We start from the raw sequence: 115,343 nt of genomic DNA on the forward strand, positions 1-115,343 counted from the left end.
ATTGGATGCCTCTCCAAGGCTTATCTTTTCGTAAATAGGTTCCTGTACTTGAACATCTTTATCGATATCTTTAAGTCCTGTTTCAAGTACCTTTGTACTATCTTTTACACTGTTTATCTGCATAGACACCTCGTCATAATGTTAGCCTATATTAACCGCAACACCTGTGATATGCCACTTTGACGGCAGCTCCCGCCACTGCATATCTTAGTTGTTCCACAATACTTATAACATTTATGTCGGCAAATCTATGTATTTTATTAAGCCTGATAATAAAGGTGAATATAAAATTACCTCCTAAAAAGAAAAAAGATAGCAACACAAGGCATCTACATACGTAAAATGCGTGTATCGTTATCTTTTTTCTATCGAGTACCCCAGAATGACATCCCCAAATGTCCAATTCTATTCCGCCACGAAGCCCGTTCGTCTTCCTACTCTCTCCTGTCGACAGTATTATTCTAGCACCATTTGTGCATAATGTCAATAAAATATATTTAATTGAAATAATAAATTTATATTTTGCACAATTGTTATTTGGATGAATATTACTCGGCGTATATTAGCACAAGTTTCTTTAATAGTTCCACTATCTTAAACATAGCATCAACAGAAACATACTCATACTTGCCATGGTAGTTCATACCACCTGTACAGATATTTGGACAAGGAAGTCCCATGTATGAAAGCAAGGCTCCGTCAGTACCACCTCTGATTGGCTCTACTCTAGGCTCGATTCCAAGCTCTATCATAGCCTTCTTAGCATTTTCTACAAGATGCATATTAGGCTCGACCATTTCTTTCATGTTGTGGTAAGAATCTGTGATTGTAACATCTGCTGTGCTCTCACCGTATTTTGCATTGATGAATTCTCCCACCTTTGCAAATAACACTTTTTTAGCCTCAAACTTATCTGCATCATGGTCACGGATAATATAATTTAACTTAGTTTTCTCAGTATTTCCTTCAATTTCAGTAATATGGAAAAATCCCTCATAGCCCTCTGTGCAGTAAGGATCTTCATATATAGGAAGCATAGCCTGAAATTCCATTGCTATTCTGATGGCATCCTTCATCTTCCACTTAGCAGAACCCGGATGTATGGATACTCCGTTTATAACCACCCTTCCGCTTGCTGCGTTGAAGTTCTCGTATTCAAGTTCTCCAAGCCTTCCGCCGTCTACCGTATAGGCATAGTCAGCTCCGAATTTATCTACATCAAAGTACTTGGTTCCATTTCCTACCTCTTCATCAGGGGTGAAGCCTATTCTGATTTTTCCATGCTCTATTTCAGGATGCTCCTTAAAATAAGCCACCATACTGATAATCTCAGCTATTCCCGCCTTGTCATCTGCGCCAAGGAGTGTGGTTCCGTCTGTAACTATAAGTGTCTCACCCTTGAATTCAGGAAGAGCAGGAAAGTCGCTTACCTTCATAACCACACCAAGAGCCTCATTAAGCACTATATCCCCACCGTCATAGTTCTCTATTTCACGTGGTCTTACATTGGCACCTGAAATGGCATCAGAGGTATCCATATGCGCAATAAAGCCAAGCACAGGCAGATCTCTATCTGTAGTAGCCGGGAGAGTCGCAAATACATAGCCATGGTCTAGAAGCTCTACCTCGCTAAGTCCAAGCTCATTAAGCTCCTCCACCAAAAATTTTGCAAGTTCAAGCTGCTTGGCTGTACTTGGTACTTCCTCAACTCCATCCTGTGACTGTGTATCAAATGATACATACTTTAAGAATCTCTCTTTAACAGATTTCATGGCATTCTCCTTTGGTATATTTTAATATTTCTACACTAGTGACGCTCAGAACTATAAATGTCCAGACTCGCTCCGGCATCCGCTTCGCTCCGCCTAACGCGCTCGCTTAGGCATTTATAATTCTAAGCTGTATACTTTAGTATATAGCCGGCTACCTAATTTTATCTCCCTTAGCAGCCCTCTTCTTTAGCTTAAATTTAGCTGTCTTAATCAGGTCTCCATCAAATTCTACTTCTGTAGTCGCACTTACCTCCACAGCCACAGCTCTTACCTCATCATCAGCCGCAAGGCTTATACCCTTCACTCCCCTGCCGCTCTTCTTCATTTCAACTACTTCATCAAGAAGATAGGATAGGCCTATTTTCTTCTTTGTAAGCATGTAAACTCTCAGGTCATGAGAAAGTATCTCTGAAGCGCTAAGCACCCTTACACTAAGGAGCTCATCATCCTCTTCTAGCTTGGTAGCAAGCATTACAGTGCGGTTGGTATCAAATTCCACACCTGAAACCAGCTTTACAAATCCCTTCTTAGTAGCAAAGAAAACCATTGATTCATAAAGCACTGCAAATGAGGTGTAGAGAATAATCTCTTCCTTACCCACCTTCGAGATATTGTGTACCAGTGTTCCCTTATCCCTAAGCCTTACCTTTGGTATATCCTTTACTTTCACCTGATGCATATTGCCACTTGCAGTAAATATGCAGAGCCTGTCTGTATTTCTCATAAGTATCTTGGTCGGATACTCATTTAGAGCCTCTTCATTAGCCTTTGAAATGCCTGACACATCCACGCTCTTAGCATATCCGAAGCGGTCTATAAGCACATATACATCTTCTTCTTTTACTTCTTCAACATAGACCTGCTTTTCTTCATTCAAAAGCTCCGTCCTTCTAGGTCTGTCAAAGTTCTTAACATTTGCCTTCAAATCGGTCTTTATTACCTTATGAAGTTCGCTTTTATCTGATAATATCTTGTTATACTCATCTATATTGTTCTTCAGGTTTTCAGCCTCAGAAGTAAGCTTCAAGACCTCAAGCCCAATGAGCCTGCTAAGAGGCATAGCAAGGATGGCATCAGCCTGTGCCTCAGTAAAGTCAAAGCTCTTTGCCTCCCTCTTAGATGCCTCGGACTTAAATTTAATCTCAGCTATATTGCCGTTTACAAGGCAGTCCTTTGCCTGCTTTATAGACTCAGACCCCCTTAACACCTCTATAATAAGGTCGATTACATCTACCGCCTTGATGAGGCCGTCTACGACCTCGGCTCTAGCCCTTGCCTTTTCCAGTAAATGAGTATATTCCTTGGTATACAGCTCCTCTTCAAAGCTAAGGAACTCCTCTAATATCCCCTTAAGAGAGAATATCTTAGGCTGCTTATCCCTTACTGCAAGCATATTTACGGAATATGTATCTTCCAAAGGAGTCTTCTTGAAAATGCCGTTTAAGAGGTTTTCTACATTTCTTCCCTTCTTTACCTCAACTACTATACGGACATCTGATGAGGACTCATCCCTCACATCTGCAATTTCATCAAAGACCTTATCCTTCATAAGATTTACAAGGCTTTCCACAAGCCTTGACTTATTGCCTGTTGAGGTAAATGGAATCTCTGTGAATACTATATTTTTCTTGCCATTTTCTCCGTCTTCAATTACATACTTTCCTCTTACACGGAGTCTGCCCTCACCGTTTTCATATATTCCTGCTATTTCATCTGCATTTGAAATTATTCCTCCGGTTGGAAAGTCAGGTCCCGGTATGTACTTCATTAACTTTTCAGTACTAAGCTCCGGATTGTCAAGAAGGGCTATAGCTCCCTTTATTATCTCTCCCGGATTGTGAGGAGGTATATTGGTAGCCATACCTACAGCTATACCCGTAGTTCCATTGATTAGAAGAAACGGGAGCTTCGCAGGAAGGATAACAGGCTCTTTTTCTCTCTCGTCAAAGTTTGGTACAAAGTCAACAAGGTTTCTGTCAAGTCCTGTAAGCAGGTTCATAGCACCTTTTGAGAGCCTTGCCTCGGTATAACGCATAGCAGCCGCAGAGTCTCCGTCTATGGAGCCAAAGTTTCCATGTCCGTCCACCAAAGGCACTGACATAGACCATTCTTCAGCCATATGCACTAGGGCATCATAGATAGAAGAATCACCATGTGGGTGGTATTTACCCATGGTATCTCCGACTATACGGGCAGACTTTCTATGCTGCTTGTCAGGAGCAAGCCCAAGTTCATTCATAGCATAGAGAATTCTACGCTGAACAGGCTTAAGTCCGTCTCTTACATCAGGCAGAGCTCTTGATATAATTACACTTACAGAATAATCTCTGTAGGAATTCTTCATTTCCTCAGAAAAGTCCTGAATAATAATGTTTTCTTCTGTTACCATACTTTCCACTTCCTATAAATCAATATTACACATCCACCTTCGCATACCTGGCTTCATTCATTATGAACTCACGCCTTGGCGGTACCACACTGCTCATGAGCAGGCTTGTAACCTCGTCAGCCTCAACAGTATCACTTATATCTATTCTTGCAAGCGACCTGGTCTTTGGATTAAGGGTTGTCTCCCAGAGCTGACTCGCATCCATCTCACCAAGTCCTTTGTAACGCTGTATCTCAAGAATTTTGCGGTTTTTATTCTTCCTGAATTTCTCAAGTTCATAGTCATTGAATATATACTCTGACTTCTTCCTCTTCTTTCCTGACTTAGACCTCCCCTGCTTTTCCTCAGGCTTTTCTCCGACTCCAAGCTGGAAGATATCAAGCTGCCCTTCCTCAAACTTCTTCTCAGGCACACTGGTAACCTCAGCACCGCTCTCCTCATAGTCAACCTTGTATAGAGGTGGAAGTCCTCTGTATATCTTGCCTTCTTTTATAAGATCAGGCATAAATCTATAGAAAAATGTAAGCAGGAGGGTACTTATATGAGCTCCGTCCACATCCGCATCAGTTAGTATTATAATCTTGTCATAACGAAGCTTTGATATGTCAAAATCATCTCCGATGCCACAGCCAAATGTGGCTATCATTGACTTTATCTCGTTATTTACAAGTATTTTCTCAAGTGCCGCCTTCTCTACATTTAATATCTTGCCTCGAAGCGGAAGCACCGCCTGAGTTTTACGGTTTCTTGCAGTCTTTACCGTACCTCCTGCAGAGTCTCCCTCCACGAGATAAATCTCACATTCAGCCGCATTCTTTGATGAACAGGAAGCAAGCTTGCTCTTTACATCAAAGTCATTAAGGCTCTTAAGCACTGCATTTCTCGCCTTGTCACTTGCTGTTCTTGCACTGTAGGACTTCTGTGCAAGGTCAAGAATAGACTTAAGCACCTCTATGTTTTTATCAAAATATCTGACTATTTCCCTTGAAACTACCTCTTCAACTGCAGTCTTAGCATCAGTATTGCCAAGCTTGGTCTTGGTCTGTCCTTCAAACTGAGGGTCCGGATGCTTAATGGAAATAATTGCAACTATGCCGTTACGGATATCTTTTCCGTCAAAGTTATCATCCTTTCCCTTGAGGTAGCCAAGTTCCCTTGCATATTGATTCATAACTCTTGTAAGTGCAGTCTTAAAGCCAGTTACAAGAGTTCCACCATCTATTACATTGATACGGTTACAGTAGGCATTTATCTGCTCCGAAAAACCGTTAGTATATTGAAATGCCACTTCAACCTCTATGTCACCTGACTCACCCTCTACATATATAACCTCGTCATTTATAACTTCTGCCTCACGGTTGATGTATTTTACATAGCTTTTGATACCGTCTTTTTCCTCGTATGACTTCTCCTCACCTGTATTTTCGTCAACAAAGTTGATTTTGAGTCTCCTATTTAAAAAAGCTGTTTCTTTTAGCTTTTTCTTGATGATATCAGCCTTAAATTCAACAGTTTCAAATATAGAATCATCCGGATAAAAGGTTACACTGGTACCTGTGTCTGACTTCCTGCAGGTAGCTACAGGCATAAGCTCGCCCTTAACCAACTTTGTTACAGGATGTCCTCCATTTTCATACTCATCTATATAGACATTGCCATCTCTTCTGATTTCAACTACCATCTTGGTTGAAAGAGCATTCACAACAGAAGCACCTACTCCGTGAAGACCTCCCGATACCTTGTACGCTCCTCCCGAGAACTTGCCGCCTGCGTGAAGAATGGTATATACTACACGCTCAGTCGGTATTTTCTTGGTTGGGTGAATGTCTACAGGCACACCTCTTCCATAGTCCCTTATGGTTATGCCCCCGTCATTTCTAAGTGTAACATCAATCTGTGAGCAAAATCCCGCAAGATGCTCATCTATACCATTGTCAAGGATTTCCCATATAAGGTGGTGAAGGCCTCTTGACCCTGTACTTCCTATGTACATACCCGGGCGTTTCCTAACAGCCTCAAGCCCTTCCAGTACTACTATCTGACTTCCATCATAATTTCCATTCATAACTCTCATCCTATCTTAAGTCCAATATATACTCCCACAATACTGCAGGTTACAGACAATATTACATAACTTCCGGCAAGAAGCAGGTTTCCCTTTTCTATTAACCTAAATGTTTCGTGCGAAAATGTTGAAAATGTAGTGAGCCCTCCGCAAAATCCGGTCTTTAACAGCAGTAATTTCTCAGGCGGCATCCCTGTCCTGTCTGCATAAGATACAACTGCTCCTATAATGACTGCTCCGATGATATTGGTAAAAAGTGTATTTATCGGATAATTTATTTGCTTAACGGGAATTTCAGACAGCAGATATCTGAGCACTGAGCCAATAAAACCACCGATACCTACTGACAGGCATTTAATAAGCATTCTTCAGTCCTCCCTTGCTAAAGCACGACGTCGGTTGGAAGTCTAGTATAGCAGATTATAAGCCTATTTGCAAGAAGTTTCGAACATGAGTTCTTGCGTTGTGGGTAAAAATATTGTTTTGTGGTTTTTCAAATTAAATGCAACATGGTGTTGCACCTACTTTGACAGGTCCCCATATTGCATTTAACCTGAAAGATACGCTTTCAGGTTTGTTTGCTATCCCTTTTTTATTTCTACCTGTATTCTATCATATTTTTTATATTTGGTGTATATTACATACATTTATTTATCCTTATAAATACCTATCACTTCTCAACTCCTACCCAGCCCCTTCTCCAACTCTTCCTCATAAGCTCCAGCCTTCCTATTTATATATTTAGTCCTAAACTTAGAATAAATGATATTCTGCTCTGAGTATAGTCCAAAATATCCTGACATTATGTAGCTGATAGCTATGGCAAGCAGGAAGTAGATATTGCCTTCCTTAAAGCCGAAAAGTTCAGAAATGATGAGAAGTGAGGCTATAGGGCAGTTGGTTACTCCTACAAAGAGAGCCGCCATACCACAGGCTACAGAAAGAGAAATCGGAAGCCCCAAAACCCCTGCAAATACATTGCCGAAGGTAGCTCCTATATAAAGTGATGGCACTATCTCACCTCCCTTGTAGCCTGAGCCTATACAAAGCGCCGTTAGAAACATCTTCATCAAGAATGCATACCATAGCACCTCTCCCTCCACAGCTCTTTCTATGACAGGCATACCTGCGCCAAGGAAATCCCCTGTTCCAAGCAGTAGATTGATAATTACAAAAAGTGTGCCGCCCACAAACACCTGTACATAGCGGCTTTTGTGAAGCTTTGAAAATCCATTGCCAAAGCCTTTTAGCATAAGACAAAAAGCTATACTTAAAAGTCCGCAAAATATAGCTAAAATTGCTACCTTCCAGGTAATCTCCATATCAAGCCCCACATCGGCTACTCTTACAAGTTCTTCCTTGCCAAGCCCATATAAATGAGCCAGCCACCTTGCAGTCACCGAAGACACAAAGCAGGGAAACATAGCAGAATACTGGATGATACCTATACTCGCCACCTCCATTGGAAAAAATACAGCAGCTATAGGTGTACCAAATATAGCAGAAAAAGCCGCACTCATGCCACACATGATAATCATGCGTTTTTCCTCTTCACTTAATTTTAGCCATTTAATCTTGTTAAGCCCTGCTGCAGCAGCACTTCCAAGCTGTAAGGCAGCACCTTCCCTGCCCACTGAGCCACCAAAGGCATGTGTAATTAGTGTTGAGACAAAGATGAGTGGAGCCATAATTACGGGAAGCTCCGTCTTTGCCTGAATAGTACTGATAACAAGATTGGTTCCCTGAGACTTATATACCCCTGCAAAACGATATAAAAATACTATAATAAGGCCTGCAAATGGCAGCCCGTAGAGCATTTCAGGATGAGTCTTTAACAAATTGTTTGCCCTGATGTCAAGCGCTGAAAATGCCACACTGATGCCTCCTACAAAGAGGCCTACCAATGTGGCAAATATGCACCAACGAAGCAGATTAAAGATGTTCACCCTAATTTCTGTTACTATCTTCTTAAACTCCGTTATAAAATTCTTCATGAAAACTCCGGTACCTTATATTTTTATGCGGGTGTGGGTTGTATCATCATATATTACTGTGCCTTAACTACAAGAGCCCAGGTTTTTGAAGCAGGCGTCCCCTTAAGTACGGTAATTGTTTCAGCACTTACAGACGCTCCCTTAAGAGCTGTGGCAAATGGCATATAGTAAAGCTCTGCCATTCCTGTCTGCGCATTTTTACTGAAATAGAAGTATGAGCCGTTGTCTGAACTAAGGATGTTTGAACCAGGCATGATATATACCTTTCCTGCTCCGTTGTCGTTAAGCCCTAGAGTTGAAAGCACTTCCTCATATCTGGTTACTACTGTATTTGAAGCATTTTTAAGGGTGAAGTTAATGCGGTTTTCCTTGCCTGCAACTCCTTCTCCGCTTACCTCTAATGAGCCTACGCTCGCACCCTCACTAACCTTAGAATCCATAGCATTGTTAGCCATACCTCCTACGGCTACAGCTCTTATATTCACTGTACCTGTAGTAAGGACTGCTGCCTTAAGAGGATAGGTAAGAAAGGTCTCCCCGTCTACGGTTACAGGAGAAATGGTCTGAAGCTTTCCATCCGCTGTATCAAGCATAAGCCCTGTGTTGCCTGTGATAACAAGGGATATCTTGCTCTGTGGAATGCCTGCATTGTAAATGCTGTTACCCGCACTGTCCCTTGCCCTTACAAGCACAAAGTATGACTCAGGAATGGTATTGAGTGAACTTGTGCCTCCAAAGGAATTAATCACAGTTCCGGTTGGTAAAAATGTATTGTTGTCCATTACCTTCACATAACCCGTGAGTGTACGCTTGTATATACCCATAATCTGAAGGTCTTTAATATAGCTTGGGTTGCCGATTTTAATCTGAACTTCCTTGGTTATAGGAGTCACACCTCCATAGGTTATGTTCAGTCTTCCTACATAGCCAACTGTCTGGTTAGGTTCCAAGTCTATAAGGAATTTACCGTCTGCCACAAGGTTTACAGGCTTGTTGCCCTCCCATATAGCACTGGTTTTACCTGCAAATCTAACGTCTCTTGTAACATCGTTGCCATACTGGTCAAGAAGCTTATATCTCACCTCAGCCTTCATACCGCTGTCACTAAGGGTAGCAAGAGGTGCCTCCATATTTTCAACAACAATTTCCTTAACTGCCGCCTGAGTAGCGACAGGTGTCCTATCCTTTATGTCAACCCCTATTACATTACTCTTTACGCTTGGAGCCGCTCCTCTGCTGCTCTTTACAGCTGCCCTCACATATACCTTGGTAGCTGTATGACCTGCAACTAAAAAGCCTGATGAAGTTATAGTAGCAATGTCTGAAGATGCAGGTATGGTGCAGGCTTCATCTGCAAATAAGTCATAGAAAATGCCATAGGTCTGCTTTCTACCGGGACTGAGCTTTAACTCGTTACTACCTGCCTTTGCAACTGACTTAAACTGGATGATAGAGTCTGTAAGCATGGTGCCGTCAAACCTGCCTGTGCCTGCTATAGAAAGGCTGTCAACACCACTATTTACATTCACCTTACATTTAATTGTAATCTGCTTCTTATTCACTGTGTAGGTAAAGCTGATAACCGTAAGTCCGGGCTTCTTCGCAGTCACCACACCGTCTTTTGATACAGTTGCTGCATTTTTATTAGAAGACTTCCAGCTTCCTTTAACTCCTGAGGTTCTTCCTCCTATGCTGTAGTCAATATCAAGCTTTTTCTGCCCTATATAAACTTCCTTTGCCTTCTTAAGAGTCAGCATGGAATTCGGACTACTCTTGTCGTATAAAAATGCAATTGCTGCCTTTGCCTCTTCTCTCGGTGATAGCACTGAGAAGCTGCCAAAAGCCACTGTTCCTGCAAGAAACATAGCTAAAAATTTATTTTTCATGTAATTCTCCCTTCGCAAAACTTTTAACTTACCCCGGTTAGGGTTTTATCACTTTAACATCAATATATGTCTGAACTGTGTTAGATTTATTACCTATTTTCCACACTTTAATAAATTTCCTATTTCTTCAGTGGAAAACTCGTATTTTTTGCCACAGAACTCACAACATACCTCCACCGGCTTATCCTCTTCATAAAGCGAGGTCAATTCTTTCTCCCCAATGCTTATAAGCACCTGTTCCACTCTTTCCTTGTTGCAGTCGCAGTAAAATGAGGTCTCTGTCTTGTCTGTGATTTCAACATTTAAATCCTGAAGTATGAAAGTCAGAATCTCCTCAGGAGTCATATCCTCATCAAGCATACCTGTAACTGAAGTTACCATAGGTATCCTCTTTTCAATGGCATCTATGGTCTCATTGCTTGCCCCCGGCATTAGCTGAATAATGAAGCCTCCTGCTCTCTTTACGCTGTAATCTCTATCTACAAGGACTCCGAGAGCCACCACGCTTGGCACCTGTTCACTGGATGCAAAGTAATAGGTCAAATCCTCTGCTATCTCACCTGTGATGAGGTTGGTTCTTCCCACATAAGGCTCCCTAAGTCCCATATCTCTGATGACAGTCAGCTCTCCACTACCAACTGCAGCCCCTACATCAAGCTTTCCTTCCGACTTAAGAGGAAGCTCTACGTCAGGGTTATAGACATAGCCCTTCACCCTTGCCTTAGAATCTGCTGTAACTACAAGACCTCCTATAGGTCCGTCTCCCTTAATCTGAAGAGTAAGCCTGTCATTTTCTCCCTTCATCATAAGCCCCATCATAGAACCTGCCGAAAGAAGCCTTCCAAGTGCTGCTGTTGCCACAGGCATACTGTCGTGGTGCAGCCTTGCTTCTTCTACGAGATTTTTGGTTGTGCAGGCAAAGGCTCTTACCTCTCCTCCTGCCGCAACTGCTCTTACTACATAATCTTTCATATATTTACCTGTATGTTTTTCCTTTCTGATATTTTTCCTTAGCTATAAAGTAAAGACGCTCGCTCTCCTCCTTAGGTGCTTCCCTTGTAAATGCGTCATAGACAGCCACAAACTGAAGCCCTCCCTCAGTAAGAGCCTCCTTTATCTCCTCTATAGTATAACCCTTTTGGTAGTGAATTTCATCAAATCTTAAAAATCTTCCCTTTTCGTCCTCGCTATCTTCCAGATAAATGGTGAGGTCGTACTCATTTATCCTTTCCTCACTATCATAATAATTATCCCAGATAAAGCTCATATTTTCCCTGTTTTCAGCTATTACATTATCTCCTAGGAGGGTTTCGTATTTATATATGGTATTTAAGTCAAATATAAATACTCCGTCCTTATCAAGATAAGTATTAACCAGCTTAAATACCTTCACAAGGTCTGACTTTTCTAAGATATAATTAAGCCCGTCACAGATACAGACCACTGCACCCACCGTACCGTAAAGTTCAAATTCTCTCATATCCTGACAGAGATAGAGGATATCTCCCTCCCCTTTAGTCTCCTTCTCTGCAGCTACCTGCAACATACCCACGGAATTGTCTATACCTATCATATCATATCCTGCTGCCTTTAGTCTAGCTGTGACATTGCCGGTGCCACAGCCAAGTTCAGCCACCAGACCTCCCTTAACACCGTTTTCTTTAAGCAGGCCTATGAGATACTCAGCCCATTCATCATAGGGTACATTGTCCATAAATTTATCATATACTTCTGCAAATCCCAAATAAGCCTCCACAATTTCTCCTTCCTGCATCTAACTTAAGATACCTTAAAACAGGCTGATTAAGCCTCTAAGTTTATTTCTTTTCCAAGTGAAAATGAATAGATAATCCTCTCCTTAGGCTCTTTTCCCGTGATTCTCTTTAAGGCAAGGGCATAGTTATCAAGCTGAACCTTATATCTCTTTATAAGCTCATCAGGACCTTTATCTCCATATACCCTGTCAGTCTTGTAGTCCATTAAGATTACATCATCGCCCTCCATAAACCAGGCATCTATAATACCCTGTACAAGAACCATTTCCTTTACTTCGCCGTTACCTGCATCCATCCCCATAACAAAAGGGGACTCCCTGTATAGCTTATCTTTAAGAAATGCCTTACTCATCCTCTCATACAGCCTGCTCTTAAAGAAATTCATAAAGTGTTTTATGACAATGCTTTTCATTTCCTCTTTTGTTATTTTTTTGTCAATGACAAGACTCTCCAGATAATCCTTAAACGAAGCCTCATCATAAGACCTTCCAAAGTCAAGCCTGCTAAAGATGCTGTGGTAGAGAGTTCCCCTTGCGGCTCCTTCCACCTTCTCAGCCTCTCCCCTCATAAATTCAGGTATGTAAGCCTCAAAATCAGTCTTTATCTCACCCTCAAAAGGAGTTTCTCCTCCTTCTTCCTCTTCTAAATGCAGTCTTTTAAGCTCAGATACCGTCATCTTACTCTTTAGCACCACAGCCTCATTATAAGGATAGATATATTCCCTTTCCCTGGTAATTAACCTGCTTAATTCCTCATAGTTCTCAGTCTCAGGGAGGTTTTCGATGAGATTTGAAATGTCATTTTTAACCACTTCTTTTTCTGCCATTTCATCAAGGCTTTTATCCACAAGCTCTCCCGCACCCTTAATGGTTAGCTTAAGCCTGCCCTTTTCTTTCTCCTTTATGAGTGCAGGCATGGCAAAGTCTAGGAGTGAATTGGTTTTTGACAACGAGAGATAATTTTGCTCATCATTTTCCCAGATTCCAAGCCTCTCCTCCACCTTGTCACAACCTGCAGTAAGTATCAGCTTATCCTCTGCCCTAGTCATAGCTACATAGAGAAGCCTTATCTCTTCTGCAACATTTTCAAGCCTGAGCTTTCTGGCCACCATCTTCTTTATTATAGTGGACTTCTTCTCCCTTGTCTCTATATTAAAATCATCTATACCTATTCCAAGCTCCGGGTGGATAACCATAGCCGCCCTTGAATCCTGATTGTTCATGCTCTTTGACATACCACTTACAAAGACAACGGGATATTGAAGCCCCTTACTCTTGTGAATGGAGAGTATCCTCACTGCATCCATTCCTCCCACCCCCGCTTCACCAAAGTCTACCTCGTATTTTCTAAGCCTGTCTATATATCTTACAAAATGCCCGGTTCCGTGTAAAGAGGTAGCTTCAAATGCCTTAGCCTTGGATACAAGCATATCAAGGTTTGCCGCCCTTGTTTCGCCCGATGGCATGGCACTTACATAGCTGTAGAAATTGCTTTCTGTGAATAGTTCCTTTATTAACTCATGAACAGGGGTGAACACCAGTTTAGACCTTTTTTCATTCAGCCAGTCTATGAACTTCTTGCACTTATCATCTTCCGAAAGATTAATCACCTCCCAGAGGTCAGCCTTCTCTTTTTCGAGTTCATTGGCATTTATACGGAGTTTTGCAAGTTCTTCTTCGCTAAAGCCACCTATAGGAGAGAGAAGAACCGTTCCAAGCGGGATGTCCTGATGCGGATTGTCAAGAATCTTAAGAAGGGATAGCATCACCCGTACCTCCCAAGCCGAGAAGTAGCCTGTACTTGACTCACATACGGCAGGAACACCCTCTGAGATAAGCACCCTTCTAAAGCTCTCAGCCCACTCCACATTGGTTCTAAGAAGTATGGCTATATCGCTGAATTTAAGAGGCTTGCCCTCATCCTTTTTCTCAGTAATAAGAGCCTTTATCCGCCTCGCTACAAGATGAGCCTCAAGCTCTATGTCACTTAGCTTTAAGAGTTCTTTTGGGATTTCACTGTCCTTATCGTAAAGCAGGACTTCTGTGATGTTTAGAGCATCCTCCTCCTTATCCACTCTTCCCTTAACAAGCCTTGCAGCCTCATCATAGACTATGCCTCCAAGCTCCTCTATCATCGTCTTTTCAAATACAGCATTTACAGAGCCTATGACTTCGCCACCACTTCTAAAGTTGTTGTGAAGGTCTATTCTTCTTTCATTTCCACTCTCGGAATATCTGTTATATTTCTCTATAAAGAGCTCTGGTTTAGCCTGCCGGAATTTATATATGCTCTGCTTCACATCCCCAACCATGAAAATATTTGACTTTTCGCCATCTTCCCTTGCTATGGAGGTTAAGATGCTTTCCTGAAGGAGGTTGGAATCCTGGTATTCATCTATCATTATCTCTGCAAACTGCTCACTATATACCTTTGCAGCCTCCGTAGGCTTACCTTCACAATCAGTAAGTACCTTGAGGGCAAAATGAGCCCAGTCGGAGATATCCACCACATTTCTTTTTTTCTTTTCAGCAGCATAAGCCGCATCAAAAGCCCTTGTGAGCCTGATAAGTTCTCTTATAACCCTTGCTGTAACAATCCTTGATTTTTCTATGTCTTCCACACTCTCAGAAAGGAAGTCCTCTCTTAGCTTGTTGAAGCTTTCTTTGTAAGCATCTCTGATGTTCTTTGCCATCTCCTTCTTGCCCTCATCCACATCAGTGGCCTTTTTTGAAGAAAGCCTTCCAAAGCCTGTCTCTCCCGCAAGCTGTATGAGCTTACTAAAGCTATCAGCCTGTAAGAGAGAGCTAAACAGGGCAACATCAGCACTTCCTGCCTCCTCGTACTGAGACGGTCCGTATGGAGAGAGTGAAAGGCTTACAAATGTCTCCGCCTCTCTTCTTAGCTCTATAAGCATTTCCATACAGAATTCAATCAAAATACTCTCAAACTCAGAACCTGTAAAGTCCCCTGCTTTGTTTGTTAATTCTTTATCAAACCAGCTATCCTTGTCTGGCAGACTTTCTGAGAATCTATACAACTGAAGAATCAGCTCTTCAATCACCTTATCAGACTTGCCTCTGGCAAAGTATTCCACAAAGTTGATGAAGTCATCGTCCTTTCTCTCATACTCATCTTCAAGCAGGTCTTCAATCACCTTTTTTCTGATAATCACACCCTCAGTATCATCCATTGTTCTAACTGCGGGGTCTATCTCAGCCTCCTTAAAATTCTCCATAACAACCTTCTTACAAAAGCTGTCAATAGTGCTCATATTAGCCTCAGAAAGCAGAGCTGACTGCTTCATAAGCCTTCTTGCAAGTTGTGAGTCCGGATTGTTATTTACCTCTGCTTCAAGTTTCTCTGCTATAGCAGAGCCTATCCTCTCCTTCATTTCCCTTGCGGCATCCCTTGTAAATGTAACAACCAAAAGCTCGTCTATATTGATAGGAGAGGTCTCATCGAGGATTCTTCCCATTATTCTCTCTATGAGTACTGCAGTCTTGCCTGAGCCTGCTGCCGCGGAAACCAAAAGATTCCCTCCTCTATGCCCTATGACTGCGAGCTGTTCATCAGTCCATTTTCTTTCCATTCTCACCCTCCAGCTTAGCCCTAAGCTCATCAAAAAAGCACTTCTTATCTATCTTTTTCAGTCTGTTATAGTTATATCCCGGCATTTTTAAGTCAAAACCACAGAGCCCTCTATATTCACAATAGTCACAGCCTTTTTCACTTCCCAGACTATAAGGCTTTGGATATATTTCACCCCTTAGTATCCTCTTCTTTGACTTTTCTATCTCAAGCTCTGAGTTGTCTATGAGTTCATTCATTTCACCACTTACATAGAGTCTCGTAGTGCTGCTTGGCTCTCCGTCTTTTTTAGTCTTTAGCTTAATTACATCCGAGTCGGTCTGTGGGATTAGCCCCTTGCCATCTGCCATAGCCTCATCTATCAGCCTTATGTTGTGACTTCCTGAGAGGGTGATGCCATCAAATCTAAGTTCTTTTAGAATGGCTTCTTCTCCTCCTCCAAAGTCAACAACAGGATCATCTATATGAAAATAATATGCTCCCGATGGAATGATGAGATTGTCTTTTCTTTTCTTTCCGAACTCTTTTCTTATGTAGTTAAGGTAGGTAAACAACTGCAAATCAAGCCCATAATAGGCTCTATCAAGGTCAAGGCTTTTACTGCCTGACTTATAATCAATTACCCTTACATACTCACATTTCTTAAATCCTTTAATTTCCTTACTATCCGCAAGCAGGCTGCCGTCAGGAAGGTAGTCTGAAAGTACGGTATCTATCCTGTCTATCCTGCCCTTAAAGCCTCCTGTCACAAACTCCTCCTCAAAGGCCACAGGAGTAAATGAGCCTTTTTTAATCTGGGTAAGCACAGTTTTTACGGCTCTGTCAGCTATTCTTCTTAGCCTTTCAAGCTGGTAGCTGTTTCGGGAGGAAGACTTAAAGATATCATCTCCATAGTCAAAGGTCTCAGCAAGGCTTTCTGCCTGAATAGCTGTCCTTTTCTCCTCTGAGAGAAGTGCAAAGCTCTCTCCGCTTTCAACCACCTTCTTTGCAAATCTTTCCAGTACCTCGTGGAGAATATTTCCTATATCCATAGGCTGGATTTCATATTCAGCTCTCTCCCTAAGCTTTAGGCCATGCTTTATAAAATGAGCATAGGCACAGGAAGAAAAGAGCTCAAGCCTTGTAACGCTGCCCTTTAGCTTCCCATAAAGATTCGCTGCAATATACTCCTCAAGGCTGTTTCCATGTGCCTTTGAAGCTGTTCCGCTTATTATTTTGCTGTATCTGTCATCATAATGAGTCTGATAATATTTTATCAGATTTATAATGGTTTCATCATTTAAGTCCCTCTTTTTAACAGCCGAAAGTATAAGTCCCAGTCCACCATCTTTCCTGATTTCATCAAGTAAAGATGAAGCTTTAGGCTCTTCCTTAAGGCTCTCCCTACTAAAGACTGCCTTAAGCCTCGTTACAAAGACTGATGGCTTAAGGGGCTTTCCCTCCATGTCCGAAACACTGTAGGATACATAGAGTCTCTCTGTCGGTTTGGAAAAGAGCATATAGATGTAAAACTGCTCCCTAAAGGCTCTTTCTTTTGCCGTAGGAGCAAGCTCAATATCCAGGCTACTAAGTTTCTCCTTTTCAGCATCTGTTATTATTCCCCTGGTACTTCCTGACTTTGGAACCTTTCCCTCATTAAAGCCAAGGCAGAAAAGCACCTTGATGTCCTTAAGTCTGGTACGCTCCACGTCTCCAATTACTATCTGGTCAAGCCCAGGCGGGATAAAGCCTGCTTTTCCCTCTGCAAATCCTGATTCAAGTATTGACCTAAACTCTTCTATGCTAAGTTTTTCATCTCCGAGAAGTTCATAGAGCTTATCAAAGACAGACATTACTATCTTGTAGCAGGCCGCATATTCTTTAGCCGCTATCATCCTTCCTTCACTTTCAAAGCCCGCACTTAGCTTCATAAGCCTTTCTTCACAGCCGGCCTCCACCACAAAGTTATAAAGCGCTGTGATATAGTCTGCCGCTAAAGATGTCTTAGCTTTTAAAACCTCATATAAAGGGGTAAACTTCTTTACAAGATTATCCCTTATACTCTCAGCACTATTTTCTTCATCCGTAGGCTCTACACTTAAAAAGCTTTTCTGATACCTCTTAAGCCCCTTTATTCCCCTTCTTAGTATATAGTTTTCAAATATGTCTACATCCTTAATATCCACATCTGCAAATCCGCTTCTAAGATATCTCATAACTGCATCGTAAGTGAAGTTTTCCTCTATAACCAAAATCGATGCCTTTATATATTCCACAAAAGGATTGTCTGATATAGTTTTCTTGCTATCGAGGAAGTATGGAATACCCTTAGCAGAAAGTGTGTCTGCAACCACTTCCCCGTATTCTTCCATATCTCCAGTGGCTATGGCTATCTCCCTGTAGCGAAGCCCCTCATCCCTTACAAGAGATAAAATAAGCGGTATGAGGCTCTCTGCCTCTTCCTTTGGATTCTTATAGACAGATACAGATACCGCCCCTTTTTCCTGTTTAATCTCCTTTATAGGATATCTAAATATCTGTTTTTCAAGGAGGCTTAGCACCACTGTCTTACCTTCATAATCAGCAATTATAGGCTTAGCTATATTTACTTTTCTGTCTTTTGCAAGCTTATTTACCCTATTTATGGTATCCTTACTTAGGTGAAATAGACTGAATTTCTCATCGTTTTCACTGTAGTATTCTTTCTCTGAAATAGTAAGTGTAATGAGTATATGCTCTGCCTTTAAGAGGAGCAAATCCATGACTTTAAGCTGTACAGGGGTAAATCCCGTAAACCCATCAAAGCAGATAACCGCACCATCAAGGAGCTTTGACTTTCCTACCTCCCCGGCAAGCACATCTAGAATCTGCTCAGCTGATATATATTTTTCTTTTTTATAGTTATTAAATGCACTGTAGATTAGCCCCATGTCGTGAAGCTTGGCGGCAAGCACAGGGGAGGTGGTTTTCTCTTCAATCTCTGCGAGGCTTTGGGGCGTGATCCCATACTGCATAAGCTCACTGATAAGGGATTTGATATCTTCGGTAAATCCCTGTCTGCCCACCATATTTTTGTAGAACTTAAGCTCCTTCTTTAGCCCGCCAAGCAGCTTTCTGATTATCATATTTTTGCCGGTGTCTTCAAGTACAAGCCTTTCCCTTATACTAAGTTCCTCGAATACTCTGTAGGCAAGGCGCATAAAGGAAAGTACGTCTATGTTCATAATAGCACCATTGCTGCTTAGACGCACCAAATCCCTCTGTGTCTGCAAAGTAAACTGCTCAGGCACTATTACAAAGTAATTCTTATCCGGATTTTTTTCTGCCTCTATAACTATCTTCTTAAAGCAAAGTTCAGACTTCCCACAGCCGGTTCCTCCAATGACATATTGAACTGCCATACACCCTCCACCTTAGTTAAAAAAATGCCTGCTATAAGCAGGCATAATTTTCCTATATTTGCAAAAATTTCAATTAGATATTGATTAGCTCCAAAAGCCAGCGAGACAAGTGATGGCATCATCCTCATCCTCACCGTCAATCTCAATGACTAGCTCTTTACTCTTAATAGCTACTAGAGACATAACACCCATTATGCTCTTAAGATTGATTCTCTTTTCATCTGCAATAGCATAGCTACTGCTTTCAAACTTACAGGCTGTCTGAACGAGCTCTGCAACTGCATCAGGCAACATAGAAAAATCATTTGAAATAGTTAGTTCTTTTGTACGCATTTTACTCTCCTCACAAATCCTTATACACTATACCACTAAATCCAAAAATCATTTAATTAAAAACAATTTTTGTTAATTTGATTTTAACATAAATTATCTGAAATTACAAACAAAAATATATTAAAGTTACAGTAATGCCTAAACAAAATCCTACAAGCATCTGAATATGTGTATGTCCTACGAAATCTTTCAGTTTTTCCTCAGGATTTATGTTGTTTTCACCTAAATCTTTATATATTTTAATCAATTCATTTATTACTTTTGTCTGCTCGTCTGTTTCAAGCGTTAGCCTGCTCGCATCAAGCATTACCCTGTCAACCTGTCAGTATTTTTCTCTTTCAATGTTAACAAATTTCGTAAGCTCGCTCTTCCAGCCAAGCTTAACAGTTCCTATAGGACCATTTCTCTGCTTACCGATGATAATCTCGGTTACTCCCGGAGTCTCTGTATCTTTGTTGTAGTATTCATCTCTGTATATGAACATAACTACGTCAGCATCCTGCTCTATGGCTCCGGATTCACGAAGGTCAGAAAGCATAGGCCTCTTGTCGTCTCTGCTCTCAACCTTTCTTGAAAGCTGGGAAAGTGCTATAATCGGAGCATTTATCTCCCTTGCAAGAGCCTTTAAGGAACGGGATATCTCGGATATCTCCTGCTGCCTTGACTCAGAATGCTTACTACCTGCCGTCATAAGCTGAATATAGTCAATCATTACAAGACCGAGGTTCTTCTCAAGCTTTAGCTTTCTGCATTTACTTCTAAGCTCAGTTACTGATATACCCGGAGTATCGTCAATAACGAGATTTGTCCCTCCTATTATTCTTGCACTGTCTACAATGTCTCCCCACTCCTGGTCGGAAAGGTCACCGGTTCTTAGCTTTTGGGAATCCACCCTTGAATTCATAGCAAGAATACGCTTGGCAAGCTGCTCCTTTGACATTTCGAGAGAAAATATGGCTGTAGTCACATTTTTCTTAACAGTCACATATTCAGCTATATTGAGGGCAAAAGCCGTCTTACCCATAGACGGTCTTGCCGCTATCAGAATCAGGTCTGAGTTCTGAAGTCCCGCCATCTTGTAATCCAGGTCGTGGAAGCCTGTAGGTATACCTGTAACTGTGCCTCCACTTTTTGAGGCAGCGGCTATGCTCTCAACAACCGAGATAATAACCTGCTTAATATCAGTAGAATCAGATACATGGCGCTTTTGAAGTAAATCAAACACCTTCTTCTCTGTAAGCTGTAAAACATCCTCCAAGGTAGACTCTCCTGCATAACAGTTAAGAGAAATCTCCTCAGTCACCTTGATAAGCTTTCTAAGCAAAGAATTCTTATATACTATTTCTGCATAATGAGCCACATTTACAGAGGTAGGAACAGCCAGCAAAAGCTCTCTTAATACATCTATCTCTATGGCTCCTAGCGGATGTTCCATTTCCCTTATTTTATTCTCTATGGTGACTATATCTATAGGCTTTCCTTCTTTTTCAAGGGCGGTGATTGCAGAAAATATAAGACCATATCTTTTATCAAAAAAATCATCCGCTTCAAGCATTTCAGAAACGGTAATCACAGTCTCCGGGTCCAAAAGCATGGAACCTATTACCGACTGCTCTGCTGATTTGCTATGAGGCGGGGTTTTCTTAATCAGCTCCTCTTCTGCCATCTTATACCTCTTCTTTTACCTCTACTGTAAGCTCTCCAACTACCTTAGGGTGGAGTTTTACCTGTATTTTGTAATTTCCCGCCGCCTTTATAGCATCGCTTATTATCTTCTTCTTGTCTATCTCAATACCAAGCTGCTTCTTGGTCTCATCCGCAATTTCCTTGGTAGATATCTGTCCAAACACCTTGCCTTCCTTACCTACTCTAATAGAGAGGTTAACCACCTTTCCCTTAAGCGCAGCTGCTACGCTTTCAGCCTCAGCAAGGATTTCGGCCTGTTTCTTCTCCTCATTTAACTTCTGCTGTCTGAGGTCATTTAAGTTCTTGGGACTTGCCTCTACGCCTAGCTTCTTAGGTATGATAAAGTTTCTTGCATAGCCGTCATTTGCCTCTACAAGGTCTCCCTTCTTACCGAGGTTTTTCACATCCTGTAACAAAATAATCTTCATGACATCCTCCTTTTATCTAAACCGAAATTTCTCCTGATTCTATGCAGCTATCAAGTAGTTCTTTGACCATAGTTTCTGCCTCTTCTATGGTTACTCCCTTAGGCTGAGCCCCTGCTACAGATAAATGTCCTCCTCCACCAATCTTTTCCATCAATGCCTGTACATTTACCTCATCGATTGAGCGGGCAGAGATATATACCTCATTTTCATAAGAAGTAAATACGAAGGAAGCCTTTACATTGGATATATTCATAAGTTCATTGGCCACCTTAGCACCGAGAACTACCCTATTTTTATCCTTGCTGTCACCTTCTGTATATCTTGCAAATGCAAAAGCACCGCGGTATATCTCAGCCATACTGGCTATCTTTGCCTTTAATTTGAATTCATCCATCTCTGTTCTGAATTCTTTTCTTATCCTCGTGACCTCAGCCCCATTTCTCCTAAGGAAGGCCGCGGCTTCAAAGGTTCTTGCACCTGTCTTTACGAGGAAGTTATTAGTATCAATCATAATTCCCGAATACATCGCAGCCGCTTCTGTAGAAGTCATCTTCACATCAAGGTCTATGTACTGAAGTATCTCTGCAACCAATTCACAGGAAGAGGATGCATATTCCTCTATATAAGAAAGCACTGTATTATTTATGGTATTAGGTCCCTGCCTGTGGTGGTCAAGGAGAACTATGGTGCTGACCTTATTGAGCAGCTCTTCACATTCCACAAACTCACTATTATTTACATCAACCACAACGAGCATGGTATCCTTATCTACCATAGTAAGAGCCTTCTCACCTGTCACAAAAAGCTCTGATCCGTTTTCAGAGGTAGCCTTCATCCTCTCTATTGTAGGGGCAATGGAAGAAGAAATATCATTTATAACGATATGCGCTGTCTTATTAAATGTCCTACATATACGGTAAACTCCGATTGCAGCTCCAATAGCGTCAGTATCGCTGTTCTTATGTCCCATAATGAGCACATTATCCTTGGCCTCTATTAGCTCACTAAGAGCATGTGCCTTAACACGAGCCTTTACTCTGGTATTGGTTCCTGTACGCTGGCTTTTGCCTCCAAAGTAGCTGATATTGTTCTTTTCCTTAAGTACTACCTGATCGCCTCCTCGCCCAAGCGCCATATCTATGGCCGCCCTTGCAAAGTCATAGGACTGAGTATAGGACTCCATAGATATACCTATACCAAAGGAGATAGTTACAGCCATGTCATTTCCTATATTTACTCCTTTTACCTCATCTAAAATCGAAAATCTATCCTGTTTTAGCTGATCCAGATATTTATTCTTAAATATAACAATGTACTTATCCTTTTCTAGCTTTCTTGTAACCGCATCTATGCTCTGCATAAACTTGGTTATCTTTCTTTCTACAAGGGCAGAGAGGAGGGAACGCTTAACCTCATCAATGCTCTCAAGTGCTTCTTCATAATTGTCTATGTAGAGAAGCCCCATTATCATCTTGTTGTCATAGTTTTCCCTTAAGAGAGTATTTATCTCTGTGATATCATAGAAGAAGGCTGATATGCTCCCATCCTGAAAGCTTCCTTGCTTTGCCTTGATAGCCTCGTCTGCACACCTTCTAAATACTACCCTATACTCCTTTTCATCCTTCTTTACTACTTCTTCTACATCCTCGTCTTCCATAGAGCTTAGCGTGTTCTCAAGTTCCGGGAAGATAGCAAGGAGCGACTTCTTATCCACATTTTCAGAGTTTGAAATGTCATAAAAGGCATCATTGAACCAATAAATATTCCCCTTTTCATCCACAATTGCATAAGGCACCTCAAGTTCATTAAGCATAGCCGCCTCTGTATCGGCTACTGCTAAGGCATAGCGGGTAAGCTCCGCCTTAAAGCCAACCTTGCCAAATATGTATATGGCTATAGCTAACAGTGCATATACGAAGATAAAAAGGGTTACAAGTATTGCCACATCTGAATCTATGATGTATATTGCTGCATTCATCGCTATGAGAATAGTACTTAGCACTAAAGGCCAGGCAAAGTAAAGCTTTAATCTTCCTGAAACGCCTGTTTTTCCTTGTTTATCATTTTTCACAACATTATCCTTTCTAATGGCAAAAGCCCTAAAGGCCACGGACTTAACCTATCAACTATACCTTGAATATCTTTCTTATCAAAGCATAAAACCTCTCAATCATTCCTAGCTGTAACCACGACACTAGGTACTTAGTTTAACACAAAATCTAAGATTTTTCTACTGCCTAGCCAAACCTTTTACATATTGCTTTACTCTGTAAAGAGAGGGAACCCCCTCCCATAGGGAGGGGGCTGAATGCATTGCTGCTATTCATTTGTGTTATTGGCTATCTTCTTCTCCTTATAACAAGGCCGAGTCCGATAAGTCCCAAACCGATAATTGGAAGGAAGTTTCCTGTCTCGCCACCTGTCTTAGGAAGCTTAGGTGTTCCCTTTGGAGCCTTATTATCAGCAATGTCAACTGTGTCTTTGTTAGCTTTATTATCTTTCTTTACTTCCTTGCCGTCACCCTGTGGTACATCATCTTCATCGATTTCTGTCACCCCATTGTCTTCATCACCATCATTAACCGGTGTAGCAGGTCCCTGTGGTGAAGGAACATTAGGGATGTCTACTACAGGCGAATCAGGATTTGGCGCAGGTGTTGGTGTAGGCGTTGGTATTGGTGTAACTACGGGTACTAACGGTATATTCCCACCAGGTATTACAGGTGTTGCTGTAAATGAGTTACTTATTATAACTACTTTGTCGCCAACTGTACCGTTATCACTAACTGTTACCGCATATACTCCACCATTTACACCTACAGAATAGTTCATGTTTTCTACTGCTGTAGGATTGAATGTAATAGGGGTTGTACCAATCTTTGTTTCATAAACGTAGTATACAACCGGCTTACCTTCATTATCAAGCCTTGGAAGTTCAGTAAATGTTGCAACTGTGTTTTCATCCGTCCCATTTAATGTAACAGTTTTGCCTGTTGGTACAAGGTTTTCACCCTGTTTGGTATATAATGTAAACTCAACAGCCTGTCTAGGTGTAGCTCCAATCCAGTTCTTAACTGCAGTTACATCAATCAGGGCAACATCATTTGTAATTACAACATTATCAGTTCCATTTCCATCTATGGAAACATTGTATCTTCCAATTGAGTAACCAAACAAATCAGCAAAATTGACTATTTCCTTTGTCTGATCACCGATGCCTACTTCAGCTACGTAGTACTCGATTTCTTCATTGTCATCATTATACTTGTCCAGGTCAGTAAATTTACCTACCCAATTGTTGTTAGCATCTAAGGTTAAATCTTTAACATCACTTACAGGAATGAGATAATCACCTTTCTTTGTAAAAAGTCTTACATTGACAGGTTGTACATATTCTGAGTCTGTAGTGACAAGCCATTTCTTTGTAACATTAACAGTTACTTTTTCTTCAGGCTTAACCTCTTTATTGTGTGCTGTATTAAGGATGTAGAAACCGTAGTTGCCTATTTCTGCACCTTCTTCATCACTTGTAAGCTCAGCTATACTAACCTCATATTCACCTATCTGGTAGCCCTCGTTATACATGTTAGGGCTTAACTTGCTTTCATCAACTTTTACATCACCAACTGCTGTTTCGAAAGCGTAGTAGAGAATTTCATTTCCACCTTTATCCTTCTTTGGAACTTCAAATTCTGCCTGCCAGTAAGTATCTTCTCTAAGTTCAACCTCTCTACCTTCTACAGGAACAATTTCACCCTCAGCAGCATCAAGTTTATAAAGTTTTACTGTTACAGGCTTTCTTTCAGCACCTGCGCTCCAGCCTTTTACAACGTTGATTGTGCGATTATCAGGATCATCATTGCTTGCATCTGCCACATTGTTTTTGATGGTAATGATCTGAGACTTAGTTATATTTTCGGCATCTTCCGCAGTAATCTCAAATGCAGAATGATAATACTTCTTGGCACTTGGACCAAGCTCAACCTCGTCACCATTTATCTCAGTCTCTACTACAGTATAGTTAATTTTCTCACCCTTAGCATTGTAAAGAGGCAGGTTTTCAAAGCTCTTTGTCCAGCCTTTAGCTTCGTTTAGCAAAAAGCTCTTACCATTCATATCAGAACGGGAATCCTCTGTTATTCTGAATTTCACTGACTGCTTTGCAATATCAGGAACGTTCTTTCCCCATTCCTTCTTTACAGTTAAGTCAATAAGTTCTGTGTTGATAATATTGTCGTTTTCATCATAGGACACTTTGTAATTGGTATCACCTAATTTCACATTGGTGCCACCCTTAAGAGCATTTGCTTCTCCGTCAACTTCCTTGATCACATAATTTATTTTGTTTCCATTTTCATCAACAGAAGCAACATTTTTAAAGCTTACCTTCCACTTTGAACTATTACTATCCTCAACCTCATAATTTTTTTTGTCGACCTGTACGAGTCCCTCTGCGGTTACCTTAAAAAGTCCGAAGTGTACAAGTTCACTCTCAGGAACTTTTCCAAACCAAGTCTTGGTTACTGAAATATCAGTCTTGGTTATGTCTGTATTAGTGAAGTTGTAAGTATTAGGAGTATCCTGAGCAGGAGTACCTGCTACCTTAAAAGTGCGATCTCCTAATTTAACTTCGTCATCTACAGGCTTTCCTGCTTCGTCAAGTTCTTTTACTACGTATTTGATTTCTACAAGCTTATCACCATCAAGTTTGTATTTAGGCTGTACTTTTTCAAATTTTCCTTCCCATACAGCCTGAGCCGTGGCCTTACCTTCTTTAGCTGTTAACTTCAGTGTATCAACCTTATTGTCTGTACCTTCTTCGAACAAACCAAAGCTAATACTTTCTGTAGGCTCACCAACCCATGTCTTGTGAACTGTGAACTGATTTTCAAGCATTTGAGTGTTGGTGAAGATAATACTCTTTTCAACAACCTTGTTTGCAGAATCAACGAAACTAAAGAATTTACTTGTTTCATCAGCCTTATATCCATCAATTTTCTTCTCAGTTATAGTGTACTGAATAGGATTGCCTTCTAAATCGTAGGCGAAAAGATAGACTGACTTTTCCCAGTTATTATCTGCTGCTAATCTGATTTCAGGTACTTCATTACCTTCAATTACAAAATAAGCTTCAGAGGTTTCTTTAGCTATCCAGTTTTTCTTAAGAGTAAGCTTTCCTTTTACCCTAAAATTAGTAAAAATAACTGTGCCTCCATCTGCAACTTCCTTGGTATTCTCACCTTCTAACTTGAATGCAGGATTGCTAACATCTTCAACTACCACATACTCAATAAGTTTAGCATTATCATCATACTTGCGAAGGCCTTTTACTTCGTACTTCCAAGTTATATTGCCCTTTTTATCGTCTACAGTCTCGATACCTTTAGTCTCTGCGCTTAAAGTCAATGTCTTTAGTTCTTCTTTTGTTACTTTATTAATAAACTTAAATGTAGCATTATTGCCCACAGATTCACGCCACACCTTATTAAGGTTAACGCTTATAGTATCTTCTTTAAGTTTTTTATAAGTATTTGTGACTATGATGTTTCCATCATTATCCTTAGTTACGCTTACTTCAAAATCTGCTCCAACATTGTTTTCGTTAACGGAATACTCAATCTTATTACCCTCTGTGTCTGTTTCAGGAAGGTTTGTATATATTACCCTGTGCTCAACATCATTTTTAATTGTCTTTGCCACGTCTGTTCTTCTTGAAACCTTACCGTTTTCAGTAAGAACTACTTCTACATCCTTCTTTAAGCTCTCAGGTGTATCCTTCCATTCTTTGATAACTGTAATGTTTTTTATATTTCTCGTGTTGGTAAATTCTGCAATTTTATTATTTGCATTTATTCCTGTAACTTTATCTTTATTTGCAGTATAACCTTCTACCTTCTCTTCTGTAACTGTGTAAGTTGCAAGTGAGTTGTCACCGTTGTATTGTGGTAATTCAATAGCAGTTTCCCAATTTTCATTTGGAAAGTCAGCCGCAGACATTTTAACAACGTGTTCTTCACTAGTAGAATCATTTTTAACTACAAACTTCAATTCACTTAAGCTTGCTCCACCAACCCAGTGCTTTTTTACTATTGCCTCAAATTTTACTTTACTTGCATCTGTTGAGGTATTAGTTATCGTTGCACCATTATCATTGTATGAGTATTTTACATTGTAGGTATACTCACCAAATGTAATCATTCCGTTTTCTTCTGTTTTTCCGGTTTCAAACATTTCTTTAACGGTGTACTTGATTTCTTTTCCTGTAGCATCACACTTAGGTAAGTCCTCAAATACAGCCATATCATTCTCAAACTCTTTATACTCTCCCTCTTTCCCATCAGCATAAATTCTGACTCCGGTATCAAACCTAAGTTCTTTAGGAGTAGTATACCAGTCTTTTTTAACTGTGAAATTAATAATTTCTGTATTGGTAATATTGCCTTTGTCATCATAGGACACTTTGTAATTGGTATTACCTAAGGTCACTGTATCGCCAGTGTTGACTGCATCGTCAGCAAAAATTTCCCTGACTACATATTTGATTTTATTTCCCTGCTCATCAACAGCAGGAACATTTTTATAACTTACAGTCCATTTGGAAGCGTTAGTCCTATCAATCTCGGTATCAGATGACACATTTACAAGCCCATCAAGTGTTTTCTTATACAGACCAAATTTTACAAGCTTATAAAAAGGAACTTTTCCAAGCCATGTCTTGGTTACTGAAATATCAGTCTTTGTTATATCTGTATTAGTGAAGTTGTAAGTATTAGCAGTATCCCGCGCTCTAGTAGATTCTACCTTAAAGGTACGATCTCCTAATTTAACTTCGCCATTTACAGGCTTTTTATCTGCATCAAGTTCTTTTACTTCATACTGTATTTTTTTAGCCTTACCGCCTACAAGCTTATATTCAGGATATTCGCCCTTAAATGAGCCTGTCCATACATTTTGTTTCTGAGCTAGAGCATTTGAGTTATCGACTGAAAGCTCAAGTGTATCAACTATATTTGTACCGTCAAATAAACCGAAGCTAACCTTTGAAACAGGCTCACCTACCCAAGTCTTGTGTACTGTAAATGGCTTCTCGATCATCTTGGTATTGATGAAGGTAACTACCTGGTCAGCAGTATCTCCAGCAGGAGTAACAAAGGTTGATGTCTTAACCGCATTGTCAGCATTATAACCCTGGATTTCCTTTTCTGTAATTGTATACTGAATTGGATTTCCTTCTACATCATACACAGGAAGAAGCTTATCATATTTCCATCCGTTTTCTTTCCCAAGTTGAATGTCAAAATCAATCTCACCCGCCGCCACATTAACTGTAACTGGAACTTTTTCTTCGCTTATCCATTCTTTCTCAAGAGTAAGCTTCCTCTCAACCCTAACGTTAGTAAATGTAGCTGTATCACCAGCTTTAACCGCTATAGAATTTGCACCTTTTAATTCATAGGCTTTGTTAGTAACTTCTTCTACAATGTAGTCAATGAGATTAGCGTCATCATCATATTTGCGAAGACCCTTTACTTCATAAGTCCAAGTTACATGTCCATTAGAATCAACTATCTCCTTTAGGCCTTCAGTAGCGGCACTAAGTACAACAGTCTGAGCCTCTTTAGTTTTTTTGTTGATGAACTTAAATGTAGCGTTGTTGCCTACGCCGCCAATCCATACCTTCTTAAGTGTTACGCTTATAGTATCTTCTTTAAGTTTTTTATAAGTATTTGTAACTACTATGTTTCCTTCGTTATCCTTGGTTACATTTGCTTCAAACCCTGTTTCAACACTATTTTCTTTTACAGAATAGTCTATCTTATTACCCTCTGTATCTGTTTCAGGAAGGTTTGTATATACTGCCTTATGTTCTGCATCATTTTTAATTGTCTTTACAGCGTCTTTTTTGTTTGAAACCTCACCGTTTTCAGTAAGAACTACTTCTACATCCTTCTTTAAGCTCTCAGGTGTATCCTTCCACTGCTTTGTAACGGTAATGTCCTTTGTATTTCTAGTATTAGTGAACTCTACCGCTTCACTGTTTGCTGTTATTCCAGTAAACTTATCGGCATTTGTAGTATAACCTTTTACATTCTTTTCTGATACGGTATAAGCTGCAAGTGTGTTATCATCGTTGTATTTTGGTAATTCAATTGAATCAGACCATCTATCCTGACTTGCCTGTCCAGCCGCAGTCATGGTAAAAGTATACTCTTTACCATCTTTCTCATTCTTAAATACAAAGTTTAATTCCTGCCTGCTGCTTCCGCCCACCCAGTTCTTTATAACATCGATAGCAAATTTTACTGTACTTGCATTGGTTGATGTATTAGTTATTGTCGCACCGTTTTCAGTGTATGCATAATCTACTTTGTAGTTATACTCACCATATGTAATCTTTTCATCTTTCTCTTCTCCCCCGACATCAAGAGCTTCTTTAACTGTATATTTAATTTCATTACCTGCTTCATCATACTTTGGTAAGTTCTTAAATATAGCTTCATCATCAATAATAGATTCTGTTCTTTCATACTTACCATTAGCATATAATTTAACTGCAACGTCAATCTTTAGATCTTCAGGAGTAGTAGACCAGTCTTTTTTAACTGTAAAATTAATTGTTTCAGTGTTTCTGTTGGTTGCTGTGAAGGTAAGATTACCGTCTTTATAAGTTGCAGACACAACATCTCCAACCTGAGCATAATCTTTACCTGCAATCTCTTCTACAGTATATTTAATTTCACTGCCTGCTTTGTACTTAGGCAAATCATTAATAACCTTTGTCCAGTTGTCAGCTTTCTTAACTTCAATCTGATTGTCTAATACATTACCATCTGCCTTAATATTGAACTTGACCGCATCTACATTTGCAGGAACTTTATTACCTACCCACTGCTTGTTTATAGTAAGATTAACTGTTTTCATATCCTTTACATTAGGTATGATGAAATTTAGTTTATTATTTGGTTCAGCCTGCATTCCCTTAGGATATAATACTGCACTCGTATTAAGAGGCTTGAAGTCGCCGTCTTTATAAGTTTCAACAAGTTCTGCATTATATATAATATTAAGTACTTCATCCTTATCTAGGGTAATTCCACTGAAGGACAATTTCTTTGTCGCAGCATTCCACTTAGCAGTATCTTTAATTACCTTACTCTTATCTGTGGCTTCTATTTTTGTATTTTTGTTTACTACTTTAACTTCTATTTTATTAAGATCATCTGCATTCTTGAACTCAACCCTGTCATTCATTACAAGCTCTAAGTCACCATTAGAAACCGCAAATTTTAACTGGTCTGCAATCTCACTGAGGAGTTTTCCTAAATTACCTGCTGAACTATTGGCATCATTGTAGTTACCTGGAGTTGCAACTTTTGTTAATAAATCTTTACCATTATTATCTACTCCAATACCAACCGAAAAGATTCTTACCCCTTTATCCTTGATGTTTTTTGCCTCAGCTATCGTTCTTGCTTTATCATTGGCTGAAGTTTCTTTTCCTGTACCCTCTATTACCGGAATAAGCTTTACATAATAAGGAACGTAAGTCCATTTTGTTTTATGAATCCAACCGGTTTCATATGAATCAGTTATATATCCTTTTTCCCATTTTTTTATGTCATGCTTACCTTTTCCATTGACAGGTATGCTCCATATTTCATACCCTTCTTTTATAATATTTTTGTCTGCTTTTTCTCTTTGCTTAAAATCAAGTGTACTATCCCCCCTATAAGAATAGGTTGGTAAACCATCACTTATAAGTACTAATATCTTTTTATTGTTGTTAGCCTCAAATAACTTATTGGCTTCTCTTAACGCAGCCTGAGTAAAAGTACCGGCGCTTTTACCTTCATAGGCGTTATAACCATCAATTATTCCTTTAAGTATGTTTTTATCGTTCTGTAATGGATTACTGGTAAAATTTGGAACTTCGTTCCCGTATTCATCATTTATCTTACCACCATAGCTTACCAAGCCGACTCTAACCTTTCCGTTTCCACCATCAATCAATTTATCAACAAATTGCTTAGCTGCAGTTTTAGCATTCTCCATTCGTTTTTCTTCTTTCATACTACCCGAACGGTCAACAACTAAAACAACATCCAACTTTTCGTTATTAGTAACTGTTTCAACACTACCTTCAACTTCAAGTTTTACATCAAACTTTCCATCTTGATAAGTATCTTCCAGACCTGTTTCAACAAGCCTAACCCGCTGATTTCCGGCAGTCTCTCCATTGTTAGTAAACCCCCAAGTTTTAGTCTCTTCCGCCTTTACTACACTCGGATTAACCCCGCTTAGCAGATTTATGATCATAAACAAGACCATAAATCTCGCTAGAAATGTTCGTCTTCTCTTCCTCTCACTTCTCATAACACTACCTCTTTCTTAATAAAAACATTACCTTGAAAAATACATTCTTTAACTGTTCGTATTCGTTAAATGGAATATACTTTTCATCCTAGATGCATTTTAACATCTTATAGTTACACTTTAGTTACATTTCATATTTTGCTTGAAAAAATATATAATTATTTATCTAAGTTTTGTTTTTGCAGTTTTTATTTTTTGAACTTCACGTATTATGAACTAATTCTTTGGATTCTATTACATGTACGGTATCCACATAACCACGAAGATTGTTTAAGTTAACATTAGAAGCAACATTTTTGTAGTGGCAAAGTATCATTTCTATCGAAGGATTGAATCTTGCCTGGAAGGCTATATCCCACTAATATAAAGCTTTTATTTTATATAAGGATTTATAGATATTTTCTATTAAAAAAAAGAGACTATACTTTCTTTTTGTCTTATTGTATAATCGACTTCATACTATTTGTGATATACATTCATCAAATCGTAATGAGACGCAGATAGTAGGAACTATATTCATTTTTTTGAGGAGGAACTAATATGGACGAGAACAACAACCAGAACGTTGGTGGTGCAAAGCAGGAGAATGCTGGTAACACAAATCAGCAGAACACCACCGGGACAAATCAGCAGAATGCTGGAAATGGTGCAAATCAGCACTTAAACGAGGCTTATAACAAAGTTGCTGACGCAGCTAAGGACGGAGGAAAGTCATTCTTTACAAACATCCTTAACTTCGATGTAATGATATCAACAAAGTTGATTAAGCTGCTCTATTATATTTTACTCATAGTTGTAATAATAGGGGCTTTTATTACCATGTTTTCACGCAATCCTTTTACAGGACAGAGCAACTTCTTAAGCGGACTTCTTACGCTAATCCTTGGACCTATCGGTGTAAGAGTTTGGGCGGAAGTTATGATAGTTTTATTCAACATCAATGACAATCTTGCTAAGGTTAAGGATCATTTTTGCGGTCAGAAATAATGCTAACGGTGAAAAAGCCGCTTACAAGTTTAACTTAGTAAGCGGCTTTTTTATCTTGATATATATGTGTCAAAAGTATTCGACACATATTGATACGGAATTACTTCAGCTGCACTTTTTGCAATTCTTGCAAAAATATTCTTATGACCTGTATCCGTCAGGATTCATCGACTGCCATCTCCAGGAGTCTGCGCACATTCTCTCAATTCCGTATTCTGCCTTAAATCCAAGCTCCTTTAGAGCTTTAGAGCTGTCAGCATAGCATACCGGCACGTCACCGTCACGCCTTGGCTTAATCTCATAGGCAAGCTCTTTACCGCAAGCCTTTTCAAAAGCGTGGAAGACCTCAAGAACTGAAATCCCATTACCTGTGCCGAGGTTGTATATTCTTACTGCTGGCTCTTCCTTAAACTTATTAAGAGCGAGTACATGTCCTCTTGCAAGGTCTACAACGTGGATGTAGTCCCTAAGACAGGTGCCGTCTGCTGTATCATAGTCATCACCGAATATGCCAAGCTTTGGCAGCTTGCCTACTGCTACCTGTGCTATATAAGGCACAAGATTATTAGGTATGCCCTTAGGATCTTCTCCTATTAGTCCGCTTTCGTGGGCCCCTATTGGGTTGAAGTATCTTAACAGAATCACACTAAAATCCTTGTCTGCAACGTGGAAGTCCTTAAACATTTCCTCCTGCATCATCTTGGTAGCTCCATAAGGAGATGATGCCTTGCCATGAGGCATATCTTCTGTAAGAGGAAGCTTTTCAGGCTCTCCATATACAGTAGCTGAAGATGAGAAAATGATATTATTTACTCCATGCTTTTTCATCGCTTCTACAAGAAGAAGTGTACCTGTAATATTGTTATAATAATACTCAAGTGGCTTGTGTACACTCTCTCCAACCGCCTTGTAGCCAGCAAAATGTATAACTGCATCTATTTTATTTTCACCAAATATCTTGTCAAGCGCTGCACTGTCAAGCATGTCTGCCTCATAGAACTTAACGCTCTTACCTGTAATCTTCTCTACCCTCTTGATTGACTCAATACTTGAGTTGTAGAAATTGTCAAATGCAACTACCTCGTGACCGGCATTAAGCAGCTCAACGCAGGTATGACTTCCGATATAGCCTGCACCACCTGTTACCAAAACTCTCATAATATCCTCCTATACTGGATTACAGCATTTCCACCGCAATCTGATAATATTTAAGAAATTTGAGTAAATCCTCATCCCACAAATTTCCAATTTGCTTACTCATAAGGAAGTCCGTAACGGACACTCCAGTAACTATATTTATCTCACCCTTTTCAAACTTGAGTGTAAAAAACAATCCATAGTCCTTCTTAGCTGCATCCTTTATGCCAAGCTTAGCAGCTGTTTTATCTGTATTTTCATCTGAAAGCCTGAATACTCCCTTAATACCAAGAGGAACCCTGTCTCCTTTTAAGAGAGACGAAATCTTATCTCTTACTTCCTTCCAGGTTACATATCTCCCTGAGGCTTCATCTTCGTACCAAGCCTCATTCTTCACCCCGTCTATGGTAATCTTCGCATAGTTCGTTATTTCAAAGGATACAAGAAGGAAATTATCAAATACCTCTCCAATCAGAAGTTTGTTCATAAAGTCCTTAACATCCACAATCTTAAAAGCAATCATTCATAACCTCAGGCTTAAGCAGATAAGCCGTTTTCTTATAATATTTAACCCATTATTATACTGCTATAGTACCTCATATTTAGCCCCACTAAAATATTCTATCATCACATATCTCTTATGTAAAGCACAATGTAATGATATAAAGCCAGGACTCCAAGGCTTTTTATCAGTTAATATAGGCTTAGTTGTATAAAGGAAGCCATGCAGAGCTTCCAAAGGTTTCCTGCATGACTTCCCCCATCCCAAAACCGGGATTAATACTTATTTTTCAAGAAATTTCTTTGCATTTTTTAAGGAGACTGTTACAAGTTTGATACTAGCTATCTCTTCCTGTACCTTCTTAATTCTTGCTTCATTTTTTGCATTCTTCTTAGAAGTCTTTATTTTTTTAAGTTCTTTATTAAGCTTTGTAAGTCTCTTTAACAGACTCTTAGATGTAGTAATCTTGCTCTTCTCTAAGTAAGAGATTGCAGAATTTACATCCTTCTTTGAAGAAATGAACTTCTTGTCATTCTTAGCTGCCTTTCTATAGTTCTTAAGATTAGCTAAAATGTTAATCTTCTTAGACCTTACTAGCGCCTTAATAGCCTTTGTCTCGGTCTTAACCTCTTTAAGTGCCTTTAAGATACGCTTATCCTTTTTAAGTAAGACTTCTTTTTTACTATTACCCGCGCTTCCTTTTGCTGTGTCATCTTCATTAACATCCACTGTCTGCGAAGGATTGGCAGCTTCATTAGGTATTATTACCTGAACAGGAATTACAGGTATTGCATTTGGATCTGTGGCAGGCTTTTGTACAGGTTTTTCTTCTGCTTTCTTATAAACTCCGGCCTTTAAGTCACTAATTACCTTCTTAAGATTTGCCTGTGCAAGTAAAATATCAAAGTAGGTTACATCTTCCTTAGCTAAAACAGCCTTAGCTTCTTTGATCTTTTCTTCAAGAACATCTACATTGTTACTTGCTTCATTTTTAGTCTTTAATTCTTCTGCCTTTGTAACAAGACTTTCAAGCTCGCTCTTATCAGGCTTAGCATCTTCTTCCTTAGCTTCTTTTACTACTCTTACCTCTGCAAGGGCTGCGTAGTAGTTTTCAGGACTTCCAAGTGTCTGTAATGCCTGAATCTTAACATTGGTAACGTCCTTCTCAGCATCAAAGGTTACCAGATTCCAACCTGAACTCTTAAGAGTGACTGTCTTCACTGTCTTATACTCTGTCTCGCCCTTCTTAAGTACTTTAATCTCAGCCTTTGCTATTCTACCGTTTATGCCGCCACCGCCTCTTTGTAAGAGTCTTACTCCGGCAACAGTTGTAGCTTCTTTAAGCCTTATATCAAGCCACATCTTAGCGAGAGTTGTACCTGACCAGTTTGTATGCCATATTGTGTTTTCGTTTCCGTCAATAGCAAGTTCTGCCGGTCCTTCTCCTTGATATCCCGCCTGTATGCTACCTGCCTCTGCAACCATACCGTCAAGAGGAAGGTCGTTTGTATCATCTTCAGGGTCTGCTTCCTTGCTGCTGCCTTCAAGAGCCTTCATAAGCTCTTTAAGAGAGTTGTAAGCAATATTAATACCCTTTTGGCTCTTGCCGTCTTCCTTTAAGGCTACCTCAGCTTTAGCAATGGCTTCCTGAGCCTTCTTATAGTTAGTATTTGAAAGGTTCTCTTTAGTAAGTTCTGCTTTTGCCTTTTCTATAAGCGTCTTTAATTCATCCTCAGTAACTGCCTCATCAACACGCTCAATCACAAGATTGTCGAGCACGAAATCCTGATAACCGCCGAAGTTAGCTGCTGCACCGGAATTACCCTGTGTATTAGCTGCCTTTCCTGTAGAATATATACCAAACCAGGTCTGGCCTGACTCATCACCGACTATGTCAGTTTCGTATGTAGCATCTGCATCCTCGCCCATTGCAAGTGATAAAGGTTCAGGATTAGAAGTTATCTTCTCTCCACTACCCTTAACAACTGCATATATACCATCTGTTCCTGACTGGTACTTAAAACTTACGTGGTACTTCACACCAGGCTCAAATCTAAAGTTCTGAGGTATGGTCTGGAAGGCTATTGCATTTCTTCTTGTAAGTCCGTTTATCTTTACTGACCAGTTGCCATCAAGTACATCATCCATCTTCTTAACATCCCAGCCTGCCTGTGTATATGGGGCATGAAGCTCTGAAAGGTGGATTCTGTTATCCTCTACACCTTCAATTCCTCCAACAACGAAAGGATACAAGCCCTGAACACTTTTTTCAAAGTCCTGGGTAAATCTCACGATTTCTCCGTCCTTATCGAAGGTGATGTTCTCTGCATCACTCTCTACAACTCTAACATCATCAAAGTAGCTTGCACCCTCTCCTTCAAGCTTAGAAAGTGTCAGCGTAGCCTCACCTGATGCAGGAGCCCTAAAGAATACATACATATTCTGGAAATAACTGGTGCCGTCAACAGTAGCACTATGTGTATTATGTGTATATGCCTTTACATAGTTCTTTGCAATCGAACGAAGGGTATAATTCTCAGCAAGCTTCTTTTCTCCGTCAGTTATACTAATAACTGCCTTAGAATCACTTCTGTTGTCCACACCTACAAGTACAGCATACTGCGCACCAGGAGTAAGGTCTGTAAGCTTCTGGCTCATTGATATTTCGCCTGTGAGCTTCATCATAGGGTTGCTGTACTGGCTCTTTGCTATCTCAGCCTCTCCTGTACCTGTCTTAGTCCAGCTGTCGAAGTTACCGCTGTTAAAGCCTGCATCAACAAGGTGCATGCCCTCGCTCCACTTAACAGCCATATTAGCTTTACTACCCTTGTAGACTACATAAGGCTGCTTAGCCTCTGCAGCTATGGTAATCTTGCCATCTACTACAGGTATAGTCTTCTCTTCTTTCTTTCCAAGGTCAGTAAGCTTATATATCTTTACCTCTGAAAGAGTCTTCCAGGACTCAGGAAGCTCCCAGGTTGTTTCACCTACCTTATTGTTAAAATGATAAAGCTTTTCATCATTTGCAGCAACTCTCTGTCCTGTAGCCGCATCCCATACCCATGGAAGGAGGTAGCTTTCGCTTCCATTTCCTGTATATCTCTCAGGTTCAGCTCCAGTTGCAATTACTTTGCCATTAAGAGTAATTGTTCTCTTGTAATAATCATCAGAATCGCTGTCATCAGATACTCTTTTAAGCACAAGTACATCACCCTCATCATTCTTTAAGGTAATCTTCTTGTCAGGAGTGTAGTTTTCTCCTCCGGTAAGGAATGGTGTTCCCTGTTCCCACTTAACCACCTTGAAGTGCTGGATGAATTTAGTGGTAAGATTATGCTCATATAGATTCTGAATGTAGGCATCATAGTCATTTCTTCCCTGCCAGCCTTCAAAATCCTTCATGTTGTAGCCACCAAGCAGAGGTGCAAGTGCAGCACCGCCATATCTGTGATAGTTTGCTACCCAGGAATCCTTCTGGTGGTTACGAAGGAATCTCATAAGGACAGAGTTCTCTCCCTTAGCCTTATATCCACCGTAAGTGAGGTCTGCTGCCCAGTGCTGGAAGGTAGAGTCATACTCATTGGTAGGGCCCCACTCAGTTGTCATCCTCCAACCGCGGTCGTTAATCTCTTTTGATAGCTTTCTTGTCTCCCAGGTATCATCGCTTCCACCTGTCATATTGCCCCAGATATCTACATAAATATAGTCAAGGTTGTCCTTAACCAGGGCTTTTAGCTTGTCAAAACGCTCTGCTCTGTTACCTGTAGCAAGGTCATACACACTGTCAAGACCTACACCCTGGTCTATCCAGTTCCAGCCATAACGAAGATTGCCGTATTTATCTCTTCTTACAGAATCATCGTTAAATGCCTTTGCCTCAGGATACATCTCGCCACAGTTAATATGAATACCAAATCTTGCCCCAAGAGCTTTTCCCTTTTCCATAAGGGTATTCATATCCTTTGCACCACCGATACGCTTACCTATATCGTAGTAATCAGGATGTCCTGAGTCGTGTCCTTCATTGGCATAGCCCTTTAATATAACTGACTGTCCCAGACCGTCTGTATGCATTGCTACCCTCTTCACATTGTCAAGAGTGGTAAGGAATGGGTTCTGTGCCTGTCCGCCAAAGTTCATTGCTATTCTGTGAGCAACAAGCTCAGGTACTTCCTCCGACTTGTAAGGATTGTTCATTATGCTTCTAAATGCAATAGCACCATCCTGCCAGTCTACTACATTGTCATCATTCTCATCACCTGTTATCACAATCTTAGCCTTAGGCATCTCAGTCTCACTTACCACATATACTCTTCCGTGAGAATCCTCAACCTTTCTATGGTAGTACCACTTTGTACTTGAAAGCGAAAGTGTCTTCTTGTCATCCTGAAGGCCGGAGAGAGCCATAATACGGGTATTGCTTGCTCCACCTGCCCATATATTAGATGCCTTGTTACTTCCGTCATTTTCAGAGTTACTCCAAAGTCCTGCACTCATTCCGTCTGCCGATATGAAGGCATACATAAAATCTCTTCTATAGTTTTCAGGAAACTCTGTGAGTGCCTCATCGCCATCAATAGTAGTATCGGATGACATAAGAGCTCCTCTGAAACTAAAGTTCTCCTGGTCATCCCTAACCGAAATAAGTCCATGATTAGGTATCTCTATAGTCTGTACAGGGTTAGCTTCATCATCAAGGTTGTTGGTTATCTCGGTGATTTCAAAAGCAAGGGTATTTTTCTCTACCTTAAGAAATGCCTTGATAATAGCATCTACCTCTTCACCCTTTTTCACCTTTAAGGTGTAGTTAACGGTATTTCCTTTGATCTCTGAAGTTACATCAGCCTTTTTAACCTTTATCTCTTTACCGTTAATTTTAATGCTTCTAATAAGCTCAGGCTGACCGTAGAATACCTTATCCTTGAGGCTTCCCTTTTTCATCTGATACTGTACTACCCTTGGGAAGGTCTTATCTACGGTTACATCCATGTCTTCTGATGAAATGATATCCGTCTTAGACTCACCAAGGCTTTCAAGCCTGACCAAAAGATCCGATACAGCACTCTTATTAACTTCAACCTCTTTTTCTACGGTATCATAGCCTGCCTTTGTGAACTTCAATACATAATTTCCATCCTCAAGCTTAACAGAAAATTCGCCATTTTCACCCGTAGCCTTACCTTCTTTAACACCGTCAACATAGATTTCTGCACCTTTTAAAGGAGCACCGTCCTCATCGGTCACCTTTCCGCTAACTTCGTATTTTTGCAATATTGTTGGCTCCTGACCTGTGTATTTTATCTCTCTTAAAGTTACATCTGTAACATCTTGTCCATAAGTTCCTGCCTTAAGTGCTATCTTATTGCCATCCCATGAGGCTTCACTGCAGTCCAAATCCTTAAACACTTCTTCACCGTTAACAGTGACAGTAAGCTTCTTATCTCCTGTCCAGCTTAAGTCTACTGCTGCTTCAACACCTTTTTTAGGTGACTGAACCCTATCACCGCCATACCAAGGGCTATTGCCTCCATTATACTTCTGCCAGAACCAGCCAAAGGAATCGTAACCAACGAACATTCCCCTGCCCGGATTCTTGTATCCTAGATAGATACCGAACCTGGTAGTAGCTTTTTCAGAGTTACCCCTAACCTTAAACGAAAAATGTCCTGCCTTACTGAAATCAAATTCATGAGGATTTAATGCAACCGCAGGGTATGAACCTGGCTTTGTACCATTGCCATTCCTCGGTCCGGATGCAAAATTAAGTTCTCCCTTTGCCTTCTCCAGTGTTTCTCCACCCACAGTACACTGTTCGTCCAGTTTCCACTCATCATACACACCGTCATATACCTCATCACCTGTTTCTACAGATGATACAGCAGCCGCAGCATAAACCGGATATGTCTCCAAATTAATCGGTGTAGTTAAAAATACACCAGTTGCCAGCGCAAAGCACAGCGCTCTTTTAAACTTTTTAGATCTCATAGTACTTGTCTTCCCCTTTCTACAAATAACAATGTCGTCTATATCTACTTTGCATATCCCTATTCGCCTGTGACCTCCTTTCGTGGCGAACTAAACTTTCTTTATTTACAGTTTCTTTATTTACAGTTCCATTACTACCTTCTTCATTTCATCCCATTTTGCTTCCATATCAGCTACTAGCTTAAACTGAGTTCTAGCCCTGTCTAAGTTGTGTCCTTCTCTATGAACCGCAAAATAGTTGTCCCCGTCTATATAGTCAGTCAAGAAACGCAGACCACACTCAAATGTCATAGTCTTTGCTCCAAGTGGAAGATATTCTTTTTCTTCCTTTGTAAGATTAGGAAGTGCACTTATATAACCCTTGGTATATATCTTAAATAGATCAAGACTCATACTAACCTTTGATAAGTCCTTCTCATCCTCCAGAGCAGTTGAAGCCCCAAATCTAATAGAATCGCCGTAGTCATAGAGGCAGAGCCCCGGCATAACAGTGTCAAGGTCTATAACACAGAGAGATTTTCTGGTCTCTTTGTCAAGGAGGACATTGTTTAGCTTGGTATCATTATGTGTAACCCTGTCCGGAAGCACCTTTTCATTTCTAAGGCGCTGAAGAGTTCCCATTTCCTCTTCCCTCTCCAGACAAAACTTAATCTCATCCTGCACAAGAGCTGCCCTGCCAAGAGGATCCTTCTTTAGTACCTCGTGAAACTTCTTAAATCTGTCCGGTGTATTGTGGAAATTAGGAATTACCTCAATCAGCTTTTCTACCGGGAAGTCCGACAAGGCCTGTGCGAAGCTTCCAAAGGCTACAGCGCTTTCATAGAAATCATCATTATTCTCAGGCAGCTGCAAGCAGATTGAATCCTCCACAAAATCATAAGCACGCCAGTATTCCCCGTCTACCACTGCAAATGGCTTATCATCAACTGTCTTTACAATGCTAAGCACCCTTCTGCTATCATCTGTTTTCTTCTTCAAATGCTCAGTGACAAGCATTATGTTGTTCATAAGTCCCTCTACGTTAGGGAAGATTTTATTATTTATTTTCTGGAGAATATACTTTTTATTCTTGTCTGTAACTACCAAGAATGTGGAATTGATATGTCCACTGCCGTAAGGCTCCTTCGTTACAGGCTCTCCGTCAAACTTAAAAGCTTTTAACACTTCACTCATATTTTTCCTTTCCTTGACTTAGTCAATCTTTATATTTCGTACCAAATTATCTGGTTTGCATCTAGCTTAAGCTCAAAAGATGCGCCATCTCCCTTGTAAATGGTGGTTGACTGTGGCTCATAGGTATTATTAACCACACAGTATTTGCCACTGTTAAGGTATGCGTGAACCTCTACATTGAAGTTTGAAGAGAACCATTTTTTAAGTTCTTCCTCTGCACCCGCACTCCACATAATAGCTCTGTAGAGGAGTCTGCTGTTTTCAAAGCTGTATCTTAAACCGCTTATATATACGCTTCTTCCCTTGCCAAAGCTGTTTACCGCAAGCTGTACCTCTTTATCCCTCTGTACAAGTATATCAGTACCTTCGAAGGCAAATATATTCTTCTTACCCTCTCCAAAGTCAACTTCCTTAGTAGTATCCTCAAGGATGAAATGCTTCTTCTCTTCCCAGTTATACTTGTCATATCCTAAGGTAAAGCCTCTCTCCTCCTCGACTCCGAGGATGTTTGCAAGCTGGAAGAAGCGTCCGTTTGCCTGATGAGCACTAGGCTCACCTACGCCGATGAAGCCACCACCCTCATATACAAACTCTGTAATAGCGGTAATTATCTGAGGATTAGTCCAGTATTCCCCGCCGCCATGAGCTGTATCCGCATCTCCTACATTTATAATTACATCTATATTTGAAAGAAGATTCTTGTCCTTAAGTATGTCTTCAAAGCTAATGAACCTTACATCAAAAGGAGCACCGGATAGGGCTTCAACAATGCCGTAGTATGAATAATTCTGCTTTTGATAGAGTGCGTGGTGAACCATGTGATTGCCCCAGGCTCTCATCTTGCCCCAGCAGTTAAGCACAGCTACCGTTTTGATTGAGTGTGCCTTGCATCCCTTTATGTTGTCATACAGCACTCTGAACTCTTCACATACACTCTCTACATATTCTACAAAGTCAGGAAACTGCATGGCAAGCTTTAAGTAGCCGCCATAACCGATTCTGTCAATTGGTTTTCTTAGTATCGCTCTTCTAGCTGTTACCCAGTTCTCCTTTGCCTCCTTCACAGGATTGCCTCCTTCGTAGAAGGTATCTGGGAAGAAGTAAGGTAAGAATCGTCCTTCGGTGTATTTAACTCCCTCTATATCGCTTATAAGTCTTAAAGTGCAGCCATTTCCAACACTTCCAACCACAGCATCAAGCCCTATTGTCTTAAACTCCTCCATAAAAGGCTCTGTTCCTATCCAGTGGTCTCCAAGGAACATCATAGCTTCTTTTCCACATTCATGGCAGATATCCACCATTTCCTTGGCTATCTTAGCTACTTCTCTTCTCTGGAATGCCTGATAATCGCTGAATTCTTTGCTAGGTATCCTATACTGGTTGTTATAATAACCCTGGTCAATGATGAATTCAGGTCTGAAGGTATATCCCACTTCTTTCTCAAACTGTTCAAGTATATAAGGGCTTACTGAAGCAGAATATCCGTACCAGTCTACATACTTTTCCCTTGCCATCTCATCAAAAATCAAGGTGAACTGGTGGAAAAATGTGGTAAATCTAAGCACATTTACATAGGGATGATCCTCTATGAATTTGCGCAGCCTTGTCATTGTAAATGCGTGGGTTTTTGGCTGGCGTACATCGAAGGTAATCTGATGTTCAACATCCTTCCAGTCATTTACCACTGCATTGTACATATGCACAGGATCCCACATTATATAAGCTAAGAAGCTAACTGTATATTCATGAAATCTATGAGTTTTTATTTCTACAGTTGTAGTAGCTTCATCATAGCTCCAATCAGCTACAGGCAGGGCTTCCCCTGTTGTCCTGTCTATAACTTCCCACCATCTCTTTATATCATCTCTGCAGTTAGGGGTGAGCATATCAGGATAGAGGCCTTTCATAAGATTAACCTTAAGAACCTCCTCTGTAGCTGTATATCTTGGAGTCATTATATACATCTGCTGGATTTCATCCGGATTTGCCTTAGCCCAGGCATTATCTTTTCTAGTGGTGTAGTAAGTAGAATATACCTTAAGCCCTTCATCCTTAAGTTCTACCGGAAAGTCTGTACCGTCGCAGTCTCTGATAGCATCAGCTCCCCATCTCCTTGCTAACTCTTTAGTCCCTTCAATTACATCAATGTCTGTAGGAATAGTTACTCTACCTTTACCGTTCATTTCTTTCTCCTTATTGTTCATCTGATTGCGGGCATTCCCGGCATCAGTCATTCATTACCTATATTTTCTGTTATACACAAAAAGCACTACGAGCAGGCCTACAAGACCTATTATCTCGTATGTAAACCCTGTCAAAGATATATTTTTCTGCCCTGATATAATGAGACCTACAGACAGAATAGAGCAAAGTAATAAAACCAAACCAATAATTTTTTCTTTCATCCTGTCCTCCTTAGCCCTTAAGTCCACCTAAAGTCATACCCTCGGTAAGTCTCCTCTGAACAAGGATGTAGAGTATGAGAGTAGGAAGCATAACTATAACAAGGCCCGCATACATAATTCCGTAGTTAGTTGCTGTCTTTTCAACCGCCATCAGATTCTTAAGTCCCATAGCCAGAGTCTCATGCTCATCCATCAGGGTATAGGCAATGATGTACTCATTCCAAAATGACAGGAAATTAAATAAAACAACTGTAATTATACTTGGCTTAGCCATTGGTATCATTATCTTAAGCATGGTCTTAAAATGACTGCAGCCGTCTATATAAGCCGCTTCCTCAAATCCCTTTGGCAAGGTCTTGAAGTACGAGCTTAGGAGATAAATGGTAAAAGGCAGGGCACTTGTCGCATAGATTAGTGCAAGTATAAATCTATTGTCTAGAAAAAATGTTACCTTGAGCGCTTTATTTGCATCACTTAACATAAGGAAAATAGGTACCACTATGTAGTTGATATTCACAAATAAGCCTGCCATAAAGCCTATTTCAAGGATTTTCTTACCTTTGAAGAAAAATCTTGCAAGTACATAGGCAGCAGGAAGTGCAAGCACTAAAAGAAGCACAAGTCCTATAGCTGTAACAATTACCGAGTTTGCAAAGAACTGCCCCATCCCCGCATCATTAAATGCAGTAACGAAGTTATCCAGATTAAGTGATTTAGGTAAATCCCAAGGGCTGATATCACCGCCTAAGAACTCGGAATTTTTCTTAAAGCTCGCCATAAATACCCAGCCAACCGGAATGATGATTGAGATAGCCAGACTTATGAGAGCCACATATACAAATATCTTGTATAAGGTTTTTGTCCCAATTCGTTTCAATGTATGCCCTCCTTCCTAAAACTGATATACTTTTCTCTCTGTAATCTTGTTGACTGTTCCCGCAAGTACAAATGAGAAGATAAATACTGTAACTCCTATTGCCATACCATAGCCGTAAGCACCATTTCCATATGCCTGCTTGTACATATAGTTGAGGAATACCTCTGTCTTGCCGTTAGGTCCTCCGTCAGACATAATCTGTACGAAGAGAAAGCTTAGGTTAATCGTACTGATGATGTAGAAGGTAAGTGTAGTTCTGATGCTTGTCCAAATAAGAGGCAGGGTAATCTGAAAAAACATATGTATCTCAGATGCACCGTCAAGAGAAGCTGCCTCATAAAAGTCAGGCGGAATCGCCGCCATACTCGCCATATACATAACCATGTAATAACCTATAGCCTGCCAAACCAGAGCAAATATAACCGAATATATAACTATATCAGGCTCTGCCATCCATTGTTTTGCAAGTGAGTCAAGGTGGATAGCCCTAAGAAATGTATTGAGAAGACCACTTGAAGGATCGTAGATAGCACCGAAGATACCTGCTATAACTACAATACTTAAAATATTTGGAATATAGAATATTACCCTAAAGAAATTCTGACCGATAAATTTGCCTCTCTGAAGCAGGGTTGCAAAAAGCACTGCAAGGAATACCGTACATAGAGTAACTATTACTATTATCAATATAGAGTTCTGCATAGCCTGCAAGAAGCTCTTATCTCCAAATAAATCCTTAAAATTATCAAAGCCTACAAAGGTCTGCTTGTTGGTTATTCCGCCCATTCTGTATAAGGACATTCTAAATACATTAAATGTAGGAACAAATATAAATAAAATAACTAGTATTACTGCAGGGGCAAGGCAGGCAAAGATGAACCGCCTTTCCGATTTTTTTCTATTCATTAATCTCTCCCTATAGAAACGGCGAGCCTTTTCAGCTCGCCGTCAAATTTTGATTGGTTATCTGTCAAGATTTTCAAGTAATTTAGTCCAAGCCTCTTCAAGCTGTTTCTGATACTGTTCTGCTGTAAGCTCCCCTGTATTAAGTGAATCAATAGCTCCGTAAACTGTAGCCTTCATATCAAAACCATTGATTGGCTTTGTTGTAGCCCATACACCTGCAACAGCCTCTGTGCCACTTGCACTTGTAAGTGTGTAAGAATCCTTAACAGGTCCTGCCTCAAGCTTATCGGAAGCACCCTTTACAGGTGAAATGATAGGTGCAGGAGTCTCTTCCTTGGTCTCTTTATTTACACTCTTGTTTGCAAGCATAAGCTCAACAACTTTGTCAGAGTACATAAACTTAATGAACTGCTTAGCAAGGTCTATATTAGCTGCATCCTTAGGAATCCAAATCTGCTCTGTATATGTATATACATAAGTATTCTGATCAGCTGAGAACTTAGGCTGAGCCATCATTGCCCAGTGGAAATCCTTAGGTGTAGAAGCAGCCATCTCTCCGATTACCCAGTTACCGTTTGGCATAAATAATGCTTTTCCGTCTATAACAGCCTGCTGATTCTTCTTAAATCCACCGTCAGCATTTGCATTTGCTACTGTATCTGACCAGGTATAGTCCTTAGAAGCAAGTTTTGCTATTGTATCAACCACCTGCTTACCTTCTTTTGAGGTCCAGGTTGAAGGATCATAGTTAACAGCCTTATTGTAGAAATCCATACCGCCTGACTGAGCTAACATCTGATACATAGAAGTATCAAAATATCCTGCTGTCGGATATGTGAAAAGTGCTATACCATCTTTCTTCGCCTTATCACCGAGTGCGAAGAACTCTTCCCAGGTAGTAGGAAGGCTGTATTTCTTTCCTTCACCAACAAGATCTGCATTGTACCAGAATCCTGTAGGAACGTAGGTCCAAGGTGCAAGATAAATCTTGCCGTCTGCATAAGGCTGAGCTGTAGCATTGTCTGTGATTCCACCTACAAGTCTGTTCTTAAGCTCGTCATCAAATACATCTGTGATATCAGCAATTGCATTTTCCTTGAGCATAGTCTCAGTGAATCCACTCTTTGTACCCATATTGTAGTAAACTACATCAGGGATATCACCATTCTGGAAAGACTTTGTAAGGTCTTTGTCAAGCTCTGAAGAAAGATGAAGGTCAACTGTTGCCCCTGTCTCTGCCTCAAAAGCTGCCTTAATCTGATTCCAAATCTCTGCTCCGTTACCGCCTTCAAAAGCAGCAATCTTAAGTGTCCCTCCTGCCTTTGTCTCAGAAGCTGCTGATGCTGACTTCGCTGATGATGTGGTTGAAGCTGTAGAAGCCTTCATTGATGATGATGCTGTACTTCCGCTTGTTTTTGACTTTGAACTGTCACTGTTTCCTCCACAAGCTGAAAGTGAAGCTGCAACCATTGACAAACTGAGTGCCATCGCTAACATTTTCTTTATTCTCATATTACCTCTCCTTTGTGAAATTTATTCAACTTCTGATGTCATTATATCCATTTATTTGTTTCTTTTCCACATTTATATTGCTATTTTTTTTAGATATATTGCTTTATATCTCTAAATTTATTAAAATATATCATGATATAGTATTATTAAAACTTCACTCTTCTCTCGTCTTGTCTAATATTGGTAATCAGCTCATTTTATAAAGATACAAGCTTATTCATATTGACATGCGGAAAGTGAATACGGAAAGGATTATTATGGGATTTTCAAATTATCAGATAGCAGGAAAGCCGGCAGATACATCAAAAAGTAACCTAATATATATAACGTACACAAAGTACGAGAATGACTGGCCAAGCTTCATGCACACCCACCCTTTTACTGAGCTTTTCCTTGTAACAGGAGGTGTAGGACAGTTTTATGTTGAAAATGATGTATATCCCCTTAAAAAGGGAGACTTCATCCTTGTGAACCCAAATACCTCACATACTGAGAAGTCGGGAGAGGAAAATCCTCTTGAATACATAGCTGTTGCAGTTGATAACTACAGCCTAAATCTTGATAATGAGGCAAATCACTTTATGTTTAACTGCATACTTAAGAATCCTGACATTATCAAGTACATGGATTCCATGCTTAATGAGCAGGAAAATAATAAGCCTTACTCAGACCATATCTGTCAGAATATACTGGAGATTATACTTATAGAAATTCTTAGAACTACTAAAACAAATGTAGATACAGAGCCTACCGTCAGCTCAAGCAAGGAATGCTTTAAGCTTAAAAAATACCTCGATTCCAACTATTCCTCTAAAATTACCATAGATGACCTTGCAAAGCTCTCAAACCTGAACAAATATTATCTAATCCACTCTTTTAACAGGTATTTTGGCTCTTCTCCTATCAACTATCTCTGCAAGATTCGTATAAGGGTTGCAAAGGAGTTGCTTAAAAACAGTGATTACAGCATAGATCAGATATCACAATCAGCGGGCTTTTCTTCTCAAAGCTACTTTACCCAGTGCTTTAAGAAGGACTGCGGAATGTCGCCAAGTGCGTATAGACAGAAAGAAAGGACCTGCTAATGAACCGGTCCTTTCATAATTTTGTATGACAATTTCTACTTTTAATTCCAAAGCTTTTCAGAATATACTCCGTCTTTTGTAAGCTTCTCAATAGCAGCCTTTACTGTAGGCTTGTCCTCCTGATAGGTTACACCAAACCATTTTGCATCTGTGTTAAACACCTTCATGTCTGCCTTGCCTGCACGAATCATGTCGCTGATTACCTTGATATGGAAGAACTCAGCCTTAAGCGGATTGGAAGAGATACCGCCAAGGAAGTCTACAAAGCCTTTTTCAAGGGCTTCAAATACCTTAGGAGTAAGTCCCATCATATTCATAGAAGTTACATCCTCAAGGCTTAACTCGTGCTTTTCACCGCTTGCTGTAAACCCTACAGCCCCCTCTCCCTTCTTCTCTACATCAAGATGCTCCTCAATAGATACCAGATATCCGCTATTATCCACGCTACAGATACCTCTGGATACTGAGCCGTTGTCGCTTAAAGTATTCTTAAGCAGGTAGCCTGCCATACCAAAGTGAGCCTTTCCATCACTTTCATCCACATTTGCAAGGAAATCATGCATAATCTTGTAAGGCTCTCTTCCGTAAAAGTCATCCGCATTTATAGCAAGGAATGGCTCGTGTACATATTCCTTTGCAGCTAGGAGCGCCTGACCTGTACCCCAAGGCTTGGTTCGTCCCTCAGGCACCTTAAAGCCCTCTGGAAGATTGTCCATCTCCTGATATACATAGTGAACAGGGACTCCTGCCTTTTCTTCAAGTCTGTTGCCAATGATTTCCATAAAATCATCCTTAATGTCTTTTCTTATAATGATGACAACCTTGTTAAATCCGGCCTTTATAGCATCGAACACGCTATAGTCCATAATCACTTCGCCTTCAGGACCAAAGGCATCAAGCTGCTTGATACCGCCATATCTGCTGCCCATTCCTGCTGCCATCACCACCAATGTTACATCTTTCATAACTACCCCCTAAGTATAAATTATTTGTCTATAATAACCTTTCCGGATTCAAGGTAAAAATTAACTGCCTCTTCTCTTACCGCCACATCCTGAGTAATTCCACCCGCAGTTGCTTCGGTAATCTCCTTAAAGAATTTCCCTAAGACATCCTCTGTAATCAGAAGAGATATATTTACCTTTTCAAGGTACTCGGTTTCATATATGATAATACCTAGCTCCATACAAAGATGTTGAAGCTTTGGTAACAATCCGTAGTCTATAACGAACTCAAATAACTTTGCAGTTGTTACCTCGACTATTTCAGCATTTTTAAGAACCTCTGCTGTTGCTCCTGAATAGGCTCTGACAAGCCCTCCCGTACCAAGCTCAGTTCCTCCGAAATATCTTGTAACAATAACTATTACATCTAAAAGTCCTGCTCCCAAAATCACATCCAGTATAGGTTTACCTGCTGTTCCGGAAGGCTCACCGTCATCACTGGAATGTCTAATTCCCCTATCTGAGTTAAGCACATAAGCAGAGCAGCTGTGTGTGGCATCATAGTATTTCTTCTTTGTCTGCTTAATGAGGGCTTCCGCCTCTTCCTCAGACTTTACCTCTGCTATATGTGCAAGAAATTTTGACTTTTTTATTTCAGTTTCCGCAAAAGCATCTTTTTTTACTGTCTTGTATGACACTTTTCACCTCTTTTATATTAACCTTCATTGCCGTCATTTGAAGCGCCATCATCTTCGCCGTCCGCACCAATAGCCGAATCTGTCGGAACTGCCGGTGTAAGGTGTGTGCTGCAAGGTGTCTGAACCTGTTTAGTTAAAATGTAAGGTGTATCGGCTGTATTATAGTGCCTCTTAACTGTCTTTCCATAGGCATCTGTCTGTGTGATTTCCTCATTTTTAATAAGGAATACCTTACTTACTACTTCAGGGCAATAAGGCCCTGCTGCCTGTCCCGACTCCTTACATATATTTAGTTTAACGTGTACATCGCAGCTTTCCTTTGGTACCGTACCAACAGCAAAGTATTCTGTCTTTACAGTAGACCCTCCTGCTGCATGGTCGCAAAGCCCAGGCACAGCGAGCTTCCCGCTCTTTGTACATATAGTCGCAGTTGTAATCGAAGCAGGCTTCTTAAACTGCTTTGTCTTCAATTTCTTCTTTACATTGATGCCGTCCATTATAGCCTTCCAGATAGGATGATGCCTAAGCTCATAGCCTATCTGTGAAGTCTGTTCATCATATCCAAGCCAAACAGTACAGGTATAATATGGTGTGAAGCCTGATATCCAAAGGTCATTGTCCCAGCTTGAACTTCCTGTCTTTGCCGCCTGACCCATAGCTGCATTGGCTAGCTTTGCCCTATAAGCTGTTGCATCTGTACGTGTAAGTGTATCGTGCATAGCATCAGTAAGTAAAAATGCTGTCGAATCCTTCATTACCTGTCTTGAAACCTTTTTATGCTCAAGAATGACATTGCCATCATGGTCAAGCACCTTGCTATAGAAACTTGGTTTTATATATATGCCGTTATTGGCTATGGCGGCATAAGCACCGGTTATCTCAAGATTTGTAGCACCCTTTGACAGTCCTCCAAGCGCCACCGCAAAGCCATTATCATCCTCTGAAAGTGTTGATATTCCAAGTGCTTTCAGATAGGCCAGGGCTGTAGTAAGTCCAATTGCCTCAAGAGCCTTTACTGTAACTACGTTCATAGATCGGTAGATACCGCGTCTATATGTGCTTAATCCCTCATGGCTGTTGCCCCACCAGTTACGCACCTCTTTGTTGGAATTAGGGTAGAAATACTCTCCATCATCCTGTACGCTTGCAAGGGTATAACCTGCAGTATCAAGGGCAGGAAGGTAGGTGGAAAGCACCTTGAATAATGAACCCGGCTGTCTGGTTGAATCCGTAGCCCTGTTGAGTGTAAGGTTTCCTGTCTTGGCTCCCCTTCCGCCAACAATAGCTGATACCGCACCGCTCTTTTGGTTCATTACTGTAGCTGATATCTGTGGCTCAACGGTGTACTCGGTTCTCTCGCCTATTACCTCTCCACCGCCTTTTAGCTTTGCCTTCTTAAACCGCTTAATGTACTGGTCCGCACCGCCTTTTTTATTGAACATCATGCTATCGAGCTTAAACATCTGCTGTATATGTCCCTCAGAATAATTGTAAGTCTTACCGTTTTTATTCTGAACAGATAGTGCATAGGAAAGCTTCCATTTACTAGGCATTCCCGCAAAATACTTCTCATTTGCAGTCTCTGTGCTGCAGATTTTTTGAATATCCGGATCCTGATAGGTATATATCTTAAGGCCTCCGGAATAAAGAAGGTTATAGGCCTGTGTAACTGTATATCCTTTTTCGTTAACAAGGTCTTCCACCACCTGGCCTATGGTAGCGTCCACATAGTAGGAGTTTACGGTTGTATCTACCTTGATTTCTTTATTTACAGCCTTAATCCTTGCATATACATCATCACTTTCAGCTTCTTTAAGCTGTTTTTCAGTGATAAAGCCAAGTCTTTTCATATTGTTAAGTACAGACTTACGCCTTGCAGCATTCTCCTCAGGGTGTGTAATGGGGTTATTCCCCGTAGGATTCTTGGTGATAGCCGCAATTACGCTGGCTTCCGAAAGTGTCAGCTTGCTTACGCTCTTATTGAAATATCTAAGTGCGGCAGTCTGCACTCCGAGGGTATTTTGTCCCAGGTTTATTGTATTAAGATAATACTCAAGAATCTGATCCTTGCTGTAGATGTGTTCAAGCTGAATCGCAAGATACTGTTCCTGTATCTTTCTTTCAATTGCAGCCATAATAGTCTCTTCTTCACCGCCTGCAAAGACCTGGTTCTTAAGAAGCTGCTGAGTAAGAGTACTTGCTCCCTGCTTTTTAGAGCCTCCTGACAAAAGTGCTACAAATCCCGCTCTAAATGCACCTCTTACATCTATACCACCATGCTCATAAAAACGCTCATCCTCTATTGCAATGAAGGCCTCCTGAACAGTCTTTGGTATGTCTTTTAATTTCTTATAAATACGGTTCGCCCCCGCACCTACAATAGTCCTTATCTTCTTTCCTTTTACGTTGTAAAAATAAGTCTGAAATCCTGTAGGCATTACATTTACGGAATTAATCTCAGGAGCTTTGTCAATTATCCCCTTCACACTTCCGTACATAAGATAGCCGCCTGTCACAGCAAGTGCTACTACGGCTACCATAAGTATTCTCACTATCCAAATGAGAACCTTAGAACCTAGTTTTCTTGAAACAGAACCATATTTTCGTTGTTTTTCTTCTATCTCAAATCTGCTATAGCTCATACATCTCCTTTTTAATCTATTCGCTCTTTAAAATATTTAAAAACTGAAATACCGGTTCAGCAGTTTGTCCCATGTCATTGTAGCAAGCAGCTATACCTCTTTCAGGCAAGGCCTCCTTCATCTTCACCACAAAGAGTTCCTCTTCTTTTTCTTCATCTATGCAGTAATCAGGAACGCAGGCTATGCCAAGCCCTATCCTCGCAAGGTCAATGAGAAGGTCGTTGCTTGCAAGCTCAATCTCAGGAATAAGCTCCAAATGATGTTCCAAAAACAGCTTGTGCAGGAATTCACTTGTGGTAGAAGCCTTATCAAGCATCATCATAGGATACTTCTGTATATCTGAAAGCTCAGATACTTTGTTGATAAGCTTAGGAAATGACTTCCTATTTGCCACAAATATATCTCTAAATTCCTTAACAGGCAGGGTCTTTCCAATCTGCCCCAGTGCACTATTTGGGGTATTTACTACAATGATGTCTACCTGCCCATTTTTTAGGTATTCCACACATTTTAAAGAAGTTCCATTGACTACTTTGATGTGCACATTCGGATATCTACCGTGAAATTCTTTAAGCATAGGCTTAAGGAAGTATCTACAGATAGTATCGCTTGCACCTATACTTAACTGCCCTCCATTTAGCGATTTTGACTCAAGTATCCTTGTTTCACCTAGACTAATCAGGTTTATAGCCGGCTCTACGTGGTTGAAGAGAATCTCTCCTTCCTTAGTAAGCCTCACCCGCTTAGTACTCCTAACAAAGAGTTTCTGCCCCAATCTCTTCTCAAGCACCTTTATAGACTGACTCACCGCTGACTGCGATATGAAAAGTTCCTTAGATGCTTCGGAGAAACTAAGTGTCTTTGCTACGTGGTAAAATACCTTATACAACTCGTGGTTAATGTCCATCTTATTCCCCTTTAACTATACTAAAAGTAGTCCCTATTTAACAAGCCGTATCCATCCTGTGTACAGAAAGGTTTTATTATTATTTTCGAAAATCTAATTTCTATAAAAGCAAGTACTCACATAGGGCACAGCTCTTATTATCTCATTATTTGACTCACAAATCAACTATGTTCACAATATTTTTAAATATTGAAAATAGCTATCATTTAGTACGGCAATTTCCTCGACTTTATTAGTACGCAATGTTATAATTGTGTAGGTTGTTGCGACCTTATTTATGTGTTCTTAAAAATGTAAAGTAAACTTATACTAAATCTGTTTTTTATTAAGGAAAGGAGAATATTATGTCCTGTACTACAATTTTAGTTGGCAAAAAAGCCAGTTATGACGGTTCTACTTTGGTAGCAAGAAATGATGATTCAGGCTCAGGCAGCTTTATGCCTAAAAAGTTCACTGTTGTCACCCCTGACAAACAACCAAAGGTATACCGCTCTGTGATTTCACATGTTGAAATCGAACTTCCGGAGAGTCCGCTTCGCTATACCTCTCTTCCAAATGCTGTAGACGGTGAAGGTATTTGGGCTGCCTGTGGGGTAAATGAACTAAATGTATCAATGACAGCAACTGAGACAATAGCCTCTAATGAAAGGGTGCTCGGCGCAGACCCCCTTGTTGTCTACTCCCCTGCTAAAGGCAGAAAAGGCAGTACAAATTATTCCCCGGAGAAAATCGGCGGCATAGGTGAAGAAGATATAGTAACCATAGTTCTTCCATACATCAAAAGTGCCAGAGATGGTGTAATAAGGCTTGGAGGTCTCCTTGAAAAATACGGAACCTACGAGATGAATGCCATAGCTTTTCAGGATGAAGATGAAATCTGGTGGCTTGAAAGTATAGGAGGCCATCACTGGATGGCAAGGCGTGTCCCTGATGACTGCTATGTAGTGGCTCCAAATCAGCTTGGTCTTGACAGCTTTGACTTTGAAGATGCTTTCGGCAAGAAGAAGGACCATCTCTGCTCAGCGGATTTGAGAGAATTTATTGCAGAGAACCACTTAGACCTTGCCCTTTGTAAGGTCTTTAACCCTAGGGATACCTTTGGTACTCATTCTGATCTTGACCATATATACAATACTCCTCGTGCCTGGGTGGCACAGAAGTACTTCAATCCTACCACAAGTAAGTGGACAGGTGATGATGCTGACTATACCCCACTTTCAGACAACCTTCCTTGGTGCAGAGTTCCTGAGAAGAAGATAACAGTTGAGGACATCAAATGGGTTCTCTCAAACCACTATCAGCATACACCTTATGATCCTTATACAAACGGAGCTAAGGAGCTCTACCGTCCTATAGGCATCAGTCGTACAGATGTGCTTGCACTTGTGCAGATTCGCCCTTATATGCCTGACGCACTGAAGGCGGTTAAATGGATAGCTTTTGGAAGTAATGTATTCAACTCCTTTGTGGGACTGTATGCCAATATAACTAAGACTCCTAAGTACCTTGCAAATACAACAGGAAATGTAGACAGCCATAATTTCTACTGGGCAAGCAGACTCCTTGGTGTAATTGCAGATGCTCATTTTAACCGCTGTCTGCCAAATATCGACCACTATCAGACAGCTGTTATGTCTAAGAATCACGAGATAATCTGTAAGTCTGATAAGGAATTTGCCTCATACATAAAGGGAGTTAAAAAGGATAAGAAAATGGCCGAAATTTCATTCTGCGAGAAGGCAAATGAAGAAATAGTTAAGATGCTTGAAGAAGAGACCACAAAAGCACTTAACAAGGTAGTTTTCAGTGCCAGCTGCCAGATGAAGAACAGCTTTTCAAGGTCGGATGCGTAAAATGGAGTGTGATAAATATGGAACAAGATCATTCTAAGGTGGATGTTTCTGAGGATGCATTCTACACTGATGAACATATAGCTAAGCTCGAAAGGCGAATAGCTGATATTAAAGCAGGAAAGAATATTTCAGAGCATGAACTTATTGAAGAAAAATGATGATTTTTACCAGATAATAAAAAGCCTGTAAACCCCTCTTCTAAAATAAACAGAAAGGATTTACAGGCTTTTTAGATTTCCCATAATGGAGCTGAGGGGAGTCGATACAACAATTTATCCTCTCAAGCTCTCTATTTTAGCGTATCTCAGAAGTTTTATTTGCATTTGACCACATTTTGACCACACTAACTGATACTCAATAAGTTCATTACTTTAGCTTCTTCTTTAACAGAATGAATGTATTTATTCACCTCTTTCCAGTCACTTTCAAGGCTTAAAGAAAGATGTGGTGTATGGAATTAGTAAAATCCACACTAATGTGGAATTTACTTTTTCAAATAACACTTATATTATAAGTCTTTATATTATTCTTGTAGTTTATGGTAATTTTGTTATAATATTTACCAAGCAAATTCTCTTTTCATATAATCCTTAAACCTAAAAAATGCATACAAAGGCAATGACCAGATATGACTGTCACCTTCCATATTATCTCCAACATTTTTAAGCGAAGATTTAAATGCAATTTTGGGCTTATATCTACCACAAAATAAATGAAGACTTTTTGCTCGTGTATTATCCGCTGATTTAACCTCTATTGGAATCAACTCACCACCATAATCCGTAATAAAATCTATCTCTGCATCAGCTTTTGTTCTCCAAAAATATGGCGTAATCCCCATACATTTTAACTGGATAAAAATGTAGTTTTCAGCCAAAGCTCCTTTAAAATGAATAAATGCATCATTTCCCACAAGAATTGTTCTATAATTGATATTTGCTTTCCTTCTAAGCAAGCCAACGTCAGACAAATATACCTTAAAATAAGTTGAGTCTGCCATTCCTGATAAGGGAATTTCAGGTGTAGATACTAAATCAAGTTTAAGTGCAATTCCGGAATTAACAATCCAGCTCAAAGCATCTTCAAGTTCTTTTGCCCTGGCTCCCTGCTTAACATGAGAAAAAATAAATTTACTATTATCTCTTGCAATCTGAACAGGTATTGAATCCCAAATCATTTTAATTTTTATAGCTGTATCAGGTGTTGTATATTTTCCAAAATCATCCGCATAGTCTTTTAATATTATATCCTGAACTTCTTCTGCTTCTTTATAATCATGAGTATCAATCCAAGACTGTACCACTTCAGGCATACCACCTATAACGAGATAATTTTTATAATACTTTTCAAGCGGTATAGTATATAATTCAGGTATCTCTCTTTCTAGGTTAAGTTTGTTAAGTCCATCAATATATTTCTTTCCACCATCAGCTATAACAAACTCTTCAAAACTCATTGGAAACATTTCAAGGCGATTTACTTTGCCTACCGGAAAAGAAATCCCTTTTTCCTTTAGAGCCACTCCCAGTAAAGAGCCAGCCGCAATAATATGGAGTTTAGGAATATTCTCACAAAAATATTTCAGGGATTGTATAGCGCGTGGACAAGCCTGTATTTCATCAAATATAACAAGAGTTTCATCTACTGTTATCTTTTTACCACGAACCACACTTCCAAGTTCATCAATGATTCTGTCAGTGTCAAAATTATAGTCAAATACTGACTGCAATCCTTCTTCGCCATCAAAGTTAAAATATGCTACATCTGCGAATTCCAATCGTCCAAATTCCTTTATCAGATAAGTCTTTCCACACTGTCTTACACCAGAAACAAGCAATGGTTTTCTATTAGTTTTATTTTTCCATTTCAATAAATTTTGGTATGCTTTTCTTTCCATACTGGCAACTCCTTTGTTTCTATGTAGATTCTGGTATCAAAATATAATAAATCCCAATTATTTATGACATCGATCACAGACCTCTTAAGTATAAAGCAATTTTAATAGTGTATAATATTATAACAAAATTCGACCGAAATATCTATATCTCTTTGCATTTTTTGACCGAATAAGTGTGATATATCTACATTATTCGACCGAATTTCTACCTCGAACAATACCGGAAAAGACAAATTTGATTTTTCATCAAATTAAAACAGCCTGTAAAGCCCACTCTCCGAGTACCTTCGGCAAAGGGCTTGACAGGCTTTCTCTTGCTTCTTTAGTCCAACAAACAACTTTACATTGCTGATTTTTTTACCACACTTTTACCACACTTTATATGTTTCAAACTGGTCTTTTTCGGTCTAAAACGACCTATTTCAACTTTTTCAAATTCCCTGAAACCCTTGAAATTACTGCATTTCTTAGGTTTCTTAATAGTGGAGCTGAGGGGAGTCGACAATAACTTTTAGCCTTAGAAACCTTGATTTTATCACATTCTTTAGCTTAAAATTCTCTAAATACCCCACCTATACCCCAGCTTAACATATCCTTATCATATTCATTGCTTTGGCTTCTTCTTCCTTGATAGTGTGAATATATTTGTTATATGTGACTGTTATCCTTGCATGTCCCATCAGTTTACTTATAACTTCAATTCCTACACCTTTTCTAAGGAGATATGAGCCAAAGGTATGCCTTAATGTATGCAATGATACTTTTTTATCAATGTTAGCTTTTTTTAATAATCTTTCTAAACTTCTCTGTAAGTTTCTTGCTCTGTTCAATGTTCCTGCCGTAGTACAAGCAACATAATCAGAAACAATATTATTTCGCTTATCATATTCCCTTAATTCTTCTAAGTATGACATTACTGAATCATTTAAACTAATAACCCTCATTCCTGCATTTGTCTTAGTTGAATTTTTTATTCTGCTATATAGTTTCTTCTCTCCCTCTTTTGCTTCAAAATTTCTAATATCCGATTGAAGAGTTTTATTTATATAAACTATATGGTTTTCAAAGTCTATATCACTCCAACTAAGAGCCAACATCTCTCCAACTCTTAAACCCAAATTTACTATAAGGAGAAGTACCAAAAAATCTCTACTGCAATATTCAGAAGTTGACTTATATTTATCTAGTGCGACTGTCTTAAATTTTTCAATTTCGTCATCTGATAAAGAAATTTGTTTTTTTGTAGGTGTTTTAATACAACTTTCTTTTGGTAAAGTAACACCATCACAAGGGTTTAAGAATAATATACCCTCTTGGATTGCAGTTTTAAAACAAGGATTTAATAACTGAATAATCTTCTTTAAACCAGATATAGCAAGAGGTTTTATTTTACCATTTGATGGATTAGCCATCTCGTCTATAAAGTTTTGTATGTCTCTTGCTTTAATATCTCCCATCATTTTTAGCCCTATTGTATCTTTTATCTGATGTTCATATACAGAATAGAGCCTATAATATGATGGTGGTTCTATCTTATTCAGTTTATAAGTTTTTAGCCAATATTCAATGTAGTCACTTAGCAGAATTTTTTTAGGTTCAGAAAAACCGTTTTCAACTTTCATCAAGTAAGATTTAGCTTTACTTTTTATTTCAGCTTTGGTATATCCGTAAAAACTCTTTCTAATACCATCATTAGAAATCCTACCCTCATAAAGTCCATTCTTTCTCTGTCTAATAGTCATACTACTAATTATACTTGTTACACTGTTCAATTTATCCTCCTAAATAAAGAACAATGTAGGATTTATGTAACTATTAGATAATTGTATCACATAAACCCTTACATTACTACATTTAGAAATATATTTCCTCTCCGATATGTTCTTCTATCCACTTTTCAAGCAGAGGATAGGTTGTTATATAATCTTTTCCCACCTTAACTAGCGGAAGCTCACCAGACTTTATAAGCTGTTTTATCTTTGTCTTGCCAAAAGGCAGAATATTGTATAAATCGGATTGGCTTATTACCTTTTCTTCTATATGCCTCTATCTCCCTTCTTCTCTTATATTTTATCAGCTATTGAAATGGTAATATGTCACTATCAGATACCTTAATAAACGCTTCTTTGTCTGCTAACGCCCTTCTTTTTAAATCCTCATAGTTTATATATTCACTTGCTGGTATAGAATAGGTCTTATACTCACCATCTTCAATATAATGAAATACTATTAAATCTAATCTCCTTAATAGCTGTTCTATTTTATCCCTGCTTTTCTTATCATCATCAACCATCATAGAATAAACTTCATCTGGCGGAAATATAGAAGTTATTATACAGGAGTTCCACAAACAATAAGTGTTTGTATATCTGCAATGAATTTGAGTTCTACTATACTTATCAAGTATAGTTAGCAGTTGACTAAATCTCATATTTCCCTTAAACTCGTCCATAAAAATGATTGGTGGTGCTCCCTGCTCTATATAAAAGTCAAAGCCCCCATTTTCAAAATCCGTAGCCATATATATTTGTTCCTTAGAATATTTTTCACATAATTTAGTATAATAAAAAGTCTTGCCACTTCCGCTCTGTCCTACATGCCATTCATTGTGCATGTCTTTTATTATAGGTGTGTCTTTTATTCTTTTATCAATATATGCTGATTTTATCATTTTTTCATATCTGCGATATTTAAAGTTTTCCATTATTTCATTAGGTGTATAGCCTTTATCTATTAAATCTGCTATATCATCTAAATCACTTCTTTTTCTTTTATTGTCTTGTATATGTTCAATTCCTATTGTATATAAGACTTTTTCACCTTTTTCATTATAAGGCGGTTCTTTTAACAGATAGCCTTTTAATTCTTTCTTTCCACCCATTTGTGGCTCAATATGAGCGTCACACATTATCTTACTAACATTACCGAGTGTACTCAAATTTCCGTATAGTGCCATGTGTGCGTGGTAACAGCCACTTTCACTAATACATACAGATACACCGCATACTCTGCCTTTTCCGCTTTGTTCCCATTTGGTTGTTATGAAATCAGCCAGTTTACTAGGTTCTTTATAATCTTCTTCTTTTAATCCCCCTTTCTCCATATTAGCAATATGGAAAGTTCCTATCCAAGCCCTAGCTTTATAATCTTTAGAAAATCTTCCCACTTTTTACAGTTCCTTTCTTTGTTACAATATATTGTGTAACAAATATTCCTTATTATTAAAGGCTTTGTATAGTATTTTTACAGTTACCTTAGTGAGTTGGTAATACTGGCAACTCACTTTTAATTCCCCTGCCCTTGCTCTCCTTGCGGAGAGCAGGCAGGGGAGATTGTAATTCAAGCATATTATTTCAAGATTTCTTTTATATGCTTCTTCCAATCTACTACATTAGTAATCCGAGGATAGTAAATTCCCATCAAAGGGTAACCATCAGCCAATATACAGCCTTCTCCTTGATGATAAATCTTTTGTGGTACTTCTTCCCCAGCAAAAACCATTCCTTTTTGTTCCTTACTCATTCTTCCAAGCCCGACTATTATCATAAAGTTATCCCTAGCCCCATTAGCAAACAAACTTGCGTCTGCTCTTTGGGTAACAATCCATACACCATAAGATATGCCACGACCAAGCATTAGAACTTCCGATACCACACTTATAATATCAGTTGCTTTCTTTGTCTTTTCCTGTTTATCCTTAGTTGTAAAGTAATTGATACAAGCTGGATATTCATCAAAAATCAAAATATGCCTTCTGCTTTCATCTCTCTGCTCTCTTGCATTACAAAAGCTATTATAATATTCCATCACACCATCATAACATTCATTTCCCTTATAATAGTGTTCATAGCCATTCAAAAATTCAAAATCTTTAGAGTTCTTGAAGTCGCAAAAGTAAACAACTATCTTAGAATTATCTTGAAGCAAGCACCCTAACAAATATAATAGTGCATAACTTTTCCCAGAGTTGCTAGCACCAGTTATAAGAGCATGGCAATAACTACTGATTTTTAAGTCTAGGGGGAGAGGATTGCTCCTCTCACTCCCCTTGTAATACCCCCACAACATTACTTAGACTTCCATTTAGCGTCAGGAATATTAGATACTGCCTTACTTTCTTGCTGTACCATCTTCTTTTGTCTTAGATATTCAGCATATCTAGGGCTATAAAAGACAGATTGTATTAGGAAGTTTCTGTCCATGTCTTCAATTACATCAATATATACAGCGTCATATATATTACCGTATGAGTCTATGAACTTCTCCATAGCTAATGTCGGAAAGTCTTTATTTTGAATTTTTCTATTTATTTCAGCTTGAAGAATACTCATAAATTCAGTAATTTCTTCTTGCTGATATCTTACTCTTATATCAGTTTTTTCCAACCTAAACTGGTAAAAACAAATATTTTGAGAAATAACATAATGACTTTCTAAAACTTCTATATCTGCCAAAACTCTAGGCACTATACCACCTATATTTTCAGCACAGCTTTTTAAAGTCTGATACATTATGTTCCTCATAGTCGGATAAGCCTTAACAGCCTGTTCTTCTAATTCCAACAGTTCTTGTGATATGGTTGGTTCTTCTTCTGATGGTTTGTCCATTTTTGCTTTTACATAAGCAAACAGCCAACATACAACACTAATTATCACTATCACTTCTATATGGAAAGTAATTAACCATAATATAAGCCATAGTAAAGCACCTGCCAGTATAGCAAAGCCACTTAGGGATAGTACAAAAAATATAATTAGCCTTTTTATATCTTTGGTTTCTTTTAATCGCTTATAAGAGTTCCAAAACCAAGTTATTGGAAAAGTAATAATACTAAGCAACCATTCTAAGAACCACATTATTTTATCACCTCCGCACTATCCGCATTACAACTAAGGGCATATTCACCGCTATTAGTTCTGTAAAATTTTCCAGTTAGATTATCAAAGATAACCCTAACTTGCCCACCTGCCTGCTGTATCTGGTCATTAGTAATTGTTGGCTTACCCTTTATCTTTACAATAAATTTCTCATATTTATTATTAGGGCATACTATATGATACTTTTGACCTACTACTTTTCCACTAGGCTTACCATCAACATATTCTTCTAATGGAGATACGCTAAGAAGTACACACTCTCCATTTTCATTACCGCTAATTTGCTCTGCTGTTAAAACTACACTTGTTATGATACTCATCATTAAACTCCTTATTTTTAATGGTGGTAAGTTAATGAAATTTTTACTTAATCCATTAACTTACCATTGTTAATAAACTTTAATTGTTATCAGCAATAAATCTCTTGATAACTTCATATAATGTTTCAGCGTCTTTGTGGTTCAAGTTTTTTATTCCATCCACATTGCTTTCTAATGGTAGATAATATCCCTCATAATCAAACTCATTAGGTCTATCATATTTTGAAAAATAAAAGCATATATTTTTCTCTCTTAGCTGAAATCTTACCAATACATTTCTACCTCTTGTGATGTTTCCATTCTTGCCATCTGAATATACTTGTAGCCAGTAGCCTTCCCCATCACTTAGAGTAGAATCTATATTTTTTTCTAGAAAATCAATAAATCTTTTCATTGTAATTATCCTTTCTACCTATTTTTTACACTGCACAGTTTTTTGTATTATTTTTAGAAACATGATATTATTAGGTTGTCGACGAGTCCTATCATTTTGTTTCTATAGTCGATTGTAAAATATATATATTTTTTTTACAATTCGAACTAATTTGATTTAGTTTCGCCTATATTTGTAATAAAACTTAAAATTAATTCGAAGGAGAAAAACAAATGGCACGAAATTCAGAACATAACATTGAAAGAAATAATATTTGGGAAAACACTTTTTTAACTAATTTTCCCAAAATCAGTATTAGAGAAATAAAAAGCATTATATTGTCGCAGGAAACTTTTTGTTCTACTTTATTAGATGATAATAATGTGTATAAAAATTGGGAAAGAAAATATAAAGAAAGTTTAGAATGCCTAACATCTCTTAGAAAGGAATTAAAAGCACATCCCATCAATTTGCAACAGTCATTTAATATAAATTTCCCAACTCAAGATAAAAAAATGCGATTTTATAAAAAATTTGATAATTTAAAATCTTCTCTTGAAAATTTACCAAAAAAATTTGATGTCCTTGATGATAAAAGAATAATTTGTTCTTTCGAGAACGGATTTAGACTTTTGGGTTCTATTGTTGACCTATCCTTAACCAATGATGATATTGATGATAAATTTCAAAAAGATAAATTAGATGACAAAGTATCAAGACTTACCCGTAAGGATAATCTCAGTAAAAAAGTATCCGATAAAGTAGTCTTAAGCAATCTATCTCAAATATTGGCTTTATTCATCCCTAAAAAAACCAATTTCAATATCTTAACAGAAGACTTTACAAACAAAATCAATAACTTAATAAAGGAAATCGACACCTCAAATTTATCGCATAAAGAAATAAATACAAAATATTTCATTAAAATCTATGACTATCTACTAGAAAATATTAAATGCAATATACCTTTTAGTGATGAAATATTTTATCTTATTACTTTTATGACATACATAGACAGTAGTTATGATAAAATTAAATCTCTTTTAACAGATTGTAGAAATACTATAAAAGCAATAAGACCTTTTATTACATACTATAATAATTATAATAAAAACAATATCGATAAGGATTTTCTTAAAAAGATTTCCTCTCTTTTTTTCAATCTACCAATCGATAAAACGAGTTTAAATAGCTTAGAAAAAAAATGGAAAGATTTATTAGACGACTTAGCAAAATCTAAAGAAAAGGTAATTGTAGAATATGAAAAATTGCTACCTAAAATAGTATCTGAAATAGCTTTAGAAAACGAATACTCTGAAACTATGTTTGTGGATAATGAATTATCTATGACAACTAATGATATCCTTGCAAGTCTTCAAAATAATGGTAAAGATTTAAACAGATACTATGCCTTTGTATCAAACTTCAAGCAAAATAATAACTTTGATAAAATATGCTTTATTATAGATTCATTAGCCAGTATGAAAAAAGAGGTTTCGGATAGCTTTATACAAATATTTATGAATAAAGTCCATTTAAAAACAGAGTTTAAAAATATTAAAACTGATGTCACTTCGAATGACATAAAAGAATTAGTGAATAGAACACATCTATCAGGCTCTTCTTTGGAAAATTTAACAAATATTCTTTTCTTTGACCTTTCTGAGGAAGAGTGGAGTTTCTTGTTTCATCTACCACTTATTGAAATCGAAAAAAAAGAATGGTTTGAAGATTTTTATTCTATGTTAAAAATTTACTGCAAATAAAAGTACCATACATTATTAAGGGATATCCCAATTCTATGAATTGAAATATCCCTCTTTTAATTATATTACTGAAAAAATACAGCTTGTAAAGCCCCACTCTCCGAGTGCCTTCGGTAAAGGGCTTGACAGGCTTTTTCTTGCTTCTTTAGTTACACAATACACTCTTACATTGTTCGTTTTTCATACCCCAATTATACCCCAATTAGTATGGTTCAAACTGGTCTTTTTCGGTCTAAAACGACCTGTTCCAACTTTTCCAAATTCCCTGAAACCCTTGAAAACACTGCATTTTCTGGTTTCTCAAAAATGGAGCTGAGGGGAGTCGAACCCCTGTCCGAAAACCCATTCATTGTACTTCTACAAGCTTAGCTAATTATTTGACATTCCCTCCACCTGACTTGAACCAGCACAATTCAGGCTTTAGTAGACTCTAATACGCCCATAACACCGAGTCCCTTGCTATGTCGTTTCCTGCTGATTCGATGCCTTAGCCTATTATGCAGGTATAACAGGTAAGACAGCTGCCATTAGGCAGCGTATGCTAAATTATCTTCAGCGTTTGTGTTTAATTTTGGATTTAACGCATTCCTGCGGCTTGCTTCTCCAACTTCAAGATTCCCGTCGAAACCGGTACAACCCCGGATTTTTATAAAAAGAAGCCGTAGTCACCTAAGACTACGGCCCAGAACCAGCTATAAATTACTCAGCTATAGAAACATTTACTGCTCTAAGCTTGCTTGAATTCTTAGGATCGGTCTCTGTCTCAAATGTAACTCTCTGTCCTTCGTTAAGAGTCTTGAAACCCTCTACGTTGATAGCTGAAAAATGTACGAATACATCATCTCCGCCGTTGTCATTAGTAATAAATCCGTAGCCCTTCTCTGAGTTGAACCACTTAACTACACCTGTGTTCATTTAGGTATCCTCCCGTAAATAAAAAAATATTAGTTGCGTAATCTTCCAGTTAAAGAGCTTTGAAGCAGATACCTTTCTAGTAGTGCTGCGAGCTAACGAACAAGTTTAGAGAACTGAGTTCGACTTTCTTTAAACTTCAAGAATACGATATAATGTTAACATAAAAATCACAAAAAGTCAAATATAATAATACTAAACTAAGGTTAAAATCACATTAATAATTAATGATTATGATTAACACCTCTTATATAACCTGCATTAATACCTGCCTAAGTCGGCTTAAGGCACAAATATAGCAAGTATCAATACAGGCGAAACAGTATTAAATGATGCAAGCATCAAATGATAATAATTTCTTTCTCAAGCAAACCCCAATCGAGTGTTATAATTTTGAGACTTATGTCATCAAATTCCCTTAAACCAGAAGCTAAACTCTAACTTCTGATCGTTTTGAATGTGATACTCCTTATGAGGTCTTGCTCCCCAGCTGTCATCTCCCCCTATACCCATTTGCATAAGGTCTGCCCTTATCACTGTAAACTGTGGCTTAGGAAGTTCATTTGGATGCGTTGCCTCTTCAAGCTGGTTAGGAGTATAAGGAAGTGCAGAAAATCCCATATATCTGTCTGTAACTACTGAATTCTCAGCAGCCCTGCTCTCTCCCTTGGTAGGATCCATCTGTTTCTCACTAACAAACAATAGCCCTCTGCCCTTTCTGTCTGTAACCTTGGCATATCTGACATTTACCTTGTGACCACATTCCTGAGGTACAAGATAAGGTGCCATATTGTCTTCAACCTTATTGTTAAATAATCCAAGCTTTGCACCACTTCTTCTATCCTCATAGGTCTCTGAATATCCTGCTCCGTACCAGGTAAGGTTGTCAAAGTCTGCGTCGGTCTTAAACATCATACCAAACTCAGGCATGTCAAAGTTCTCTCCCTTAGTCTCATAGCTAAGAGTAGTCTTTATAAATCCATCTTCAAATACCTTGTAGCTTACAACCGCCTCTCCAAGTCCATCCATTCCAAGAGCATAGGTGTAAACCACCTCCACATATCTATCACAGCCTGATTTAGCACTGTTGTCATTTACCTTTACATCTACACACCTAGCGTAATCCCCCGCAAGCTTCCATTTTCCCTTTTCTGCCGGCATCTGTGCACCTCTGTCATTGTCCACAGGAGCCCTCCAGAAGTTAGGACGAGGCTGGCTCTTAAGCAGCTCTACCCCTCTTAGCTTGTAGCTTGTGAGCCCACCGTACATTTTGGAGAATAATACTGCAAAATGCTCTCCCTTAACTCCTACATTGTAGTCTCCAAATACATACTGGAGCCTGCCTGATGCAGGTTTAACTTCCGCATTTTCCATTGAGGAAGCATACATATAATCGTATTTCTCATTTCCCTGAGAAATATCCATAAAGTGCCTGGTATCAGCCTTTTTAACTACTGCCTGACCAAAGGCGACCTCGTGCCCGCACTTTGCGTATTTGGTGCAATGTTTAAGTCTTACAGATACTTCTGCTACGAATTCACCCTCAGTTTCAGGCACTTCAATAGGAAGATCATACTCTTTTTCGGATAATGGTTCTACATCTGTAGTCATCATCTCCTTAGCATACTCTTTTCCGTCTTTGTAAAGAATCTCATATACATTAAATTCAGAAGTATTAGTAAAAAGATACTTATTTCTAATCTTTACCTTACCTTCGCTTACAAAGAGCTTGATGCCCTGATAGTTAAACTTAACCTCCTGCATCTTAGGAGATTCTGCCCTGTCAGGTCCTATAGCTATACCATTGCCGCTAAAATTGCCGTCATTTGGCCTGTCGCCAAAGTCTCCGCCATAGGCCTGGAATTCTGTACCGTATCTGTCTTTTTTATATATAGACTGGTCTATATAGTCCCAAATGAAGCCTCCCTGTGCCCTTGGCTCTTCCTCTGTGTACTCAATGTATTTGTGCATGGCACCGTTTGAATTACCCATAGCATGGGTGTATTCGCAGAGGATGAAAGGCTTATCAGGAAATTCCTTCAAGAACTCTCTGATTTCCGTCACAGGCGGATACATACGGCTCTCTATATCTGTGCTTCCATCATAGCTTCTATCGTGGAATACTCCTTCATAATGCACAAGCCTTGTATCATCAAGCTTTCTGAAAAGCTCTGACATATTGTAGATGACCTTGCCGCCAAATGATTCATTACCTAGCGACCATATTATGACACTCGCTCTGTTCTTATCTCTGTTATATGTAGAAGCCGCCCTGTCAAGCATCATAGGCTCCCACTCCATATGATCCTTAGGAAGTGAGTAATCCTCGCCATGCGCTCCCCTTGCATCCCAGGTTCCATGTGTCTCAAGGTTGTTCTCTGCAATTACATAAAGACCGTATTCATCGCAAAGCTCATAGAGATATTCGGTATTTGGATAGTGACTTGTCCTAATTGCATTTATGTTATTACGCTTCATGGTAATAACATCTTTTTCTATCTCTTCTTTTGTAATTGCCCTTCCGTAAACAGAGCTGAAATCGTGTCTGTTGGTACCGTTAAACACTATTCTCTTCCCATTTATGAGCATAATCTTATCTTTTATTTCTATTCTTCTAAAGCCTACTCTCTCGTTAATTACTTCTACGAGTTTGCCGCCTTCATCATATACCTTAAATGTAAGGTCGTAAAGTTCAGGCTTCTCAGCGCTCCAAAGCCTTGGCTCATTTACAGAAAAAGAAAGGTTTAAGCTCTCGCTTATATCTCTCTCATCAGTTAATATGGTTTCGCCCTTATATGAAAGCCTTGTAGATAACTTTCCTTTGCCAAGGAGTAGGCCTTCCACCTTAAGTTCTGCTCTCTTAAAGCTGTCATCAGGCACAGCTTTCACAGTGTAATCGACAATCCTTGTTCTTGGCAGCACATCTATATATACACTTCTGTATATACCCGAGAATCTAAAGAAGTCCTGGTCTTCACACCAGCTGCTAATACTCCACTTGAATACCATTACTGCAATTTTATTTATTCCTACACTTACAAACTTAGTCAAATCAAAGCTTGTGGCAGTAAAGCTGTCTGCGGCATAGCCCACATATTCTCCGTTTACCCAGAGGGCAAAGGCACTTTCCACTCCTTCAAAGGTTATGATGATGTCCTTATCTTTAGCATTTTCAGAAATGTTTATGGTTTTTACATACATTCCCACAGGGTTGAAGTCGCTGGGTACATCGTCATGTGCCACATCCTGTACTCCGTCCCAAGGATACTGCACATTGGCATACTGAGGGATATCATAGCCCTCCATCTGCATATTGGAAGGTACGCTTATGCTGTCCCAGCTCTTTACACAATAGTCTTTTTTGTAAAAGTCCTTTACTGCAAGACTTAGATTCTTTGCGTAGGCGAACTTCCAAAGCCCATCTAGCGACACTCTAAGACTTGACTTTCTCTCTTTTAACTCTGCTTCACTCCCGTATGGAATGAAGGCCGCCTTAGCAGGGAGAGCATTCTCCTTGAAAAAGGATACATCCTTAATTTTGTTGAAATCAAACACCTTTATACCTCATTTCTATATTTGATAATTACTTTATAGCGCCTGTAATACCTTCTGCAAACTGTTTCTGTAGTATAAAGAATACTACAGCTGTAGGAATGGTTGCAATAAGTACACCTAACATAAGCATACCATAGTCAACTGTATAGCCTCCCAATAGGTTTGCCACAAGCATAGGCATGGTTGTTGCTTCATTTTTCTGAAAGATTACCTTTGGCCATAAGTAGCTGTTCCAGGTATTCATAAAAGTTACGGTTATGGCAGCGCCGTAGGTAGAACGCATTGTAGGGACGAACATTGTAAAGAATATGCCTACTTCAGATAAGCCATCCATTCTTGCTGCTTCAATGATTTCTTTTGGAAAGCTTCTTGCTGCCTGCCTAAACATCATTATAAGAAACGGTGTAGCGAGTCCCGGAAGCACAAAGGCAGGCCATGTGTTTACCAGCCCAACTTTTGAGAACATGGTAAACAAAGGAATCATAGTTGCTACAAACGGAAGCATCATTGCTGTAAGAAGCACAGTGAAAAGAACGTCCTTTGACTTCTGATGGTATACTTCAAATCCATAACCTGCAATCGAGCAGATAACCATAGACAGCAGTGTAAGTATAACAGAGTTTCTTACTGAGTTAAAGAAGGCTCTGCCTAAGTTCTGATTGCTTATTAAAGACTTGAAGTTTTCAATCAGGTATCCTCCGGGGATTAGTTTTCCTCTCATTATCTCAACACTTGTATTGGTAGCCGCACAAGCCATCCAATAAATCGGAAAGATTGAAAGGAGTGAAACTATTGTAAGAAATGTATAAACAAAAATCTTCTGTCTCTTAGTCACGCTTATCACCTACCTTCATCTGGATCACTGAAAGTGTACCCACCATTATAAGAATAACAACTGAAAGTGCCGCTGCATAAGGGAAATTAGGGCTCATTACAAAAGATGTATTGTAAATATAGTGTGACATTGTTATTGTCGCTATACCCGGTCCACCGTTTGTAAGATTTACTGACTCGTCAAATAACTGAAGAGTTCCATTAATTGACATAATTGCAGTAAGAAGGATTGTAGGTCGTAGCAGTGGAACAGTTATCTTTCTAAAAGACTGAAACGGTGATGCCCCGTCAATCTTAGCTGCCTCATACACCGAGTATTCTATATTCTGCAAGCCTGCAAGATAGAATACCATATTATACCCTGTCCACCTCCATATAAGTGCAATTATGATTACTGCCCTTGCCATCCAGTCATTCTGAAACCAGCCTATCCTGTTGAAGCCGAAGTTAACAAGTACGTTGTTTATGAAACCGTCATTTGCAAACATGGATCTAAATATCATTGAGTATGATACAAGGGAAGTTGCACAAGGCAGGAATATCATGGTTCTAAACAGTCCCTTAAACCTAAGATGCTTGTTATTAAGAATAGATGCAAGTGCCAGCGCTATACCAAGCATAATAGGCACCTGAATAACAAGATAAAATAATGTATTAAATATCGCCTGGATAAACTGCTTATCCTTTAATATTCTGGTATAGTTAGCTATCCCGTTCCAAGTCATATTAGTACCAACGCCTTTTTTTAGCGAAAGCAATATAGCCTGAAACATAGGGAAAAAGCTAAAGATAACGATAAGCAGAGTAGCAGGAATAACAAAGCCCCAGCCAATCATTAGATGTCTTTTGGCGAGGCTCATTCCTTTCTTACCCTCCATAATGATCTCCTTTCTTACAAAAAAGGACTGCCGCATTAAAGATAAGCACTTATTCTCTCTTTATTGTGACAGCCCGTTCTAACTTATGCTAAAAAGCTAAGCTTTTATCAGCCACCCATATTAAATTCTACTGTTTCCTGAGCTGACTTTAATTCATCTTCAATATTGGCACCCTTCTGAAGTACGTTGCTGATAGCCACACCTACAGCGTTTCTGGCATCGTAGTAGTAAGCACCTGTTTTGTTGCTTGGAATCTTGCCTGCAAATTCGGTAATAAGTGAGTAAATTGGCTCTCCACCGAAGAACTCCTGTGGCTTGCTGTATACTTCGCTCTTTCCTGCAGGAAGATATGTAGCAAGAGCTCCTGATGAAGGAAGAATAGTCTCGTAGAACTCTACACTTCCTGCAAATGTTGCCTTTAAGAAATCGATAGCAAGCTTCTGGTTCTCTGACTTAGTTGTAACCGCCCAAGATGAGCCACCATTATTGGAATAGTTGGTTGCACCCTCTACATCATCAAGCTTTGGCATATCGGTTATTGCCCACTTGCCTGAAAGATCTTTAGCAGCTGTAATGGAGCCAATAATCCAGCAGCCGTTGATAACAGCAGCTGAGCTTCCGCTCTGAAGTGCTGCTATATACTGATCCCAGTCTGTAACCTCAACAAGGATTCCTTCCTTGTAAAGCTCCTTATATATCTCAAGTGCCTTTCTAAGAACTGCATTATCAACTATATTAAGTGATCCATCATCATTGAACAATGAAGCACCTGCGGACTGAAGTATCATCATAGCAAGGTCATTTGATCCGGCAGAAGCACAAAGTAGAGGTGTATTGGTCTTCTGTTTAACCTGCTTCCCGAGTTCGATAAACTTGCTCCAGGTAATGTCTTTGAAGTCATCTATCTTAAGTCCTGCCTTCTCAAGGATGTCTGTTCTGTAAGCTGCAATTACTGCTCCGTTATCAAAAGGTACTCCGTAGTGTACCCCATCAAGTGTTGAATACGCCTGTTTTGCCTCACCGAAATCCTTGTAGTTAATACCTGAATCATTGAGATTTAAGAATACATCCTTAAAATTGGTTGTATATTTTTGGAATGAGTTATCCTGCATAAGGAAGATATCAGGCAAGGTACTGAGGTCTCCTGAAGTCGCAGCTGTTGTAATCTTTGTTTCTATATCATCTGAAAGAACTTCTTCAATATTTAATTTGAACTGTGGGTCTATCTTCTGATATACCTTCTCTGCTTCCTTCATAGCATAGATATTAAAAGCAGGATCCCAGCACCATACTGTAAGCTCGTGGCTTCCGTTATCAGTATAGTTTCCGGCAGTTGAAGCTGCCGAAGTTGTTCCTGAGCCTGTGGTTGAAGCAGCTTTAGATGTAGCTGATGTCTTTGCAGAGCTTGCGCCGCTGCCTCCAGAGCCTCCGCAACCTGACAATAGGCTGACTCCCATTGCCATTACAAGTGCAAGTGACATAATTTTTCTCATTTTCATACCAATTCCTCCTCTTAAAAATAAGTATTCGGGAAATAAATCATAGTTTTACCCGAGATATATTAGTTAATTTTTAGACAATGTCCATATCCATTACTATACCATTGGTAATTCTGTCTAAAAAAATCAACTTCATTTATGAGGATATTATAACTAATAATCAAAGCGCAATGTTGCTAATAATTTACAAAAAAAGTGCAATTTCGACCAAATTGCACTTTACATTTTACCAGCCTTTTTTAGTTGACACACTTGCTTTTAACAGTTTGCTTTCAAAATTAGCAGGATTTCTCTTCCACCTATAAGGAGATTCTCCTATTATTTTCTTAAAGTTCCTGTTGAAAGTAGACATCTGAGAATACCCCACCTTCATTGCAATGTCTTCCATGGAGAACAGAGTAGATTTTATCAGCTCACAGGCTTTATTTATTCGAATCAGATTGAAATATTCTAACGGAGTACGCCCCATATATGCAGAAAACAGCCTTCTAAAGTTAGTCTCACTCATATTGCAGCTATCTGCCACATCCTTTATCCTTATCTGTTTTGCATAGTTCTTGCCAATATATGATATAGCCTCTGATATAACACTCATATCTCTGTACTCAGTTTCAGCGGAATGATCATCAGTACTCATTCTGGCAGCTTCAAAAAATAAAGAATTGCAAAGCATGATTATTTTTTCGCAGTAATACGCTTTTTTATTCCTCATCTCCTCGATTACAGACTTTATCAGGGTACGAAGTTCATTATGCTTACCCGCCTGACAAAAATATACTTTACTATTCAGTCTTTTCAATGTATTTTCAACAAATGGCCTGTTGTTGGGAAATGCCCTATGTAATATCTCCTCCGGGTCACAAAATATGTATTCCCAGTGGCTTTTAGTTCCTTTTTTACTGACGGTATTATGAGGAAAATTAATAGGAATGATGGTAAAATCTCCTGCTCCATAATTTTTGCTTTCTCCATCAAGTATCATTTCCCCTTCACCCGACACACAGTATCCTATCTCCATAAGATTATGAAAATGCAGGTTGTTAATCATCTCCCCATTTGTATCTTTCCCGTATTCCCTTATCCAGCTCTCTCCAAGCATGGCAAGCACAGGCTCTTTAATGGGTTTTTCATAGTATCTGAGCTCTATGACAGTATTTTTCTTTTTTGACATAAACCACCTACCCTTATAGTAAAACACCGAAAGTTCCCTCTAATCACAGGTAACTTTCGGCATTCAAGAGTCATTCAAAAATATACTATAAATCTTTCTTACTCTTTTTCTTTATGTAAAATAAACCAACTGCTCTCCTGCTTCAGCCCTCTTAAGAGGTTCTTTGGCATAGAGTACTATTCCCTTGCCCTTGTAGTCTTTGCAGTATTCAAACCTTGCCTCAGCTTCTACATAAGCCCAGTCCTTCTGTGCAAATTCAGAAGCATTTGGAGCGTGGCAGACAAAGCCTATGAACTGTACGTCTGCTGCACAACAGGTCATTGCAAATCTTCCCGGAACCAGCTTATCTTCCGGGAAATTCTTATCCCTGTAAATAAGTGCCCTAAACTTCATAGTCTTTCCCTTATACTTTTCAGGATGATCCATGGCGTCCATATACCAAAGTCCAAAATCATCATCTTCAAGCTCTATCACAGGCTTATCCGTATCAAAAGGCAGGCTCTCCACATAGGCATCATCAAGGTTACCCTTTTCATCCTCATAGAGAATTTGAGCCTTTCTGTTTAGTGCCTTTATACGCCTCCTGTAGCCTCCCCTTACCTCATTGTCAGTAACCCTGTTGAACACTACGAGGTCGGCAGGCTTAACCTGCTCCATAACAAAGCTTCCCATATTCTGTAGGTAGCTCTCAAAGGTAGAGCCGTCTATAAGATTGATACACTGTACAAGCATCCAATTCTCAGGGAATTCATCTATAATCTCCTGAGGAATCCACATACCATTGTTCTCAATTACCACCCTGTCAGGGTTATATTCCTTTTCAAGGTTTTTTAAGAATTCCTCAGTGATATCTTCCTTATTTTCTACTACAACTGTAGACATTTTATTTCGTTTTAAGAGTTTCTCTGACAGCTCGATTTCACCCTCTTCACACATTATAAAAAGTGACTTATTGCCATCCTCAAACTCCCCGCCCTCTAAGGTATCCCTTAAAAATGCGGTCTTTCCACTCTCAAGCATACCTGTAAACATATATACAGGTATATCTTTTTCCTGATTCATATATTCTCCTTATCAGCCTAAGATTATCCGCAAAACTTTACATAATCTTACATTTGTTTAGATTTTAGGCTATATAGATAATTCTCTAACTAACTGATGTGAGAGCAATACCTACATCATCAGCTCTTACACCTCAAAAAGCGCCTTAATATCATCTTTTTTAAGTCTTGAGCCTATTACACAGAGCTTACCTGTTACGTCAGGTGCACCATTTCTTACTTCAAATTCTCCAGGCGTAAGGTCGAACTCAAGCCATCCTTCACCCTCTGACTGAACTATACCCTTTGCACGCAGTATGATGCCAAGGCCGTTGCCCCATGCGAGCTTGTCCAGTATCTTCTCAAGAACCTCTTTCGTAAAACGCTTAGGAGTTGTGATGCCCCAGCTGTCAAATACCTCATCAGCGTGGTGATGGTGGTGATGTCCACAGCCACACTCGTGGCCGTCTTCATGGCTATGCTCGTGATGGTGTCCACAGCCGCACTCGTGACCGTCTTCATGGGTCTGCTCGTGATGATGTCCGTGGCAGCATTCATGACCTTCTTCATGGGTCTGCTCGTGATGATGTCCACATCCACACTCATGACCTTCTTCATGGGTCTGCTCGTGATGATGTCCGTGGCAGCATTCATGACCGTCTTCATGGGTCTGCTCGTGATGGTGTCCGTGGCAGCATTCATGGCCGTCTTCGTGACTATGCTCGTGGTCAAGGTGATGCTCACAGCTTTCAAGCTCTTCTTCTGTAAAGAGTAAGTCCTTCACCTCTCCTGCTGCCTTCTCCATTGTATCAAGAATCTGCTTTCCTGTAAGGCTATCCCAGTCAGTTGTTATGATAACAGCCTTGTCATTGTGCTCCTTTATGGCCGCTACAGCCTTTTCAAGCTTAGCTTCAGCAGTCTTTGCTGTACGGCTAAGTACAATAGTATTGGCATTTTCAATCTGGTCATTGAAAAACTCACCAAAGTTCTTCATATACATTGTTGTCTTGCCTGCATCAGCCACTGTAATAAAGCTATTAAGGCTCACATCTTCAAAGTCCTTCTTCACATCGGCAACAGCCTTAATTACATCCGAGAGCTTGCCTACTCCCGAAGGCTCAATGATGATTCTGTCAGGAGAATACTTTGTAATAACATCTTTAAGTGCTGCTCCAAAGTCTCCTACCAGAGTACAGCAGATGCATCCGGAATTCATCTCTGTGATTTCAATTCCTGCCTCTTTTAAGAAGCCTCCATCTATGCCTATCTCGCCAAATTCATTTTCTATGAGCACTACTTTTTCACCGCCAAGCGCCTCTTTTATAAGCTTTTTGATGAGGGTTGTCTTGCCTGCACCAAGAAATCCTGAGATTATATCTATCTTTGTCATTTTACTACTTCCTTTCACACTATTTATAGTTAGTTATATGTAACCTTTTTGGAATAGTCACTATAGTACCACAACAATCTTTATAATTCAACTTTTTAAAATTCCTCAGAATCTAAAAGGCAAATTCCCCCTCTCAAAGCTATTTTATAAGCTCCAGTTTTTTAAGTACTTCTTCCATCTTGTCCGTATCAAGCGGCTTATTCGCATAGCCGTCACATCCCAGTTCAAAGGCTCCGTCTACATAGTTCATATCGCTAAGCGCTGAAACCATGATTATCTTAGGACATTTATCTTCCGGAATCTTAAGCCTTTTCTCACTCTCCCTTATCCTATATAGCGCCTCTATCCCGTCTGTCCCAGGCATCATTATATCAAGGCAGATAAGGTCGTAGTACTCTCCATCCTCCGCTGCAAATTCAAAAGCAGCCACTGCTTCTTCTCCATCTACAGTCGCATCCACTTCTCCATATTTGCTTAGAAAGCTTATGCCAAACTTTCTGCTGGCATAATCATCTTCGGCCAGTAAAATTCTCATGTCATCCTCCTCATTATTCTGCAATATGGTCATAAGGAAGCTCTATATCAACTTCGGTTCCTTTACCTTCTTTGCTTTTAAGCACTACTCTGCCATTAATCTCTTCAATCAGATGTGCTACCTGGTCTAGCCCCACTCCTCTTCCTGAATAATCTCCTATAGTCTTCCTTGTTGTAAAGCCTGTCATAAACGGTATCTTCAATATATCTTCTAAAGTATAGCTTTCCTTCGGATTGAGGAGTATTCCCCTCATCTCTGCAGCCTTTAGTATCTTGTCAGGATTAATTCCCACTCCGTCATCTGAAAAATGAAGCTCTATTCCCTTGAATTTATCTGATTTTACTATCTCAAGCCTTATATGTCCTTCTTCTTTCTTACCCGCCTTAACTCTTGCAGTCGGTGCTTCTATTCCATGGTCAACAGCATTTCTTATAAGGTGGGTGAGCGCCTTTGAGAGATTGGCTGTCTTGTACTTTTCTATATGAATGACATGCGTCTCATCTTCCAAAAGCTTAACCTCAAACTCAGCCTTCTTGCCTGTGTGTTTAAGCAGGTCTTTGGCTGCAATCTTAGCCTTAGACACAAGCATAGACAAATCAGTCATCCTTGCATCCATTACCCAGCTTTTTATCCCTTTAGCAAGGCCGTCAACCTCCGATACTACATCTGTCTTCTTTCCGGCTTTTAACTCATCCGCCAGATTCTCTAGTCCAATACTCAGCTTCCTTAACTCTTCCATCTTGTCATCAGTAATGGTAAAGCTGATTAGTCTGCTCTTTAGTGAATTAAGGATTTCATTAGGTGTCTTTGGTTTAGCCAGACCGTCCTCAGATTTTTTATTTTCATCAAGCAGAAGTCCGTCAAACACTCCCTTTTTAGGCGATACTACAGCTGTATCATTTTCAGGCTTACTAGGAATATAATACTGCTTACGCCTTGTAGGTGTGGAGGTAGGAAGCTTGTTAAAGCCTACTACTCCTGTATCCATGTGGTCGATAAGTTCTATAATATCGCTATTGTCCCCGTCTACCTTTTCGTTGTGAGTAAGCTTGTACAGCTCACTGTGAATGAAAATGGAGTAAGCATTTAGTACTTCCTTAAAGCTCTCAAAATCAGGACTTTCAGCCCTTACATCCCTGTAGCAGTCCATTAGCTTTTCAAGCTTACCGCTTACCTGGGCTATCCCGTCAAAAAGCAGCATACTTGAGTCCATTCTGATGATGCGCACAAGTTTAGCAAGCTCCACTATTAGCTCTCTTTCAAATTTGCCGGCATTTTCACCTTCGAGCATATATTTATCGAAGGCTTTTATAGAGTCTCCGGCTTCATTTGCAAATATTTCGATTATCGGTTCTTTTTTTGCAACTCCCAAATCTAGTTCCTCCTAATCCCGCTTAGTATCTTCAAAAATATGTCTACAATACCCGGGTCAAAGCTCTTCCCCGACTCTTCTTTAATTATCTCAATTGCTTCATCATGAGTGTATGCATCCCTGTAGCATTTATCCCTGGTAAGCGTGTCATAGACATCCACTAGAGAAAATATCCTTGCCGACATCGGTATGCCCTTCCCTTTTAGCCCCTTTGGATAGCCGGAGCCGTCCCATTTCTCGTGGTGGTAATATGCAATATCTATAGCCATGCCAAGATATCTGCTAAACTCATTGTGGCGGTAAACCTCTGTAAGTGTCCTTGCGCCTATCTCAGCATGAGTTCTCATAACTGTCATCTCGTCAGCAGTCAACTTGCCCCTTTTTAGCAGTATCCTGTCACTTATAGCAAGACTTCCTATGTCGTGGAGAGGGGCGGCAAGCCCTATATCATCTATGAAGTTGTTGCTTATGTATTTTTCATATTCAGGTGACAGCTGAAGGCTCTGTGCGAGAAATGCAGAGTTTACAGATACATTTATCATATGGGTACCTGTAGGGTCTTCCCTTGATTCTGCAAGCCTTACAAGGCCATATATCAGGTACCTTTGATCGTCCGTTATCTTGGCTATCTGGGTGTTCATCATCCTATGCAGTCTTTTATTATACTCTTCAAGTTCACGCTGCATAACAAGGTTTTTTATCTGAGTATTTATTCTAAGCCTTACCTCATCAAAGTCAAAGGGCTTAACTATAAAGTCCACCGCTCCCACGTTATAGCCTTTTTTCCTCGAATTCACGTCGTTTAAGGCAGATACAAAAATCAGAGGAATATCCGCTGTCTTTGGATTGGACTTAATCATCTCACAAAATTCATACCCGTCGATATCAGGCATGGACACATCAGACAGGATAAGGTCGGGCAAAAGGGCGTCTATTGCCTCCATAGCCTGCTTAACATTCTGTACGGGTCTTGCTATGTAGCCTTCACTCTTTACTATGTCAGACATAAGTGCAAGGCTTGTAAGTACATCATCAACAATGAGAATATTCGTCTTCATTTACCTCTACCCCTTTTAGAACCCGAGTTCGGCAAGCTTCTCCTTAAATATGTTGTACTGCTCTATAGCCTTGTCGTGGTTACCCCTTCGAATAATCAGTTCAAGCCTAAAGGCCTCCTTTTTAAGCTGCTGCTCGGATTCGTTGTCAGAAATCAGATTTTTAACAACACTGGCAAAATTCTCTGCTTTTTCCCAGTTACCCAGTTCAATGCAGATAAATAGTTTTTCGAGGGCTGAATTTATTTCCTTGATATTCTCACTGGTTCCAAACTGGTATATCCTGTCCGAATCGGCGGTAAGCCTCCAGTCAGAGCGTCCTTCGCCAGAATAGCTCGACTCCTCCTCTGATTCGGTATACTGGCCGCTTCCTTCATAGACGAAGTTTCCGTTAGGAAGTTCTACACCTGTAGTCTCTTCTGCCTCATCTGCCTTACCTAGGATTACATTGAAGGAAAATGAGCTTCCCTTGCCCGGCTCGCTCTCCACCTTTATGTTTCCTCCCATAAGCTCAACTAACTTCTTGCTTATGGAAAGTCCAAGACCTGTTCCACCAAATTTCCTTGTAGTAGAAGCATCCACCTGCGAAAATTTCTTAAACAGCTTATCCATGTTTTGTTTGGAGATACCTATACCCGTATCAACTACCATGAAGAAAAGTTCTACATAGTCGTCCTCTTCACGTATGAGTGATGCTTCCACCGCAATGTGGCCTATGGTTGTAAACTTAACCGCATTGCTTAGAAGGTTGTTAAATATCTGCATAAGCCTTAGCTCATCTCCCACCAGATACTTAGGGATATCATCTCCCACATGTACAAGAAGCTTCAAACCCTTTTCATTTACAAGGGTTACGTTAAATGCCATTACGTTGTTAAGAAATTCTCTAAAAGAAAAAGCCTTTTTCTCAAGCACCAGCTTATCGGATTCCATTTTTGAGAAATCCAGAAGGTCATTGATAATCTTGGACATATTCACGCAGCAGCCCTCGATTATCCCCACAGTTTCAAGCTGGTAGGAATTAAGCTCGGTGTTAAGAAGGTTCTTAGCCATTCCCTGGATGCCGTTTACAGGCGTTCTTAGCTCATGAGTAATATTGGATACAAATTCAGTCTTGTACTTAAGTTCATACTTAAGTTCCTCTTTACAGCTTTTTAGTTCTCTGGTAACATTTCTTTTTTCAGTTTGATCTATTGCAAATATAATAAATTTATCGTCTTCATAGCTTACAATCTTAAGGTCTGCAGGAAAACATGTTTCATTTTTCCTGTACACATCTGTCTCAATATGCTCATGTAGGGCAGTTTCTTCCAGAGAAATATTGGGAAAGCTTATCTCAAATTTCCCTACTTCCTCTTCAGGTAAATAACCAAGGCTTTCCCTTGCTTTGTCTGAACAGGTAATACACTTACCTGTTTTGTCATAGATAAAAACAAGTTCAAGGCATTCCTCCTTGAGAATATTATACAGTTTCATATCGACACTCATAATCCACCCCACTATACACAATTTGTGTATTTTTTTGCAATAACGTTTGACATTTAACTCTCAAAACTATATATTTATAGTAAGTTGTTTTAGTTATACAATCTCTTTATTTCAAATATATCATTACAGGAGGTAACATATGAACTTTCATTTGAGACTTAAGCAGCTCCGCCAGAAAAAAGGACTTACTCAGGGCGAACTTGCCGGAATACTGGGACTTAAGCCTACAGCTATCTCAAACTACGAATCAAACAGAAACGAGCCTTCCTTTGAAAAGCTGATTGCTTTGTCTAAAGAATTTGACGTAACCTGCGATTACCTGCTAGGTGTATCCGACTCTGCACTTCCTATTGGCGGAGAAATACTTGACAAGGAAATAGTTGATTTCTTCCTTGTATACCAGCAGCTCATGCCTGAAAGTGCAGCATCTATAAGAGATTATGCAGAATATCTTCTTGACAGACAGGAAAACAAAAGGAACCGCAAGCAGTCCTAGTTAGTGCCGCTGGTTCCAAAACCGCCTCTGTCCTCATTTTCAAGAGAGTCAACTTCAAGGAAGTTTATCTGCGGCTGATGTTTCATTATACGGAATTGGCAAAGCCTGTCGCCTACATGAACCTCTGTGTCACGCATAGCCAGGGCAGGCCATTTCCATTCATCAGCATCTCCCTTGTAGCTCTCGTCAATCACTCCCATGTGGTTGGTCTGGATGAGCCCAAAATTTTTATAGGTTGAGCTTCTTGGCACTACGTGTGCCTCATATCCCTGGGGCAGCTCCATAGCCACCCCAAGTCTTATGAGTCTGAATTCACCCTTTTTCATCACCACGTCTTCTGCTACTCTAAGGTCTATCCAGTCTGAATTGCCGGCTATATAGCAGAGTTTATCAATCTTATCCGTAAAATATTTTATCTTTATCGTTTCCATTTATTCTCCTAACAATGTGAGCATCCTCTTGGCCTCTACCGCTCTTTGGGTATCTCCATGCTTTTCTACAATCTTATTGTACCATTCAATGGCTTTAGTCTTGTCTCCGGACCTGTCGTAGCTTCTGGCAGTAAAGTACATAGAGTCGACATTTTCAGGATTCATCTTTAGGGAAGTTTCAAATGCTTTAAGTGCTTCCTTATACTTTCCCCTGCTATACTGGGTATAGCCTTCCTGATACAGCCTTGCAGACTGCTCAGCAAATACCTTCACAGAAAGCTGGTTGTAGAGGTTTAGCATGTTCTTATCCTTAAGGGTGGACTTATCTACCTTTACCAAGGTATCAGCCGACTTTGCCTTATCATCCATAGTATAATATGCCGCAGCCTCGGCAAGAGCACCAAAGCCGTTATTTTCATTCTTCTTGGTGGTTTCTGAAAGCTGTTTGTTCTTAGTCTCAAGAGTCTCTACCTTTTTCTTAAGCTCTGCATTTTCGCTTTTGATGCTGTCAAACTCCGCATTGGTCTTAGCCATGGTCTCATTGAGGCTAACTATCTCGGTATTCTTATTGGAGACAGACTTAGCCCTTATACCAGGCACGATTGCAATCATAAAAAATGCCATGCCAAGCACTATTCCTGCCAAAAGACTAATCCAAGGCAGAATTCCGTGTTTGTTATCTCTGTAAGCGTTCATAGGAGCAAAGGATTCTCTTGCGTTTAAGACAAGCCTGTTAGCATCATTATCCTCTGTCACATCCTCTCCCTGGCTCTTTCCCTTGACTTCAGCCATATAAAGCATGGCAAGAGGGTTCATTTTATCTACCTTTAGTGCCATCTTAAGATATTTCTTAGCCTGTGAGATATTGCCTGCCTTGATATTTAAGAGGCCAAGAAGCTGTAAGCCTTTGACATGCTTCCCGTTAAGGGAAATCAGCTTTTTAAGCTGAATGATGGCAAGGTCATAGTTGCCGGACTTAACAAGCTTTAGTGAGGCATTGTACTTTTTGATAACCTGCCCCGCTGCATCAAGCCTGGTCGGATTGTTTTGAAAAAACGACAGGTATTCAGACGCGAGGTTATTATCAGGCTCAAAATGACTGCTTATTATCCACTCACTGAGGGCATCCACTGTCTCGCCCATTTCGCTGTATATAAGTCCTAAGAGATTTCTAGCCTCGGTATTCTTTTTATTTATCTTTAAGCTGTTTTGAAGGCTTATCACCGCACCGGACAAATCCCTTGCCTTAGCCTTTTCGAGTCCTTCATTGTAGCATCTGTTTGATATACTGTATAGTTTCTTAAATAGCTTTACGTCACTGCCGCATTTTTCACAAGTGTCCCCGGCTGTGAGTGTTGCCTTACAATATGGGCACTGCATATATTTACCTCGTTTCTCTGGTTTCTTTAAGTACTTCCTTAATCAGGTCGGCAACATCTGACACATCGTTATGTCTGACAACATCAGCCACCTCTTCGATTTCAAGGCTTGGCTTAAACTTCTCAAGTTCTTTTTCAAAATCCAACATAATAACTCCCTTCATATCGTAGCTATATCAAAAATGTGGTATATTTATAGTTTTTCCACCCTAAAATGATACCACATTTTGTAGTCTTATTCAATTAGAAACAAGAATTAATCATAGGCTTACTTCTTAAATTAATGTGGGTTGAAACAGCGCTAATTAATCTGCCAAATAAAACCTGTCTTCCACTAAACAAATGGGTAATACCTGCCGATATATGTTTATGGAAGTAAAGTACCTTAAATATTTTTCACAAATGGAGGGTGCCATGAAAAAGAATAAAGAAGTAAAATCTACCAGAACTAATAGTATATTCAATAGTTTCGCAGTTAGGTTAGGTCTTATTATTGCAGTTTTTTTGCTTGTCATTTTGGGCGCAAAAGCAGTATTTGACAATAATTACGAAACAGAAACTGCTATCAAAAATATCGAAATTACCAAGCTTGAAGAAGCAAAAAAAATGGCTTACAAGATTGAAAGTCAGTTTGCAGGCGCATATCAGATAGGATATGATGTAAAATCAATTACAGAGTCTGTTCTTAAGCTCTCTAAGAAAAACAGACGCAGGTCAATGATTATAAACAGCGCAAAGCAGATATTTGATAACAATGACTTTATATCTGGTCTTGGAATATACTTTGAAAACAATGCTTTTGATGGCAAGGACACTACAAAAGGACGTTTCTCCAAGTATATTGAGCGCGAAGATGGAAAAGTTATTTCATCTAATGAGGAAGGAATTGACGATAAAGAATGGTATAGTGCTACATTGGCTGGCAACAAGACCCTGCTTTTAGACCCTTATGTTGATACAGATAACGAACTTAAAACTTCATACTGCATTCCTGTTACTTACAAAGATAAGGCAGTAGGAGTAGTCGTTGTAGACATACTTTTAAGAGATTTACAGCAGGATTTCAAGGATAGTTCAGTTGACGTAGAAGACTTTAAGGGACTACTTACTGACAGCGGCTTCTTTATCGCAAATGCTATGGATGATGCCCAGATTGGAAAGAACCTCTTTGAGCAGGTTCCAGAGGCAAAGGCAAATGTATCTGAAGCCATTGCAAAGGGCTACATGCAGTCAGTAGAAACTATAGCCGGAACAGACTTAGAGGGTAAAATCACCTATGTATCAGTTTCTTTCCCTGGAGTAGACAAGAAATGGTGTCTTGAGAACATCATATCCTATAGAAAAGTTCTAAAGCACGCTACAGAGTTCGTCTTCAGTAATATTCTCTATCACGCTGCCATTATTTTAATCATAGGTGGTGTAATTATCTTCCTTATGATTAACCGAGTTGCAAAGCCTATGGCACTTATCGAGAAGGCTATGCTTAAGATGTCTAACTACAATCTGGACATTTCCGCAGAAACGGCTCAGGCTATGAAGTACATGAAGGGCAAGGATGAGATTGCAAATGTAATGAGATCAATAAAAACTATGGCAGAGAACCTCTTTTCTATAGTTAATAACATCTCTTCACACGCACAGAGTACAGCGGCTACAGCTGAGGAACTTACAGCAACCGCTCAGTCTGCTTCCTCTTCATCAAATGATGTATCTAATGCAGTAAACAACATATCCGAGGGCGCTATGAGCCAGGCAGAGGATACTCAGAGTGCCGCAGGCTCAGTTGAGAAATCAGGTGAGCTCCTTGACGGCATGGTAGAGATACAGGAAAAGCTTTCACATTCAATGGATCATATTAACAGCCTTAAGGATGAAAGTAATGTGATTATGAATGAGCTGGTACAGATAACCGATGAGAATAAGGAAATATCTGAAAAGGTATCGGACGTAATTCAGGAGACAAATGATGCTACAGAAGCAATTGCGAGTGCAAGTGAGATGATACAATCTATCTCAGACCAGACTAACCTTCTCTCATTAAATGCTGCCATAGAGGCTGCAAGAGCCGGAGAGGCCGGAAGAGGCTTTGCTGTCGTTGCTGATGAAGTTAGAAAGCTTGCAGAGGATTCTGCTAAGTTCACAGGCGAGATTAGAGAAGTTATTGACGAACTTAAGAAGAAGGCTAAGGAAGCTGTAGATATGATTAAGCTTTCAAATGAAATCATTGACAGACAGGGAAGCAAGGTCAATGAAACAAATGACAAGCTTGCTGAAATATCTGCCGAACTCGAGGGAAGCAAGAGAATTGTAGAGAGCATAAATGAGTCTTCTACCCAGATAAAGACCGAGAATGAAAACGTAGTTAAGGTAGTTGAGAATCTTTCTGCAATAGCAGAGGAGAATGCAGCAACAACAGAAGAGGTTGCGGCATCTGTGGATACTCAGGTACAGGCTATACAGAACATTTCTCAGGCATCCGAGAGTCTTGCTGACATTGCAGCACAGTTGCAGTCAGAGGTTTCAAAGTTTAATTTGTAAAAGTTATCAAATCACGATTTACTAAATCATGATTTGACAATAAACATTATGTTGATAGCTTTTAATTTTAGAAAAACCGGCACAGGTGGCGGAATATCCGTTACCTGTGCCGGTTTTAATTAGCTGTAAGAAGCTGTCATAACATCTTTATTACCTAGCGTCTTTAATTCCAAGTACTTATATACCTTGAGTTTTATGCCCCTTTGGACTTAATTCTATATTCTTAGTTCTTCTTAAGCCTTGTAAGCTGTTCTTCTACCTGCTTAAGCATCTCAGTATATTTTGCTAGCTTCTCCTTCTCCTCATTTATCTTAGCCTCAGGAGCCTTGGATACGAACTTTTCGTTATTTAACATACCGTTTGAGCGGGCAATTTCTCCTTCAAGCCTCTTATGCTCTTTTTCAAGTCTCTCTACTTCCTTATCTATGTCTACAAGGTCGCTAAACGGCATGTAGATAACTGCCTGAGATATAACCGCAGATACAGCATTTTCATCAATTCCAGACTTATCTGCCTGTACCTCTACCTCACTTGCATAAGAAAGGCTTGCAAAGAAGTTCTCTCCCTCTGTAAATACCTTTCTTACCTCTTCCTTGTCAGAAACGACTATAACCTTAGCCTTTCTTGAAGGTGGTACATTTTTGTCTGTACGCACCGCTCTTATGCTCTTTACAGCCTCTTTGATAAGGGCAACCTCAGCCTCTTCCTTCGCAAAATCCCACTCTGCCTTAAATGTAGGCCAAGCAGATATCATAATGCTCTCTTCCATAGCAGACTTAACTGCCTCATTAGGCTCATTTTCACGAAGTGCCTGGTAGATTTCCTCTGTAACAAAAGGCATGAAAGGATGGAGGAGTTTTAGCATATTGATAAGTACCGTCTTAAGTGTAAATAAGGCCGCTGCCTTGGTCTTATCAGTATCGCTGTAAAGACGAGGCTTCACCATCTCTATGTACCAGTCACAGAACTCTTCCCAGATGAAGTCATATACCTTCTGAACTGCTATACCAAGCTCAAAAGCATCCATGTTCTCAGTCATCTCAGCTGAGAGCTTATTTGCCCTGCTAAGTATCCATTTGTCTGCCGGAGTAAGTTCAGAGAGGTCAATGTTAGCAGGCACTTCTGCTGCGTCCAGGTTCATCATAATGAATCTTGAAGCATTCCATACCTTGTTGGCAAAGTTTCTGCTTGCTTCCACTCTTTCGTTGTAGAAACGCATGTCATTGCCCGGCGCATTACCTGTGATTAGTGTAAACCTTAGTGCATCGGCACCGTATTTGTCTATGATTTCAAGCGGATCTATACCGTTGCCAAGCGATTTACTCATCTTACGTCCCTGTGAATCCCTTACAAGGCCGTGGAACATAACTGTATGAAAAGGTGCCTTTCCTGTCTGTTCGTAAGCGGAAAATATCATCCTTATAACCCAGAAGAAGATGATGTCATAGCCTGTTACAAGCACATCTGTAGGGTAGAAATACTTGTACTCAGGGGTTTCATTAGGCCAGCCAAGGGTTGAAAATGGCCAGAGTGCTGATGAAAACCAGGTATCAAGGGTATCCTCATCCTGCTTAAGATGTGACTTACCGCACCTAGGGCAGACCTTTGGCTCTTCCTTGGCAACTATAATCTCTCCACAATCACCGCAGTACCAGGCAGGTATTCTATGTCCCCACCAGAGCTGTCTGGATATACACCAGTCTCTGATATTGTCTGTCCAGTTAAAATAGGTCTTGTCCATTCGCTCAGGGATGAGCTTAATCTCGCCTGTCTTTACAGCATTGCTTGCAGGCTTAATCATCTCATCCATTTTTACGAACCACTGCTCTTTGATAAGAGGCTCAACTACGCTGTGACAGCGGTAACAGGTACCTACATTGTGGCTGTGGTCTTCTATCTTGCCAAGAAGTCCAAGGCTGTCAAGCTCCTCAACTATCTTCTTTCTAGCCTCGTATCTGTCAAGTCCTGCATACTTTCCACCATTTTCATTGATGGTAGCATCATCATTCATAATGTTGATTTCAGGGAGGCCATGGCGCTTACCTACTTCGAAGTCGTTAGGGTCGTGGGCAGGAGTAATCTTAACTACACCTGTACCAAATTCCATATCTACATAGCTATCCTCAATCACAGGGATTTCACGCTCTGCTATAGGAAGCCATACTGTCTTGCCCTTAAGGTAGGTATATCTATCATCCTCAGGATTTACCGCTACAGCGCTATCTCCAAGCATGGTCTCAGGACGGGTGGTGGCAAATTCAAGGAAGTTGGTTGTGCTAGGCTTTCCGTCTTCCATAATAGGGTATTTGATATGCCAAAAATGTCCTGCCTTTTCCTCGTGCTCAACCTCAGCATCAGAAATAGAGGTATTACATACAGGACACCAGTTTACAAGCCTTGAGCCCTTGTAAATTAGCTTCTTGTCATAGAGCTTTACAAATACCTCTTTAACCGCCTCAGAGCAACCCTCGTCCATGGTAAAGCGTTCTCTCTCCCAGTCACAGGAGGAGCCAAGCTTTTTAAGCTGTGAAATGATTCTTCCGCCGTACTCTTCCTTCCATTCCCATGCACGCTTAAGAAAGCCTTCTCTACCAAGTTCTTCCTTAGAAGTACCCTCTTCTTTAAGCTTTTCTACTATCTTGGCCTCTGTAGCTATGGAAGCATGGTCCGTTCCTGCCTGCCATAGTGCCTCATATCCCTGCATCCTCTTAAAACGGATGAGGATGTCCTGCATGGTATTGTCCAAGGCATGTCCCATGTGAAGCTGTCCTGTGATATTTGGTGGCGGCATAACTATGGTAAATGGCTTCTTGTTAGGGTTTACTTCTGCGTGGAAATATCCCTTCTTAGTCCAGTTATGATAGATTTTGTCCTCAATTTGCTTAGGATCATAGGTCTTTTCAAGTTCTTTTTTCATGTAATCCTCCTTTAAAATAAGAATCCTGCAAAGCAGGATTTTTCGCCTGCGGCGGGTCGCGCTAGCGACATCTACTCATCCGCCGCAGTGCGATCCCTCGGAGAGATTTTTATTTGACAGGAAATTTTGGAGAAATTTCCTGTCAAATAAAAAAACTCCCACCCCTAGCCTTAGCTAAGGGCGAGAGCACATCCCGCTGTACCACCTTAATTTATGATAAATTTCAAACATTAAGTTCAATTCATTCACACCTCAGGTCACAGACCTCTTTTTCGATAAGTGAATAATTTGAGTTATGTTATACTCATCACCTTTATCTCCGTAACGGGGAAGCCGTCATCTCCTAATCTGCTTATCGCACTTTCTCAAAGATGCTGTTTGAAAGCTACCTTCACTCCGCCTTCCTAAGACCTTTCACCCACCGGTCTCTCTCTGATAAGGATACGGAACTACTCCTCTTTCGCATTACATTTACAAACATAATAGCGAAATGAATCAGTTTTGTCAACTACCTTTCCATCCCTCACCTTGATGGCAGATATTTCTATAGCGGCATCTGATTGTGGCGATACCCCTGTCGTTTCAAGGTCAAACACCACATAATCCTTCGCATATTTTTCCAGTTTTTCACCGTTTCTAAGACCTAACATTTTAACCTCCAATGTAGTGCTAATAGTTTGATATTTAAGCTTCAATCTCATTTTATAATTTATTGATATTTTTCTTGATTTATTTCACTTTGCATAATTTTGTTATGTTTTATTATCAATAAACTTATAGCTTATCTTAACACAATGTATTAAATACATCAAATAAATCAATTTGTAATACTCCACAAAAAGGTTGAACTTTACTATTGATTTAGTCGTACGACCATGTTATAATCTATTTATGGAAAGGAGCTGAGACTATGCCTGAAATTACAAGGTTTTATGGAATTGTCATTAAAATATTTTTTCTAAGAGAACACAATCCACCACATTTTCACGCAGTATATGGCGAATATAATGGTATTTTTGAAATTGAAACTCTAACTATGCTCGAGGGAGATCTGCCTAAAAAAGCCCAATTACTAATAGTTGAATGGGCAGAAAATTATAAAGCTGAGCTGATGGAAATGTGGAATAAAAAGCAATTGCAAAAGCTACCACCCCTTGAATAAAGTGGCTAGCCTTTACAGGAGGGTTGCAATGAATATAAAAGTAAAAGAAGCTAAGCCTCTCGATGATCTAAAACTTGATGTACTTTTTACAAATGGTATACATAAAATATATGATGTTAAAAAGGCTATGTCCTACTATGAGCCTTTCAAGGAATTAGAAGATAATCCTTATCTCTTCAAACAGGCAAAGGTTGACTGTGGCGGCTGTGCAGTATGTTGGAATGAAGACATAGATGTTACCGAATGGGAATTATGGGAGATGGGGGAAACAGTGCAGCCTGTTGAAAAAATAAGCAATATCCATTTCAACCGCAACGGGCAGGGGCGAATGGGAACTAAGATAACCCTTCCTCTCTCTTGGATTGAAGCAATGGGATTTGATGAGAATAATAAGGAAGCCTGCCTTATCTTTGATGGAAATTCCATATCAATAAAGTCTAAAAATGTTTAATTTAAAAATGAAAGGCTTGGAAGTTAATGCTATGAGGAAAGTTGGAGTGGTATCTAACCACTCCTCCAGCTATCTTATCAAGTTTATAATACAATCAATTTTAAAAGCCCCCTTTCATATTTAGGTAAATTCTTGTAAATATTGTTTAGCATTTCAGGTGAGCCTCGAAAAATACTCACCGTTTTTCTTTCTTCATTGTAAGAAAGTAAAGCAAGACTACCTTTCTTAGTAGCATCATCTTCATATATGATGCTTTCATCTAAGTTTTCATACTTAGATACTTCAGTTATTTTTAACATCTTATTCAACCTCCTTCCTTACAATATTTGTTACTTCAAGTCTTCCTTTTGCGTCTACATCACCGCTTACAAGAAATAGTAATCCCAATTCGCTAAGCTCTCTTTGGACTTTGTGTTTGGTGTAATCTGTTCCTGCATGTACTTTGCGAACGATATCTTCACCAACTACAACGTAGTTTAGGTAAAACAATTCTACTGTCTTACCTTCGGAATCACTCCATTTGCTCTCCTTTAAGCGGAGAGACATTGCTTCTGCATCTTTGATCTGCATTTACAAATCCTCCTTAAAAATTTTTTTGGTTTCATCAATTTGAAACAACACTACATATACGTCATATTAGACTCACAAAGTCTGTCTTAGCTACAGAACAGATACATGAGTCCTTTCACTGCAACATGAGCTACTATACTGCCTACATGAAGTAATTTTTGTTATTTGAAAAAGTAAAGTCCGCATTAGTATGGATTTTACTTATTCTAAGTACCATTATTAACTCACTGGACTTTACTAATTCTAAAGATTGTATTTATGTCTATGGACTTTACTGATTACATGTTTAAATAATATATGGTGTGAGAGCTCATTAGGTTAGGGTCATATATTATAAACCAAAGGAGTTTTTAACTATGAGCAAATATTTACATCTTTCTTTAGACATGCGTTCCGACATAGAGGTTATGCTTGCTAAAAAATTTAGTTTCAATAGGGTTGTAAGCTTAAGCCTCCATGTGTATGCAACGGATGCCAAGATAGAAACAAGTGCCGCCTGGGGAAAAAGATTCTATAGGGCAAAGGAGGCAGATAACAGATACAGAAAAACGTTATCTGAGGCAAGAACAGGTGTTAACATAACAGAGGAAGAAATTAAACATTTAGACGGAATAGTTAGTCCGCTTTTGGTAAAAGGACAGTCCATAAGGCATATTTTTAATAACCATTCCGATGAAATCATGATTTCTGATAAAACACTTTACTCATACGTTAACAACAGCCTTTTTACCGCCAGAAACATTGATATGTCACACACCGTAGGAATGAGTACAAGAAAAAAAAATAAAAGCATGACGTTAAAGATAGATAAGGACTGCAGAAACAGCAGGACTTACAGCTTGCTTTTCTTAGAGACTACAATGAAGCCAGGTCGGTTACACATATATTTGAAAAGCTCTACATTGAGCTCAGACCGGACTTTTTTGGAAAAATATTCGATGTACTGCTCCTTGATGACGGAAGTGAGTTCTCAAATCCTGAAGCACTTGAGTACGATATCAATTCTTATTCTAGAGAGGAGGTTGAAAACAAGAGCCCTTACGATATTTTTGCATTTCAATATGACAAAAAAATATTAAGGAGCTTAGGAATACAAAAAATTTCCCCAGATGAAATTACCCTAGCCCCTAAACTCCTAAAGAGATAAACCGGTATTCCCAATTACAGAATGAGGTCTCATACCACAATAAGGGAGGGGCGGAAGTTACTTATTCCGGATTCTGGAATGTATCCTCGGCTCCTGTTTGCTATGCGGTAAAATAGAGAAATCTATTCTTGTAAGGCTGATTATAACATTTTTTCTGACAAAGTACATATTTAGTCAAAAATTTTTTTTAATTTAGAAAAAGTAAGTTCCACTCTTGGCCTGAATATAAAAATTGAAGCCTAGATGCGGAACTTACTTTTTCAATTCACCCTATAAATTTTTTTCTAAAAGATAAGCCTTAACCAGCTAATTGCCTATCAATATATCTTTTTATTTCATCCTCAGATGTGAGATTAAAATCCTTTGATACTTCACTAAAATAACTCATAATTGCTTCTTTAGTAATTGGTTCATTAGTATAGCCACATACTATATCACCACAATATACATCCGCCCAAGGTGCTTCTCTATGTGTTAATGTAGCTAGTGTTTTACCACTATACATTCCAAAGGTATTTATAACCAAATCAATAATTTTTCTTTCCTCCTCAGTAAGCATCTTACATTTATCCTTAAAAATTACGAACCTTTTATCATCAATAGGATTATATTTAAATCCTTTGAACACTTCATAGACCTTATCATACACAGGTCCATACTTCCACGCATAACAATCTTCCATAAACAGAGGCTTTCCATAGTTAACCATAAAAATCCCCTGTACATAATAAAGAAGCTTTTGTAATGCCAATGGTGTTATCTCTTCAACTTTTTCAAAAATATAAGAAATGGTGATAAGCATTTGTTCAGATAAGGAATCATTAAGTCCTTTTAGCCCCATTGCCGCATCCCAGGCTTTTTTATAAGCTGTTTCACCAATCTTAACTTTATTTTTTTTCAAACATTCCATCATAAAATCAACATCAGATAGAGCTCTTCTAATTACATTAGAATACTCTAGAGACGGATACTGTCCCTGCAAATATCTGGTAATGGTAATTTCTCCAAAACCTAAAGCGAGTGATAATGGAGCCTTCCCAATATTATACACTTCCATTAACTTATTAATATCTTCAATGGATACTAAATTTTCAGTCTTTCTGTACTGTTCATCAATTAATCTGGCGTTGCTATCCATCAAGCCCGGGATGTTAACCTCGGCACCACATTCTTTACATATGGCCGCTGCTATGTCAAAAGTGTACTCCTTACCTTTAATACAATGTGTATATTTAACTTTTCTTATATCATATCCTGTTTCTTTTCTACACTCAACACAGAATTGTCTTCTCTCCTTAGCCATAGCTATCTCCTCCATTTTCTCTCCATCTTTTCTTATCAAATAATCACCCCCTCTTCATGATGGTATTTTTTAATATTACCATCAATATAGCATCCGTGATAGGATTTTGTCAATATGCTATCATTAATATTTTAAAAACCAAGTTCCACTCTCTGCTTAGATTAAAAAAAGAAAGCTAAGATGTGGAACTTGATATTTAAGTTCGACAGATAAAACTATATACATCAACTACTTGGTTTCGTTTGCTACATTTTCCGTATACCTGCAATCAGGATAGGAGCTACAGCCTAAAAAGCTGCCAAATTTGCCATTTCTAAGCTTAAGAGCTCCTCCACACCTTGGGCATACCTTAAGGGGCTTTTCGCCATTTTTTAGCTCCTCTCCCAGTCTTTCAAATACCTGCTGGTTCATCCTACAGTCATTCAAGGCTCTGTGTGCTCCTTCTGCAGGTATCTTATAGTATGTAGCAAGGTCTGTAAGCTTGTGGTGTCCTAAGATAGGCAGACATTTTCTTGCCAGGGGCAGGGTATCTATGTAGTCATTTCCAAGGAACATCCTAAAAAATGCCTCACAGTCCCTGTGGATAAACTTCATATCAAATTCATGGATATTGTGCCCAACAAGGATATCGTCTCCGATAAAATCGATAAAATCCTTTAAGACTTCCTCAAAGACTGGCATATCAGCCACCATTTCATCGGTAATTCCGTTTACCCTTGATGCTCCGTAAGGGATTCTCCTCTTAGGATTTACCAAGGTCGAGAACTCATCTAAAATCTGCCCGTCCCTCACCTTGACTGCAGATATTTCTATAACAGCATCTGTAAGTGGTGAAACTCCTGTAGTTTCAAGGTCAAACACCACATAGTCCTTCACATATTTTTCCAGTTTTTCGCCGGTTCTAAGACCTAACATTTTAACCTCCGATACAAATAATTACTTATAGTCTTAACTTATATTTATTCAGGGCAGAAAAGTTATGCTTTTTACAATTCCACTAAAAATACTCGCAGTCCACTAATTTATTAAAAATGATTACCCACCTATCTTATAATACTCTTGCCAAAATTACAATAATCAAGTAAAAGAAGAAAGTAACTCCCTAAGAGAGTTACTTTCTTCGTAAGTATTAATCTTATTTTAACACAATTCCTTTAACTGTTATACTGTTGTTAGGTTCATTTTCATCAAGAGTGAAATTCTTAAAATCTTTTTCATTCTTGAAACTGAATGTAAGGTCAATCTTTTTTTCGTGGTTATTCCTTATATCCTCATAAGCTTTTTCGTTAAATACGAGCCTTAGCTTATCATTTTCAAATAAAACTGTGATATTGCCATCACTTGATACAACCTTTATATTGGTGGCTCCGATTGCCTCTAAGCCCTTAACAGGGGAATCCATCTCAGTTATGTAACTGCTTACTTCTACCGCTTCACCCTTATACTCTAGCTTCTGTCCGGTAATAACAAGTGAAAATAGAGATTTTATTCCTGCAAATGGCGAGAAATCAAACACCTTGTTGCCGTCAAGCTCTGCAGTTCCAAGGTTTGTATATGCTGATACCACTGAGACGTCTTCAACCTTGTTATTTGAGAATTTAAGTTCTTCAAGTGCTGTATGACCTGCAAGAGGAGCTATGCTAACAACATCATTACCACTGAATCTAAGTGACTTAAGCTTATTCATATCCTTAAGTGCTTCAAGACTTGTAAGCTTATTGTTGTCTAAATACAGGTTTTCAAGCTCATTAGAGTTTTTAATGAAGTCAATGCTTGTTAAACTGTTGTTGTTAAGATTTAGCTCAGTAAGCTTTGTAAGGCCCGCAAATATGTCTCCATCAACATCTGCATCATCAATTCCACAATTATCTAAGTTAAGCTCTTTAAGCTTGGTAAGGTTCTTAATAACCTTTATAGCGCTAATATTTTTATTATCTTCAAGATTAAAAGTTTCAAGCTTTACCAAATCTTTAATGCAGTCAATATCTTTTACATCATTTTGCTTCACATTGAGTATGAGAAGACCTGTTATGTCTTTGAGTGCAGAAATATCTGTAATCTTGTTTCTTATAGCATTGAACATGGTCAGTTTGTTGTAATTCTTTGCTACACTCACATCTGCAATATAATTTATTGAGATATCAAAGTCCACAAGATTTGTAAGTTTTCCTAAAGAGCTTACATCCGCGATTCTATTATGTGAAATGTACAGATGCTTTAAGTTTGTAAGGTCTTTAAGAGGTGTAACATACTCAATATTATTATGTGATAATCTCAAAAACTCTAACTTCTTCAAATCCTTAAGAGGAGTTAAGTCACTTATAGAGCTGGTTGAATACCTGATATCCCCTCCTTCAGGTATATCGCTTGATGAGAAAGTAAGCATCTTAAGGTTAACTGCCTTTTCAAGACCCTTAATACTCTTAACAGTTATCTCATTTTCATAATCCTTATCCCAGCCAACAAAGGTGAGTGCTTCAATTTTAGCCATCTCACTTTCATAAACTTCAGTATCCTTAGGATTCTTTCTAAATGATGTATCTGTGAGTTTGATTACATACTCGCCCTTCATATCGTCACGCTCTTCATCACCCTTATATCCCTTAAGTAAGGCAAGAAGATATTCTTTGAGGTTATTGTCTTCAAACTGAACAGTTTTACCCTTTGTAAAGTTAAGCTTAACATTCTGCATGGAAAATCCCATCCCGGCAATGTCACTGATAACAAGGGGAACTGTTATTTCCTCCGTTCCAAGCAATTTTACTGCATCAACTAATTTGTTACTTACCTCAAGCTTGATTTTATTTGTTGCTTTATCATACACAGCCTTTATGTCATCTCCGTACTTTTTAGCCTCAACCCCCATAAAGAACTGAACATCATCTTCAGCTATTTTGCTAAGACTTGCATCAAGCTCATCTATGCCTAAAAACGGATTGTCAAATTCAGCCTTACCATCTGATACAAATACTTTTTCATTAAAATCCGTTGTCTGACCTGAGAAATTAAGGCTCCAGCCAGGCTCTTCATTTGCAACCTTTATATATCTCTCAGCTAAATACTCACCAAGCCCTCTATAATCAGTAATATTGTTTCCTGATAAATCTAAATCTTTGATATGAGTAAGGATTTCAAGTCCCTTTACATTGGTTATTCTATTTGCGGAAAGGTCTAAAAACTCAAGCTCTTTCATATCCTTTATGGCTTCTGATACTTCGGTGATGCCCTTAGACTTAACCTCTTTACCTTCTTCCTTTGTAACTGTTACATTATAATGTAAGTCCAATCCCTTTAACTTAGTAAGACCTGCCAGTGGTGTAACATCCTCAATAAGGTTGTTGTAGAGCTTTAAGTATCTAAGTTCTGTAAGCCCTGCGAGTGGACTTACATCGACTATCCTATTTCTCTGAAGCTCGATATATCTCAACTTTTTGAGATTTCTAAGCGGGCTTATATCTGCTATTTCATTTTCATTTAACTTAATCTGCTCAAGATTTACAGCATATTCAAGACCTTTTATGCTCTTAATTCCTCTAGATACCATAAACTTAAAGTCAGGAGTATCTTTTAAGCTTCTTGGCTTGCCTAAGATAGATTCACTAGGTCTGTCGTCATCTTCACCACCCAAGAATTCACCCTGGGACACCTTTGGCTTACCATCTTCTCCGAGAAAAATCGATATAACCTTAAGGCTTGCCATTTCTTCCTTAGTCACTCTCTGATCATCAGCCCTGTCTTTATCAATGTTTTTGTTTATGACCTTTAACAAAAGTTTATCTTCAATAGGAGCATATTTATCCTCATCAGAAGCCAAGCCTATAACATTGCCTGCGTTTATAAGAGTACTTCCTGTAGAAATACCTGTATTTACATCGCCAAGAGGAGTAGTATCATCATTTAAGCTTACAGTATTATCTAATGAATTTCCTGATTTGCCCTTATCAGCAACTATTCCGTTCTTTAACTCCTTATAAGCACCGCTCTCAAGTACAGTCTCATCTCCTGCTGCATTCTCTACAAATACATCTTCCTTGGTTTCATTTTTAACAACAACTTTTACCTTATTATCAGATGCCTTTACGGATGAACCCTCAGCCCCCTTCTTAAGTACGGCCTCAGTATTCTTAGTTGCTGTAATTTCAATCTGAACACCGCTTGTAATCTTGGTTCCACCTGCATTTACCACTACAGACACAAGTTCAGTCTTACCTGTAAGTTTAAGCTCTGCCTTCTTATCTACAATGAGGCTTTTCACTTCGCCATCTACGCTAACATGAGCCTTAGCACCTGACTTTAGGAACCTTATATATGCTGCCTTAGCGTTCTTGCTAACTTCTATACCGGTCTTTGCACTTTTTACTACAAGGCCGTTTCCTTTAGCCTTTTCCACCCATTTCTTGCCATTTATTTCTATTATCTTAAATCTGCCTTTGTTTGTAATCTCTGCTTTAGGAGCACTTATTATAAGCTTAACCCCTTTATGATTTCCTTTAAGATTAAGTGTGATTTTCTTGTCAGTTTTTAATCTAATCTCTTTATTAGCACTGTTCTTAAGTGCATTGTTAAGCTCAGAGGCTGTCTTTACAACCACCCTAGTCTTCTTCTTTGAGACTATTTTCTTTGCAGCCACGGCTCCGGTAATATCCCTTACTTCTGCACCTGCATAATTAGTTGAAAATGAACCAATCACAAGGGCCGCAGCCAATGTTCCCGCCAGTAACTTAACTTTCTTTGATTTCATACCTTCTCCTTCTGATTCACTATTTGATGTATCATTTGATAAAATGGCTATTTACACGTATTTTGACATATCAAAACTGTAGAACTCCCCTATGGATGACACCAATCAGATTATTACAAATTTTTCAGAGATATTACCTTATAATTTTGATAAGTTCTACGAATAAATATTAACTGTGTGTTATTGTATTCTCTTTTCTGACAAATTACAATAATTATAGCCATTTACAATATATGCTCATATTTATTACATTATCGAATATTTAGATTAATTATTTTTTTGTGTACTTAAGTATTATATACATGATACCGATATATAAATATGTCTACATATTATATAACAAGGAGTAAATTATCAATAAACGCTATTGACAAGTTACCTTTTATACTGTATTATACGAATACGTATTTGTATGCGTGAACTAAACACATTATGTGAATATCGAATAAATAAGGAGATTTTATGAGAGGAAAACTAATTAGGCATAAAGCCTGTGGACTTGCTATTGCACTTGTTGCAACCAGCTCACTTTCACTGTTAACCCCATCCTTCTCTTCAGAGGGTTCATCACCTGCAGGCCTTATATCTAATGCTGCAGGTCTCAGTGTAGTTGTTAAAGCAGAAACAGCACCAACTTTAGCTTTAACTGCTTCTGATTTAACTGTAAGTGGCGACACCATTACCGGATTTTCTGCATCCGGTCTTGCAAAGGTAAACGCTATTACTGTGACCGGAACTTCTATTAAGTTCCCTTCAGATATAGCTGCTACAAAGATTGGTAAGTCAGCTTTTAGCAAAAAGTTCAATAATAAGAAGATTAAGATTGAACTTCCTGATAACATTACAGAAATAGGCGACTCAGCTTTTGCTTCAAATTCAGCTATTACAGCTGTTAAGTTCGGTACTACCCCTGCAAGCAGCAAGTTAAAGACAATCGGGGTAAAAGCTTTCTATGACGCAGGTCTTTCTGAAAATATAAAGTTTCCGGATGGTTTAGAGACCTTAAAGGATGATTGTTTTGCAAAGAATGAGTTAACCTCTGTTACTCTCCCTAATAATCTTTTAATAATTGAGGGACGAGTATTTGCAGATAATAAAATAACAAAAGCTGATTTGGGTAAGTACGATAAAGTTAAAACCAAGATGAGAGAATATAAAGTTGGAAGCAATAATGTTATTGCTGACGCCGATACTCTTAATGTTATTCCTTACGGTATATTTTGGAATAATCAAATTAGTAGCTTAAAAGATGTAAAATTTCCAACAAGCATTTGGGGAATAGGTGAGTCTGCATTTGCAAATAATAAATTTACTTCACTTGAACTTCCTGCACATATACATGATATATTTTTCTACGGATTTAAGGATAACAAATTACTTAAAAAAGTTAGTTTCCTTACAAAAGACGAAGGCACAAATTTTGAAAGAAAATATCTTCAAATTGACAGAGGTTCTTTCCAAAACTGCGCTATCGAAGGGCATCTTGAGTTCCCTGCAAAGACCAATCAGATGGGAGGCTTTTCATTTGCAGGAAATAAGATTACCAGCGTAGACTTTGGACCTGATGCACCTCTTATAGGGTATCAATCTTTTGAAGGTAATCCTATAACAGAAATATATAATCTTAATAGCTGGGGACTCGAATGGAAGCCATTTTTCAACACAGCTGCTCTAAAGAACATAAATTTTGAGTATAAAAACCCTAAGTCAGGAGAGCGCGGAACTTTTGGTCAAAGTTTTGACAATACTATTAGCCTTAGGGCCTTTAATAAAGGTTTACTAAAAAGCATTAAGTTTCCTGCTTACGTAGATAAAATGATTTTTGATATAAATGGCAAAAAATACATTTCAAATGCATTTTTAGAAAATCCTGGTTGGATAGAGGGCACAAATAAAGTTGCCTTATATAGAGTTGCTTCTGACGGGGCTACCTATGTAACTGACAATGCTCTTGATGATAGCAAAGCAAAAGATTATATTATAAACCCTGTCTTAGTGAAGTTTGTTGCTAAAGACCAGTATGGAAATGTAGTTACCTTAAGCAGCATTGAGATTGAAAGAACCAGAACAATAAAGGGAGCTTCTGAGGCAAAAACTGTTACTTCTACAGCTGTTAACCCGGCTGACTTTAAGTTAGGTGATAAGGTTAAGTTTGCTATTCCTGCTGCCCCAGAGGGTTATGAAATTGCAGAAAACCCTGTTTCAAACAGTGCTATAACCAAAACAGCAGATGGTAATTACGAGGTAACCTTGGATCCTACAAATGCTGAAGTTGTTAAAGAAGTAGCTTATGGTGATGGTTACAAGGTTGGATATAAGGAGACTGTGATTGAGATTGCTTACAAGAATCTTTCTCCTGAGCCTCCAAAGCCTGAGGTAAAACCAGAGAACCCTAGCACTCCTGCTACTCCTGAGGCGATTAAGCCTGTAAACCCTGCTACTCCTGGAGCTATAACTCCTGTGATCCCTAGCACTCCTGCTACTCCTGAAGCTATAAAGCCTGTAGAGCCAGCTAAGCCTAGTGAGCCTGTAACTCCTAGCACACCAGGTAACCCAACAACACCAAACACCCCTGTAGTACCTACTAATCCTACAGAACCAACAACACCGGTTAATCCTACAACACCTACTACTACAATCCCTACAGAGAACCCACCTACCAATGTACCATTTACACCTGAAAGAATAGTTAATCCAAACCTTATTCCTGAAGGTAACCCAGTGTTCAACATTGTCGATGAAGATGGTACTTCACTTGGTAATGCTGAGGTAAACAAAGATGACGGAACTTATACTTTCGTAAAAGACAAGAGAACTCCTCAGGGAGTAGCTAAAATCCGCAAGGATAATACTCTTGAAGTAGTTAAGGTATTTGATGGAAAAACTCCTCAGGGCAAACTCCCAAGAACCGGAGGAAGCTCTGAAGAAGGACTTGTTCTTCTTGGTGCAGCAATGCTTGGACTTGGAGCATTTTTCAGAAGAAAAATTAAATAATGATTTACCCTGCTGTCACACCTCTGTGGTGTGGCAGCTTTTTTATTGACAAATATAATACACGAATGGGGTCCTCGTCCTCGGGATGAGATGCTTTCCTCTCGGAGATTTTTAACCAACAAACTATCATTCTTCATTGAACTTAATTTGAATTTTTATACTATTGATATCCATTATCATATCTTAATATTTTCTAAACATTTCCTTAAATTTATGCTTATTCTCCATTTTTAATTGACTTTGAATTTTTTATGGTATAAAATCCCCCTAGACAAAAGCTACATTTTATTCATCTATATGGATAAAATGTTATATTTTTTTGGTGCTTCTATGGTTGCTTTTATGTGGCCAAAGTGCCTCATTTCTTTGTCAAACGTTATTAAAATACTTTACAAAGGAGAATGACAATGAAGAAAAAGTTTAATACCAAACGTACAGCAGGGATACTCGCTCTTGCTCTCGTTGCAACCAATTCGCTTTCACTGCTTGCCCCACCTATTAGCTCTGGCAGCTTGGGCATAGGTGCTTTAGCTGCAAAAGGCTTAAATTACTCTGTTGTTGCAAAGGCGGATGTAAGGGAGGATGCTACCATCACCCTTGATAGCTCTTGTCTTAATATAAACGGTGCTAATATTATATATCGAAATCGCGATGTGATTGAGCGTACATTAAGGAATACTTCTGGAAATATTATCAAAGTGAAGTTTGACCCTAATCTTAATATAAAGGGGATTTCTGGAGCAGCCTTCAGGGGAGCATTTAACGGCAAGCAGTTCATACTTGAATTGCCTGATACACTTGAAACTATTGGTAAAGACGCATTTGCAGGCTGCGATTTTATCTCAATCAAGTTTAATAATAAATTAAAATCAATTGGCGAAGGTGCTTTTAGTGGCAATCCTATCCTATCCTCCGTTAACTTAAACAACGGTGTTGAGACCTTAGGAAATAACGCTTTTTATAATTGCGCTTTATCATCTATCACCCTTCCAAATACTCTTAAAAGTATCGGTGATAATTGCTTTAGAAGCAATAAGATAACCTATGTTTCCATCCCATCAAGCCTTACAACTGTAGGTATCAATGCTTTTAGAAACAACCAGATATCTAGAGTAGACTTTGGAAACTACTACAATGTAAGCGGAAGTCTTAAGGCCGGTAACGGTGAAGACTTTGGTCCTGCCAGCAACGGAGGCGACAATACCGGTGACGCTCTTATGGGCGAAGTTAACAATCAGTTTATTATACCTAATGGAATGTTTGCATATAACAAACTGACAAGCTTAAATCTCCCTACCAATATCAAGGCTATAGGTAATCAGGCATTTATTGGTAATGATATAACATACATTAATATCCCTGCCGAGGTAGAAGTTATATATAATGAGGCTTTTCTCAGAAGCTATGAAAATTTTAATAGTAACTTTACAGCAAAACTTAACTTTGCATACGGCAGTAAACTTAGAAAAATAGGATACGCGGCATTTAACGGCGCCTGCATAGGAGGAAGGCTCTCCTTCCCAAGCACAGTTGACTTCATTGGTGCGTATTCCTTTGGATACAATAAGATAACAGAGCTTTCACTTAATGGACTTAGTGCTCATATCCGCACCCGTGCCTTTGGTAATACAACCTTAAAATCCGTAGAAGGATTAGACTTTAAGCCAAGCGACGATATGAAGGTTTTGTCAAAGGAGATGTTTGCTGAGATTGGACCTGATTATGGCTCATTGCATTCGCTTAAAAACGTAAGCTTTGACTATGCTAATCTAGACCCTGGCTTTACAGGTTTGGGGCATGATGCTTTTTATGACCAGCCTATTAAAAGCATGAAAATTCCTGCTCAGATTGTTACCTTTGGCAACAGTGTATTTGGCTCCTTAAATGCTTACCTTGAAAACGGCTGGTACCAGTCTACCGAAGGCACTCACGCACGTGATTTTAGGGTTGCCTTATACAGGGTAGATAAAAGCCTCAACTATGTGACTACTAACAATGTACCTGATGGAAAAACCTATGTCTTTAACCCTGTGCTTTTTGAGCTTAAGCTTAAAGATAATTCAGGGAAGAATTACGCTGATTATGTAACCAATATTCAGATTGAGGGTACTAACAGGAAATCCACAATTGCAAAAATCGACATGGAAGATGCCCACAACTATGTTGATTACAAGAATTTCAAGTTAGGTGACAAAGTTACCTTTAGCCTTAAGCAGAGTCTTCCTGCTGGCTACAGGCTTGAAAGTCCTGGGCTAAAGTCACTTGGAAATAACAGATATGAGATTGCGCTTGACCTACGTAGTGGAGCTGTAAAGGAAGCTAGATATAATGATTCTGAATACATTGTTGGATATATGAAGACAACCATAAGCTTGGTTGATCCTACTAAGCCTGTGCAGCCTACTCCGCAACCTACACCACAACCAACACCTCAGCCGACTCCACAACCTACACCTCAGCCGGCACCACAGCCAGCTCCACAACCTACACCACAGCCTGCTCCACAACCTACTCCACAGCCTAGTAATCCGGTTCCGCCTTCACAGCCGGTTACTCCTAGTCAGCCAAGTACTGGCGGTGGCGGACAGATTATCTATCCGGTAGTTCCATCCATCAACGATAACGGTTCATCAAACACAACTGTTAGTGATGACACTACCCCTCTTAGTCCTGTGAAGCTATCAGCTTTTGACAAGCTTATAGCAAAGCTTAAGAAGACTGCTGATAAGAACAAACTGAAGGCTATCCGTAAGAAGATAAATGCCAAGAAAGGCCTTACTCTTGAACAGTTTGCAAAAGAGCTTGTGAAAAAGAAGATAATCAAAAAGGCCAACAAGAAGGATACAAAGAAGTATCTAAAGGGAGTTAAGACTTCAAAGTGGGCAAGAGCCTATGTAGCCGGCCTTATAAAGACAGGTGCTCTTACCAAAAAGGATATTAAGAATGTAAAGAAGAAGGTTACTGAGAATAATGCAGCTAAAATACTTACAAAGATTTTTATCAAAAGTAAGAAGATAAAGAAGTAATCTAAATTTGCAAAGAAAATTATCATAAGAATAGGGTGTCAGACATTTTGACATCCTATTTTTTATTGTTGTTTAGCATAATAACGAAGAAATTTCATTAACAACAAAGTCCTACAGGTTTAAATTTCCTGTAGGACTTTTTATGTTTTATTCAGCATCCCTTATATAGTAAAAGTTATCCTCCGGCAGTTCACCTATAGCCTTTTTGTCCACCTTTTTAAGTGAACCAAGATAGGTCTTAGCTGCCTTTTTCATAGTTTCTCCTCTAAGGCAGGCTACCTTCCCTGAAGCAATTATCTTAGCCGCCTTATCAGTATCAGCAGCATCATATTCTTTGATTAACTTCCCAGACTCTTCCTCATTCTCCTTCTCAGTCATCCACATTGCAGAATAACTATAGTCTCCTAATAGAGCGTCTACAGCATGCTTATTTTCCCTAACAAACTTAGCAGTTGTAAAGATACCTGACATAGAATGTTTTTTCCTGTTAGACTTATCCCACTTTTTAGTAACATCAATCACAGTAGTTGCAACCATCCTGATATTACCGCCTGTTTTATCATAAAGCTTTACAGCAGCTTCAATAGGAAGTACTGCCATGTCAAGCTCACCTTTTACAAGCTTATCGCCAAGTTCCTCAGATGAAGATGACTGACTAAAATCATAGCCATTTACTGTCTTATCCTGCTTTGCGTTATCAATAAGCTTAGCCAGGCCTACTATATCGTTTCCTTTAATTCCTGCAATCTTTACCGTAACGCCGCTGTCCTCTATGAAGCCACAGCAGTTATATACTTCCTTTGATGACTTGTCTGACACATCAGCCTTCGTGGCACTGCTTGTAGCCACTTTGTCACTTTCTTCAGTCTTATTCACATTAACAGCAGATACTGCTGCCTCTGAAGCATTTGCTTCCACTACAATATTTTTACTTGAGGTAGGCTTATTCTCAGGCTCAACATTAATATTTTTTGTCGCTGTAGCAGTTCCACAGGCAGTAAGTGATAAACCTAACACAAATGTCAATACAGTATTAATTATTTTCTTTCTCATAAATCTCCTTAATCAATATTTTTGTAATAAATGACAAATTCCTCATCAAACAAGCAAACAATGAATTTACGTGCTTCTGGCACTTATCAAAATATATCACACAAACTTAGGTTACACATAGGCTTTCATTATAACGGAAGGCTAAATATATAACAACTGATAATTATTATCAATAATTTCTATAAATCTTCCAGTTTATTTGTTTATTTTTTAACTATCCTTGATTTTCCTTTAGCTATTTTGTACAATTAAATTATCGATATTAAAACTATATTTGTGGGATATTTTTGAGAATTAATCCATGGTTTTTTGCATATTTTTACAAATGAGTAGTTATCGGTTCAAAAATTATGATGGTAAATCAAAGGAGGTAGTTAAAATGAGCCGTTTGGAAATTTTTACGCCGGACAGAGCCACTCTTGTAATTGAAGACTTGTACAGAACTCTGGACAAAAGAATAGAGGCAAGCCCTCCCGGACTCTGTCCTGTAGACATCACAAGAGCATTTATTGAAATGTGCCATGCACAGACCTGTGGAAAATGTGTTCCCTGTCGTGTAGGACTGCTCCATCTAAAGCACATGATGACAACTGTTCTTAATGGTACAGCCACTATGGACATCATCGACCTTATAGAGGAGACTGCCAAATCAATTTCAGAAACTGCAGACTGCGCTATTGGTTACGAAGCTGCACATATGGTGTATAAGACAGTTACCGCTTGTCGTGATGACTTTGAAGAGCATATCAGAAATGGCCGCTGTAACTGTATGACAAAGCAGCCTGTTCCTTGTGTTGCTCTCTGCCCTGCACATGTGGATGTTCCGGGATATCTCGCCCTTGTTAGGGAAGAGCGCTATGCTGATGCAATCAGGCTCATAAGAAAGGATAATCCATTCCCAACTACCTGTGGATTTATCTGTGAGCATCCTTGCGAAGAAAAATGCAGAAGAAATATGGTAGATGATGCTGTAAATATCAGAGGAATCAAGCGTGTTGCAGCTGATATGGCAGGAAAGGTTCCACCTCCTCCATGTGCACCTTCTACAGGCAAGAAGATTGCCATTATCGGCGGAGGTCCTTCAGGGCTTTCAGCAGCTTACTATTTACAGCTTATGGGGCATCAGACAACTGTATATGAAATGTTGCCTAAGCTTGGTGGTATGCTTAGATACGGCATTCCTAACTATCGTCTGCCAAAAGACAGACTTGAGGAGGATACAGACGCTATCCTTGCTACAGGTGTAGAAGTAAAATACGGTCTTAAACTTGGTGTTGACCTCCTCTTACCTGACTTAAAGAAAGAATACGATGCAGTTCTTATAACTATAGGCGCGTCTACCGATAAAAAGCTTGGGCTTGAAGGCGAAGATGCTGAAGGAGTTATGTCTGCAGTTAAGTTCCTTAGAAATGTAGGTGTTGAGCAGTATGACGACCTTACAGGACAGAATGTAGCCATCATCGGTGGTGGTAACGTGGCTATGGATGCAGTAAGAACAGCAGTCAGACTTGGCGCGAAGAAGGTTAGCTGCGTCTACAGACGTAGAATAGCAGATATGACTGCCCTTCCTGCTGAAATCGAAGGTGCTCTTGCTGAAGGTGTTGAGATGGTTGCACTTAAGGCTCCTTCAAGACTTGAAATAGAAAATGGACATATAAAGGGTATCTGGGTAACACCTCAGATGATATCTAAAATAAGTGACGGAAGAGCCTCTGTAATACCTACAGGCGAGCCAGATGAGTTCATTCCTTGCGAGACTCTCATAGTAGCAATCGGTCAGAATATAGAGACCAAATACTATGAAGATGAAGGAATACCTGTACAAAAGGGTAAGATGTTTACCATGCCTAACGGTGGATTTACAGGACTTCCGGGAATATTTGCAGGTGGAGACTGTGCTTCAGGCCCTGCTACCGTAATCAAGGCTATTGCCGCTGCAAAGGTTATGGCTGCAAATATTGACGAATTCTTAGGCTATAAGCACGATATTACCTGCGATGTCGATATCCCTCTTCCAAGCAAGGTAGAGCACTCAGCCTGTGGCAGAGTTGAACTTACGGAGCGTGAAGCTTCTGACAGGGTACATGACTTTGATGGTGTAGAGAATTGCATGAACAAAAAGGAAGCCTGCCAGGAATCAGGTCGCTGTCTCAGATGTGACCACTTTGGCTTTGGAATATTCAAAGGAGGTCGTGAGAATATATGGTAAATTTAACAATAGATGGAAGAAGCGTAAATGTGCCTGAGGGAACTTCCATAATGGATGCGGCTTATAGTGCCGGAGTTCCTGTTCCTCACCTTTGTTTCTTAAAGGAAATCAATGAAATAGCTGCCTGTCGTGTTTGTATAGTTGAAATAGAGGGCAAGGATAAGTTTGTAACAGCCTGCAACAACAAGGTTGAAGAAGGGATGGTAGTATATACCAACAGCCCTAAGGTAAGACTTGCAAGACGCAGAACAGTACAGATGATACTTTCACAGCACGACTGCAAATGTGCAACCTGCGTAAGAAGCCGTAACTGCTCGCTTCAGACTCTTGCAAATGACCTAAACATCACAGACACTCTTTATGAGGAGCGTCTTGAGGTTCAGGAATGGGATAAGACATTCCCACTTATAAGGGATTCTAAAAAATGTATCAAATGTATGCGCTGCGTGCAGGTCTGTGATAAGGTTGCAGGGCTTGGTATCTGGACTCTTGAGGGCACAGGTGCAAGATCAACGATAAATGTATCAGGTTCAAGAACAATAGCAGAAGCAGACTGTTCTCTTTGCGGTCAGTGTATAACCCACTGTCCTGTAGGTGCTCTTAAAGAAAGAGATGATACCGAGGAATTCTTAAGAGCTATTGCTGATCCAAAGAAGGTGGTTGTAGTTCAAGTAGCTCCTGCTGTAAGAGCTGCATGGGGTGAAAGTCTTGGACTTGACCTTAGCGAAGCCACTGTTGGAAAGATATTTGATTCTCTTAGAAGAATCGGTGTCGACTATGTATTTGATACAGCCTTCTCTGCTGACCTTACCATAATGGAGGAAGCAAGCGAGTTCATAGCCAGATTCTCAAATGGAGAGCTTAAAGATAAGCCAATGTTTACCTCCTGCTGTCCTGGTTGGGTGCGCTTCCTTAAGAGTAACTACCCTCACCTTACAGGCCAGCTGTCATCAGCTAAATCACCAATGCAGATGTTTGGTTCAGTTATGAAGACTCATTTTGCTCAGGAAATTGGGGTAGATCCTGAAAACATATATTCAGTAGCTATCATGCCTTGTGTAGCTAAAAAGGGCGAGCGCAATATGGAATTCTTCCACGAGGAATATGCAGGACACGATACAGACTGTGTGCTTACCTCAAGAGAGCTTGTTAGAATGATTAAGGCTTTCCATATCCTTCCTGAGACACTTGAAGATTCTGAGCCTGACCACCTCTTCCACGATGTAACAGGCGCAGGTATTATCTTCGGAGCTACAGGTGGTGTTATGGAGGCTGCCCTTAGAACAGCTTACCACTCACTTATGGGTGAAAACTGCCCTCCTGATGCTTTCAAGGTAATAAGAGCTGAGTCACAGAAAACAGGACTTACAGAGGCTACCTTCAATCTCAAAGACATCGACCTTAGAATAGCTGTAGTAAACGGCCTTGCAAATACAAGAAGGCTTATAGAGGAAATAGATGCAGGAACTAAGAAGTACGACTTCGTAGAGGTTATGGCTTGTCCGGGAGGCTGCGTAGGCGGCGGTGGTCAGCCTATACATGACGGTGAGGAACTTGCTTTTGCCAGAGGAAAGAATCTCTACTTCCTTGACAAGAACTCCAAAATCCGTTACTCACACGATAACCCTGATATCAAGTCTCTCTATGAGAACTACTTTGGTACTCCTAACTCACATAAGGCACATCATGTGCTTCATACAGACCATTTTGCTTGGGAAATGCCAAAGCGCCCTACAAGAGATAGAGACGGCTATATCATAAGAGAAAGGCATTTGATGTAATAATGCTATTTTCACAAATATGAATTAGTACTGCACTTTGAAAAATACAGGACTACAAATATTTGAAACAGATTTAAATGCACTAAACTGTCCCACCTGCACTATTTACTTAGATGCAGATGGGATTTTTATATTTGAGAAATGCTGCTTATGCAGTTGCGTGTATAAAGTTCTTAAAGTAATTGCTCCTAAAATATAAAAAATCCTTAATAACAAGTCTATTCTTCTGAATTTATCTCTGTTATTAAGGATTTATTTTATTGTGTACAAAGTTGAAGCTGTACATCCTTTGTAAGGATATCGGTATAGGTGTAAGAAACAGTCTTACCTGCATCTTCCTCACTGTCATTTATTTGAATCATAAACACGTGAGGATAAACCTCTTTAATCACGCCTTCATTCACATCGAATCTATGTCTGCCACGATTGGCCTTGACTACGACTCTGCTTCCAATGGCGCGGTATACTGCATTACGGACTGCCTTTACATCAACTTTTCCCATGATTAAGCCTCCCAACTATTAAGTTATCAACCTAACCCTGATATAATCAGGATATGCAACATACATTTGTATACAAGCACGCTTGTACAACTGCCCCCTAATCATACCATGTCTGTAGGTAAAAGTCAAATTAAGCTATTTACTCCTTCTCCTTTATCATATCCGGGAAGCTAAACACCGCGTCTTCTCCATCATCTTCGATGTTTATAGTGTAGGTCTGAGTCTCGTAACCGTCCATCTTAAGGGTAATCTCGTGTTCACCCGTTACCTTTGTCATCTCGCAAGGTGCATCTCCTATCACCCTGCCGTCAAAGGAAATGGTTGCCCCTACAGGCTTCCTAAAGAAAATGTTCTTTGTACTGTCAGTTCTTACCTTTATTTCCTTATCCTCATCATCCTCTGTAGGCGTTTCAGAAATACCGGTCTCCTCAGAGTCATCATCAGTTTTTTCTACATCTGTAGATGGCTCTGCCATTCCGTCATCCTTCTTCTCCTCCTCTGCCTTTTCCTTCTTCAGGGCAAGAGCAATACTCATCACAGTCTTAGGCTTTGATATGGTCACTACGCTTTCCCAGCCCACATATCCATCCGCCTTGACCTTAACCAAATATTCGCCGTAGTTTAGCACAATCGTCTTACCTGCATCCACTTCCTTACCGTCAATGCTTATAGACGCACTGCTTGGCGAGAGGCTAAAAGTTACCTTCGAGGTCTTAGTCATTTCAGCTGTATAGCCCGAGAGTCTTAGTACCTCTGTCTGATCTCTTTTTATATCTACAACCTTATTTACCGTAAGATTGTCTTTCTTTAGAATGACCTTATACTGCCCTTCTTTAAGGACGTACTTCATATTTTCTGCGATATCATCAAATACATCGTAGCCTATTTCAATGCTTCCACCAAGAAAATCGTCATAGTCGACAAACTCAAGTACTCCATGTCCCCTTGTCACACTTAAAGAGAAGATTTTTTCTCCAAGTCCTCTGACTTCCAGTACATCCTTAGTAGGCTCTATATTCCTAAGACTGACATTATCATTCCCACTTATTACTGTAAGCCCCGCATCATACATAAAGCTGGTTTCTCCAATTGTCATCTTGGAGAGCACCTCATCTATCTGGAGGTTCTTTACTCCCTGATAGCCCCAAGCCTCTTTGTTGACCGCTACCTTACTAAGCATACCTGTGTCTTCATTTACTTCGATATTAATAATACTTCCAAGCGGAAGCTCAGGCATCACAAGCTCTCTGTCATTCTTGCTTTTTACTGAGGTCGCCAAATCATAAGAATAACTGGTCTCTCTCATTTCACCCGCAAGATAGACGCCTATCTTGTTATTTACCCTGTCTATCCCCCTTAGCACAGCCACAGTCCCGCTCTGTGTATCTTCTGTGACAGCCGCAGGAGATACCTCTACTATCTCATTTGGCTTAGGGCTTATAGGTGGCCTTTTATTCTTGGCATTTATAATGGTGTTTACACCTACAAATATTCCGAGTCCGGTTAAGCATAGCATAATGATTATGGGCAATAATCGGCTACTCTTCATTCCTCCTCACCTCCAAAAGCAGACTTTCCCTTGTATTTAACTCAGGCTTCTCTATGACCAAATCCAATAGTCTCTCCAGCGTACTCCCTATAAGAGCTCCCTTTGGAATGCCTGCATCCATCAGGTCTTTGCCATTTACCTTCAATTCAGCTATACTAGTACAGTAGCCATGGTCAAGGACAGTCCTGTAAAGCTCAGTATTATCTTTAAGCCCTTTTGCTCTTCTCATTTCCAAAAGGAGAGGCATCATCTTATGCCCTGCCTCCTTAACTGTCCATCTCATCTTGGTTTCGTCATTCTCTACTTCCCTAAGTGAGAGCTGGAGTAGCTTTTTTACTGTATTTATAGTGTCGTTATCCAGCTTTAGGCGTTTAAGGAGCTTTGCAGCCTTATCAGCCCCCAAGCCCTCTAAGAAAATGGCTAGTCGTATCTGATATAACTCTTTCTTTTCAGGAAATGAAGCCCTGCTAAGTACCTTAATCGAAGCGGATATCTCACCATTTTCAAAAAGCATTGCTACTTCAGGAGCAATGACTGAGAAGATACCCGTCTCATACACAAGAGCTATGTACTCTGGATTTCCCGATAGGAGGAGCTTTTCAAGTTCTTTTGCTATCCTTTCTACACTTACCTTGGCAATGTTTGGGGAAAGCTCTTTTATAGCATCAAGTGTCTTTTCTGCTATTTTAAAGTTTAGCTGGCCTGCAAATCTTATGGCACGAAGCATCCTGAGTGCATCCTCAGAGAATCTCTCACAAGCCTCTCCCACAGCTCGTATGACACCATCCTCAAGGTCTCTTTCACCGTCAAACTCATCTATAAGTCCTCTTTTTTCACTGTATGCCATAGCATTTATAGTGAAATCCCTCCTCCTTAAGTCTTCCGCCAAAGAAGAGGTAAAGGCAACCCTGTCGGGATGCCTTCCATCTGTATAATCTCCGTCAAGCCTAAAGGTAGTAACCTCAAAGCCCTCTTTTTCTATGACTACAGTCACTGTTCCATGTTGTAAGCCCGTGTCTATGGTGGCACTAAAGAGCTTCTTAACCTCCTCCGGCTTTGCGGAAGTGGTTATATCCCAGTCCTCAGGATTTCTCCCAAGGATAGAGTCCCTCACACAGCCACCGACTGCATAGGCTTCAAAACCGGCTTTTTCTAGTTTTGATATTATTTGTTTTACCTTTGTAGGTAATGTAATATGCATTAATATGCCTTTCCCCAATAAACGAGCTTCTTAGCAGGCTTGCCGCAGCAGATACATTTTCCTTCTGAATTGCCATCCTCAAAAGGTATACATCTTGCTGTAGCTGAAGTATCTTCCTTAATCTTGTCTTCACATTCTCTGCTCTCACACCAATGCGCCTTTATAAAGCCCGGTTTATTAGCAATAGTCTCCTTAAATTCATCATAGGTATCAGCACTATAGGTATGGCTGTCTCTATGTGCTCTTGCTCTTTCAAGCATGTTCTTCTGAATATCCTCAAGGATGACACTAAGCTTTGCCTCAAGTTCATCAAGAGAAACTTCAATCTTTTCGTGATTGTCTCTTCTTACCACCACGCATTTATTTGCCTCTATATCCTTAGGTCCAATCTCCACTCTCACAGGGATACCGCGCATTTCCTGATCAGCAAACTTAAAGCCCGGTGTCTTGTCGCTGTCGTCAAGCTTAACTCTAAAGTCGGCGGACAGCCTACTCTTAAGCTCATTTGCCTTCTCAAGCACACCTTCCTTATTCTGCATAATAGGAACTATCATTACCTGTGTAGGCGCAATCCTTGGAGGAAGCACAAGACCGTTGTCATCACCATGAACCATAATAAGAGCGCCTATCATCCTGGTACTTACTCCCCAGGAGGTCTGGTGGCAGTATTTAATAGTATTGTCCTTATCTGTAAATGTAACATCATAAGCCTTTGCAAATCCATCACCAAAGTTGTGGCTTGTACCTGACTGAAGAGCCTTACCATCGTGCATCATAGCCTCTATAGTATAGGTAGATACTGCACCCGCAAACTTCTCCTTCTCGGTCTTTTGTCCCTTGATTACAGGGATAGCAAGCTCTTTCTCAAAGAAGTCCACATAGACATTAAGCATCTGGATGGTTCTACTCTGAGCCTCTTCCTCTGTAGCGTGGGCAGTATGTCCTTCCTGCCAGAGGAATTCTCTGGTACGCAGAAATGGTCTGGTCTCCTTTTCCCATCTTACGACTGAGCACCACTGGTTGTAAACCTTAGGAAGATCTCTATATGAGCGGATATCCTTTGAATAAAAATCGCAGAATAAGGTCTCTGAGGTAGGGCGCACGCAGAGGCGTTCCTGAAGCTCTTCAGAACCACCATGTGTCACCCAGGCAGCCTCAGGAGCAAAGCCCTCAACATGGTCTTTTTCTTTATTTATAAGACTTTCGGGAATCAAAAGTGGCATACATACATTTTCTACACCTGTCTCCTTGAACATCTTATCAAGGGTTTTCTGTATATTCTCCCATATACCAAAGCCATAAGGCTTGAGAACTACAAAGCCCTTCACGCTTGAATAATCTGCAAGCTCAGCCTTTTTAACAACATCGGTGTACCACTGAGCGAAATCTTCGTTCATAGAAGTAATTTCTTCTACCATTTTCTTATCTTTTGCCATTTTCTTCCCTCTTTCTATACATTTTATTTCTCAAATATCTGACTTTTTAGGGGTAAATGTATCAAAGCCAAATTATTTGCTCCATTTTACTGCCCTCTATTCTGCAAATTCACCGGGATAATTTGAAGCAAATTTTACCTGCCTTCTTTGCCCTGAAAAGCAAATATTTACAGTTGTTTCCTAACTTTATAATTTTAATACAGAGCCCTCATTTTGTCAAACTCTCCGCACAAATATTGACACCTATCCACTTACTCGTTATAATTGAGTGATACATGTGATAATTATATCTTCACATACTCTAATTAATATTACTATACCTTAAAAGACCTAGTAAAGGGGTTAAGATGAATGAATATGTAATCAGAGGCGGCAGGCCTCTCGTTGGCGAAGTTTCTATAAGTGGAGCTAAGAATGCTGCGCTTGGTATTTTAGCCGCTGCCATTATGTGTAACGAGCCGGTTAAGATAGAGAATCTTCCTTATGTTAGTGATATACAGGTGCTTCTTAGTGCCATTGAAGAAATAGGAGCCATTGTTGAAAGAATAGATAATCATACAGTTAGGGTAAATGGTGGAACCATTACTAACTTCTGTGTAGATAATGAGTTTATCAGAAAGATAAGGGCTTCCTACTATCTTCTCGGTGCTCTTCTTGGCAAGAACAAAGACGCCAAGGTGGCATTTCCGGGTGGCTGTAATATAGGCAGTCGTCCTATAGACCAACATATCAAGGGCTTTGAGGCACTCGGCGCAGAGATTGATATCAAGCACAGCCTTATTGCTGTAAGGGCTGATGAGCTGATTGGAAACCACATTTACTTTGATGTATCAAGTGTAGGTGCTACTATTAATATCATGCTTGCGGCTACCCTTGCGAGGGGAAAGACCATAATGGAAAATGTGGCTAAGGAGCCTCATGTCGTAGATGTAGCCAACTTCCTTAACAGTATGGGTGCAGACATTAAGGGTGCAGGTACTGATGTAATCAGAATAGTTGGAGTTGAGAAGCTTCATGGAAGTGAATATTCTATTATACCTGATATGATAGAGGCAGGAACTTACATGGTAGCCGCTGCCGCAACAAAGGGTGATGTCCTTGTAAAGAACCTGATTCCAAAGCATATGGAAGCAATTACTGCAAAACTGCTTGAAATGGGGGCTGAAGTACATGAATTTGATGATTCTATCAGGGTCTGTGCCAAAGAGAGACTGACCCATACTCATGTAAAGACTCTGCCTTATCCGGGCTTTCCTACCGATATGCAGCCTCAGATGACTACCCTCCTTGCTATGGCAAGTGGTACCAGTGTTGTCACTGAGAGTATATTTGAGAACCGTTTCAAGTTCACTGATGAGCTTACAAAAATGGGTGCTAACATCAAAGTAGAGGGAAATAATGCCATTATAGACGGTGTCGAGAAGCTCTCAGGCGCAAAGCTTAGTTCTCCTGACCTAAGAGCCGGAGCAGCCCTTGTGATTGCAGGCCTTTGTTCTGAGGAAGTAAGCGAGGTTGACCAGATAGAGTATATCGAAAGGGGCTACGAGCATTTCGAAGAAAAGCTAAAAGAACTTGGCGCCGACATTGCTAAAATCCCTGTAGATGATGAAAAAGCCCTGATGAAATTCAAATTAAGGGTTGGATAAAGTATAAAAGTGATGGAAATCTGTAATTGTTATTTCCATCACTTTTCTTGTTATAGATTCATAAACACCTACTTATTTACTTCTACTGAGTATAGCCTTAAAGCTTCCATTCATCTTTAGAAACTTTCTTTCTAGTTCTCTACTTTTATACTCCATGACACCGCTTCATTTTTAGAAAAATTCTAAAGCTGGCTTTATATTATCCTAAAATATAGAAAGGTGTCAATTCGATACTACCCTCTAATTGCTATAAATCCAAAGCTAAGAATTAACAAGTACATCCTTAGCATATACATTATATCGTGAGAATATTCTTTCATTACTAAAATCAATATTACATGTGGAATGAACAATATTATCATTATTATCCATTCTAGAGTCTGCTTCTTTATGAAAAATCCATATATTATTAACCATACCGACAATCCAAATGCTCCTACCAACAGCCTTTCTCTGATGCTAAACTCATAATTTCCCAGTGCCGTGGATAAGATTCCTGAGTCTACCACTTTTCCTGGCGGGAATAATGCTATCAGTAGCATTATCAAAGAAACTGCAAGCAAAAT

Annotated in this window: 79 protein-coding genes, 1 other RNA gene and 1 other annotated feature (1 of these 81 running past the window's edge); of the genes, 15 read left to right on the forward strand and 65 right to left on the reverse strand. The window is 39.4% G+C overall.

Going from position 1 to position 115,343, the window contains the following annotated elements:
* Nucleotides 1-548 precede the first annotated feature (548 nt).
* From pepT to ACO6HM_RS01560, 16 genes are all read right to left on the reverse strand, one after another.
* Nucleotides 549-1,772 carry a peptidase T gene (gene pepT / locus ACO6HM_RS01485; RefSeq protein ID WP_485389429.1) on the reverse strand — a complete coding sequence of 408 codons (1,224 nt, stop codon included), beginning with the start codon at nt 1,770-1,772 and terminating at the stop codon, nt 549-551.
* 151 nt (nt 1,773-1,923) lie between these two features.
* Complete coding sequence (locus ACO6HM_RS01490) at nt 1,924-4,161, reverse strand: DNA gyrase/topoisomerase IV subunit A (RefSeq protein WP_485389430.1); 2,238 nt, start codon at nt 4,159-4,161, stop codon at nt 1,924-1,926.
* A 25-nt stretch (nt 4,162-4,186) separates the two neighbouring features.
* On the reverse strand, nt 4,187-6,226 hold the full coding sequence (locus ACO6HM_RS01495) for a DNA gyrase/topoisomerase IV subunit B (protein ID WP_485389431.1): 2,040 nt from the start codon (nt 6,224-6,226) through the stop codon (nt 4,187-4,189).
* A gap of 5 nt (nt 6,227-6,231) precedes the next feature.
* Nucleotides 6,232-6,591, reverse strand: coding sequence for a fluoride efflux transporter CrcB (gene crcB, locus ACO6HM_RS01500; protein ID WP_485389432.1), 360 nt, complete (start codon nt 6,589-6,591; stop codon nt 6,232-6,234).
* A gap of 312 nt (nt 6,592-6,903) precedes the next feature.
* Complete coding sequence (locus tag ACO6HM_RS01505; protein ID WP_485389433.1) at nt 6,904-8,220, reverse strand: chloride channel protein; 1,317 nt, start codon at nt 8,218-8,220, stop codon at nt 6,904-6,906.
* 53 nt (nt 8,221-8,273) lie between these two features.
* The gene (locus ACO6HM_RS01510; protein ID WP_485389434.1) at nt 8,274-10,106 is read right to left on the reverse strand and encodes a hypothetical protein; all 1,833 of its coding nucleotides are present in this window, start codon (nt 10,104-10,106) and stop codon (nt 8,274-8,276) included.
* Between the two features lie 93 nt (nt 10,107-10,199).
* A complete protein-coding gene (hslO, locus tag ACO6HM_RS01515; RefSeq protein WP_485389435.1) occupies nt 10,200-11,078 on the reverse strand; it encodes an Hsp33 family molecular chaperone HslO in 879 nt (292 codons plus the stop codon).
* A gap of 4 nt (nt 11,079-11,082) precedes the next feature.
* Nucleotides 11,083-11,862 carry a methyltransferase domain-containing protein gene (locus ACO6HM_RS01520; RefSeq protein WP_485389436.1) on the reverse strand — a complete coding sequence of 260 codons (780 nt, stop codon included), beginning with the start codon at nt 11,860-11,862 and terminating at the stop codon, nt 11,083-11,085.
* Between the two features lie 47 nt (nt 11,863-11,909).
* The gene (gene addA, locus ACO6HM_RS01525) at nt 11,910-15,470 is read right to left on the reverse strand and encodes a helicase-exonuclease AddAB subunit AddA (protein WP_485389437.1); all 3,561 of its coding nucleotides are present in this window, start codon (nt 15,468-15,470) and stop codon (nt 11,910-11,912) included.
* The gene (locus tag ACO6HM_RS01530; RefSeq protein WP_485389438.1) at nt 15,451-18,849 is read right to left on the reverse strand and encodes a PD-(D/E)XK nuclease family protein; all 3,399 of its coding nucleotides are present in this window, start codon (nt 18,847-18,849) and stop codon (nt 15,451-15,453) included. The genes addA and ACO6HM_RS01530 overlap by 20 nt, the downstream gene beginning before the upstream one ends.
* An 84-nt stretch (nt 18,850-18,933) precedes the next feature.
* Complete coding sequence (locus ACO6HM_RS01535; RefSeq protein WP_485389439.1) at nt 18,934-19,182, reverse strand: HPr family phosphocarrier protein; 249 nt, start codon at nt 19,180-19,182, stop codon at nt 18,934-18,936.
* A gap of 103 nt (nt 19,183-19,285) precedes the next feature.
* Nucleotides 19,286-19,489, reverse strand: a complete 204-nt coding sequence (locus ACO6HM_RS01540; RefSeq protein ID WP_485389440.1) for a divergent PAP2 family protein — start codon at nt 19,487-19,489, stop codon at nt 19,286-19,288.
* Between the two features lie 15 nt (nt 19,490-19,504).
* Nucleotides 19,505-20,848, reverse strand: coding sequence for a replicative DNA helicase (gene dnaB, locus ACO6HM_RS01545; RefSeq protein ID WP_485389441.1), 1,344 nt, complete (start codon nt 20,846-20,848; stop codon nt 19,505-19,507).
* A gap of 1 nt (nt 20,849) precedes the next feature.
* Complete coding sequence (gene rplI / locus ACO6HM_RS01550) at nt 20,850-21,296, reverse strand: 50S ribosomal protein L9 (protein WP_485389442.1); 447 nt, start codon at nt 21,294-21,296, stop codon at nt 20,850-20,852.
* A gap of 16 nt (nt 21,297-21,312) precedes the next feature.
* On the reverse strand, nt 21,313-23,367 hold the full coding sequence (locus tag ACO6HM_RS01555; RefSeq protein WP_485389443.1) for a DHH family phosphoesterase: 2,055 nt from the start codon (nt 23,365-23,367) through the stop codon (nt 21,313-21,315).
* A 268-nt stretch (nt 23,368-23,635) separates the two neighbouring features.
* Complete coding sequence (locus ACO6HM_RS01560) at nt 23,636-31,669, reverse strand: Cna B-type domain-containing protein (protein ID WP_485389444.1); 8,034 nt, start codon at nt 31,667-31,669, stop codon at nt 23,636-23,638.
* Between the two features lie 540 nt (nt 31,670-32,209).
* On the opposite strand from ACO6HM_RS01560, the gene ACO6HM_RS01565 reads away from it, so the two are divergent.
* Nucleotides 32,210-32,656, forward strand: a complete 447-nt coding sequence (locus ACO6HM_RS01565) for a DUF4282 domain-containing protein (protein WP_485389445.1) — start codon at nt 32,210-32,212, stop codon at nt 32,654-32,656.
* 141 nt (nt 32,657-32,797) lie between these two features.
* Here ACO6HM_RS01565 and galE read toward each other — a convergent pair whose 3' ends face one another.
* The 9 genes from galE to ACO6HM_RS01610 form a co-directional block, all read right to left on the reverse strand.
* On the reverse strand, nt 32,798-33,814 hold the full coding sequence (galE, locus tag ACO6HM_RS01570; RefSeq protein WP_485389446.1) for a UDP-glucose 4-epimerase GalE: 1,017 nt from the start codon (nt 33,812-33,814) through the stop codon (nt 32,798-32,800).
* Nucleotides 33,815-33,833: 19 nt separating this feature from the next.
* On the reverse strand, nt 33,834-34,316 hold the full coding sequence (locus ACO6HM_RS01575; RefSeq protein ID WP_485389447.1) for a DUF5721 family protein: 483 nt from the start codon (nt 34,314-34,316) through the stop codon (nt 33,834-33,836).
* Nucleotides 34,317-34,577: 261 nt separating this feature from the next.
* Nucleotides 34,578-40,280 (reverse strand): endo-alpha-N-acetylgalactosaminidase family protein, encoded by a 5,703-nt coding sequence (locus tag ACO6HM_RS01580; protein WP_485389448.1) that lies wholly within the window; start codon nt 40,278-40,280, stop codon nt 34,578-34,580.
* 120 nt (nt 40,281-40,400) lie between these two features.
* Nucleotides 40,401-41,453 (reverse strand): phosphotransferase enzyme family protein, encoded by a 1,053-nt coding sequence (locus ACO6HM_RS01585; RefSeq protein WP_485389449.1) that lies wholly within the window; start codon nt 41,451-41,453, stop codon nt 40,401-40,403.
* 29 nt (nt 41,454-41,482) lie between these two features.
* Nucleotides 41,483-43,636: a 1,3-beta-galactosyl-N-acetylhexosamine phosphorylase gene (gene gnpA, locus ACO6HM_RS01590; RefSeq protein WP_485389450.1), complete on the reverse strand. Its 2,154-nt coding sequence runs from the start codon at nt 43,634-43,636 to the stop codon at nt 41,483-41,485.
* 54 nt (nt 43,637-43,690) lie between these two features.
* The gene (locus ACO6HM_RS01595; protein WP_485372823.1) at nt 43,691-43,858 is read right to left on the reverse strand and encodes a DUF6903 family protein; all 168 of its coding nucleotides are present in this window, start codon (nt 43,856-43,858) and stop codon (nt 43,691-43,693) included.
* A 10-nt stretch (nt 43,859-43,868) separates the two neighbouring features.
* On the reverse strand, nt 43,869-44,735 hold the full coding sequence (locus ACO6HM_RS01600; RefSeq protein WP_485372822.1) for a carbohydrate ABC transporter permease: 867 nt from the start codon (nt 44,733-44,735) through the stop codon (nt 43,869-43,871).
* A 15-nt stretch (nt 44,736-44,750) separates the two neighbouring features.
* Complete coding sequence (locus tag ACO6HM_RS01605) at nt 44,751-45,641, reverse strand: carbohydrate ABC transporter permease (protein ID WP_485389451.1); 891 nt, start codon at nt 45,639-45,641, stop codon at nt 44,751-44,753.
* A 57-nt stretch (nt 45,642-45,698) separates the two neighbouring features.
* Entirely contained in the window at nt 45,699-47,153 is a 1,455-nt protein-coding gene (locus ACO6HM_RS01610; RefSeq protein ID WP_485389452.1) for a carbohydrate ABC transporter substrate-binding protein, read from the reverse strand.
* A 257-nt stretch (nt 47,154-47,410) separates the two neighbouring features.
* Here ACO6HM_RS01610 and ACO6HM_RS01615 point away from each other — a divergent pair, with 257 nt between their 5' ends.
* Nucleotides 47,411-48,238, forward strand: a complete 828-nt coding sequence (locus ACO6HM_RS01615) for an AraC family transcriptional regulator (RefSeq protein ID WP_485389453.1) — start codon at nt 47,411-47,413, stop codon at nt 48,236-48,238.
* 41 nt (nt 48,239-48,279) lie between these two features.
* On the opposite strand, the gene ACO6HM_RS01620 is transcribed toward ACO6HM_RS01615, so the two are convergent.
* The 4 genes from ACO6HM_RS01620 to ACO6HM_RS01635 are packed head-to-tail and all read right to left on the reverse strand — an operon-like array spanning nt 48,280 to nt 53,429.
* Nucleotides 48,280-49,203, reverse strand: coding sequence for a nucleotidyltransferase family protein (locus tag ACO6HM_RS01620; RefSeq protein WP_485389454.1), 924 nt, complete (start codon nt 49,201-49,203; stop codon nt 48,280-48,282).
* 20 nt (nt 49,204-49,223) lie between these two features.
* On the reverse strand, nt 49,224-49,880 hold the full coding sequence (locus ACO6HM_RS01625) for a YigZ family protein (protein ID WP_485389455.1): 657 nt from the start codon (nt 49,878-49,880) through the stop codon (nt 49,224-49,226).
* Nucleotides 49,881-49,897: 17 nt separating this feature from the next.
* On the reverse strand, nt 49,898-52,522 hold the full coding sequence (locus ACO6HM_RS01630) for a transglycosylase domain-containing protein (RefSeq protein ID WP_485389456.1): 2,625 nt from the start codon (nt 52,520-52,522) through the stop codon (nt 49,898-49,900).
* 16 nt (nt 52,523-52,538) lie between these two features.
* Nucleotides 52,539-53,429, reverse strand: a complete 891-nt coding sequence (locus ACO6HM_RS01635) for a LysR family transcriptional regulator (protein ID WP_485389457.1) — start codon at nt 53,427-53,429, stop codon at nt 52,539-52,541.
* A gap of 344 nt (nt 53,430-53,773) precedes the next feature.
* On the opposite strand from ACO6HM_RS01635, the gene ACO6HM_RS01640 reads away from it, so the two are divergent.
* On the forward strand, nt 53,774-55,282 hold the full coding sequence (locus ACO6HM_RS01640; protein WP_485389458.1) for a C69 family dipeptidase: 1,509 nt from the start codon (nt 53,774-53,776) through the stop codon (nt 55,280-55,282).
* 17 nt (nt 55,283-55,299) lie between these two features.
* Complete coding sequence (locus tag ACO6HM_RS01645; protein ID WP_485389459.1) at nt 55,300-55,440, forward strand: antitoxin; 141 nt, start codon at nt 55,300-55,302, stop codon at nt 55,438-55,440.
* A 401-nt stretch (nt 55,441-55,841) separates the two neighbouring features.
* Here ACO6HM_RS01645 and ACO6HM_RS01650 read toward each other — a convergent pair whose 3' ends face one another.
* The 7 genes from ACO6HM_RS01650 to ACO6HM_RS01680 all read right to left on the reverse strand — a co-directional run bounded on the left by ACO6HM_RS01650 (nt 55,842) and on the right by ACO6HM_RS01680 (nt 62,770).
* Complete coding sequence (locus ACO6HM_RS01650) at nt 55,842-57,179, reverse strand: ATP-binding protein (protein WP_485389460.1); 1,338 nt, start codon at nt 57,177-57,179, stop codon at nt 55,842-55,844.
* 584 nt (nt 57,180-57,763) lie between these two features.
* Nucleotides 57,764-58,951, reverse strand: coding sequence for a tyrosine-type recombinase/integrase (locus ACO6HM_RS01655; protein ID WP_485389461.1), 1,188 nt, complete (start codon nt 58,949-58,951; stop codon nt 57,764-57,766).
* Nucleotides 58,952-59,256: 305 nt separating this feature from the next.
* On the reverse strand, nt 59,257-60,345 hold the full coding sequence (locus tag ACO6HM_RS01660; RefSeq protein ID WP_485389462.1) for a hypothetical protein: 1,089 nt from the start codon (nt 60,343-60,345) through the stop codon (nt 59,257-59,259).
* 182 nt (nt 60,346-60,527) lie between these two features.
* Nucleotides 60,528-61,247 carry a hypothetical protein gene (locus ACO6HM_RS01665; RefSeq protein ID WP_485389463.1) on the reverse strand — a complete coding sequence of 240 codons (720 nt, stop codon included), beginning with the start codon at nt 61,245-61,247 and terminating at the stop codon, nt 60,528-60,530.
* Nucleotides 61,247-62,035, reverse strand: a complete 789-nt coding sequence (locus tag ACO6HM_RS01670) for a hypothetical protein (RefSeq protein WP_485389464.1) — start codon at nt 62,033-62,035, stop codon at nt 61,247-61,249. The genes ACO6HM_RS01665 and ACO6HM_RS01670 overlap by 1 nt, the downstream gene beginning before the upstream one ends.
* Complete coding sequence (locus tag ACO6HM_RS01675; protein ID WP_485389465.1) at nt 62,035-62,379, reverse strand: hypothetical protein; 345 nt, start codon at nt 62,377-62,379, stop codon at nt 62,035-62,037. Before ACO6HM_RS01675 ends, ACO6HM_RS01670 begins: the two co-directional genes overlap by 1 nt.
* 76 nt (nt 62,380-62,455) lie before the next feature.
* A complete protein-coding gene (locus ACO6HM_RS01680) occupies nt 62,456-62,770 on the reverse strand; it encodes a hypothetical protein (RefSeq protein ID WP_485389466.1) in 315 nt (104 codons plus the stop codon).
* A 212-nt stretch (nt 62,771-62,982) separates the two neighbouring features.
* Here ACO6HM_RS01680 and ACO6HM_RS01685 point away from each other — a divergent pair, with 212 nt between their 5' ends.
* Entirely contained in the window at nt 62,983-64,515 is a 1,533-nt protein-coding gene (locus ACO6HM_RS01685) for a hypothetical protein (RefSeq protein ID WP_485389467.1), read from the forward strand.
* A gap of 304 nt (nt 64,516-64,819) precedes the next feature.
* Here ACO6HM_RS01685 and ssrA read toward each other — a convergent pair.
* The 13 genes from ssrA to ACO6HM_RS01750 all read right to left on the reverse strand — a co-directional run bounded on the left by ssrA (nt 64,820) and on the right by ACO6HM_RS01750 (nt 80,232).
* Nucleotides 64,820-65,155: a transfer-messenger RNA gene (gene ssrA / locus ACO6HM_RS01690) on the reverse strand.
* Nucleotides 65,156-65,214: 59 nt separating this feature from the next.
* The gene (locus tag ACO6HM_RS01695; protein WP_208427894.1) at nt 65,215-65,430 is read right to left on the reverse strand and encodes a cold-shock protein; all 216 of its coding nucleotides are present in this window, start codon (nt 65,428-65,430) and stop codon (nt 65,215-65,217) included.
* Nucleotides 65,431-65,835: 405 nt separating this feature from the next.
* Nucleotides 65,836-68,988: a beta-galactosidase, LacZ type gene (lacZ, locus tag ACO6HM_RS01700; RefSeq protein ID WP_485389525.1), complete on the reverse strand. Its 3,153-nt coding sequence runs from the start codon at nt 68,986-68,988 to the stop codon at nt 65,836-65,838.
* Nucleotides 68,989-69,010: 22 nt separating this feature from the next.
* A complete protein-coding gene (locus ACO6HM_RS01705) occupies nt 69,011-69,817 on the reverse strand; it encodes a carbohydrate ABC transporter permease (protein ID WP_485389468.1) in 807 nt (268 codons plus the stop codon).
* Nucleotides 69,810-70,694 carry a carbohydrate ABC transporter permease gene (locus tag ACO6HM_RS01710; RefSeq protein WP_485389469.1) on the reverse strand — a complete coding sequence of 295 codons (885 nt, stop codon included), beginning with the start codon at nt 70,692-70,694 and terminating at the stop codon, nt 69,810-69,812. Before ACO6HM_RS01710 ends, ACO6HM_RS01705 begins: the two co-directional genes overlap by 8 nt.
* Before the next feature lie 107 nt (nt 70,695-70,801).
* On the reverse strand, nt 70,802-72,193 hold the full coding sequence (locus tag ACO6HM_RS01715; protein WP_485389470.1) for an ABC transporter substrate-binding protein: 1,392 nt from the start codon (nt 72,191-72,193) through the stop codon (nt 70,802-70,804).
* A gap of 226 nt (nt 72,194-72,419) precedes the next feature.
* Nucleotides 72,420-73,364: a helix-turn-helix domain-containing protein gene (locus ACO6HM_RS01720; protein ID WP_485389471.1), complete on the reverse strand. Its 945-nt coding sequence runs from the start codon at nt 73,362-73,364 to the stop codon at nt 72,420-72,422.
* Between the two features lie 111 nt (nt 73,365-73,475).
* The gene (locus tag ACO6HM_RS01725) at nt 73,476-74,426 is read right to left on the reverse strand and encodes a TIGR03943 family putative permease subunit (RefSeq protein WP_485389472.1); all 951 of its coding nucleotides are present in this window, start codon (nt 74,424-74,426) and stop codon (nt 73,476-73,478) included.
* 126 nt (nt 74,427-74,552) lie between these two features.
* Complete coding sequence (locus ACO6HM_RS01730) at nt 74,553-75,794, reverse strand: CobW family GTP-binding protein (RefSeq protein WP_485389473.1); 1,242 nt, start codon at nt 75,792-75,794, stop codon at nt 74,553-74,555.
* 139 nt (nt 75,795-75,933) lie between these two features.
* Complete coding sequence (locus ACO6HM_RS01735; RefSeq protein ID WP_208427888.1) at nt 75,934-76,329, reverse strand: response regulator; 396 nt, start codon at nt 76,327-76,329, stop codon at nt 75,934-75,936.
* Between the two features lie 13 nt (nt 76,330-76,342).
* On the reverse strand, nt 76,343-77,701 hold the full coding sequence (locus ACO6HM_RS01740; RefSeq protein WP_485389474.1) for an ATP-binding protein: 1,359 nt from the start codon (nt 77,699-77,701) through the stop codon (nt 76,343-76,345).
* 2 nt (nt 77,702-77,703) lie between these two features.
* Entirely contained in the window at nt 77,704-78,759 is a 1,056-nt protein-coding gene (locus ACO6HM_RS01745) for an HD domain-containing phosphohydrolase (RefSeq protein WP_485389475.1), read from the reverse strand.
* Nucleotides 78,760-78,774: 15 nt separating this feature from the next.
* A complete protein-coding gene (locus ACO6HM_RS01750; RefSeq protein ID WP_485389476.1) occupies nt 78,775-80,232 on the reverse strand; it encodes an ATP-binding protein in 1,458 nt (485 codons plus the stop codon).
* A gap of 151 nt (nt 80,233-80,383) precedes the next feature.
* On the opposite strand from ACO6HM_RS01750, the gene ACO6HM_RS01755 reads away from it, so the two are divergent.
* Complete coding sequence (locus ACO6HM_RS01755) at nt 80,384-80,740, forward strand: helix-turn-helix domain-containing protein (RefSeq protein WP_208427884.1); 357 nt, start codon at nt 80,384-80,386, stop codon at nt 80,738-80,740.
* Here the strand turns inward: ACO6HM_RS01755 and ACO6HM_RS01760 are convergent.
* Genes ACO6HM_RS01760 through ACO6HM_RS01770 form a run of 3 tightly spaced genes read right to left on the reverse strand, consistent with a single transcriptional unit; the run spans nt 80,737 to nt 82,699 of the window.
* On the reverse strand, nt 80,737-81,171 hold the full coding sequence (locus ACO6HM_RS01760; protein WP_485389477.1) for a dUTP diphosphatase: 435 nt from the start codon (nt 81,169-81,171) through the stop codon (nt 80,737-80,739). The genes ACO6HM_RS01755 and ACO6HM_RS01760 overlap by 4 nt on opposite strands.
* Entirely contained in the window at nt 81,172-82,551 is a 1,380-nt protein-coding gene (locus tag ACO6HM_RS01765; protein WP_485389478.1) for a tetratricopeptide repeat protein, read from the reverse strand.
* 4 nt (nt 82,552-82,555) lie between these two features.
* Entirely contained in the window at nt 82,556-82,699 is a 144-nt protein-coding gene (locus ACO6HM_RS01770; protein ID WP_208427881.1) for a hypothetical protein, read from the reverse strand.
* A 265-nt stretch (nt 82,700-82,964) separates the two neighbouring features.
* Between ACO6HM_RS01770 and ACO6HM_RS01775 the strand changes: the two genes are divergently transcribed.
* Nucleotides 82,965-85,088 (forward strand): methyl-accepting chemotaxis protein, encoded by a 2,124-nt coding sequence (locus ACO6HM_RS01775; RefSeq protein ID WP_485389479.1) that lies wholly within the window; start codon nt 82,965-82,967, stop codon nt 85,086-85,088.
* A gap of 223 nt (nt 85,089-85,311) precedes the next feature.
* Here ACO6HM_RS01775 and ACO6HM_RS01780 read toward each other — a convergent pair whose 3' ends face one another.
* Together ACO6HM_RS01780 and ACO6HM_RS01785 are read right to left on the reverse strand one after the other, a co-directional pair.
* Nucleotides 85,312-88,005 carry a valine--tRNA ligase gene (locus tag ACO6HM_RS01780; RefSeq protein WP_485389480.1) on the reverse strand — a complete coding sequence of 898 codons (2,694 nt, stop codon included), beginning with the start codon at nt 88,003-88,005 and terminating at the stop codon, nt 85,312-85,314.
* Between the two features lie 173 nt (nt 88,006-88,178).
* Nucleotides 88,179-88,480 (reverse strand) — a binding site (T-box leader).
* Nucleotides 88,455-88,655 carry an exonuclease domain-containing protein gene (locus tag ACO6HM_RS01785; RefSeq protein WP_485389481.1) on the reverse strand — a complete coding sequence of 67 codons (201 nt, stop codon included), beginning with the start codon at nt 88,653-88,655 and terminating at the stop codon, nt 88,455-88,457. Its footprint overlaps the feature before it by 26 nt.
* A 260-nt stretch (nt 88,656-88,915) precedes the next feature.
* Between ACO6HM_RS01785 and dhiT the strand changes: the two genes are divergently transcribed.
* Together dhiT and ACO6HM_RS01795 are read left to right on the forward strand one after the other, a co-directional pair.
* Entirely contained in the window at nt 88,916-89,167 is a 252-nt protein-coding gene (gene dhiT, locus ACO6HM_RS01790) for a type II toxin-antitoxin system toxin DhiT (protein ID WP_485389482.1), read from the forward strand.
* A gap of 28 nt (nt 89,168-89,195) precedes the next feature.
* A complete protein-coding gene (locus ACO6HM_RS01795) occupies nt 89,196-89,618 on the forward strand; it encodes a DUF2442 domain-containing protein (RefSeq protein WP_485389483.1) in 423 nt (140 codons plus the stop codon).
* 83 nt (nt 89,619-89,701) lie between these two features.
* Here ACO6HM_RS01795 and ACO6HM_RS01800 read toward each other — a convergent pair whose 3' ends face one another.
* Nucleotides 89,702-89,917, reverse strand: coding sequence for a hypothetical protein (locus tag ACO6HM_RS01800; protein ID WP_485389484.1), 216 nt, complete (start codon nt 89,915-89,917; stop codon nt 89,702-89,704).
* Nucleotide 89,918: 1 nt separating this feature from the next.
* Nucleotides 89,919-90,188: a hypothetical protein gene (locus tag ACO6HM_RS01805; RefSeq protein WP_485389485.1), complete on the reverse strand. Its 270-nt coding sequence runs from the start codon at nt 90,186-90,188 to the stop codon at nt 89,919-89,921.
* A gap of 356 nt (nt 90,189-90,544) precedes the next feature.
* On the opposite strand from ACO6HM_RS01805, the gene ACO6HM_RS01810 reads away from it, so the two are divergent.
* Nucleotides 90,545-91,267 (forward strand): hypothetical protein, encoded by a 723-nt coding sequence (locus tag ACO6HM_RS01810; RefSeq protein WP_485389486.1) that lies wholly within the window; start codon nt 90,545-90,547, stop codon nt 91,265-91,267.
* Nucleotides 91,268-91,633: 366 nt separating this feature from the next.
* On the opposite strand, the gene ACO6HM_RS01815 is transcribed toward ACO6HM_RS01810, so the two are convergent.
* The 3 genes from ACO6HM_RS01815 to ACO6HM_RS01825 form a co-directional block, all read right to left on the reverse strand.
* Complete coding sequence (locus tag ACO6HM_RS01815) at nt 91,634-92,677, reverse strand: type II toxin-antitoxin system antitoxin SocA domain-containing protein (protein WP_485389487.1); 1,044 nt, start codon at nt 92,675-92,677, stop codon at nt 91,634-91,636.
* 189 nt (nt 92,678-92,866) lie between these two features.
* Entirely contained in the window at nt 92,867-93,553 is a 687-nt protein-coding gene (locus ACO6HM_RS01820) for a 3'-5' exonuclease (RefSeq protein ID WP_485389488.1), read from the reverse strand.
* Between the two features lie 220 nt (nt 93,554-93,773).
* Nucleotides 93,774-97,379 carry a leucine-rich repeat domain-containing protein gene (locus ACO6HM_RS01825; protein WP_485389489.1) on the reverse strand — a complete coding sequence of 1,202 codons (3,606 nt, stop codon included), beginning with the start codon at nt 97,377-97,379 and terminating at the stop codon, nt 93,774-93,776.
* Between the two features lie 462 nt (nt 97,380-97,841).
* Between ACO6HM_RS01825 and ACO6HM_RS01830 the strand changes: the two genes are divergently transcribed.
* Both ACO6HM_RS01830 and ACO6HM_RS01835 read left to right on the forward strand, forming a co-directional pair.
* The gene (locus tag ACO6HM_RS01830) at nt 97,842-100,373 is read left to right on the forward strand and encodes a leucine-rich repeat protein (protein ID WP_485389490.1); all 2,532 of its coding nucleotides are present in this window, start codon (nt 97,842-97,844) and stop codon (nt 100,371-100,373) included.
* Nucleotides 100,374-100,780: 407 nt separating this feature from the next.
* Complete coding sequence (locus ACO6HM_RS01835; protein ID WP_485389491.1) at nt 100,781-103,399, forward strand: leucine-rich repeat domain-containing protein; 2,619 nt, start codon at nt 100,781-100,783, stop codon at nt 103,397-103,399.
* Nucleotides 103,400-103,546: 147 nt separating this feature from the next.
* Here ACO6HM_RS01835 and ACO6HM_RS01840 read toward each other — a convergent pair whose 3' ends face one another.
* Nucleotides 103,547-104,452: a hypothetical protein gene (locus ACO6HM_RS01840; RefSeq protein ID WP_485389492.1), complete on the reverse strand. Its 906-nt coding sequence runs from the start codon at nt 104,450-104,452 to the stop codon at nt 103,547-103,549.
* Nucleotides 104,453-104,831: 379 nt separating this feature from the next.
* On the opposite strand from ACO6HM_RS01840, the gene ACO6HM_RS01845 reads away from it, so the two are divergent.
* A complete protein-coding gene (locus ACO6HM_RS01845) occupies nt 104,832-106,661 on the forward strand; it encodes an NAD(P)-binding protein (protein WP_485389493.1) in 1,830 nt (609 codons plus the stop codon).
* Entirely contained in the window at nt 106,655-108,442 is a 1,788-nt protein-coding gene (locus ACO6HM_RS01850; RefSeq protein WP_485389494.1) for a [FeFe] hydrogenase, group A, read from the forward strand. Before ACO6HM_RS01845 ends, ACO6HM_RS01850 begins: the two co-directional genes overlap by 7 nt.
* A 257-nt stretch (nt 108,443-108,699) precedes the next feature.
* On the opposite strand, the gene ACO6HM_RS01855 is transcribed toward ACO6HM_RS01850, so the two are convergent.
* The 4 genes from ACO6HM_RS01855 to proS form a co-directional block, all read right to left on the reverse strand.
* Nucleotides 108,700-108,945 carry a Veg family protein gene (locus ACO6HM_RS01855; protein WP_208427864.1) on the reverse strand — a complete coding sequence of 82 codons (246 nt, stop codon included), beginning with the start codon at nt 108,943-108,945 and terminating at the stop codon, nt 108,700-108,702.
* Between the two features lie 139 nt (nt 108,946-109,084).
* On the reverse strand, nt 109,085-110,494 hold the full coding sequence (locus tag ACO6HM_RS01860; protein WP_485389495.1) for a PEGA domain-containing protein: 1,410 nt from the start codon (nt 110,492-110,494) through the stop codon (nt 109,085-109,087).
* Nucleotides 110,484-111,695 carry a CCA tRNA nucleotidyltransferase gene (locus ACO6HM_RS01865; protein ID WP_485389496.1) on the reverse strand — a complete coding sequence of 404 codons (1,212 nt, stop codon included), beginning with the start codon at nt 111,693-111,695 and terminating at the stop codon, nt 110,484-110,486. The genes ACO6HM_RS01860 and ACO6HM_RS01865 overlap by 11 nt, the downstream gene beginning before the upstream one ends.
* Complete coding sequence (proS, locus tag ACO6HM_RS01870) at nt 111,695-113,131, reverse strand: proline--tRNA ligase (protein WP_485389497.1); 1,437 nt, start codon at nt 113,129-113,131, stop codon at nt 111,695-111,697. The genes ACO6HM_RS01865 and proS overlap by 1 nt, the downstream gene beginning before the upstream one ends.
* A gap of 347 nt (nt 113,132-113,478) precedes the next feature.
* Between proS and ACO6HM_RS01875 the strand changes: the two genes are divergently transcribed.
* A complete protein-coding gene (locus tag ACO6HM_RS01875) occupies nt 113,479-114,777 on the forward strand; it encodes a UDP-N-acetylglucosamine 1-carboxyvinyltransferase (protein ID WP_485389498.1) in 1,299 nt (432 codons plus the stop codon).
* A gap of 233 nt (nt 114,778-115,010) precedes the next feature.
* Here ACO6HM_RS01875 and ACO6HM_RS01880 read toward each other — a convergent pair whose 3' ends face one another.
* Nucleotides 115,011-115,343, reverse strand: partial view of a hypothetical protein gene (locus ACO6HM_RS01880; RefSeq protein WP_485389499.1) — the 3' portion only. The gene runs 39 nt beyond the window's last position; only the last 333 of its 372 coding nucleotides appear in the window; the start codon falls outside the window, past its right edge; its stop codon occupies nt 115,011-115,013.

Source organism: Catonella sp. (assembly GCF_057250765.1).

Excerpts from the sequence above, each read along its gene's own strand:
- ACO6HM_RS01665 (WP_485389463.1), bottom strand. The coding sequence starts at position 61,247 with ATGTTGTGGGGGTATTACAAGGGGAGTGAGAGGAGCAATCCTCTCCCC.
- ACO6HM_RS01595 (WP_485372823.1), bottom strand. The coding sequence starts at position 43,858 with ATGAAAGAAAAAATTATTGGTTTGGTTTTATTACTTTGCTCTATTCTG.
- ACO6HM_RS01835 (WP_485389491.1), top strand. The coding sequence starts at position 100,781 with ATGAAGAAAAAGTTTAATACCAAACGTACAGCAGGGATACTCGCTCTT.
- ACO6HM_RS01860 (WP_485389495.1), bottom strand. The coding sequence starts at position 110,494 with ATGAAGAGTAGCCGATTATTGCCCATAATCATTATGCTATGCTTAACC.
- ACO6HM_RS01615 (WP_485389453.1), top strand. The coding sequence starts at position 47,411 with ATGGGATTTTCAAATTATCAGATAGCAGGAAAGCCGGCAGATACATCA.
- dnaB (WP_485389441.1), bottom strand. The coding sequence starts at position 20,848 with ATGGCAGAAGAGGAGCTGATTAAGAAAACCCCGCCTCATAGCAAATCA.
- ACO6HM_RS01810 (WP_485389486.1), top strand. The coding sequence starts at position 90,545 with ATGAGCAAATATTTACATCTTTCTTTAGACATGCGTTCCGACATAGAG.
- ACO6HM_RS01755 (WP_208427884.1), top strand. The coding sequence starts at position 80,384 with ATGAACTTTCATTTGAGACTTAAGCAGCTCCGCCAGAAAAAAGGACTT.
- pepT (WP_485389429.1), bottom strand. The coding sequence starts at position 1,772 with ATGAAATCTGTTAAAGAGAGATTCTTAAAGTATGTATCATTTGATACA.
- ACO6HM_RS01845 (WP_485389493.1), top strand. The coding sequence starts at position 104,832 with ATGAGCCGTTTGGAAATTTTTACGCCGGACAGAGCCACTCTTGTAATT.
- ACO6HM_RS01575 (WP_485389447.1), bottom strand. The coding sequence starts at position 34,316 with ATGATTGCTTTTAAGATTGTGGATGTTAAGGACTTTATGAACAAACTT.
- hslO (WP_485389435.1), bottom strand. The coding sequence starts at position 11,078 with ATGAAAGATTATGTAGTAAGAGCAGTTGCGGCAGGAGGAGAGGTAAGA.
- ACO6HM_RS01580 (WP_485389448.1), bottom strand. The coding sequence starts at position 40,280 with ATGAGATCTAAAAAGTTTAAAAGAGCGCTGTGCTTTGCGCTGGCAACT.
- ACO6HM_RS01795 (WP_485389483.1), top strand. The coding sequence starts at position 89,196 with ATGAATATAAAAGTAAAAGAAGCTAAGCCTCTCGATGATCTAAAACTT.
- rplI (WP_485389442.1), bottom strand. The coding sequence starts at position 21,296 with ATGAAGATTATTTTGTTACAGGATGTGAAAAACCTCGGTAAGAAGGGA.
- ACO6HM_RS01830 (WP_485389490.1), top strand. The coding sequence starts at position 97,842 with ATGAGAGGAAAACTAATTAGGCATAAAGCCTGTGGACTTGCTATTGCA.
- ACO6HM_RS01675 (WP_485389465.1), bottom strand. The coding sequence starts at position 62,379 with ATGATGAGTATCATAACAAGTGTAGTTTTAACAGCAGAGCAAATTAGC.
- ACO6HM_RS01785 (WP_485389481.1), bottom strand. The coding sequence starts at position 88,655 with ATGTTAGGTCTTAGAAACGGTGAAAAACTGGAAAAATATGCGAAGGAT.
- ACO6HM_RS01695 (WP_208427894.1), bottom strand. The coding sequence starts at position 65,430 with ATGAACACAGGTGTAGTTAAGTGGTTCAACTCAGAGAAGGGCTACGGA.
- ACO6HM_RS01760 (WP_485389477.1), bottom strand. The coding sequence starts at position 81,171 with ATGGAAACGATAAAGATAAAATATTTTACGGATAAGATTGATAAACTC.
- ACO6HM_RS01645 (WP_485389459.1), top strand. The coding sequence starts at position 55,300 with ATGGAACAAGATCATTCTAAGGTGGATGTTTCTGAGGATGCATTCTAC.
- ACO6HM_RS01735 (WP_208427888.1), bottom strand. The coding sequence starts at position 76,329 with ATGAGAATTTTACTGGCCGAAGATGATTATGCCAGCAGAAAGTTTGGC.
- addA (WP_485389437.1), bottom strand. The coding sequence starts at position 15,470 with ATGGAAAGAAAATGGACTGATGAACAGCTCGCAGTCATAGGGCATAGA.
- crcB (WP_485389432.1), bottom strand. The coding sequence starts at position 6,591 with ATGCTTATTAAATGCCTGTCAGTAGGTATCGGTGGTTTTATTGGCTCA.
- ACO6HM_RS01865 (WP_485389496.1), bottom strand. The coding sequence starts at position 111,695 with ATGCATATTACATTACCTACAAAGGTAAAACAAATAATATCAAAACTA.
- ACO6HM_RS01855 (WP_208427864.1), bottom strand. The coding sequence starts at position 108,945 with ATGGGAAAAGTTGATGTAAAGGCAGTCCGTAATGCAGTATACCGCGCC.
- ACO6HM_RS01770 (WP_208427881.1), bottom strand. The coding sequence starts at position 82,699 with ATGTTGGATTTTGAAAAAGAACTTGAGAAGTTTAAGCCAAGCCTTGAA.
- ACO6HM_RS01825 (WP_485389489.1), bottom strand. The coding sequence starts at position 97,379 with ATGAAATCAAAGAAAGTTAAGTTACTGGCGGGAACATTGGCTGCGGCC.
- ACO6HM_RS01850 (WP_485389494.1), top strand. The coding sequence starts at position 106,655 with ATGGTAAATTTAACAATAGATGGAAGAAGCGTAAATGTGCCTGAGGGA.
- proS (WP_485389497.1), bottom strand. The coding sequence starts at position 113,131 with ATGGCAAAAGATAAGAAAATGGTAGAAGAAATTACTTCTATGAACGAA.
- ACO6HM_RS01495 (WP_485389431.1), bottom strand. The coding sequence starts at position 6,226 with ATGAATGGAAATTATGATGGAAGTCAGATAGTAGTACTGGAAGGGCTT.
- ACO6HM_RS01605 (WP_485389451.1), bottom strand. The coding sequence starts at position 45,641 with ATGAATAGAAAAAAATCGGAAAGGCGGTTCATCTTTGCCTGCCTTGCC.
- ACO6HM_RS01490 (WP_485389430.1), bottom strand. The coding sequence starts at position 4,161 with ATGGTAACAGAAGAAAACATTATTATTCAGGACTTTTCTGAGGAAATG.
- ACO6HM_RS01680 (WP_485389466.1), bottom strand. The coding sequence starts at position 62,770 with ATGAAAAGATTTATTGATTTTCTAGAAAAAAATATAGATTCTACTCTA.
- ACO6HM_RS01725 (WP_485389472.1), bottom strand. The coding sequence starts at position 74,426 with ATGAATCAGGAAAAAGATATACCTGTATATATGTTTACAGGTATGCTT.
- ACO6HM_RS01780 (WP_485389480.1), bottom strand. The coding sequence starts at position 88,005 with ATGAAAAAAGAACTTGAAAAGACCTATGATCCTAAGCAAATTGAGGAC.
- gnpA (WP_485389450.1), bottom strand. The coding sequence starts at position 43,636 with ATGAACGGTAAAGGTAGAGTAACTATTCCTACAGACATTGATGTAATT.
- ACO6HM_RS01745 (WP_485389475.1), bottom strand. The coding sequence starts at position 78,759 with ATGAAGACGAATATTCTCATTGTTGATGATGTACTTACAAGCCTTGCA.
- ACO6HM_RS01685 (WP_485389467.1), top strand. The coding sequence starts at position 62,983 with ATGGCACGAAATTCAGAACATAACATTGAAAGAAATAATATTTGGGAA.
- ACO6HM_RS01775 (WP_485389479.1), top strand. The coding sequence starts at position 82,965 with ATGAAAAAGAATAAAGAAGTAAAATCTACCAGAACTAATAGTATATTC.
- ACO6HM_RS01610 (WP_485389452.1), bottom strand. The coding sequence starts at position 47,153 with ATGAGAATAAAGAAAATGTTAGCGATGGCACTCAGTTTGTCAATGGTT.
- ACO6HM_RS01715 (WP_485389470.1), bottom strand. The coding sequence starts at position 72,193 with ATGAAAATGAGAAAAATTATGTCACTTGCACTTGTAATGGCAATGGGA.
- ACO6HM_RS01540 (WP_485389440.1), bottom strand. The coding sequence starts at position 19,489 with ATGCTTGATGCGAGCAGGCTAACGCTTGAAACAGACGAGCAGACAAAA.
- ACO6HM_RS01710 (WP_485389469.1), bottom strand. The coding sequence starts at position 70,694 with ATGGAGGGTAAGAAAGGAATGAGCCTCGCCAAAAGACATCTAATGATT.
- ACO6HM_RS01720 (WP_485389471.1), bottom strand. The coding sequence starts at position 73,364 with ATGTCAAAAAAGAAAAATACTGTCATAGAGCTCAGATACTATGAAAAA.
- ACO6HM_RS01560 (WP_485389444.1), bottom strand. The coding sequence starts at position 31,669 with ATGAGAAGTGAGAGGAAGAGAAGACGAACATTTCTAGCGAGATTTATG.
- ACO6HM_RS01650 (WP_485389460.1), bottom strand. The coding sequence starts at position 57,179 with ATGGAAAGAAAAGCATACCAAAATTTATTGAAATGGAAAAATAAAACT.
- ACO6HM_RS01800 (WP_485389484.1), bottom strand. The coding sequence starts at position 89,917 with ATGTTAAAAATAACTGAAGTATCTAAGTATGAAAACTTAGATGAAAGC.
- ACO6HM_RS01805 (WP_485389485.1), bottom strand. The coding sequence starts at position 90,188 with ATGCAGATCAAAGATGCAGAAGCAATGTCTCTCCGCTTAAAGGAGAGC.
- ACO6HM_RS01535 (WP_485389439.1), bottom strand. The coding sequence starts at position 19,182 with ATGCGTACAAAAGAACTAACTATTTCAAATGATTTTTCTATGTTGCCT.
- ACO6HM_RS01875 (WP_485389498.1), top strand. The coding sequence starts at position 113,479 with ATGAATGAATATGTAATCAGAGGCGGCAGGCCTCTCGTTGGCGAAGTT.
- ACO6HM_RS01640 (WP_485389458.1), top strand. The coding sequence starts at position 53,774 with ATGTCCTGTACTACAATTTTAGTTGGCAAAAAAGCCAGTTATGACGGT.
- ACO6HM_RS01630 (WP_485389456.1), bottom strand. The coding sequence starts at position 52,522 with ATGAGCTATAGCAGATTTGAGATAGAAGAAAAACAACGAAAATATGGT.
- ACO6HM_RS01635 (WP_485389457.1), bottom strand. The coding sequence starts at position 53,429 with ATGGACATTAACCACGAGTTGTATAAGGTATTTTACCACGTAGCAAAG.
- ACO6HM_RS01840 (WP_485389492.1), bottom strand. The coding sequence starts at position 104,452 with ATGAGAAAGAAAATAATTAATACTGTATTGACATTTGTGTTAGGTTTA.
- ACO6HM_RS01530 (WP_485389438.1), bottom strand. The coding sequence starts at position 18,849 with ATGGCAGTTCAATATGTCATTGGAGGAACCGGCTGTGGGAAGTCTGAA.
- ACO6HM_RS01765 (WP_485389478.1), bottom strand. The coding sequence starts at position 82,551 with ATGCAGTGCCCATATTGTAAGGCAACACTCACAGCCGGGGACACTTGT.
- ACO6HM_RS01820 (WP_485389488.1), bottom strand. The coding sequence starts at position 93,553 with ATGTTAGGTCTTAGAACCGGCGAAAAACTGGAAAAATATGTGAAGGAC.
- ACO6HM_RS01565 (WP_485389445.1), top strand. The coding sequence starts at position 32,210 with ATGGACGAGAACAACAACCAGAACGTTGGTGGTGCAAAGCAGGAGAAT.
- ACO6HM_RS01510 (WP_485389434.1), bottom strand. The coding sequence starts at position 10,106 with ATGAAAAATAAATTTTTAGCTATGTTTCTTGCAGGAACAGTGGCTTTT.
- ACO6HM_RS01730 (WP_485389473.1), bottom strand. The coding sequence starts at position 75,794 with ATGACAAAGATAGATATAATCTCAGGATTTCTTGGTGCAGGCAAGACA.
- dhiT (WP_485389482.1), top strand. The coding sequence starts at position 88,916 with ATGCCTGAAATTACAAGGTTTTATGGAATTGTCATTAAAATATTTTTT.
- ACO6HM_RS01750 (WP_485389476.1), bottom strand. The coding sequence starts at position 80,232 with ATGAAACTGTATAATATTCTCAAGGAGGAATGCCTTGAACTTGTTTTT.
- ACO6HM_RS01505 (WP_485389433.1), bottom strand. The coding sequence starts at position 8,220 with ATGAAGAATTTTATAACGGAGTTTAAGAAGATAGTAACAGAAATTAGG.
- galE (WP_485389446.1), bottom strand. The coding sequence starts at position 33,814 with ATGAGAGTTTTGGTAACAGGTGGTGCAGGCTATATCGGAAGTCATACC.
- ACO6HM_RS01670 (WP_485389464.1), bottom strand. The coding sequence starts at position 62,035 with ATGTGGTTCTTAGAATGGTTGCTTAGTATTATTACTTTTCCAATAACT.
- ACO6HM_RS01620 (WP_485389454.1), bottom strand. The coding sequence starts at position 49,203 with ATGAAAGATGTAACATTGGTGGTGATGGCAGCAGGAATGGGCAGCAGA.
- ACO6HM_RS01585 (WP_485389449.1), bottom strand. The coding sequence starts at position 41,453 with ATGAGTGAAGTGTTAAAAGCTTTTAAGTTTGACGGAGAGCCTGTAACG.